The 115,343-nt window shown below is 60.0% G+C and carries 82 protein-coding genes and 1 tRNA gene (2 of these 83 running past the window's edge); 51 read left to right on the top strand and 32 right to left on the bottom strand.

All coding sequences use genetic code 11. The features are described 5' to 3' along the window. From EKH79_RS15560 to miaB, 4 genes are all read right to left on the bottom strand, one after another. Positions 1–117, bottom strand: partial view of an HlyD family secretion protein gene (locus EKH79_RS15560; RefSeq protein ID WP_126674738.1) — the start only. The gene continues 1,029 nt to the left of window position 1, outside the view; only the first 117 of its 1,146 coding nucleotides appear in the window; it begins with the start codon at positions 115–117; the stop codon falls past the left edge of the window. A 617-nt stretch (positions 118–734) separates the two neighbouring features. Beyond that, positions 735–1,232 (bottom strand): rRNA maturation RNase YbeY, encoded by a 498-nt coding sequence (gene ybeY, locus EKH79_RS15565; protein ID WP_126674739.1) that lies wholly within the window; start codon positions 1,230–1,232, stop codon positions 735–737. Further along, a complete protein-coding gene (locus EKH79_RS15570; RefSeq protein WP_126674740.1) occupies positions 1,219–2,232 on the bottom strand; it encodes a PhoH family protein in 1,014 nt (337 codons plus the stop codon). Before EKH79_RS15570 ends, ybeY begins: the two co-directional genes overlap by 14 nt. Before the next feature lie 182 nt (positions 2,233–2,414). After that, positions 2,415–3,758, bottom strand: coding sequence for a tRNA (N6-isopentenyl adenosine(37)-C2)-methylthiotransferase MiaB (gene miaB / locus EKH79_RS15575; RefSeq protein ID WP_126674741.1), 1,344 nt, complete (start codon positions 3,756–3,758; stop codon positions 2,415–2,417). 242 nt (positions 3,759–4,000) lie between these two features. On the opposite strand from miaB, the gene EKH79_RS15580 reads away from it, so the two are divergent. Next, positions 4,001–5,062 carry a lytic transglycosylase domain-containing protein gene (locus tag EKH79_RS15580; RefSeq protein WP_126674742.1) on the top strand — a complete coding sequence of 354 codons (1,062 nt, stop codon included), beginning with the start codon at positions 4,001–4,003 and terminating at the stop codon, positions 5,060–5,062. A gap of 6 nt (positions 5,063–5,068) precedes the next feature. On the opposite strand, the gene EKH79_RS15585 is transcribed toward EKH79_RS15580, so the two are convergent. Further along, positions 5,069–6,298, bottom strand: coding sequence for a S1C family serine protease (locus EKH79_RS15585; protein ID WP_126674743.1), 1,230 nt, complete (start codon positions 6,296–6,298; stop codon positions 5,069–5,071). Between the two features lie 233 nt (positions 6,299–6,531). On the opposite strand from EKH79_RS15585, the gene petA reads away from it, so the two are divergent. From petA to EKH79_RS15610, 5 genes are all read left to right on the top strand, one after another. After that, on the top strand, positions 6,532–7,137 hold the full coding sequence (gene petA, locus EKH79_RS15590) for a ubiquinol-cytochrome c reductase iron-sulfur subunit (RefSeq protein ID WP_126674744.1): 606 nt from the start codon (positions 6,532–6,534) through the stop codon (positions 7,135–7,137). Next, positions 7,137–8,441: a cytochrome b gene (locus EKH79_RS15595; RefSeq protein ID WP_126674745.1), complete on the top strand. Its 1,305-nt coding sequence runs from the start codon at positions 7,137–7,139 to the stop codon at positions 8,439–8,441. Before petA ends, EKH79_RS15595 begins: the two co-directional genes overlap by 1 nt. Next, complete coding sequence (locus EKH79_RS15600; RefSeq protein ID WP_126674746.1) at positions 8,434–9,177, top strand: cytochrome c1; 744 nt, start codon at positions 8,434–8,436, stop codon at positions 9,175–9,177. Before EKH79_RS15595 ends, EKH79_RS15600 begins: the two co-directional genes overlap by 8 nt. A 65-nt stretch (positions 9,178–9,242) precedes the next feature. Then, positions 9,243–9,869, top strand: a complete 627-nt coding sequence (locus EKH79_RS15605; RefSeq protein WP_126674747.1) for a glutathione S-transferase N-terminal domain-containing protein — start codon at positions 9,243–9,245, stop codon at positions 9,867–9,869. A 170-nt stretch (positions 9,870–10,039) separates the two neighbouring features. Beyond that, on the top strand, positions 10,040–10,474 hold the full coding sequence (locus EKH79_RS15610; protein ID WP_126674748.1) for a ClpXP protease specificity-enhancing factor: 435 nt from the start codon (positions 10,040–10,042) through the stop codon (positions 10,472–10,474). A gap of 50 nt (positions 10,475–10,524) precedes the next feature. Here EKH79_RS15610 and EKH79_RS15615 read toward each other — a convergent pair whose 3' ends face one another. From EKH79_RS15615 to EKH79_RS15630, 4 genes are all read right to left on the bottom strand, one after another. Beyond that, positions 10,525–10,941: a DUF3301 domain-containing protein gene (locus EKH79_RS15615; protein ID WP_126674749.1), complete on the bottom strand. Its 417-nt coding sequence runs from the start codon at positions 10,939–10,941 to the stop codon at positions 10,525–10,527. A gap of 36 nt (positions 10,942–10,977) precedes the next feature. After that, positions 10,978–11,835, bottom strand: coding sequence for a carboxylating nicotinate-nucleotide diphosphorylase (gene nadC / locus EKH79_RS15620; RefSeq protein WP_126674750.1), 858 nt, complete (start codon positions 11,833–11,835; stop codon positions 10,978–10,980). Beyond that, positions 11,832–14,129, bottom strand: coding sequence for a DUF1631 domain-containing protein (locus tag EKH79_RS15625; RefSeq protein ID WP_126674751.1), 2,298 nt, complete (start codon positions 14,127–14,129; stop codon positions 11,832–11,834). The genes nadC and EKH79_RS15625 overlap by 4 nt, the downstream gene beginning before the upstream one ends. A gap of 146 nt (positions 14,130–14,275) precedes the next feature. After that, positions 14,276–14,548 carry a Trm112 family protein gene (locus EKH79_RS15630; RefSeq protein ID WP_126674752.1) on the bottom strand — a complete coding sequence of 91 codons (273 nt, stop codon included), beginning with the start codon at positions 14,546–14,548 and terminating at the stop codon, positions 14,276–14,278. 67 nt (positions 14,549–14,615) lie between these two features. Between EKH79_RS15630 and purE the strand changes: the two genes are divergently transcribed. Beyond that, positions 14,616–15,119 (top strand): 5-(carboxyamino)imidazole ribonucleotide mutase, encoded by a 504-nt coding sequence (gene purE / locus EKH79_RS15635; protein ID WP_126674753.1) that lies wholly within the window; start codon positions 14,616–14,618, stop codon positions 15,117–15,119. After that, positions 15,116–16,270 (top strand): 5-(carboxyamino)imidazole ribonucleotide synthase, encoded by a 1,155-nt coding sequence (locus EKH79_RS15640; RefSeq protein WP_126674754.1) that lies wholly within the window; start codon positions 15,116–15,118, stop codon positions 16,268–16,270. The genes purE and EKH79_RS15640 overlap by 4 nt, the downstream gene beginning before the upstream one ends. Before the next feature lie 153 nt (positions 16,271–16,423). On the opposite strand, the gene EKH79_RS15645 is transcribed toward EKH79_RS15640, so the two are convergent. Next, positions 16,424–17,005 (bottom strand): superoxide dismutase, encoded by a 582-nt coding sequence (locus tag EKH79_RS15645; RefSeq protein ID WP_126674755.1) that lies wholly within the window; start codon positions 17,003–17,005, stop codon positions 16,424–16,426. Positions 17,006–17,124: 119 nt separating this feature from the next. Here EKH79_RS15645 and grxD point away from each other — a divergent pair, with 119 nt between their 5' ends. The 15 genes from grxD to msrA all read left to right on the top strand — a co-directional run bounded on the left by grxD (position 17,125) and on the right by msrA (position 32,129). Further along, complete coding sequence (gene grxD, locus EKH79_RS15650) at positions 17,125–17,451, top strand: Grx4 family monothiol glutaredoxin (protein ID WP_126674756.1); 327 nt, start codon at positions 17,125–17,127, stop codon at positions 17,449–17,451. Beyond that, positions 17,448–18,215, top strand: a complete 768-nt coding sequence (locus EKH79_RS15655) for an SDR family NAD(P)-dependent oxidoreductase (protein WP_126674757.1) — start codon at positions 17,448–17,450, stop codon at positions 18,213–18,215. Before grxD ends, EKH79_RS15655 begins: the two co-directional genes overlap by 4 nt. 55 nt (positions 18,216–18,270) lie before the next feature. Further along, positions 18,271–18,870: a YhgN family NAAT transporter gene (locus EKH79_RS15660; protein ID WP_126674758.1), complete on the top strand. Its 600-nt coding sequence runs from the start codon at positions 18,271–18,273 to the stop codon at positions 18,868–18,870. Between the two features lie 198 nt (positions 18,871–19,068). Then, a complete protein-coding gene (gene olsF, locus EKH79_RS15665) occupies positions 19,069–20,781 on the top strand; it encodes a bifunctional ornithine lipid synthase OlsF (RefSeq protein ID WP_126674759.1) in 1,713 nt (570 codons plus the stop codon). Between the two features lie 452 nt (positions 20,782–21,233). Beyond that, entirely contained in the window at positions 21,234–23,711 is a 2,478-nt protein-coding gene (locus tag EKH79_RS15670; RefSeq protein ID WP_126674760.1) for a TonB-dependent receptor, read from the top strand. 229 nt (positions 23,712–23,940) lie between these two features. Then, positions 23,941–25,341, top strand: coding sequence for a nucleotide 5'-monophosphate nucleosidase PpnN (gene ppnN / locus EKH79_RS15675; protein ID WP_126674761.1), 1,401 nt, complete (start codon positions 23,941–23,943; stop codon positions 25,339–25,341). A gap of 70 nt (positions 25,342–25,411) precedes the next feature. Continuing rightward, positions 25,412–25,488, top strand: a tRNA-Asn gene (locus tag EKH79_RS15680). 259 nt (positions 25,489–25,747) lie between these two features. After that, positions 25,748–26,887 carry a transglycosylase SLT domain-containing protein gene (locus tag EKH79_RS15685; RefSeq protein WP_126674762.1) on the top strand — a complete coding sequence of 380 codons (1,140 nt, stop codon included), beginning with the start codon at positions 25,748–25,750 and terminating at the stop codon, positions 26,885–26,887. 119 nt (positions 26,888–27,006) lie between these two features. After that, the gene (gene lgt / locus EKH79_RS15690) at positions 27,007–27,909 is read left to right on the top strand and encodes a prolipoprotein diacylglyceryl transferase (RefSeq protein ID WP_126674763.1); all 903 of its coding nucleotides are present in this window, start codon (positions 27,007–27,009) and stop codon (positions 27,907–27,909) included. 10 nt (positions 27,910–27,919) lie between these two features. After that, the gene (locus EKH79_RS15695) at positions 27,920–28,714 is read left to right on the top strand and encodes a thymidylate synthase (RefSeq protein WP_126674764.1); all 795 of its coding nucleotides are present in this window, start codon (positions 27,920–27,922) and stop codon (positions 28,712–28,714) included. A gap of 191 nt (positions 28,715–28,905) precedes the next feature. Beyond that, positions 28,906–29,394, top strand: a complete 489-nt coding sequence (locus EKH79_RS15700; RefSeq protein WP_126674765.1) for a dihydrofolate reductase — start codon at positions 28,906–28,908, stop codon at positions 29,392–29,394. 10 nt (positions 29,395–29,404) lie between these two features. Further along, positions 29,405–30,370, top strand: coding sequence for a Nudix family hydrolase (locus tag EKH79_RS15705; protein ID WP_233590354.1), 966 nt, complete (start codon positions 29,405–29,407; stop codon positions 30,368–30,370). 38 nt (positions 30,371–30,408) lie between these two features. Then, positions 30,409–30,687, top strand: a complete 279-nt coding sequence (locus EKH79_RS15710) for a putative signal transducing protein (protein WP_126674766.1) — start codon at positions 30,409–30,411, stop codon at positions 30,685–30,687. A 233-nt stretch (positions 30,688–30,920) separates the two neighbouring features. Then, positions 30,921–31,439 carry an adenine phosphoribosyltransferase gene (locus EKH79_RS15715; RefSeq protein ID WP_126674767.1) on the top strand — a complete coding sequence of 173 codons (519 nt, stop codon included), beginning with the start codon at positions 30,921–30,923 and terminating at the stop codon, positions 31,437–31,439. 33 nt (positions 31,440–31,472) lie between these two features. Further along, on the top strand, positions 31,473–32,129 hold the full coding sequence (msrA, locus tag EKH79_RS15720; RefSeq protein ID WP_126674768.1) for a peptide-methionine (S)-S-oxide reductase MsrA: 657 nt from the start codon (positions 31,473–31,475) through the stop codon (positions 32,127–32,129). Between the two features lie 27 nt (positions 32,130–32,156). Here the strand turns inward: msrA and oxyR are convergent, their stop codons facing one another. Further along, positions 32,157–33,104 (bottom strand): DNA-binding transcriptional regulator OxyR, encoded by a 948-nt coding sequence (oxyR, locus tag EKH79_RS15725; protein WP_126674769.1) that lies wholly within the window; start codon positions 33,102–33,104, stop codon positions 32,157–32,159. A gap of 146 nt (positions 33,105–33,250) precedes the next feature. On the opposite strand from oxyR, the gene EKH79_RS15730 reads away from it, so the two are divergent. Together EKH79_RS15730 and ahpD are read left to right on the top strand one after the other, a co-directional pair. Next, the gene (locus EKH79_RS15730) at positions 33,251–33,790 is read left to right on the top strand and encodes a peroxiredoxin (protein WP_126674770.1); all 540 of its coding nucleotides are present in this window, start codon (positions 33,251–33,253) and stop codon (positions 33,788–33,790) included. Between the two features lie 162 nt (positions 33,791–33,952). After that, positions 33,953–34,492 (top strand): alkylhydroperoxidase, AhpD family, encoded by a 540-nt coding sequence (gene ahpD, locus EKH79_RS15735; protein ID WP_126674771.1) that lies wholly within the window; start codon positions 33,953–33,955, stop codon positions 34,490–34,492. Between the two features lie 73 nt (positions 34,493–34,565). Here the strand turns inward: ahpD and EKH79_RS15740 are convergent, their stop codons facing one another. From EKH79_RS15740 to EKH79_RS15750, 3 genes are all read right to left on the bottom strand, one after another. Then, complete coding sequence (locus tag EKH79_RS15740) at positions 34,566–36,536, bottom strand: S8 family serine peptidase (protein WP_126674772.1); 1,971 nt, start codon at positions 36,534–36,536, stop codon at positions 34,566–34,568. A 140-nt stretch (positions 36,537–36,676) separates the two neighbouring features. Then, positions 36,677–43,003: an ESPR-type extended signal peptide-containing protein gene (locus EKH79_RS18965; RefSeq protein ID WP_199754354.1), complete on the bottom strand. Its 6,327-nt coding sequence runs from the start codon at positions 43,001–43,003 to the stop codon at positions 36,677–36,679. Between the two features lie 389 nt (positions 43,004–43,392). Beyond that, complete coding sequence (locus EKH79_RS15750; protein ID WP_233590355.1) at positions 43,393–44,127, bottom strand: response regulator transcription factor; 735 nt, start codon at positions 44,125–44,127, stop codon at positions 43,393–43,395. A gap of 177 nt (positions 44,128–44,304) precedes the next feature. On the opposite strand from EKH79_RS15750, the gene EKH79_RS15755 reads away from it, so the two are divergent. From EKH79_RS15755 to prmC, 3 genes are all read left to right on the top strand, one after another. Further along, positions 44,305–46,983: a M1 family metallopeptidase gene (locus EKH79_RS15755; RefSeq protein ID WP_126674774.1), complete on the top strand. Its 2,679-nt coding sequence runs from the start codon at positions 44,305–44,307 to the stop codon at positions 46,981–46,983. Positions 46,984–47,127: 144 nt separating this feature from the next. Continuing rightward, positions 47,128–51,267 carry a DUF2339 domain-containing protein gene (locus EKH79_RS15760; RefSeq protein WP_126674775.1) on the top strand — a complete coding sequence of 1,380 codons (4,140 nt, stop codon included), beginning with the start codon at positions 47,128–47,130 and terminating at the stop codon, positions 51,265–51,267. Continuing rightward, positions 51,260–52,087 (top strand): peptide chain release factor N(5)-glutamine methyltransferase, encoded by an 828-nt coding sequence (gene prmC / locus EKH79_RS15765; protein ID WP_126674776.1) that lies wholly within the window; start codon positions 51,260–51,262, stop codon positions 52,085–52,087. The genes EKH79_RS15760 and prmC overlap by 8 nt, the downstream gene beginning before the upstream one ends. Before the next feature lie 112 nt (positions 52,088–52,199). Here the strand turns inward: prmC and EKH79_RS15770 are convergent, their stop codons facing one another. From EKH79_RS15770 to EKH79_RS15780, 3 genes are all read right to left on the bottom strand, one after another. Next, entirely contained in the window at positions 52,200–54,800 is a 2,601-nt protein-coding gene (locus EKH79_RS15770; protein WP_126674777.1) for an MMPL family transporter, read from the bottom strand. Between the two features lie 213 nt (positions 54,801–55,013). Continuing rightward, positions 55,014–56,807 carry a 1-deoxy-D-xylulose-5-phosphate synthase gene (dxs, locus tag EKH79_RS15775; RefSeq protein WP_126674778.1) on the bottom strand — a complete coding sequence of 598 codons (1,794 nt, stop codon included), beginning with the start codon at positions 56,805–56,807 and terminating at the stop codon, positions 55,014–55,016. A 206-nt stretch (positions 56,808–57,013) separates the two neighbouring features. Then, a complete protein-coding gene (locus EKH79_RS15780) occupies positions 57,014–57,613 on the bottom strand; it encodes an HNH endonuclease (protein ID WP_126674779.1) in 600 nt (199 codons plus the stop codon). Between the two features lie 256 nt (positions 57,614–57,869). On the opposite strand from EKH79_RS15780, the gene EKH79_RS15785 reads away from it, so the two are divergent. The 3 genes from EKH79_RS15785 to EKH79_RS15795 all read left to right on the top strand — a co-directional run bounded on the left by EKH79_RS15785 (position 57,870) and on the right by EKH79_RS15795 (position 61,943). Further along, entirely contained in the window at positions 57,870–58,631 is a 762-nt protein-coding gene (locus EKH79_RS15785) for a SapC family protein (protein ID WP_126674780.1), read from the top strand. Positions 58,632–58,732: 101 nt separating this feature from the next. Further along, the gene (locus EKH79_RS15790; RefSeq protein ID WP_126674781.1) at positions 58,733–59,080 is read left to right on the top strand and encodes a GFA family protein; all 348 of its coding nucleotides are present in this window, start codon (positions 58,733–58,735) and stop codon (positions 59,078–59,080) included. A gap of 91 nt (positions 59,081–59,171) precedes the next feature. Continuing rightward, positions 59,172–61,943: a glycoside hydrolase family 31 protein gene (locus EKH79_RS15795; RefSeq protein WP_126674782.1), complete on the top strand. Its 2,772-nt coding sequence runs from the start codon at positions 59,172–59,174 to the stop codon at positions 61,941–61,943. A 9-nt stretch (positions 61,944–61,952) separates the two neighbouring features. On the opposite strand, the gene EKH79_RS15800 is transcribed toward EKH79_RS15795, so the two are convergent. The 6 genes from EKH79_RS15800 to EKH79_RS15825 form a co-directional block, all read right to left on the bottom strand. Continuing rightward, on the bottom strand, positions 61,953–62,417 hold the full coding sequence (locus tag EKH79_RS15800; protein WP_126674783.1) for a c-type cytochrome: 465 nt from the start codon (positions 62,415–62,417) through the stop codon (positions 61,953–61,955). Continuing rightward, positions 62,414–64,021: a flavin monoamine oxidase family protein gene (locus EKH79_RS15805; RefSeq protein ID WP_126674784.1), complete on the bottom strand. Its 1,608-nt coding sequence runs from the start codon at positions 64,019–64,021 to the stop codon at positions 62,414–62,416. The genes EKH79_RS15800 and EKH79_RS15805 overlap by 4 nt, the downstream gene beginning before the upstream one ends. Before the next feature lie 100 nt (positions 64,022–64,121). After that, positions 64,122–64,595 (bottom strand): GNAT family N-acetyltransferase, encoded by a 474-nt coding sequence (locus EKH79_RS15810; protein WP_126674785.1) that lies wholly within the window; start codon positions 64,593–64,595, stop codon positions 64,122–64,124. 151 nt (positions 64,596–64,746) lie between these two features. Next, positions 64,747–66,720 (bottom strand): CocE/NonD family hydrolase, encoded by a 1,974-nt coding sequence (locus EKH79_RS15815; RefSeq protein ID WP_126674786.1) that lies wholly within the window; start codon positions 66,718–66,720, stop codon positions 64,747–64,749. A 365-nt stretch (positions 66,721–67,085) separates the two neighbouring features. Continuing rightward, positions 67,086–68,858, bottom strand: a complete 1,773-nt coding sequence (locus tag EKH79_RS15820) for an acyl-CoA dehydrogenase C-terminal domain-containing protein (RefSeq protein WP_126674787.1) — start codon at positions 68,856–68,858, stop codon at positions 67,086–67,088. A 36-nt stretch (positions 68,859–68,894) separates the two neighbouring features. Continuing rightward, positions 68,895–69,392 (bottom strand): hypothetical protein, encoded by a 498-nt coding sequence (locus tag EKH79_RS15825; protein WP_126674788.1) that lies wholly within the window; start codon positions 69,390–69,392, stop codon positions 68,895–68,897. Positions 69,393–69,586: 194 nt separating this feature from the next. Between EKH79_RS15825 and EKH79_RS15830 the strand changes: the two genes are divergently transcribed. From EKH79_RS15830 to EKH79_RS15870, 9 genes are all read left to right on the top strand, one after another. Continuing rightward, entirely contained in the window at positions 69,587–70,063 is a 477-nt protein-coding gene (locus tag EKH79_RS15830; RefSeq protein WP_126674789.1) for an SET domain-containing protein, read from the top strand. 33 nt (positions 70,064–70,096) lie between these two features. Next, positions 70,097–70,336, top strand: coding sequence for a DJ-1/PfpI family protein (locus EKH79_RS15835; protein WP_233590356.1), 240 nt, complete (start codon positions 70,097–70,099; stop codon positions 70,334–70,336). 143 nt (positions 70,337–70,479) lie between these two features. Beyond that, complete coding sequence (locus EKH79_RS15840) at positions 70,480–71,004, top strand: RDD family protein (RefSeq protein WP_126674790.1); 525 nt, start codon at positions 70,480–70,482, stop codon at positions 71,002–71,004. Next, a complete protein-coding gene (locus tag EKH79_RS15845) occupies positions 71,004–71,684 on the top strand; it encodes an RDD family protein (protein WP_126674791.1) in 681 nt (226 codons plus the stop codon). Before EKH79_RS15840 ends, EKH79_RS15845 begins: the two co-directional genes overlap by 1 nt. After that, complete coding sequence (locus EKH79_RS15850) at positions 71,681–72,658, top strand: stage II sporulation protein M (RefSeq protein ID WP_126674792.1); 978 nt, start codon at positions 71,681–71,683, stop codon at positions 72,656–72,658. Before EKH79_RS15845 ends, EKH79_RS15850 begins: the two co-directional genes overlap by 4 nt. After that, positions 72,648–74,168: a DUF4129 domain-containing protein gene (locus tag EKH79_RS15855; protein ID WP_126674793.1), complete on the top strand. Its 1,521-nt coding sequence runs from the start codon at positions 72,648–72,650 to the stop codon at positions 74,166–74,168. The genes EKH79_RS15850 and EKH79_RS15855 overlap by 11 nt, the downstream gene beginning before the upstream one ends. Then, positions 74,165–75,292, top strand: coding sequence for a type 1 glutamine amidotransferase family protein (locus EKH79_RS15860; RefSeq protein ID WP_126674794.1), 1,128 nt, complete (start codon positions 74,165–74,167; stop codon positions 75,290–75,292). The genes EKH79_RS15855 and EKH79_RS15860 overlap by 4 nt, the downstream gene beginning before the upstream one ends. A gap of 38 nt (positions 75,293–75,330) precedes the next feature. Continuing rightward, positions 75,331–76,290, top strand: coding sequence for an AAA family ATPase (locus EKH79_RS15865; RefSeq protein ID WP_425478522.1), 960 nt, complete (start codon positions 75,331–75,333; stop codon positions 76,288–76,290). After that, the gene (locus EKH79_RS15870) at positions 76,287–77,597 is read left to right on the top strand and encodes a DUF58 domain-containing protein (protein WP_233590357.1); all 1,311 of its coding nucleotides are present in this window, start codon (positions 76,287–76,289) and stop codon (positions 77,595–77,597) included. Before EKH79_RS15865 ends, EKH79_RS15870 begins: the two co-directional genes overlap by 4 nt. Positions 77,598–77,600: 3 nt before the next feature. Here the strand turns inward: EKH79_RS15870 and EKH79_RS15875 are convergent, their stop codons facing one another. Together EKH79_RS15875 and fusA are read right to left on the bottom strand one after the other, a co-directional pair. Further along, positions 77,601–78,110: a GreA/GreB family elongation factor gene (locus tag EKH79_RS15875; protein ID WP_126674796.1), complete on the bottom strand. Its 510-nt coding sequence runs from the start codon at positions 78,108–78,110 to the stop codon at positions 77,601–77,603. 166 nt (positions 78,111–78,276) lie between these two features. Continuing rightward, positions 78,277–80,316 carry an elongation factor G gene (fusA, locus tag EKH79_RS15880; RefSeq protein ID WP_126674797.1) on the bottom strand — a complete coding sequence of 680 codons (2,040 nt, stop codon included), beginning with the start codon at positions 80,314–80,316 and terminating at the stop codon, positions 78,277–78,279. Positions 80,317–80,744: 428 nt separating this feature from the next. Between fusA and EKH79_RS19155 the strand changes: the two genes are divergently transcribed. The 3 genes from EKH79_RS19155 (at position 80,745) to EKH79_RS15895 (ending at position 84,154) form a co-directional block, all read left to right on the top strand. Then, on the top strand, positions 80,745–81,596 hold the full coding sequence (locus EKH79_RS19155; protein ID WP_267900452.1) for a hypothetical protein: 852 nt from the start codon (positions 80,745–80,747) through the stop codon (positions 81,594–81,596). 83 nt (positions 81,597–81,679) lie between these two features. Continuing rightward, complete coding sequence (locus tag EKH79_RS15890) at positions 81,680–83,632, top strand: hypothetical protein (protein WP_126674799.1); 1,953 nt, start codon at positions 81,680–81,682, stop codon at positions 83,630–83,632. A gap of 27 nt (positions 83,633–83,659) precedes the next feature. Further along, positions 83,660–84,154, top strand: a complete 495-nt coding sequence (locus EKH79_RS15895) for a GFA family protein (RefSeq protein ID WP_126674800.1) — start codon at positions 83,660–83,662, stop codon at positions 84,152–84,154. Positions 84,155–84,275: 121 nt separating this feature from the next. Here EKH79_RS15895 and EKH79_RS15900 read toward each other — a convergent pair whose 3' ends face one another. From EKH79_RS15900 to EKH79_RS15920, 5 genes are all read right to left on the bottom strand, one after another. After that, entirely contained in the window at positions 84,276–86,528 is a 2,253-nt protein-coding gene (locus EKH79_RS15900) for a xanthine dehydrogenase family protein molybdopterin-binding subunit (protein ID WP_126674801.1), read from the bottom strand. After that, a complete protein-coding gene (locus EKH79_RS15905; protein ID WP_126674802.1) occupies positions 86,525–87,058 on the bottom strand; it encodes a (2Fe-2S)-binding protein in 534 nt (177 codons plus the stop codon). The genes EKH79_RS15900 and EKH79_RS15905 overlap by 4 nt, the downstream gene beginning before the upstream one ends. A 51-nt stretch (positions 87,059–87,109) precedes the next feature. Beyond that, positions 87,110–88,429 (bottom strand): APC family permease, encoded by a 1,320-nt coding sequence (locus EKH79_RS15910; protein ID WP_126674803.1) that lies wholly within the window; start codon positions 88,427–88,429, stop codon positions 87,110–87,112. Between the two features lie 298 nt (positions 88,430–88,727). Then, complete coding sequence (locus tag EKH79_RS15915; RefSeq protein WP_126674804.1) at positions 88,728–89,609, bottom strand: PhzF family phenazine biosynthesis protein; 882 nt, start codon at positions 89,607–89,609, stop codon at positions 88,728–88,730. 134 nt (positions 89,610–89,743) lie between these two features. Next, positions 89,744–91,660, bottom strand: a complete 1,917-nt coding sequence (locus tag EKH79_RS15920; protein WP_126674805.1) for a S53 family peptidase — start codon at positions 91,658–91,660, stop codon at positions 89,744–89,746. A gap of 628 nt (positions 91,661–92,288) precedes the next feature. Between EKH79_RS15920 and EKH79_RS15925 the strand changes: the two genes are divergently transcribed. From EKH79_RS15925 to EKH79_RS15960, 8 genes are all read left to right on the top strand, one after another. Beyond that, complete coding sequence (locus tag EKH79_RS15925) at positions 92,289–92,933, top strand: outer membrane protein (RefSeq protein WP_126674806.1); 645 nt, start codon at positions 92,289–92,291, stop codon at positions 92,931–92,933. Positions 92,934–93,078: 145 nt separating this feature from the next. Further along, positions 93,079–94,593, top strand: a complete 1,515-nt coding sequence (locus tag EKH79_RS15930) for a fumarate hydratase (RefSeq protein ID WP_126674807.1) — start codon at positions 93,079–93,081, stop codon at positions 94,591–94,593. Between the two features lie 258 nt (positions 94,594–94,851). Beyond that, the gene (locus tag EKH79_RS15935) at positions 94,852–97,464 is read left to right on the top strand and encodes a bifunctional aspartate kinase/diaminopimelate decarboxylase (RefSeq protein ID WP_267900453.1); all 2,613 of its coding nucleotides are present in this window, start codon (positions 94,852–94,854) and stop codon (positions 97,462–97,464) included. Positions 97,465–97,681: 217 nt separating this feature from the next. Continuing rightward, the gene (locus tag EKH79_RS15940) at positions 97,682–98,017 is read left to right on the top strand and encodes an endonuclease domain-containing protein (RefSeq protein WP_233590358.1); all 336 of its coding nucleotides are present in this window, start codon (positions 97,682–97,684) and stop codon (positions 98,015–98,017) included. A gap of 97 nt (positions 98,018–98,114) precedes the next feature. After that, positions 98,115–99,461, top strand: coding sequence for a UDP-N-acetyl-alpha-D-muramoyl-L-alanyl-L-glutamate epimerase (gene murL / locus EKH79_RS15945; protein WP_126674809.1), 1,347 nt, complete (start codon positions 98,115–98,117; stop codon positions 99,459–99,461). A 1-nt stretch (position 99,462) separates the two neighbouring features. Next, positions 99,463–100,821 carry a UDP-N-acetylmuramoyl-L-alanine--D-glutamate ligase gene (gene murD / locus EKH79_RS15950; RefSeq protein ID WP_126674810.1) on the top strand — a complete coding sequence of 453 codons (1,359 nt, stop codon included), beginning with the start codon at positions 99,463–99,465 and terminating at the stop codon, positions 100,819–100,821. A 589-nt stretch (positions 100,822–101,410) separates the two neighbouring features. Continuing rightward, a complete protein-coding gene (locus EKH79_RS15955) occupies positions 101,411–104,836 on the top strand; it encodes an autotransporter outer membrane beta-barrel domain-containing protein (RefSeq protein WP_158621272.1) in 3,426 nt (1,141 codons plus the stop codon). A gap of 262 nt (positions 104,837–105,098) precedes the next feature. Continuing rightward, complete coding sequence (locus tag EKH79_RS15960; protein ID WP_126674812.1) at positions 105,099–109,730, top strand: autotransporter-associated beta strand repeat-containing protein; 4,632 nt, start codon at positions 105,099–105,101, stop codon at positions 109,728–109,730. An 88-nt stretch (positions 109,731–109,818) separates the two neighbouring features. On the opposite strand, the gene EKH79_RS15965 is transcribed toward EKH79_RS15960, so the two are convergent. Together EKH79_RS15965 and EKH79_RS15970 are read right to left on the bottom strand one after the other, a co-directional pair. Further along, positions 109,819–111,900 (bottom strand): M13 family metallopeptidase, encoded by a 2,082-nt coding sequence (locus EKH79_RS15965; protein ID WP_126674813.1) that lies wholly within the window; start codon positions 111,898–111,900, stop codon positions 109,819–109,821. A gap of 124 nt (positions 111,901–112,024) precedes the next feature. Further along, positions 112,025–115,343: the 3' portion of a GH92 family glycosyl hydrolase gene (locus EKH79_RS15970; RefSeq protein WP_233590359.1), read on the bottom strand. It continues 35 nt past the right edge of the window; 3,319 of the gene's 3,354 nt are visible here — the last part of the coding sequence; its start codon lies off the right edge, out of view; it ends in the stop codon at positions 112,025–112,027.

Below are 115,343 nucleotides of genomic sequence, written 5' to 3' on the forward strand. Positions count from 1 at the left end.
GCCGCTGATCGGTGTGGTGATCAAAACGGCAGGGGCGTTGAGAGCGGCACGCGTGGCGCTGGTAGAGACCCATGGTTCAAACAACGTCTTGAGCAACAGCCATGCGATGAAAGCCATCAGTGCATAGCCGGCAAGACGCGGTACGAACGCTAGCGGAGATTTTTTTGGTGAACTTATATCGCGAGCGGGTACAGGTTGAGTTTGGGGTAACGGTTCAGTGGGGAGTAGCTGAGTTTTCAAAACACATCGCCTCTGTTGATGGGCATCGCGCAGACACCTGCACCCGTACGCCGAAGCGGGGCGGAGGAAAGAGCACATCTCACATCGAGATAGCGCAACAGATTTGCTTATGTCCGACTGGCAGAAGAAGGCTTACGTGCCGCGAATCGTCATGACGACGGTTCCTGATTGATGCGCTGCGTCAGTGCCGAACACGTAAAGGAATAGTTGGAACGCCATGAACCGGCGCTGTCTTCAATCGCGTAAGTGCGCCACATCAGTTAGATTTGAGTTCAAAAAATGAATGTGCTTCATTCAATGCACACACGCTGTCGACAATTCTTCGACAGACATATGGCCTGTTACTGGCGCATTGCAGCACGTAGTCGTGCTAAGTAGTTGATAGTCATCCATGGCGGATGACGTGCCACGTTCGCGAGTGATGGAGCTTCGAAAACACCAGCGTGTTCAGTGCGTGACACACGTTGCATGAATCGCGGCATTGTGCCGAACGTTTAAACGTCGCGCTCGACCGCGTAAGGATCGGCGATGCCGAGTCTGGCGAGAATGCGTGTTTCGAGCGCTTCCATCGTTTCGGCTTCCGCATCGTCGATGTGATCGTAACCGAGCAGATGCAAGACGCCATGCACGGTCATGTGCGCCCAGTGGTCGCGTGCACGCTTGCCTTGTTCAGTCGCTTCGCGCGTAACCACCGGTGCGCAGATCGCCAGGTCGCCGATGAGCGGAAGCGTTACGCCTGGCGGCAATTCCACCGGAAACGACAGCACGTTGGTGGCGTAGTCCTTCTCGCGATAATCGCGATTGAGACGTCGGCCCTCGCGCGTGCCGACGATGCGGATCGCCAATTCCGCCGGCTTGCGTCGCTTGGCACCCGCGAGCGCAGCATCGGCCCATCGACGGAAGCTGAGCGACGAGGGTAAGCCCGTGCGTGCCACGCCGTAATTGACGTGGACGATATGCGAAGCCGAAGCGGTTTTCTTACCTGGCGCCATTGCCTTGTTTCCCCGCTGCTTGGTCGGCCTCGGCTGCTTGCTCGAAGGCCTCGTAGGCACGCACGATTTTGGCGACCAGCGGGTGACGCACAACGTCGCGCGACGTGAAGAAGGTGAAGCTGATGCCGTCTACGCCGCGCAACACTTCGATGGCGTGACGCAGTCCCGAACGCACATGGCGGGGCAGGTCGATCTGACTGACGTCACCCGTGATCACCGCCACCGAGCCGAAACCGATGCGCGTGAGGAACATCTTCATCTGCTCGACGGTGGTGTTCTGCGCTTCGTCGAGAATCACGTAGGAATCATTCAGGGTGCGGCCGCGCATGTAGGCGAGCGGTGCGATCTCGATCACGTTGCGTTCGATCAGCTTGGCGACTTTTTCGAAGCCGAGCATTTCGTACAGCGCGTCGTAGAGCGGGCGCAGGTAGGGGTCCACCTTTTGCGACAAGTCGCCGGGCAGAAAGCCGAGTTTTTCGCCCGCTTCCACGGCGGGACGAACGAGCAGCAGACGTTGCACGCGATTGGCTTCGAGTGCTTCGACCGCACTCGCTACGGCAAGATAGGTTTTGCCAGTGCCGGCTGGGCCAACACCGAAGCTGATGTCGTGCGTGTTGATCGCATGCAGATAGCGCGCCTGGTTCGGGCCGCGACCTTTGATCACGCCGCGCTTCACCTTGATGGTGACGTCCTGCGCGCTCTCGGCCGCGTCGTCGGTGATCGCTTCGATGCCCGAATCGGCAAGCTGCAGATTGATTTTCGCGCCGGTCAGCGATTCGTTTTCGGTCGCCGTGTAAAGCGCCTTAAGCACTTTCTCGCCCGCGCGCGCAGCGCCTTCTTCGCCGATCACTTGAAACAGATTGCCGCGGTGATCGATTTCCACACCCAGGCGCAATTCGATCTGACGCAGGTGTTCGTCAAACGGGCCGCACAGATTGGCGAGCCGGGCGTTGTCTTCCGGATCGAGGGCGAAGTCGCGTTGGTTCAAGCCGTTGGTCATGATGTGATGTCGAAGTGCGAGGGTTGATTCGTCGTCCCGACTCTCGCCGGAATGACGGCGTGACCAGTTATCTATCGATGGCTAAAACGATCAAGGTTGTCGCTACGTCGAAATACTCGGGCCGGTAGGGCAGCAACCGGATGCGTGTGTCCGAGCTTGCGGCGTGTGCGCCCATGCGAGATTCACGCCGCCTGGCTGTCCGCGCTGCCGATCCGTCCACGCAGCGAATTGGTCATCGCTTCGGTGATCACCACATCCACGAATTGACCGATCAGCCGGGCAGGGCCGGGGAAGTTCACGTAGCGCATGTTTTCGGTGCGGCCGGTGAGTTCGTTCGGGTTTTTCTTGCTCGGCTTTTCCACCAGCACGCGCTGCACGGTGCCAACCATCGTTTCGTTGATCTGCTTGGCGTTGGCGTTGAGCACGGCTTGCAGTCGCGCAAGACGTTCGTGCTTCACGGCGTCGGCTGTGTCGTCTTCGAGACTCGCCGCCGGGGTGCCGGGGCGCGAGGAGAAGATGAAGGAAAAGCTTTGATCGAAACCGACGTCGTCGATCAGCTTCATTGTCTTCTCGAAGTCGCTGTCCGTTTCACCTGGGAAACCGACGATGAAGTCGGAGGAGATGCAGATATCCGGACGCACGGCGCGCAGCTTGCGGATCTTCTGCTTGAATTCCAGCGCCGTGTAGCCGCGCTTCATCGCGGTGAGAATGCGATCGGAACCTGCCTGCACCGGAAGATGCAGGAAGTTGGCGAGTTTGGGTACGTTCGCATAGGCCTCGATCAGCGAGTCCGAAAACTCCAGCGGATGCGAGGTGGTGAAGCGAATGCGGCCGATGCTGTCGATCTGCGCAATGGCGTGGATCAGCACCGCGAGATCGGCAGTGCCGCCATCGTGCGTGGGGCCACGGTAGGCGTTGACGTTCTGGCCAAGCAGGATCACTTCGCGCACGCCCTGATCGGCGAGCTGCGCGACTTCGACGATCACGTCGTCGAACGGACGGCTGATTTCCTCGCCGCGGGTGTAGGGCACCACGCAGTAGGAGCAATACTTGGAGCAGCCTTCCATGATCGAGACGAAGGCGGTCGGGCCTTCGGCGCGCGGCTCGGGCAGGCGGTCGAACTTTTCGATCTCGGGGAAGCTGATGTCGACCTGCGGCTTGCCGGTGGCGCGTTTGGCCTCGATCAGCTCGGGCAGGCGGTGCAGCGTCTGGGGGCCGAAAACCAGATCCACGTAAGGCGCGCGTTTGATAATCGCCTCGCCTTCCTGCGACGCCACGCAACCGCCCACACCGATCAGGACCTGCTTTTCGCCCTGCTTGTATTCCTTCCAGCGGCCGAGCTGGCTAAAGACCTTCTCCTGCGCCTTTTCACGGATCGAGCAGGTATTGACCAGGATCACGTCCGCTTCGGACTCGTCCTGGGTCAATTCCAGGCCGTGCGATGCCTTCAGCACGTCGGCCATTTTGGCCGAGTCGTACTCGTTCATCTGACAGCCGTGGGTCTTGATGAAAAGCTTGCCGCTCATGGCGTTCGATACCGTGGATTCGGGGGCGCGGAGCGCGGATGCGCCGAACCGCGCAGTTTACTAGCCCCGGCGCCCACCCGCCACTAAGGCCTTCTTGCCGGATCAAGCACTTGCGGCCGCGTTCTGGCGCACGAAATGAGCATTTTGTGCTTGGCGCCGACCCGGTATCGGGGCACACTCCGCCCATGCCCGTAGCCGTACGCCAAGGGGGAGGCGCCGGCCCCCAGGCATGGAGCCTCCCCATGCTCGTGATGACTTTGTTGAAGGTCACGCTGGGCTGTGCGCTGCTTCTGATCCTGTTCCGGCCGACCCCTGCGCATGCTGGCGCGGTTTATCGCTGCACGGGTAGCAACGGCGAGGCGGTGTTCTCGGGTACGAAAGTGGGTTATCACGACTGCAAGCAGTTGATGTCCTACGCGGCTGCGCCATCGCGTCCTTTGGCTTCGCATGCAGTCGCGTCGCAAGGCGCAACGTCGCTAGCATGGGTGACGGGTTGGGCGGATACGACAGCGACGCCGATCGCGCCCATCGTGGCGTCGCTCGATCGCGTCGAAGGGGCGGTGGACACCACGGCACACGCGAAGCCTCAATCACAAAACCCGAATCCGACTGTCTTTACGGGTAAGCCAGGGCAATGGACGTACAGCCAATCGTCCGATGCGCTGCCCGCTTCGCTTGCCTCGAGCAATGCTGCCGACTCATCGGAGAATCGTGTTCTGCGTGGCGCTGTGTATCGCGTCGTGCACCGCGATGGCAGCGTGGAATACACGAACATTGCACCTGCTGGTGCGTTAGCGAAAAACGTCACGCGGCTTTTCAGTTATATCGCCACGTGTATGGCGTGCGACCTGCATTCGCCGATTCATTGGGATACCGTGCATCTCAACACCTCCGATTACGCCAGCATCATTCATCAGGCGAGTCTTGAATCGGGTGTCGATGAAGCATTCATTCGCGCGATCATTCATGCGGAAAGTGCGTTCAATCCGCATGCCATGTCGCTGAAAGGTGCGCAGGGTCTCATGCAGTTGATGCCGCTCACAGCGAATGACATGGGCGTGGCCGATGCGTTCGATCCCGAGCAGAACATTCGCGGCGGCGCACGTTATCTGAGCCTGTTGCTGAAGTACTTCAATGGCGATCGCAGGCTGACTGCCGCTGCGTACAACGCAGGACCGGCCGCCGTGCAGCACTACAACGGCGTACCGCCGTTCGCGGAAACGCAGGTGTATGTCGAACGGGTGGGTGAGCTGCTTCAGCGCTACGACAAAGCGTTGCATCCGCCGTTGCCGGCGAGCATGTAGCGAGGATCAGTTGCTGTCGGCGTTTGCGCTGCTCGATGCCGATGCGACCGTTGGCATCTGCGGTGGACGTTGCGTGACCTTCAGCATCAGATGGAACGGAACGCCGTTGCGCAGTCCGGATAGCGTGACCTGGCTGCCGGGTTTGAGTGCGGCCTCCTGGCGGCTGAGATCTGCTGGATCGCGAATGTCGTTATCGCCGAGCTGCAGCAAGATGTCGCGAGGCTGTAGCCCTGCTGCTGCCGCAGGGCCGCCCGGGATCACCTCGGTAACCTGTGCGCCGCGTGTTGCAGCGGCGGGCAATCCGCTATCGGGGGACACCGGCACGAAGCCGTAATCGGCACCGAGCCATCCGCGAACTACATGCCCGTTGGCGATCAGCTGATGAAGCACGTTGGTTGCGGTATCGACCGGAATGGCAAAGCCGATGCCTTCGGCATTCGCCGCCTTGCCGATCAACAGGGTATTGATGCCGACCAGGTCGCCATTGCTGTTGACGAGCGCGCCGCCGGAGTTGCCCAGATTGATGGCGGCGTCGGTCTGCAGGAATTCCTCCGGACTGCTGTTGTTGAGCTGCCGCCCGATGGCGCTGATGATGCCCATCGTCACCGTCTGGTTGAGGTTGAGCGGATTGCCGATGGCCAGTACCACATCGCCGACGCGAAGCTTCTTCGGGTCCGCCATGTTGATGACGGGAAGGTTCACCGCGTCAGTAACTTTGAGCACCGCCAGATCGGTCTCTTCGTCCGCGCCGACCAGCTTGGCCTTGGCCACGCGGCCGTCATAAAGAAGGATCTGGATGTCGTCGGCGTTGGCGATAACATGGTTGTTGGTCAAGATGTAACCATCGGCACTGACGATCACGCCGGAACCAAGGTTCTGCTCGTGGCGATTGACCGGTGGCCCGGCCGGTGTGCCGCCAAACAGTTGTTGCATCAGCGGGTCGGTAAACATGCGTACCGCCTGCTCGGTAACAACCTTGTTTGCGTAAATGTTGACCACCGAGGGAGCTGCCTTGGCGACCGCATCCGCGTAGGAAAATGGCGCGGCCGTGGACGAAGATGTCTCTGTTGTCGCAGGTGCGCTGATGGCCGTCTCGGCCGCGTTATGCTGCAAGCCGAAGCGCGCGCGCAAGCGGTCGCCGATTCCAGGCCAGAACAAACTGATTACGAAGGCAATAGCCAGCCCAAGCACCACAAATCGGGCAACAAAGGCGACGATGCCGGCGGCATGCTTCATGTCGTAATGCAATCCGTTGAACCGGTTTGTGGAGTGTGGCGGAGCGACGTGACCGCCTGTGCGGTTTTATTGTAGGGTTCAAGACCTGAGGCTACACTAACGCGATTTTTGTAGGTAACGCGATTTTTGCAGGGGCACGATCCTGGGGCGGTCGGCGAAACGCAATCTTTTTCGCCGCGACGGCAGTATCTGGTTTCTGCAGTGTCTATAGCATGCAAGTACCGGAGAGCCTGATGGCGAACGAAGTCGTCGATCAAGGTCGCCGCCGTTTTCTCACTGCGACCACGGCTGTGGTTGGGGGAGTGGGCGTGGTGGCGGCAGTAGTGCCCTTCATCAAGTCGTGGGAACCAAGTGCAAGAGCGAAGGCTGCTGGTGCTCCCGTTACCCAGTCGTTGAAGAAGGTCGAACCGGGTCAGCAATTGATCGTGGCCTGGCGCAGTCTCCCGGTCTTCATCGTCAATCGCACGCCGACACAGCTCGCTGCATTGCCCGCGCAGGACCCTCGTCTGGTCGATCCGACATCGACCGGCACGTCTGCCGATCAGCAACCGAAGTACGCGCAAAACGGTACGCGTTCGATCAAGCCCGAGTGGCTGGTGATGGTCGGCATCTGCACGCACCTTGGCTGCGTACCCGATTTCGTGGGCGAGATGAAGCCGGAGCCGTTCGACCCGAACTGGCAGGGCGGCTACTACTGCCCCTGCCATCACTCGCGTTACGACATGGCCGGCCGCGTCTATCAAGGCGTGCCTGCACCGAAGAACATGGTGATTCCGCCCTATCAGTATCTCGATGACTCGACGATCCAGATCGGCGTGGATGCCCAGGGGGCTGCGTAATGGCAAACGTCTTCGCAAGCATTGCTGATTGGGTCAACGATCGCGCGCCGAATCTGGCGCCGACGTACCGCAAACACATGACCGAGTATTACGCGCCGAAGAATTTCAATCTTTGGTATTACTTCGGTTCGCTCGCCCTGCTGGTGCTGGTCAATCAGATCGTCACCGGCATCTTCCTCACCATGAACTACGACCCGAGCGCGGCAGGCGCCTTCGACTCGGTGCAGTACATCATGCGCGACGTGGAGTGGGGCTGGCTGATTCGCTACATGCACACCACGGGCGCATCGCTGTTCTTCGTGGTGATTTATCTGCACATGTTCCGCGGCATCATGTACGGGTCGTACAAGAAACCGCGCGAGCTGGTGTGGTTGCTCGGCATGCTGATCTTCCTGGTGCTGATGGCCGAAGCCTTCATGGGCTACGTGTTGCCGTGGGGCAATATGTCGTTCTGGGGCGCGAAGGTGATCGTGTCGTTGTTCGGCACCATCCCGGTGATCGGCAAGGATCTGGTCGAGTGGATCATGGGCGACTTCCTGCCCGCCGATGCCACGCTCAACCGCTTCTTCGCCTTGCACGTAATCGCGCTGCCGCTGGTGCTGCTCCTGCTGGTGGTGCTGCATCTGGCCGCATTGCATGAAGTGGGTTCCAACAACCCCGACGGCGTAGACATCAAGCACGGGCCGAAGGGCAATCGCTGGGATGCACTCAAGCCGGCCGATGGCATTCCGTTCCATCCGTACTACACCGTGAAAGATCTGGTGGGCGTGGGCCTGTTCCTCGCCATCGCCGCGTTCATCATCTTCTTCCAGCCGACCTTGGGTGGTTGGTTCCTGGAGCACGACAACTCGATCGCCGCGAACAATCTCGTGACGCCCGCGCAGATCAAGCCGGTGTGGTACTTCACTGCGTTCTACGCGATCGTGCGCATGATTCCGTCGGCGCTCGGCACGGCGGTGTGGGGTGTGCTCGGCATGTTCGGCTCGATTGCGCTGCTGTTTGCGTTGCCGTGGATCGACGTGGGCAAGGTGAAATCGGTGCGTTATCGCGGCACCGGCTACAAGGTGGCCTTGACGCTGTTCGTGCTGGCTTTCCTTGGCCTGGTGATGATCGGTACCGACTTCACCGACGAACTGTTCCCGAAACTGTTCGGCGCCGACATCGACATGACCGCGTGGGACAACGCGTTCGGTCGCGTGATGACACTGATCTACTTCGGGTTCTTCGTCTTCCTGTGGTTGTACACGCATCTTGGCTGGGAAAAGACCAAGCCGGTTCCGGAACGGGTGACAACGCATGACTAAGCGCTACATCTCCACCATTGCGCTGGCACTCGGCCTGCTGCTGGGTACGACGGCGGTCATGGCCGACGAAGGTCCGGAGCTGCCGTCGGCCGCTACGAACATTCGCGACACGGCCTCGTTGCAGCGCGGCGCGCATCTGTTCTTCAACTACTGCGTGGGTTGCCATTCGCTCAAGTACGAGCGCTATGAGCGCATCGCCGACGATCTGGGTCTGACCCAGGCCGACGTGATGAACAACCTCAACTTCACCGACGCGAAATTCGGCGACCCGGTGATCTCGCACATGCCGGCGGACGACGCGCAGAAGTTCTTCGGCAAGGCACCGCCGGATCTCTCGCTGGAAGTGAGCGCGAAGGGTGCGGATTGGGTCTTCGCCTATCTCAACTCGTTCTATCTGGACCCCAAGAGCCCGATCGGCTGGAACAACACCATCCTGCCCAACGCCGCCATGCCTTTCCCCCTGTGGGAGCTGCAAGGCGAGCAGACGGCGGTGATGAAGGCCGGCAAGCCAGGCGACGATGCCCAGATCGAGAAGCTGACCTTGTCGCACCCCGGCCGCCTTACGCCTGAGCAATACCAGCAGGCGACCCGCGACCTGACCAACTTCCTCGAATACGTCTCCGAGCCGGCTGCCCTAGAGCGGCGCCACGTTGGCATCTGGGTCGTCCTGTTCCTGCTGGGTTTCACCTTCCTTGCCTATTTGCTAAAGAAAGAATATTGGAAGGACGTCCACTAAAGGGACTTGTGGCCGCAAGGGGGTAAACGCCATCCTTGCGGCCATCCGAAAGGGGAGACTAGTGCATGGTCCAGAACGCTCGTTCCCGGACAGTACTCGCCCTGTACTCCGCGGCCGATGACATCCAGTGTCATCGCGTCCGGCTGGTGCTGGCTGCGAAAGGCGTCGCCTACGACCTGGTCCAGGTCGACCCGGCCAAGCCTCCGCAGGACCTGATCGATCTGAACCCGTACAACACGCTGCCCACCCTGGTCGATCGCGACCTCACGCTCTACGACACCTCGGTCGTGTGCGAATACCTGGACGAGCGTTATCCGCATCCGCCGTTGATGCCCATCGATCCGCTATCGCGCGCCCGGCTGAGGCTGGCGGGTGTGCGGATCGAGCGCGACTGGTTGCCGGAAGTCGAGCACATCAAGGCAGGCGGCCGGCCGGCCGACACGGCGCGCAAGCATCTGCGCGAACATCTGCTGACGGCGCTGCCGCTGTTCAAAGCGTCGAAGTTTTTCCTCAACCCCGAAATGAGTCTTGCCGACTGCCTGGTCGCCCCGGTGATATGGCGGTTGCCCGCACTCGGCGTCGACCTGGGACGCGAAGGCAAGCCGATCATGGATTACGGCGAACGCCTGTTCCACAGTCAGGGGTATGCTCGCAGTCTGACTCCGGAAGAAAAGGCGCTGAGGGCACTCTGACCCGTTATGCATAGACGCCTTCTGGACATGACCCCCACATTTCAAATCCAATACGCAGGGGCCGACGCCGTCTGTCCGCACGCCTTCGGTCTGCCAACCAGCATGACCGGCAACATCTACGCATCATTGATCAGAGCGCCCTCTCGGTGACATCGCAAGAATCCCATGGCATGACCTCCAACCGTCCGTACCTGTTGCGGGCGATTTACGACTGGATCAGCGATAACAACCTGACGCCTTACATGCTGGTGGACGCCAGTCGAAGCGGTGTTCGCGTACCGGCACACGTCATCAAGAACGGGCAAGTCGTACTCAATCTGGCAATGCGTGCTGTTGCCAACCTCGACCTGGGCAACGAGTGGATCAGTTTTCAGGCCCGCTTCTCAGGCGTGAGCCATAGCATCCAGATTCCAATTCCCGCGGTACTCGCGTTGTACGCGCAGGAAAACGGGCAGGGCATGATGTTTCCTGCCGAAGAAGAAGGCGGCGAACCACCGACGGACAACCCGCCCTCGCCACCGGCTCCGGAACCGCCGAGCGATGGCGGCAACACGGGGGGTGACAAACCCAAACGCAGCGGATCGCATCTGCGCGTCGTGAAGTGATGTGCAGGGGCCGCTCTCTCAGGTAGAGAGGGCGGCAACATCAACGCAAATCAGTGACGAACATCCTTGTCGCTAGGGCGCGGGCGGAACGGCAAAACGTTTCCACCCGCGGCATGCGTGTCGTGCGGCGTCGCATGCGCATCGTCGTCGGGCGTATACAGCTCGATCGTCGGCAGGATAAGCGCCGTGAGGACATTGCCGATCATCCACAGATGCCCGGCTTCGCGATCATTGCCGTCGATGCTTACGTCGAAGCTGTAGCGCCGCTCGATGACACGGCGCCCTTGCATGTGGCGGATGCGTAAGCCGCTCAGGCCTACCGTTTCGTCCAATAACTGCAGGCCGTATCGCTGGCAGCGTGCGCGTGCTTCCTGGATGGCCTTGTCGCGGGCACGGCTTAAGCGCAGCCATGTGCCGACGATGGCAAACAGGATAAGCAGCAGCAGAAAGGTCGCAATGTCGCCCATTCCCGCAGTGTGTGGGCGACTTTGCCTACCTGCAAGTCACTTGATCGTGAGTCGAAGCGATAGATCGACAGCGCGCACGTTTTTGGTCAGTGCGCCGACCGAGATGAAGTCCACACCGGTGCGGGCGTAATCGCCGATGGTGGTCAGGTCGACGTTGCCGGAAATTTCCAGCGCGACGCGTCCTGCCGTGTGGGCGACCGCTTCGCGCATCAGCGGCAACGTGAAGTTATCCAGCATGATGCGGTCCACGCCAGCATCAAGCGCCTGTTGCAGTTCGTCGAGGTTTTCCACTTCGACTTCCAATAGCAGCGTGGGATGAAGTTGCCGCGCAGCGAGTACAGCTGCCGCAATGCTTCCTGCCGCGATGATGTGGTTCTCTTTGATCAAAATGGCATCGTACAAACCGATGCGATTATTGTGACCACCACCGCAACGCACAGCGTATTTCTGCGCGAGGCGTAAACCAGGGACGGTTTTACGTGTGTCGAGCACGCGCACATTCGTACTGGCGACAGCGGCAACGTACGCAGCGGTTGTCGTCGCGGTGCCGGACAGCATTTGCAGGAAGTTCAGTGCGGAGCGTTCGGCGCTGACCACTGCGCGTGCATTGCCGCGAATCTCGCAAATGATCGAGCCGGGCTTGGCACGGTCGCCGTCACTCAGATGCCAATCGATGCGCGCCGCCGGATCGAGTTTGTGCATGCACGCGTCGAACCACGGAATGCCGGCAATGACGACGTCCTCGCGGCAGGTGAGTTGTGCGGAAGCGATCGCATCGGCGGGGAGAAGACTGGCCGTGGCGTCGCCTCTGCCAAGATCCTCGGCAAAGGCGCGTTCCACATCGGATGCGATTGAAGCGGTATCGGGTGGGTTGAAACGAAAGGCTGCGGTCATTCGGTGTCTGTGGTTTTGCCGTCTTCATGGCTAAGCCGGTCGACGATGGCATCCATCGCGCGGTCGAACAGAGCATTGGAGGCGAGAATGCGTGCACGGCCGTCCGCCATCACGGTGGCCAGTTCATAGGGCGAATAATCGCCGACCTTCAGGCCGCGGCGATTCACGAACAGATAGCGGCCGCTCATCGGGCTGATCCACGACAGCTTGGCGCGCTCGAAGTGTTCGTCCTGCGTATTGAATTCCAGCCAGGTGCCAGCCTTCAGCACCTTGACGTGTTCCAGCTCTTCGCGAACTTCCGGCGCAATTTCGGCAGCTTCCGGTTCGGCGTTGGCGGTCTCGTCTTCGAGATCGGCCATCGTTTCGGCGATCGGCTGGATACTTTCCGGAATCGGCAGCGGCGCAGGTGTGGCGTCCAGTGCCTGCGGTTGTTCGGTCGCGGGAGCTGCGTCACCGAGCTGTTGGCGATAATAGGTGTGCAACTGCGCGAGCAGGCGTTCGATATCGGCGTCCTGGAACGCAACGTTCGACAGACCTTTGCGCAGCGCGCGTTCGATACCCGGCAGCAACTGGCGAAGATCGCGCTTGGCGTCCGGCGTGCGCACCGGCTTGGTGCTGGCGATAAACGCATCGACGAAACGCAAGGCTTCGCGGAAATCCTGCGATTCTTCACCTTTGCGCAGAATGGTGAGCACAAGATAGTTCGCCCACGCGCGCGACAGCACGCCATGAATGAGCGGCGGCAGCGAGTGATCGCCGATGCGGTTGAGAATTTCGCGTGCAGCGCGGCGACGCGCCTGTTCCAGCTTTTCGCGACCACGCGTGGATTCGGCAACACGCTGCTCGGCCAATTCGGCGCGACGGCGATTGGATTCCTGGAATTGCTGCAATTCGGCGGACAGGCGATCAAAGATCGTCAGATCGTCATCGAATTCCTGCAACAGGCGATCGACGATGCTCTTGACCGTGTCGTGCAGGCGGCCGTCGCGATCCGATTCTTCCGACCAGCTCTTTGCCGCATCGGCCAGGCCATCGAGCAAACGACGCGCCGGATGCTGGCGATGCGCGAACAGCTTGCGGTCGAGAATCGCCGCCTTGAGATACGGAATCTGCAGACGCGCGAGCAATACCTGCATCTGCGCCGGCAAGTTGCGGTCTTCGAGGATGAATTCGAAGAGCATGCCGACCAGATCGATGGTGTCTTCGTCGATCGTTGCGATTTGACCAGGGCGCTGGCCGCGAAGCGAGCCAAGTTGCGAGAACAACTGCTCCTTCAGATGCAGCACCTGGTCGGTGATTTCCAAGTTGGCCGCGCCACTGGCGATCATCGATGCGACCGGCACGCTGGCAGCCTGACTCTGCAGCACGCTGAGTGCGCCGATCAGTTCGTTGGCCGTCGGTAGCGGACCGGCGGTCATGCCCGAGAGCGGCACCGTCGGATGTGCGCGACGCGCACCGAACAGGGTGCGCAACGTTTGCAGCAGTTCGGCCGAAGCTTCGCTGTCGTCGGCGGCGAGCGTGGCTGGAACTTCGGTGCCCGTTGCACCGGCTGCCGCGGCTGTGGCACCGGCCGCTGCGCCGCCCGTACGCACCACTTCATGGCGCAACTGCGGCAGCACGCCTGCGCGCATCAGTTCGGCATTCACTTCCTGATAAAGCTCGTCCAACGATGCCATGACATAGCGGTCGAACAGCTTGTAGATGATCAGCTTCACGCGCATGTCGGCGCTGAGTTCGCGCATCGACTGACGGAACGCTTGAGCCAGCACGGCTGGACCAATCGGGTTGGTCGAGTCTTCGATCTTCACGCCGCCGCAGATCACCGACAGGCGCTGATTGACGGCGAACAACTCGCGCGTGAGGCGCTGTTCGTTCTTGCCGATCAGGCTGGTGATGGCGAGCGATTCTTCCAATTCGTTATCGGCCACCAGCGACAACTCGGCGTTGCCCAGCGACGGCGGCGGGGTGTTCTGCGTGGCCGTGCGCTGGCCGCTGACGAAATCATTCAGATCGCGTGCGACCTGTGCCAGATAGCTGCGCTCCATCACCGGGCGACGCTTGCGCACTTCGCGCATGCCGTCGAAGTAATGCATCTGAGCGGCGTTGTTTTCGGCTTTCTCGGCAAGGTCGAACAGCGCGTCGTCGACGTGCTCGAACATGTTGCCGATGTACTGCTGCAGGCGACGGGTGGCAATGCTACGAACAGCGTTCAACAGATCGCCGCCGCGACCACTGGACGGATCCAGGCGCTGACTCAGATTGACGATGTTCGACTGCTCGCTGGCTTCTTTCATCGCCACACCCCTGTGGTTACCTTATTTACTAATGACGACGGCCGTTTGCTCTGTCTGCCCACAATAGGGGAAAACGGGTTCCCCTGCCATGGCAAGCGTCATAGATTTGTGTTTCAGGGTCGAGTAACTACCTGAACGGCAGGTTTTTACGCGGCAGACGGGAAGTCCGTCAGCTGGGTCGTGCCGATCCCCTCCTCGGGGAGCATGACCGGGATGCCATCCTCGACCCGGTAGACCACTTTTCGGTCCGTCGTGATCAGACCTTCGTCCAGCCGGTTTTGGACCGCGGCTCCGCTGACTGTCTGCACCTGACCACCGTCGATCGCCTTGTTCAGCGCATTGAGCTCGCTTCCGTTGAGTGGGCGGATCGGAGTCTTGCTGACCGGGTCGCACAGGATATCGAGCAGGCGCTTGTCCATAGGAGTCGTTAGGTATCGTTGCAGTGCAGGGAAGCACGTACAATATCCCCTTTTGGACGACCGGGCCATGACGGGAACAGCTGCAGCACCGCGGGTTGGTGTGGTGATGGGATCGCGTTCGGATTGGGAAACCATGACGCATGCGGCTGAAGTGCTTGAGGAATTGGGCGTGCCGCACGAGGTGCGCGTGGTCTCCGCGCATCGCACTCCCGACCTGCTGTTCCGTTATGCCGAAGAGGCCGTTGGCCGTGGCATCCAGGTGATCATTGCCGGCGCCGGTGGTGCGGCGCATCTTCCAGGCATGCTCGCTGCCAAGACCCGGTTGCCGGTATTGGGTGTGCCGGTTCAGTCCAAAGCGCTCAATGGTATGGACTCGCTGCTGTCGATCGCACAGATGCCTGCCGGTATTCCGGTCGGCACCCTGGCCATCGGCCGGGCGGGTGCGGTGAACGCCGGGCTGCTGGCCGCTTCCGTGCTGGCACTGGCCGACCCAGCGCTCGCCAAAGCCGTCGAGGCCTATCGCGCTCGCCAGACCCAGACCGTTCTGGATAACCCGGACCCCCGCCAGTGACTGCACGCCGTCAGCCCGTCCTGGGCATTTTGGGTGGCGGACAGCTGGCCAGAATGCTCGCTCTCGCCGCCGCTCCCCTTGGCGTGAATACGCTGGTGGTGGATAGCGCACCGGATGCGTGTGCCGGTCAGGTGGCGCCATTGCGCGTGGCCGACTGGACCGATTACGCCGCGCTGGAAAAATTTGCGGCCGAGGTCGACGTGGTGACGTTCGACTTCGAAAACGTTCCTGCCGAAACGGCGCATTGGCTTGCCGAACGCGTTGCGGTATTTCCCGATCCGCGTGCGCTCGCTGTTGCGCAGGATCGTCTTGCCGAGAAAACCTTGTTCCGCGAATGCGGTTTGAATACGCCTGCCTTCGAAGCGGTGGATACGCGTGCCGATCTTGATCGCGCACTGGCCAACATCGGTGCGCCGGCGATTCTCAAAACGCGCAGGCTTGGCTACGACGGCAAGGGACAGTTCCGCATCAAGCAGTTGTCGGATGCCGATGCGGCATGGGCCGCGCTGGGTGCGCAAGCGAACGCGCACGGTTTGATTCTCGAAGCGTTCGTGCCGTTCGAGCGCGAGTTGTCGGTACTTGCAGTGCGCACGCGCGATGGCGATTTCCACATCTGGCCGCTGACGCAGAACTGGCACACCGATGGTGTGTTGAGTCTCAGTCTTGCGCCTGCACAGAATATCGACACGTTGCAAAAACGTGCAGAAGAACTGGCGCACGTTTTGGCGGAGCGCTTGGGTTACGTCGGCGTTTTTGCGCTGGAGCTTTTCGTCAAGGACGGCGAACTGCTCGGCAATGAAATGGCGCCGCGCGTGCACAACTCAGGTCATTGGACGATTGAAGGCGCCATCGCCAGCCAGTTCGAAAATCACGTGCGCGCTGTGCTTGGGTTGCCGCTCGGCGATACATCGGCGCGTGGTTTTTCTGCGATGTTCAACTGGATCGGCGAGCTGCCGGATCCGGCGCCCGTTTTTCGCACCGTCGATGCGCATTGGCATGACTACGGCAAGCAGCCGCGCCCAGGTCGCAAGGTTGGACATGCGACGGTGTGTGCAGACAGTGCTTCGGCGTTGGCAGCGCGCGTCGGTGATATTGCTCGTGCTTTACAGCGGGAAGAGCAGGCTGCACCGGCGTTGCACGTGCTGAGCTGATTACCCTTCTCCCTCTGGGAGAAGGTGCCCGGAGGGCGGATGAGGGTGCGACCGGAGCGACATCTACAAATCTCGCGCAAGACATGAATTCCTGCGCACCGACCGTACCCTCACCCCAACCCCTCTCCCGACGGGAGAGGGGCTAAAAGTGCATCAGGCGAGATTCTTCGCCGCGAAGTCCCAGTTCACCAGATTCCAGAACGACTCCACGTACTTCGGGCGTGCGTTGCGGTAATCGATGTAATAGGCGTGTTCCCACACGTCGATGGTGAACAGCGGCTTGTCGCTGCCGGTAATCGGCGTGGCGGCGTTCGATGTATTGACGATGCCGAGCGAGCCATCCGGACGCTGCACCAGCCAGGTCCAGCCCGAACCGAAGTTACCGGTGGCCGACTTGGTGAATTCTTCCTTGAACTTGTCGAAGGAACCGAAGGCCTTGGTAATGGCATCGGCCAGCTTGCCGCTGGGGGCATTGCCGTCCTTCGGCGAGCGCATGGAGTGCCAATAGAAGGTGTGGTTCCAGACCTGCGCGGAGTTGTTGAACACGCCGCCGGAGGACTTCTTGATGATGTCTTCCAGCGCGGCGTTTTCGAACTCGGTGCCCTTGATCAGGTTGTTGAGATTGGTCACATAGGCCTGATGGTGCTTGCCGTAATGGAACTCCAGCGTCTCGGCCGAGATGTTCGGCTCAAGCGCGTTCTTTTCGTAGGGCAGCGGGGGAAGTTCGATCGCCATAAATAACTCCTGGGCGTTGGCTAAGGAAGGTCAGGGGGATGGGTCATACGGCCACATGGGCCGCCATAACGGCTGGTACACTACCTATCTGGCTGCATTGTAGTGATGAATCAGAAGTTATGGACGTCAACGAACGAATCAAGGCGGTCCTCGCCGAACATCCCATCGTGCTCTTCATGAAGGGCACGCCACAGTTCCCGATGTGCGGCTTTTCGGCCCGCGCAGCGCAGGCACTGCGGGAATCGCAGGCGACGTTCGAAACGGTGAATGTGCTGGCCGATCCGGAGATCCGCGCGGCACTTCCGCATTACGCCAATTGGCCGACGTTTCCACAATTATTTATCCAGGGCGAATTGATCGGCGGCTGCGACATCGTGGAGGACTTAAAAGCCTCCGGCGAACTGACGCGCATGGCGAGCGACGTTGCTGGTGAGAGTCACGCATGAATTTGGCGTCGAGCCGTTTGCCCGAGTCGTGGAACGCTTCCGGTCACACCCTTGAAGGTCGCGTCATTCTGGTCACCGGCGCATACGGTGGGCTAGGCAGTGCCGTTGCACGCGCAGCATCGCGCGCAGGTGCCACGGTCGTGTTGACGGGCAAGCGCAAGCGCCAGCTCGAACAACTCTATGACGCGATGGTGAGCGAAGGTTTGTCCGAACCTGTGTTGCATCCGCTAGATATGGAATCGGCGACGCCGCGCGATTACGAATCCCTGGCAGAAGGTCTGCAGCGTGATGTGGGCCGGCTCGATGGCATCGTGCACACCGCGACCAGTTTCGTGGGCCTCACGCCCATCGCCATGCACAAGCCGGATGCATGGTTGCGTGCGTTGCACGTCAACGTATCGGCGCCGTTTGCATTGACGCAGGCATGCCTGCCGCTTCTGACGCAGTCACCTGATAGTGCCGCCGTGTTCGTGCTCGATGATCCGGAACTTCTGCAGCGTGCGCACTGGGGTGCCTACGGTGTATCGAAGGCGGCTTTGGAGCGTTTTGTGTCGATCCTTCACGAGGAACACGACGCCGGCGCATTCCGCGTGCACGCCTTGTTGCCCGCGCCGATGCGTACCACGTTGCGCCGTTTGGCTTATTTCGGCGAAGACACCATGCAGCAGCCGCTGCCCGATGCTACCGCCGCCGCTGCCGTCTATCTGTTGAGCAACGAAGCCGCTACGGCACGCGGCACCGTGCTCGACTTGCGCGTGGCATGATCGCACCCGGCGGCAGCGTGCCGCCGTACGCATAGGGGATGGAATGGAAACGCAGATGACGACCCTGTCGGCGGCGATCCTGCTGTTTCTGATCATGGACCCGCTCGGCAATATCCCGATTTTCCTGACGCTGCTAAAGAATGTGGCGCCCAAGCGCCGTCGTGCGGTGATGGTGCGCGAATTGCTCATTGCACTCGCCGTGCTGCTGGTCTTCCTGATGGGCGGTCAGCTGATCCTCAAGCTGCTGCAGTTGAAAGAGGAGTCGATCGGCATTGCCGGCGGCATCGTGCTCTTTTTGATCGGCATTCGTATGGTGTTTCCACCTGCCGACGGCGGCGGTATTTTCGGGAAGGCCGGCGAGGGCGAACCGTTCATCGTGCCGATGGCCATTCCGGGTGTCGCAGGCCCCTCTGCGATGGCAGCGTTGTTGCTGTTGACCAACAGCGAACCCGGCCGCACCGCGGACTGGGCGATCGCATTGGTGTGCGCGTGGCTGGCCACCGCAGTGATACTGCTGAGCTCCACATACCTGTTCCGCTGGCTTGGCGAAAGTGTGCTCACCGCGCTTGAGCGTGTGATGGGCATGCTGCTTATCGCCCTGTCTGTGCAGATGTTTTTGGGCGGTGTAGCCGCTTACCTGCATCTCGCCATCTGAGCTTTGCTCAAAACGTGACCACGTTGAACGCTTGGCAGTGATACGCCGTTGCGTTTGAATCGCTCGCGTTGAACACGCTCTTAAGAAACCTTCCCGCGTCCCTCGTGTATTCTTGCGAATAAGACAGGTTTGACAGCATAAATTCGCGCAGTTGTCACACTCGACCGGCAACATGAGCGAAAACCAAGGGAGGCGGTCATGCTTCGCGTTGAACAGGCCCTTACCGAACGTCTGCCATGGCTTGCGCAGCACCCGATGATCCGCCGTCCGGTGGCCGGGATGCTTGGACGCCTTGCGGACGAGACCGGTTTCAATCGCACGCTTGATCGCATCGGCAATGTCGAAGGCCTGGCCTTCGCCGAGAAGGCGCTGGAAGTCCTGGGTTGCAGCTATCACGTGGTCCAGCGCGAGCGGGAACATATTCCCGTTGAAGGCGCCGTGCTGATCGTCGCCAATCATCCGTTGGGTATGCTCGATGCCATGGCGCTGGTCAACCTGGTGGGTTCCGTGCGCCAGGATGTACGCATTCTGGGTAACGACTTCCTCGCCGCGCTTCCGCAGATGAATCCGCTGCTGCTGCAGGTGGATGTGTTTGGTAGCGGCGCCGCATCACGTTTGCGCAATGTGTATCGCGCACTGGATCGCGGCGAAGCGCTCATCGTTTTCCCGGCCGGCGAAGTTTCGCGCATGGGACCTGCCGGTGTGCGCGACGGTCGCTGGTCGGAAGGTTTCGCCCGGCTGGCGATGCGCAGCAAGGCACCGGTGTTGCCAATTCATGTCGCCGCACGTAACTCCGCAGTGTTCTACGGTTTGTCGATGCTCGCCAAACCACTGAGCACGGCGATGCTGCCGCGCGAAGCCGTCGCCACGCATGTCAGCCGTATCGGCTTCAGCGTAGGTGCCTTGGTCGGCGTCGACGAATTGGAAAAACGCAGCGATGGATCGCCGCAGCGTGCTGCCGATCTGATGCGGCGCCATGTGTATCGCCTTGGCCGCCGCCGTGGTCTGATCTTCGGCGGTCAGATTGCGCTGGCGCATCCGGAGCCGGTCGATCGCGTGGCGATGGAGCTGGCGCAAAGCGAAAAGTTGGCCGATCTTTCCGATGGCAAGCAACTGATCGTGCTGCAAGGATCGTCAGATAGCGCGGCTCTGCGCGAGATTGGTCGTCTGCGCGAACTGACGTTCCGCAAAGTGGGCGAGGGTACCAATACACGCCGCGATGTGGATGCCTTCGACGCGCATTACGAACACCTCGTGTTGTGGGATCCGAAATCACTCCGCATCGTCGGCTCGTATCGTCTTGGGCATTGTGGTCATGTGATCGCCCGGCACGGTATGTCGGGGCTGTATACCTCCAGCCTGTTCCAGTATTCGCCCGCGCTTGAATCGCGCCTCGCTCAGGGTCTTGAGCTGGGACGCAGCTTTATTGCCCCGGCTTACTGGCGCTCGCGTGCATTGGATCAGTTGTGGCAGGGCATTGGTCTGTATCTGCAGCGTCACCCCGATATGCGTTACCTCTTCGGTCCAGTCAGCATGTCGGTGAACCTGCCGCTGCAGGCACGTGAGTGGATTGCTGCCGCACATCAGCACTATTTCGGGGCCCCCGGCCTGGCGGCTGCTCGTCAGCCGTTCCGCGTTTCGCAGGACGTTCTCGAAGGCGTGCGGCGCGAACTCGAAGGCCTGGATGCCGCAAGCGGCCTGGGCAAACTCCGCAACCATCTGGATGCCCTGGGCGTGAGCCTGCCCGTGCTTTACCGCCAGTACGTCGATCTGGTCGAACCGGACGGCGTGCAATTCCTCGATTTCGGTGAGGACCCTGGCTTTTCCGGTTGCGTCGATGGGCTGGTCATGCTCGATCTGACCCGGCTGAAGCCTGCAAAACGCGCCCGTTATCTGGGCAAAAGCGACTAGGTCGCCGAAACCATCGCGTCAATCGGATTTGCTTGCCTAGACAGCCTGGGCAGGTAACCCTGCGATTGAGATACCACTGTAAAAATAATGTAAAGCTTATGTGGGATTGTGCTAAGGTATCGCTAAGGATACGTGGCTGCTTTCTCCCTATCCGCGCCAAAAATTGCGCGGGTAATGCGTACGAATCAACTGCTGACAAAAGTTATCCATTCAAGAGCTTATGAAGCGGGGTCAGATGCGGTCTTGCGTCGACCCTGAGTAAGTCAAAAACCTAGGGTTCCAAAAAAGTTTGTGTGGCTCATCTGTCATGAGCCCGAGGCTTTTTTGTGTTGAAGGATTGCAAGTAGCGGAAGGCCGGGCGGTCCGGCCATGTTGTGTGTCGCAAGAGAAGTTCAAGCAGTCACAAGCGGTGGTACAGAAATCTCAAAATCAACAATCGTACGGGGCTCTCAATGAAACGAACACATCTATCCGCAGCGATTGCGGTTGCCTGTTATATGTCGATGGGCATTGCGGTGGCGCAGACCGCCAACGACCAGCCGCAGAACACTCAGAGCAGCACCCCTGCCTCCCAGCAGCGCGTTAATCCTTCCAGCACGTCCAACACCACCACGTCGAACGACACGCGTCGCGACGTGCAGCAGATGTCCACCGTGACCGTGCAAGGTCAATCGCTGTCGCTCGGCGGCGGTTTGATGTCGGTGCAGACGGCGCCTAAAGCCGTGTCGACCATCACGCGCGAAGCCATCGAAAAGGCCAGCCCGGGTGCCAACTTCACGCAAATGATCGGCTCGATTCCGGGTGTGAACGCCGCGACCGACGACGTCACCGGTCTGGCGAACGGTCACTACAGCATGCGCGGTTATGACTCGTCCGACATCGGCATGACCGTCAACGGTGCGCCGATTACCGATACCGGCAGCTACTCCGTGTACGCCACCGAATACGGCGACTCGGAAAACATGGGCGATATCACGGTGCTGCAGGGCATTCCGGATATCGACATGCCCGACTCGGGCGCCAGCGGTGGTCACATCGGCTGGGCGACGATCGATCCGCCGCATCAGGGTGGCGTGGATTTCACGCAGAGCATCGGTAACGACGACTATCGCCGTACCTTCGTTCGTTTGAACACGGGCGATCTGGGTCCGGTGCGTTCGTGGGTATCGTTCTCCAACAACACCGCCGACATGTGGCGCGGCGCAGGCGACCTGCGCGTAGCCAAGGTCGACGGCAAGTCGGTGTGGACCATCGACGACAACAACTCGATCAGCGCATCGCTGCAGTACAGCCGCCAGAGCAACCTGGAATATGACTCGCTCTCCAAGGCGCAGGCGCTGCAGTACGGCTACTTCTACAACTACAACACCGAATGGATTCCGCTGAACAATCTGAAGGGTGCGGCGCTCAAGAGCGCAGCAACCACGGATGAGAACTTCTACGCGCTGCACACCAACCCGTACTCCAGCTACATGTACAGCATGGACGGCGAGTTCAAGGTCAGCGATACCATCCACTTGTCGGTGATCCCGTACTACTGGTGGGGCGACGGCGGTGGCGGCGGTGGCGGTCTCGCGCAGGAAAGCGATTCGCCGATCAACAAGTACCTGTACGCCAACATCGACCTCAACGGTAACGGTTCGGTCACCAACAGCACGAAGGCCAACTTCTCCGGCGGCACGGTGTATTCGTACTCGTCGGCGCTGACGTACCGTCCGGGTGTGCTTGCGAAGTTCAACGAAGACTTCGGCATGGACAACAGCCTTGAATACGGCTTCTGGTACGAGCGTTCGCGCAAGAGCCAGGCTGAAAGCTATGGCCTCGTCGATCCAGAAACGGGCATCCCGGGTGACGTGTGGGGCAACAACTCGTTGCTGACCTACCCGACCGGTGGCGCCGTGCAGAAGTTCTACGACGAATACACCACGACCGAGCTGAAGAAAGGCTTCGTCACGGACAACTGGACACCGAACGACTACTGGACCTTCGTCGGCGGCGTGAGCTACCTCTACGCCACGCGTACGGGTTTCAGCTACGACTATCCGGGTTCCACCACGCAGACCTTTGCCAACTTCAACAACAACTGGCACAAGTTCCTGCCGATGGCCGGCATCAAGTTCCAGCTGGACGAGCACAACCAGTTCTACATTGGCAGCGGCAAGACCTTCCGCGTGCCGTCGAACACCGCTGCGATCCTCGACGCGCTGGCTGGCGTGAACAACGGCGCACCGGAAATGTCGTGGAACACGGACCTGGGCTGGCGCTACTACGGTGATGCCATCTCGGCCAGCGCCGACCTGTATCACAGCAACTACTTCAACAAGCAGGAAGTGGGCTACAACCCGGTCAACAACGCTGAGATCTACACCACGATCCCGCACATGGACATGCAGGGTTTCAACGGTGAAATCAGCTGGAAGTTCGCGCAGAACTTCACGGTGTACAGCTCCTACACGTACACCCAGGCGAAGATCCGCGGCGATCTCGACGGCGGCCCGTACGACAGCAACAACGGCAATGGCCCGGGCATCTATCCGACCGATGGCAAGACCATGCCGGATACGCCGCGCAACATCGGCAACCTGAGCCTGAGTTACGACAACTCGCGTTACTGGGCCAGCTTGAACGCACGCGCTACCAGCTCGCTGTACGGTGACTACATGAACACCGAAACGGTTGGCGGTTTCACCACGTTCAACTTCAGTGCCGGCTATCGCTTCGACGATTGGAGCAGCTTCCTCACCAAGCCGTACCTGAAGCTCAATGTCGGCAACCTGCTGGACCATCATGCGTTCAGCTACGTCAGCTCGGCGCCGGTTCTGTCCAGCTCAGCAGTTGGCAAAGAACTGAACCTGTACAACAGCACGGCGTATTACGGTCTGCTGCAGCCGCGTTCGTACATGCTGACGTTTGGTGTGTCGTTCCGCTAATCAGGCTACGCCTCTACGCGCACTGTTAACGCAGTGCGTGTCGGAGCCTCGTATCACCTGATGCTGTCTAAAAACTCCCTGCAGCGTGCTGTGGGGAGTTTTTTTATGGCCCCAAGGCACGGATAACGCCATGCATTGACCGCATTGCCCTCAAAGCGGGATGCTAGGCGGCCGCACGCAGGTCGCGCTGGTTTGCGCGACATGACGAAGTGGTCAGGAGAAAGAAGGCATGAACGATACACAGATCGATAAGTCCGGTAAGCCCGCCACGGTCAATGCGCGTATTTCGCCGGCCGGCGGACTCGACATCCTGTCGCGCAACGAAGTGGCGCGACTGCGTGACGTCAGCGGTTCCGGGCTGCATGGATTGTTGCGGCGTTGTGCGCTGGCGGTGTTGACGTCGGGCGATATCAGCGACGATCCGCGCGGCATGTTCGAGCAGTATCCGAATTTCGATATCCAGGTGCTGCAGCAGGATCGCGGCATCAAGATCGAATTGCAGCATGCACCGGCACGCGCCTTCGTCGATGGCCAGATTATTCGCGGTATCAACGAGCTGCTCGTCGCCGTGGTGCGCGACATCGTTTATGTATCCACGCAACTCGAACAAGGCAATTTCGATCTCGACGACAGCGTCGGCCTCACGCATGCCGTCTTCGAGATTCTTCGTAACGCACGCATTCTCAAGCCGCAGATCGATCCCAATCTTGCGGTGTGCTGGGGCGGTCACTCCATCTCGCGCGATGAATACGAATACACCAAGTCGGTGGGCTATCAGCTCGGCTTGCGTAGTCTCGACATTTGTACGGGTTGTGGTCCCGGTGCCATGAAGGGGCCGATGAAAGGCGCAACCATCGCGCACGCCAAACAGCGTCGCAGAAACAATCGCTACATCGGCATTACCGAGCCGGGCATCATCGCGGCCGAGTCGCCGAATCCGATCGTCAATCAGCTGGTGATCATGCCGGATATCGAAAAGCGCCTCGAAGCATTCGTGCGCATGGGACACGGCATCATCGTCTTTCCTGGCGGCGTTGGTACGGCGGAAGAAATTCTGTACCTGCTCGGCATTCTTCTGCATCCGGACAACGCGGGCATTCCGTTTCCGCTGATTTTTACGGGCCCCAAGAATTCGGCGTCGTATTTCGAGCAGATCGATAAATTCCTCAAGCTTTCATTGGGTGACGAGGTTTCGCAGCACTACAAGATCATCATCGATGATCCGATTGCTGTGGCCCACGCGATGGTTCGCGGCATCGACAAGGTGCGCAATCATCGTCTGGACAACAAGGATGCATTTTTCTTCAACTGGTCGCTGAACATTCCGCTCGCGTTTCAGCAGCCGTTTGCACCCACACATGAGGCGATGCGTTCGTTGGCAATCCGCCGCGATCGTCCGCGTCACGAACTCGCCGCCGATTTGCGTCGCGCGTTTTCCGGCATCGTCGCGGGCAATGTGAAAGAAGAGGGTGTTCGTGCCATCGAAAAGGAGGGTCCGTTCGAGATCGACGGCGATCCGGAAATCATGAAGGCGCTCGATCATCTGCTGCAGGCCTTCGTGCATCAGCACCGCATGAAACTTCCCGGCGGAAGCGCTTACGTACCTTGCTACCGCGTGCTGACAGCCTGAATCGCCGCAAGAAAAGAGGGTCCGCGTCTTGACAGTCTCGGGCCCTATTCCTCAAACTATGCAGCTCCCCGCCCGAATAGCTCAGCTGGTTAGAGCACTTGACTGTTAATCAGGGGGTCGTTGGTTCGAGTCCAACTTCGGGCGCCATATTCAGGTTCTTCTGGGCAACCAAAGCCTTGGAAAACCGCAATAACCCGCGAGAGCGGGTTTTTTTGTGCCCAAAGATCGTCGGACGATGCCGAAAAGCGTGGCTCGACGGCCCGATTTGTGCTTGTCTATCCCGCTCTGCTTGATCGACGCCGAATGGATGACGACCTGTGCTGTGCCAGCCATTGCTACCTGCCAGTTATTTGACACCGGATTTCCTGCTTGCGCGGGCGACGCCGGCTGACGGGCGGCGGGTGTCATGACGCGGCGACAGGTGACGCAGCGGGTCGTGCTTTGCGCCCCGGCTACTTTCCACGGCCGCCGCACCGGCGCGTTGCCGCCGCAGGGCGGCGTAAAGATTTTGCTGACTGATCCACAAAACTGGGCATCCAGAAGGCGGATCACCGAAAGAAATAATGCCTATTACGCGGGCTCGTTCTCGCTGGCGGGTGCGGGTGCGCTGGGTGGTTCGATCGCGTGGCCGCAACTGTCGATCGACGTCGACGCGTCGCCCATGTTGCTGGCGATCAAACAGCAGGCGCAGATCTACCGCAAGCCGCTCGCCGGCACCGCCGGTTTTGCAGCGGGCGCAGCGATAGCCGTGTTTGCCTCGCACGTTGTGCATTCGATGCAACACAACGAGATCGCTCCGGTGATGGCCACGGTGGCACCACAGCCGTTGCACAGTGTTGCTTTGCCTGCACCGGCGAAGTCGCCGGACGTTGTTACCGGCCCGGCGTTGTTGGAAGTCGTCGAAGTTCATCCGCCCAAAACGAAACCGGCAGTGAGTTTTGCCGACGAACGACCCGTTTTGGTTGTCACGGCGCCGCGCGAGAGCAACGTCGAGGGTTTCAATCTCGACATCACTTCATCGAACAGTTTGTGGGCGAAAGCGGGTGCGCGTTATCACATCGATCCGGCATTGATCTATGCCGTGGCGCTGGTTGAAACGAAAGGTGTGCAACCGGACGGCGCAGTAGCGCCCAGCCCGTGGGTGGTGCGCATCAATGGGCATCTTCATAACGGTTCGCGTTCGGAGTCCGAACACGCCATCGAACTTGCTTACCAGATGGCGGTGCCTGTGCAAGACGTGGGCATCATGCAGGTGTATTACCCGATGCATCGCGACATCGAACCCAATCCGATTGCGTTGCTCAATCCCGCACGCAATATCGAGATCGGTACCAGCCTGCTGCACAAGGCGATGACACAGACATCCGATCCGGTCCTTCGCATCGGTTATTACCACAGCCACGATGTGCAGCTTGCGCGTGGTTACGGTCAAACCGTGCTCAGTGTCTATCATGAGTTGAAGACGGTACTGGGCCGGTCGCCCACGAGTGCCGTGGCGCTGGCCCGCGTCCAGGCCTCGTCATTCGGCATGCATCCTGGCGGCTGATCGCCGACCATCCCTTACGACGGCCTGAATCCGCACGATATGCACTGACGTGGAAGATAACCCTGCCGTCGTTTCCGTCGGCCCGCTAAACTGCGTCTTTGACCGCCAACGGCTAGACCATGCCCCAACCCTACGTTGTGCAATTCAACCCCGTCGCGTTGCATCTAGGGCCAGTCCAGATCCACTGGTACGGCTTGATGTACCTGCTGAGTTTTCTCGGCGCCTGGGGATTGGCCGAATACCGCCGCAAGCAAGGTCGCCTTCCCGTTAGCCGCGACGCGCTGGGCGATCTGGCGTTCTACGCGATGATGGGTGTGATCCTCGGCGGCCGCATCTGGTACATGCTGTTCTATTACGCGGGCGGCATCCGCTGGATCTGGATCGAGCCGGCCGCACTGTTCCGCGTGTGGGACGGCGGCATGAGTTTTCATGGCGGCTTGCTTGGCGTGTTGGCCGCTGGCTTATGGTGGTCGCGCCGCCACAAGCTGAATTTCTTCGACACCGTCGATTTCGTTGCGCCCATCGTGCCGGTTGGCCTGTGCCTCGGGCGACTGGGCAACTTCATCAATGGCGAATTGTGGGGAAAACCCGGTTCCGTGCCGTGGGCGATGATTTTCCCCAGCGCGCGCGATGAAGACGCAGCGCTTGCCGCGACCGATCCGCATCTTGCGTCGTTGATGCAGCAGTACGGCGGCTTGCCGCGTCATCCGTCGCAGGTTTACGAAATGCTGCTGGAAGGCGTGGTGATGTTCACCGTGCTGTGGCTGGTCTCGCTGAAGCCGCGCCCGCGTTATCTCATCTCGGGATTGTTCGCGTTGCTGTACGGCTGCTTCCGCTTTGCCGTGGAGTTCGTGCGCGTGCCCGACGCGCAGCTGGGTTACCTCGCCTGGGGATGGCTGACGATGGGGCAGATCCAGTCGTTGCCGCTGATCCTGATCGGCCTGTGGCTGATCTGGCTATCTCGGCGCGCGCCGACGCTGCCGCTGGCCGTACCGGCACCCACCGAACCGAAGAAAGCGTAGACTCTTTCGCATGCGCGCCTATCTCGACCTGCTTCGCCACGTGCTGGAACACGGCACGGAAAAAACCGATCGCACCGGCACCGGCACGCGCAGCGTGTTCGGCTGGCAATTGCGCTTCGATCTCAACGACGGTTTTCCGCTCGTCACGACGAAGAAGTTGCATCTGAAATCCATCGTGCACGAACTCATCTGGTTTCTGCGCGGCGACACCAACATCGCCTATCTGAAAGAAAACGGTGTTTCCATTTGGGACGAGTGGGCCGACGAACACGGCGATCTTGGTCCCGTCTACGGTAAACAGTGGCGCGCGTGGCCCACGGCCGACGGACATATCGTGGATCAGATCCGCTGGGTGGTCGAAGAGATCAAGCGCAATCCCAATTCGCGCCGCTTGATTGTCAGCGCATGGAACGTCGGCGAATTACCGAAGATGGCATTGATGCCATGCCATGCACTGTTTCAGTTTTACGTGGCCGATGGAAAGTTGAGCTGCCAGCTGTATCAGCGTTCCGGCGATATTTTTCTTGGCGTACCGTTCAACATCGCCAGCTATGCGTTGCTCACGCACATGATTGCGCAGGTCTGCGGTTTGGGCGTGGGCGATTTCGTGCACACGCTGGGCGATGCGCATCTTTACAACAACCATCTGGAACAGGCGCACTTGCAGCTGACGCGCGAGCCGCGGCCCTTGCCGCGGTTACGACTCAATCCCGATGTGTCGTCAATCTTCGATTTCCGCTTCGAAGATATCGCGATCGAGGATTACCACCCGCACCCCGCGATCAAGGCGCCGGTGGCGGTTTAAAGAAGCGTCGAACTTGTTGATGCCTCCGCGGAGCCGGGGCAAGGCCTGTCACATTGACGGCCGCCCGGAATTGCTCCCTGAGGGGCTACCCTGTTTGTCCCATCAAAACGCTATAATGGCCGGTCAGCGTTGCCGGGAGTAAGACCGGCCGCACGTGCCGTTCGGCTTACCCGTTATCGCTCGGAGCTTCCATGGCTATTTCACTGATTGCCGCCCTTGATGAGAACTTCGCCATCGGTCGCAAGGGTCAACTGCCCTGGCATCTTCCGGACGATCTGCGCTGGTTCAAGCAGCTGACGCTCGGCAAGCATGTGCTGATGGGTTACAACACGGCCGTGTCGATTGGCCGCTCGTTGCCTGAGCGCGAAAACCTCGTGCTGTCCCGCCGCCACGATGCTCCGTTCCCGGGCCAGGTGACGGTGCGCTCGATTGAAGAAGCCCAGGCGCGTTCCAACGGTACGGGCCTGATGGTGATCGGCGGCGGCAAGGTATTTCACGATGCGTTGCCCATGGCAACCCGCCTGTATCTCACCTGGGTCTCCGCAGCGGTCGATGGTGCCGATACCTTCTTCCCCGGTATCCATTTCAGCGACTGGACCGAAGTGAAGCGCACGCACCATAAGAAGGATAGCGATCACAGCTACGACTTCGACATGGTCGAGTACGTTCGCAATTGCTGATTCTTCTTTCGTGAACGACCGCGCCGGTGCATCGCTGCATGTCATGGCTGGCGTGCTGCGCGATACGCAGGGCAGGGTGCTGCTTGCGCAACGTCCCGAAGGCAAGCATCTGGCCGGATTCTGGGAGTTTCCCGGTGGCAAGCTGGAACCGGGCGAATCGCCGCAGCACGCATTAGTGCGTGAATTGCACGAAGAGCTGGGTATTCGTATTGATCCTGCCGATGGCACGGCGTTGATTCGTGTGCCGTGGCGTTATGGCGACCGCGATCTGTTGCTTGATGCGTGGGAATTCACACGTTGGCAGGGCACACCGGTTTCGCTGGAAGGGCAGGCCATCCAATGGGAATGGCCATCGCGTGTCGACATCGCGACGCTGGCGCCAGCCGATCGCCCGATTTTGCAGGCTTTGCGTTTGCCGGCGATGTACGCGATCACACCCGCGGATGTCTTGCCCGAATACATTGACGAGTGGTTCGTGCGTGTGAAAGCGGCCGTCGAAAACGGTGCGCGTTTGATCCAGCTGCGATTGCCCGCGTGCTCGGCGATGCAGGTCCGCGCCCTTGCTGCACGCCTGCAACCGCATGTCGTTGAACACGGTGCCTGTCTGTTACTCAATGGCGATATCGATGGCGCGCTCGATCTCGGATCGGGCATCGGTGTGCATCTCACCTCTGCACAGTTGATGGAGCTGGATGCCCGTCCGTTGCCGTGGGGGCAGGTGGTCGGCACGAGCTGTCACAATGCTTCGCAACTGAGTCACGCGGTCAGCATTGGTGCCGACTTCGCGACGCTGTCGCCCGTGGAGGCCACGGCCAGTCACCCCGGCGCACCGGCACTCGGCTGGCCTCAATTCCAGCAGCTGGCCGATAGCGCTGCGCTGCCGGTCTATGCACTGGGTGGCGTGACGCCGGCCATGCTCGGTAAGGCACGTGAAAACAGCGCCCAGGGCGTGGCGGGCATCCGCGCGTTCTGGTGACGCTTGCTCAATCCCATCGGCAGCAGTAGCGTGCAGACATGCGCATCGTCTATCGAGCCCAGAACCTCATCGACGCCCATCTGGTGAAGGATGCGCTTGAGAACGCCGACGTGCCCGCATTCATTGCCGGCGAATATCTCACTGGCGGCGTGGGACAGCTGCCAGCCATGGATTACGTAGCGGTATTGGTGCCTGATTCGAGCATCGATGTGGCCGAGCCCATCGTGCGCGACATCGACCGTGCGCTGACAGAAGCGCGATCGGCGATCCGGGAGCTGGACGACGATACCGGCGACTTGCTGCCCGCAATCGGTTGAGGCGGCCATGTTCAATACGTCTATCGCGACGCCAGCGGGCGTCGGCAGCGAAATGTCCATGCGCGGCCATCATCAAGATGGTGATCGGCGCACCGCGGTTTTTCAGTACCAGCCTGTTTGTAGTCTATGCGCACGTGGGCCGGATGGCTGCTCGCGCTAGCGGGTATCCTCTCGGGTGCGATGCGCCCTCGTCGGCGCGCCTGACCGTATTTACGACATAACGGAGTGCATGCATGACATCGTTTGAAGATCTGATTCGCGCGGTGCCGGATTTTCCGAAGCCTGGCATTGTGTTTCGCGATATCACACCGTTGCTTGCCGATGGCGCTGCGTTTGCGCGTTGCATTGATGCCATGGCCGAACCGTGGTTGCAAAGCAACGTGCAAGCCGTGTGCGGCGTCGAATCGCGCGGATTTATTTTTGCCGCGGCACTCGCACAAAAATTGAAAGCCGGTTTTATACCGCTGCGCAAACCCGGCAAGTTACCACCGCCTGTCATGCATGCTGATTACAAGCTCGAATACGGTACCGATCGTCTCGAAGCACGTGAAGGGACGATTCGCAAAGGTGAACGCATTCTTCTTGTCGATGATGTTCTGGCGACAGGCGGCACTTTAGGTGCTGCACGTAACTTATTGGAACAACTGGGTGCCGATTTGGTAGGCGCATCCGTTGTTATCGAATTATTAGCGTTACAAGGACGTGCCCTTTGGCCGGAACGCGTACCGTTGCGTACTGTGCTGCACTATTGATTCACTGTAGTTCCTGAAAGTGGAGGTTCGACCATGCTTGGCATCGGTGCTTGGAAACAGCGCTTGCCTCATCGGGACGACGCCTTGCCTGGACGCGAGCAACCGATCATTCCCGCTGACGAACATCATGTTCACGGCCGTGCGTTGCATCCCGAAGCTTTTCCAAACAGCGAAAGCGTGTTGTTGGGCATGGGCTGCTTTTGGGGTGCCGAAAAGAAGTTTTGGAACATTCCTGGCGTGCTGACGACGGCGGTGGGTTACGCCGGAGGCTACACGCCCAATCCCAGCTATCGCGAAGTATGTTCGGGTATGACCGGACACGCGGAAGTGGTGCACGTGGTTTATGACCCGGTACGCGTGTCGTTCGATACGCTGCTGAAAACGTTCTGGGAAAACCATGACCCCACGCAAGGCATGCGTCAGGGCAACGATACGGGCACGCAATACCGTTCGGCCGTCTATACGTCCAGCGTAGCGCAACTGTCCATTGCGCAAGCTTCAGCGAGGCGTTTTCAGGCCGAGCTGGCGCGCAAGGGCTACGGCAACATCACGACGGAAATTGCAATGGCTGGACCGTTCTATTTTGCCGAAGACGACCATCAGCAATACCTGTCTAAGAATCCGGAAGGTTATTGCGGTCTCGGCGGAACCGGTGTGACGTGTCCTATTGGACTTGCGGCAAACGCTTGAGAGGGCACCTGTTCGACGTCGACGCGCTTAGGCGAGTTTGCGGCGTCTTGGTGTTGAAGCAGTTGCCGCGCTGTGCGGATCGAGCAAGTCGCGCGGCAGATCCTTGAACACGCCAGCAAGCTGTTTCAGAAAGCCGCTCATGGCCGAACTCTTTCGCCACACCATCGCGATACGGCGGCTGGGTGCGTGCCCGCTGAATTCCACCAGCTGCAGATTGGGCGCTTGTGCAACGGGCGGCTTCACAGCCAGCGTCGGTAGCAACGTAATGCCCACGTTTGACGCCACCATCTGGCGCAAGGTTTCCAGACTGGTCGCGCGAAAACCGCTCTTCTCGCCCGCGCCGGCCATATGGCAAACCTCCAACGCTTGATCGCGCAGGCAGTGGCCATCTTCCAGCAGCAGCAAACTCTGATCGGAAAGATCGGCGAGCTTCAGGGCAGGGTGCTTGGCTAGCGGGTGCGATTGCGGCACGGCAAGCAGGAACGGCTCCTCGAACAGGAATTCGGTGTGCAGGCTGTCGTCGTGAATCGGTAGCGCAAGAATGCCGACATCGAGTTTGCCTTCGCGCAGGCGATGCAGCACCGTCTCCGTTTTTTCCTCGACCAGCAAAAGTTCGAGCCGCGGGAAACGTTCGCGCACCATCGGTATGACGTGCGGCAATAAATAGGGCCCAAGCGTGGGAAAGATGCCCAGACGCACCGTGCCCGATTCCGGATCGATCGTGCGCCGTGCAACGCCCTTGATCTGCTCGACCTCGTTCAGCACATCGCGTGCGCGATTGGCGATATCGCGGCCTACATCCGTCAGCAACACCTTGCGCGGCGTGCGCTCCACCAGGGACACACCCAGTTCGTCTTCAAGCTTCTTGATCTGCGTGGACAGGGTGGGCTGGCTGACGAAGCACGCCTCGGCGGCTCGGCCAAAGTGCCGATGCTCAGCCAGGGCTACCAGGTAATGAAGGTCGCGCAGGTTCATGGATGATCCGATTATAGGCGCCGTCTATGAACATTATGATAATAATCGATTTGAACAATGCAAGAAGAGCCTCTATCTTTGGTCGGGTTAGCGCCGCAGGCAGCGGCGTGACCTTCCCGAAAGCCTTCAAAAACAGGATCAACTACATGCTGACCATCGGCGACAAGTTTCCGCAGTTCAACGTTCCGGCCACCGTTTCGATCGAGAGCCTCGATAAGGCTTTCCAGAACATCGACAACACCACGTACAAGGGCAAGTGGCTGTGCGTGTTCTTCTACCCGAAGGACTTCACCTTCGTTTGCCCGACCGAAATCAAGGGTTTCAGCGATGTGAACCAGCAGTTCGCCGACCGCGATTGCCAGGTGCTGGCTGCCAGCACGGACTCCGAATTCGTCCATCTGGCATGGCGCAAGGATCACAAGGATCTGCGCGATCTGAAGTTCCCGATGCTGGCCGACATCAAGAAAGACCTCACCACGGCGCTGGGCATCCTGACCGAAGACGGCGTCGCTCAGCGCGCCACGTTCCTCGTCGATCCGGAAGGCATCATCCGTTTCGTTTACGTGACCGACGGTTCCGTCGGCCGCAACCCGGCTGAAGTGCTGCGCGTTCTGGACGCACTGCAGACCGACGAACTGTGCCCCTGCAACTGGAGCCAAGGCGAAGACACCCTCAAGGTCGCCTGATTCCAGTACTTGCACTCCGCGCCGCTCACCCCCTCCCCCATCGGAGCGCGCGGAGTCATCCTGGCGGCGAAGTCCGCTTCGCCGCCTTTTTTTATTCTGCTGATGCATTGAGTCCGCGCATGGACTGCGTGCTCGTGCGTCCTCCATTCGAAGAGATGTCCCATGAGCCTTGCCGACCTGAAAGCCCAATTGCCCGATTACGCGAAGGACCTGCGCCTGAATCTCGACTCCGTGTTGAGCGAAGGTGGTGCGCCGGGTTTGACGAACAAGCAGATTTTCGTGATCGCGCTCGCGTCGGCGATTGCCTCGCGCTACAAGCCGCTGACGGCAGCCATCGCAGAAGAAGCGGCGAAGCACGCTAGTGCGGAAGAACTCAACGGTGCTCGCGTCGCCGCGGCGATCATGGGCATGAACAACATCTACTATCGCTTTCTGCATCTGGTTGAAGAGCCCGAGTACGGCACGCTGCGCGCCGGTTTGCGCATGAATGCGATGACGAATCCGGGTGGCGACAAGATCGATTTCGAACTTGCATCGCTGGCGGTCTCTGCGGTGAACGGTTGCGGGAAATGTCTGGAATCGCATGAGAAGACGCTACGCAAACATGGGTTGTCGGCGCAGCCGATCCAGAGTGCTGCGCGCATTGCCGCGGTGATTCACGCAGTGGCAGTTGCAATCGAACAGGCCGACGTTGCCGGTTGAAACACGCAACGACACGCTAAACAAAAACCCCGGCACATGTACCGGGGTTTTTTTTGCAACGTACAAACACCGATTACTGGTTGTAGTCAGCCAACACCGAGATGTTGTTGAAGCTGCCTTGTGGCGCAGTGACAAGGATGTAGTACGTGGTCGCTTGCGGTTGCGGAATAACCACCGCTTCGCTGGTGCCCGGTTTGATCGAGCTGAAATCGGCATTGCTGCCGTTTGCGGACGGAGCACTGCCAGCCTTTACATACAAACCTACGTTGCCCGAACCGCCCAGCGTGCGGATGTTCAACGTGGTGGCGCCTGCGGGAACAACAATCGAGTACAGGTTGCCGGTGCTCGTGGAGTTCTGACCTGACAACAACACGCCCTTGGTCAACGGGGTGGCATCGTCGCCTGGGCTCGGCGGCGGGTTGTCATTGTTCAAAGCCAGATTAACTGCAGCATTCGCATCGACGATGCCGGCCCCGATCGGGTGATCCTCGGTGACGGGAAATGCACGAGCCGACTTCACCAGCACATTGGTCATATCGGCTGGAGACAGTGCCGGCAGACCGGCTTCCTTCAATGCACCTACGACTAGCGCTACCGTGCCAGCAACGTGCGGGGATGCCTGCGAGGTGCCCGCCATGCCGCCATAAGCCTCAGTCGGATCGGCAGGATAAGTGGGCGTCGTTGTACCTTCATTGATGGCCTGCCAGACGAAGCCGTTGTCGACTTCGGTGCCCGACGACGCATCGTTCGCATAGATGCCGCCACCCGGCGCTGAAATCGTCACGCCCTTGCCGTAGTTGGAGTAGAACGCGCGCTTGCCCGTGATGCCGTTGGACGCCACGGCGACAACGCCCGGACAGCTTGCCGGCGTGAAGTTGGAAACATCCGCCGTGCTGTTACCGGCAGCGACTACTACCGTGGTGCCGCGGCTGATCGCATCCTTGATCGCGGTGTATTCGGGCACGCTGGCGTCGCACGTTCCCTGGCCGCCTAGACTCATGTTGATGACCTGCGCGGGTTGCGCGAGATCCGGCACGCCGTCGATGTGACCGCCGGATGCCCATTCGATCGCATCGGAAATGTCGGAATCGTAGCCGCCACAATGGCCCAGCACGCGTACTGGCAACACCTTGGCGTTGTACGCAACGCCGGCCATGCCCAAACCATTGTTCGTGAGTTCCGCGACTTCGCCTGACACCACCGTACCGTGCCAGCTGCTCGGTTCACCGTCGTTGGGATTGTTCGACCCGTAGCACTCCTGCAGATAGGGCTGCGTATTGTCCCAGTCGCCAAGATCCCAGCCGCCAGGGACGCGATCGTCCGTCGTGCGGCCAGAGACGAACGAATCGGTGATGAAGTCATATCCGATATTGTTGGTGGCGAGCGAGTAGTCCAGATCCGGGTGCTGCGTAATGCCGGTGTCAATGACGGCAACCGTCACGCCACTACCGTCGGCGATGTCCCATGCGTTGTTGACGTCGGCGCCACCAGTCGCATTGAAGAAATTCCACTGGTATTGCTGGTAGTAGGGATCATTGGGCGTGAATGCCTGGGGTTGCGCCGCAGCCAGCATCGTCGCCTGCAACGAAGCCGGTGCAGCGAAGTCCTTCACCGCATACCGCTTGTAGTCGCGCTGCACGGAAGCAACCGCCGGATCGGCTGCAAGCTGCGCGACGAGTGCATCCGCTTCACTTTGACTGAGCTTGCGCGAGGTGCGCACCAGATCCGAACCCACCGCAAGTTTGCGCTTGTACGACACCGACAGCGATGCCGTGGTGGCGCCCGTGGACGACTTCGTTGCACGGTCCAGTCCCGCACGGCTGACGGCGGCTTTCACGTTTTGCAGCACGGCGTCTTTGTTGCTGCGCTCGGTCGAGCCGTTTTTATAGGTGATGATGAAGCGATCGAAGCTCTGCTCACCCGCCTGGCCCACGCCAATAAATCGGGGAGAAGATTTAGATAGGTCCGCAGCGTGAAGGGCCGGAATGGCCAACACCATAGCGGCAGCGAGCGCGCCGATTCGAAAAGAGTGAAGTGACTTCATATATGAGTCCTTGAAGTGAGGCCCGGGGCTGTCCGCGCCCCGGGTGGAAGGGCGAACGATGTGCATCGTCCTGTTCTCGCCATGCCGCGAACGGCATGGCGATGTGCAAAGCGCCTCTTGCGAGAAGAGGACGCGATTCGTTACCAGCCGAAGCTGACGCCGACCGTGCCGCTGGATTCACCGCCGCCAGAGATCGAGCCGCCGATCAGCACGGCACCGTTATCCGAAATGCGATGAGCGAGGCCGACAGCCAACGCTGCCTGACCGGCATAAGTACCGGCCGCCGCACTGACGCGGTTGTCGGTGCCCGGCGCCGCAGCGATGGCGCCGGCCATGCCGGCCATGGCCGTGCCCATGGCGCCAACGCGATTCAAGCGAGTGTTGACGGTATGGAACTGGTTGTTCACCTGATCGCGGAACGCATTGAAGTTATCGCTGCTGACGAGGCCAGCGGTCTTCTGATCGGTGTAGGCATTGGCGTTGCTCAGCGTTTCTGCACTACTCGCATCGGTATACGCGTTTGCAGCGGTGACCGCGGTTTGTGTAGCAGCCGTCACTTGACCGACGTTGGCAGCATCGGTCGCATTGACACCCGTCGCTACATTGGTGATTTGACGTTCCGCACCAACGCTACCCACCGATACGGTGTTGGCCTGATCGGCGACCGATCCTGCACCGATGGCAACAGCGTTCGATGCAGTGACCTGGCTGCCTTGACCAACGGCGGTACCGGACGATGCGGTGACATTGCTGCCTGCACCCACTGCCGTGGCATTCGAAGCAGTACCGGTGACTTGTGCGTTCGTGCCCGCGATGGTGTTTGTATCGGTCGTGCTTGCAGCCAGTGTTGTAGTGGTGCCTGTCGTATTGTTGTTTGCGGGTGGTACAGGCGTGCTGGTGCCGAGGCTGCTTACCTGAGTTTCGAGACTTCCGACGCGTCCATTCAACGAATTGATGCTGTTGAGTGCGCCCGTCATCGCACCATCCAACGCACTGAATGCACTACTCACGTTGTTGAACATATTGCCCTGGATGCTGAACTGCGGCAGGCCCATCATGCCGTTGGCGTCCATGGCGACATTGCCGCCAATGACCGAGGCCAGTGATTTGTACTGGCTCACGTTCACCGCATCGTTGTTGTTCAGGCCGGCTGCCAGGTTGGACAGTGTCGTTCCGCTCTTACCGCCAAACGTGATCGAGCCTTGACTGCTGCCCGCGTCGTAAGTGATGGCCGAAAGAGTGTTGCCGTTGGCATCCACCAAACCCGTTTGCTTGAGCTGAGCAACGTTGACCGCATCGGTATCCTGGGTGCCGGCTGCAACATTGGTGATCTGACGTTCGCCACCCACGCGGCCGACGGAGACCGAGTTGTCGCGATCGGCAAAGCTACCATTGCCAAGTGCCACACTGTTGTAGCCCATGCTCATGCTGTTCGCACCCAACGCCATGCTGGCATTGCCTGCGGCGGTGGCATTGAAGCCGAGCGCAGCGCTCTGCACGCCGTTTGCGGTGCTCGATGCACCCATGGCCACCGATCCGTCGGCAGTTGCTTTGGCGTTAGCGCCGCTAGCTACCGATTGCGTGCCGCTGGCCTTGGCGTCGTCGGTGCCATCGTTTTTGCCGTTGGCCTTGAAGTAGCGATTGGTTTGAGCTCCCGCATTCGCGACTGAATCCAACTGCGACTTGTTCACCGCATCGGTGGCTTGCGTACCCGCAGCGACGTTGGTGACCTGACGCTCGTTGCCGGCTGAACCCACCGAGATCGTGTTGTCGCGATCGGCGACGGACGATGCGCCCAAGGCTACGGCGTTGTTGCCCGTGACAGAGCTCATCGTGCCGATAGCAACGCTTGAGTCGGTGATGCCATTGAGGCCTGCACCTGCACCGACTGCCACCGAACGTGAGCCCGGCGAACGCGAGGCGATGCCAACAGCCACGCTTTCGTCTCCCGCTGCGATGGCATTGCCGCCCAGCGCCACGGATCCCACGCCAGTTGCCAAGGTTTGGCCGTTCACGCCAAACGGCTGGCCGTTGTCAAAGGTGGCGAAACCGCCAATGGCGGTAGCGAAATTCTGCGTAGCGTAGGCGCTGGTGCCGATTGCGATGGCATTTTGGGTATTGCCGAATACGGATGCGGAGGTGCCTATGGCCACGCCATTGGAGGCATTTGCGCCGACACTCGCAATCGTGCCCATGGCAACGCTGTTTTGCGCATTCGCGCCAACCGTGGCGAACTGGCCAAGACCCATGCTGAAGTTGCCGCCGTCCTTGACGGTCGCACCATTCAAGGCCATCGAACCTGTACCGTTGGCCGTCGTGTTGGCACCAATGGCCATGGCAGCTTGTGCATTGGCTTGCGCATTGTTGCCAATGGCTGCGCTCGAATCGCTCAGGGCGGTGCTGCTGTAGCCCATGGCAATACTGTTCGCGCCGATCGCATTGGCGCCACTACCGAATGCGGAAGCACCATCGCTCATCGCGAAGCTGCCCGAGCCTGCGGCCGTACTGTTCTGACCCGCAGCAATGGCATCGTCGTTACCCTGACCGGTAGCGGCGAAGTAATGGCTGGCTGAGCTGGTGCTACTGGTCACCGCATCCAACTGCGACTTGTTCACCGCATCGGTGGCTTGTGTGCCAGCGGCCACGTTGGTGATTTGACGTTCTGCGCCAGCGCTACCGACGGAAACAGTGTCGTCGCGGTCGGACACGGAGCGTGCACCCAGTGCCACCGAGTTGGTGGATGTGGCCTGTGCGGCATAGCCCAGAGCGGTGCTCGCATTGGACTGAGCTTCGGCTTGACTGCCCAGAGCGACACTGCCGCCAGCATATGCACCGCTTTGAGCACCGATAGATATGCTGGCGTTCCCTGAGGCATAACTGTTGTGACCCTCTGCAACACTATTGTTGCCGGTGGCCCAACTGTTGTTGCCAATGGCGACGCTGCTGTTGCCGAAAGCAAACGTGTTGGTGCCGATAGCGATGCTGTTGGTGGCGTACGCGTAGCTACCGAAACCGCTGGCGATGCTGGCGTCGCCTTGCGCGTAGCTGTTCGCGCCGCTAGCGACTGCTTTGCGTCCATCTGCCTGCGCATCATCGCTGCCATCGCCGCGACCATTAGCAGCGAAGTAATGGCTCGCGGCATTAACGCTACCAGCCAAACCATCCAGCTGCGATTTGTTCACCGCATCCGTTGCTTGTGTGCCAGCCGCTACGTTGGTGATCTGACGTTCGGCGCCCGCACTACCTATCGAGACGGTGTTGTCACGATCGGCAACGGAGTTGGCGCCAAGGGCCACGCTGTTATTCGCGATCGCGGCGCTGCCATAGCCGATGGCACTGCTGAAGCTACCAATCGCATTGGCACCGCTACCGAACGCCGAGGCGCCATCACCCATCGCAAAGCTGCCCGAACCTGCAGCGGTGCTGTATTGACCGGACGCTATGGCGTCATCATTGCCTTGACCGTTGGCGGCGAAGTAGTGGTTAGCGTCGAGTGCATCGAGCTGCGCCTTGTTCACCGCATCGGTGTCTTGTGTGCCGGCTGCCACGTTGGTGATTTGTCGTTCATTGCCAACGCTGCCTACCGAAACGCTGTTGTCGCGATCGGCATAAGCATTTGCACCCAGCGCCACGCTGTTAACGCCGTCCGCCCAGGAACCTTCACCGATTGCGCTGGACATATCGGCGTTGGCCACCGCCGTCGAACCGATCGATGTCGAGCCATCTCCGAAGGCCTTGGCCCAGGAGCCATAGGCCGTCGATTGAATGCCGCTGGCGGTGGAGATCATGCCGGCCGCCGTGCTCGCATCGCCCGTGGCCCAGGCTCCGCTGCCAAGTGCAGTCGAACCGTCACTGCTGGCTGTAGCGGTTCGTCCGAGCCAAATAGTCCCCTCAATGGGATCAATGGCGAATGCGGCGCCACCCATAGCGGTGCTGTAGTTACCGGTTGCGGCTGCACCAATGCCACTGGCCAGCGAAAACACACCCGATGCATTGCTGAGATAGCCCACCGCGGTAGCGTCTATGCCAGCTGACGCCTTTGCACCAATGGCTGAAGCACCTAGCCCAGACGCCGACGCATCGTAGCCCGTTGCGATCGCGTAGTCGCCTTGCGCAATCGCACCGCTGCCAAGCGCCGCGCTACCTTCGCCACTGGTTTGGCTATTGGCGCCAAATGCTGAGCTGTAATCGCCGAGCGCGACACTTCCATAACCGGAAGCAAGACTGTACTGACCGATTGCATTCGCTCCGCTACCGAATGCCGACGCACCATCGCTCATCGCAAAGCTGCCCGAACCCGCAGCAGTGCTGTATTGACCCGCAGCAATGGCGTCGTCGTTGCCTTGGCCATTGGCCGCGAAATAGTGAGAAGCGTCACCAACGGCGCTGGCCAAGTCATCAAGCTGCGACTTGTTCACTGCGTCTGTACCTTGCGTGCCGGCAGCAACGTTGGTGACCTGACGTTCGTGACCTACGCGGCCTACCGATACCGAGTTGGCACGATTGGCGATGGAGTTTGCGCCCACCGCGACGCTGCCCAGAGTAAGCGCTTGTGCGTTGTAACCCAGCGCTGTGGCATTGCGCGCCTGCGCGTAGCTGTCGTTACCGAGTGCGGTGGCGTTGATGCCGTTAGCGAAGGCTTCGTTACCAACCGCGGTCGAACCGTTGCTCCATGCAAAAGAATTCGTGCCGACGGCCGTGGTGTAGTCCCCGTAGGCAAAGCTATCCGCACCCAATGCGGTAGCGCCACTCCCATTGGCCCAGGCATAGGTGCCTTGAGCCAACGACTGAATGCCGTCGGCTTCAGCGCCAAAACCCGTGGCAGTGCTGTAGTCGCCAGTAGCCGTGCTGTATGCACCGGCTGCCGTCGCGTACGAGCCCGTTGCGCTGGCATCATCGCTGCCATCATTGGCGCCGTTGGCCTTGAAGTAATGCTGAGCATCGCTCACGCTGCTGGCCAAGCCATCTAACTGTGATTTGTTGACGGCATCAGTCGCCTGCGTGCCCGCTGCGACGTTGGTGATCTGACGTTCCGCGCCGTTAGTGCCTACCGAGACAGTGTTGTCGCGATCGGCGACAGAGTTGGAGCCTAGCGCCACGCTGTTGTTAGCGATGGCAGCACTGCCGTAGCCCACCGCACTGCTGAAGTTGCCAATCGCATTCGCGCCACTGCCAAAGGCCGATGCGCCGTCGCCCATCGCGAAGCTGCCCGAGCCGGCGGCTGTACCGTAATCGCTGCTGGCGATGGCGTCGTCGTTGCCTTGACCGTTGGCGGCGAAATAGTGAGCGGCGTCGTCAACGCTGTTCGTCAAATCATCCAGCTGCGATTTGTTCACCGCATCCGTAGCCAGCGTGCCGGCAGCCACGTTGGTGATCTGACGTTCCTGACCTACACGGCCTACCGATACAGCGTTGGCACGGTTCGCGACAGAGTTGGCACCCAGTGCAACGCTGCCTGCGGTGAGCGCTTGCGCGTTGTAGCCCAGTGCCATGGCATTGCGCGTCAGCGCGAAGCTGTCCGTGCCCAGTGCCGTGGAATTGGCGCCATTGGCGAAGGAAAGACTGCCGACTGCCGTGGCGTTTTGACCGTACGCGAAGGACTCTGCACCAACGGCTGTCGTATCGTCACCCGAAGCAAGACTGGATGTGCCCAACGCCGTAGCGCTATTCCCTTGAGCCCACGCATAAGAACCTTGTGCTAGAGATTCGCTGCCATCGGCCTCAGCACCAACACCGGTAGCAGTGCTGTAGCTGCCATTGGCAGTGCTGTATGCGCCCGCTGCCGTCGCGTACGTGCCCGTTGCATTGGCATCGTCGCTGCCATCGCGGGCGCCATTGGCTTTGAAGTAATGCTGCGCATCGCTCACGCTGCTGGCCACGGTGTCCAACTGCGACTTGTTGACCGCGTCGTGGGCATCGATGCCGTCGGCAACATTCGTGACACGGCGCTCGTTGCCTGCGCTACCCACGGAGACGACGTTATCGACATCGGCAACCGATCCGTTGCCAAGCGCCACGCTGTTGTCGCCCGATGCGACGCTGTCTTGCCCAAGCGCGATGCTGCTGATGCCAGAGGCAAAAGCGTCATGCCCAATCGCGACGCTGTTGCCGCCGCGTGCGGTCGACATATAACCCAGTGCCGTCGAGTAATCGCCCATCGCCAACGAACGATTGCCCAACGCGGTGCTGTAGTTGCCCAGTGCCGACGCGAGCGAACCGCAGGCGAACGCGTCGCTCAGTGCAGAAGGCTGATTGGCGGGAGCAAACGAACCCGAACACACATCGGCGCGCGCAGACTTTGGCGCCAACGCCATAGCCAGCATGATGGCGGCAGAAATGCCGACGAGCCGAAGGCTGGAGCGTTGTTGTTTGCGGCTGTCGACGACAGCGTCGCTGCTGGCCAATTCCGACGCCACCACGACAGCGCCTAGCGATGCGTTCCAGACTTTGCTGTAGATCCTGTTCATGCTTGCTATTTCCTCCATGCGGATAAGGAATGCAGGACGCGCACGGCAACGCATGCGTGCGTCGAGGCAATGGAAGCCGGAAAGGAGTTCCCCTCGATCCTGCTATTCGTGTATGGCCGCTGCCGATGGTCTGTTTGTGTCGAGCCTGGGCAGGTGGCGCATAGCGAGCATCACGATTCGCGGAAAGAACTGTCACGCACGGAAAACCACGAAAATTCACCTCTTTCACACTTACTCACGTTTCCTCACACACGCGTCAGCGATGCCTGTCGCAGGAAACATGCGGCGTTGCAGCCTTACGAATGCGTATGGTGTGTGGATCGATGACGGGCGCATGGTCCGCACGTCCGGCGATGAAGTGCGGTGAATGACCGTAGCGAGGTGCGTTGTTATCCGACGGCCATTGTCGGCTTATGCCATGCGTCACCTGGCAGCATGTAGCCCTTGTTGCGCACGGTGAGCAGCGGCAGCATTTCCTTGGTCTGCGTATGCACTTTTCGGCGAAGCCGATGGATGATCATCTCGAGGCTATGCGGATCGGAGTCGTAGCGGTTGTGGTTCAACGCCTGAATCAGGGATTCGCGCGATACCGGCTCGTCGCTTGCGCTCGTCAGCGTTGTCAGCACGCATTGCTCGATAGCGGTAAGCGCAACGATCTTCCCGCGTGGCGATACGAGCCGCCACCCGTCGGCCTCCAATCGCCAACGAGGTGTGGGCGCTTGATCGGCAACCATGCCTTGCGGAAACGGTGCCATGCGGCGTGCAAGGCTGTGCAGCGCAGCGGCGAGTACGTCCAGGTCGATAGGTTTTATCAGGTAACCGTCGGCGCCGCTGTGCAAGGCCTGGATTTGATGTTGCCGATCCGTCGATCCGGTCAGCATGACGATGCCGATGTCGGACATCGTGCGCAGATGCCGCGCGACAGTAAGGCCGTCCTCATCAGGAAGACCGATGTCCAGAACCACCATGTCGAATTGCTGCGACAACATATGGCGGTAAAGATCGGCCGCCGAGGCGGCGCCTTGTGTGCTGAACCCGTAGTCGCTCAGTGCGGGCAACAAAATTTCTTCGCGCAATGCGTCGTCGTCTTCGAGTACGGCGACGCGAATCGGTGGTGTAGACACGTATCCGGCCAAATGCCGGTGACCCCTCATTGACATGTCGCGCTCATCCCTTAGCTTTCCCTGGTACTAGCTTAGGGAGCGGGCGCCGCTTACATCAGAGGACTATGCCTTTTGGCACTGTGGCAGAGTACCTACACCGCCTAGCGTGAACGCTTTTCGTTGCCGTAGGAAGCCACCATGCACCGTTTCGCTCGTCCATTTGCCTTGACCGTCCTTGCCATGTGTTGTGGCGCAGCATTAGCGTCCACGCCGGCCGATCAGGCGCCGCATGGGACGCTGCCGCGCTGGGCGGTGCCGGAGTCTTACCAGCTGTCGTTCAAGGTCGATCCGAAGCAGCAGGATTATTCGGGCACGACCACGATCAAGGTCGACTTGAAGCAAGCCGCCGATCATCTGTGGTTGGACGGACGCGATCTGAATGTGAGCAAGGTGACGATCACCGACGCGAGCGGCACTGCGCATGATGGCAAATACGTGGCCGTCGCACCGAACGAAGGTGTGTCGCGCATCGATTTCGGCAGTACGCTGAAACCGCAGCAGCTCACGCTCACGATCGAATACACCGCACCGCTCAATCAGCAATTGCAGGGTCTGTACAAAGTCAGTCACGCCGGTGTGCCGTATGCGATGACGCAGATGGAACCGATCAGCGCGCGCTACGCGTTCCCCGGTTTCGACGAGCCCGGTTTCAAGACACCGTATGACATCAGCCTGACCATTCCGTCGGATGTCACCGCTGTCGCCAATACCAAGCAGACGGGTGAAGCCGCTGCTGGCGCTGGTTGGAAGACGCTGACCTTCGCAAAAACGCAGCCGCTTCCTACCTATCTTGTGGCGTTCGCAGTCGGTCCGTGGGATATCGTCAATGGTCCCGATATTTCGCCCGATGATTACCGCACTGACGTGCTGCCGTTGCGTGGCATTGCTGCGCATGGCGAAGGCCATCGCATGCAGCATGTGCTGAGCGAAACGCCGAGCATCATCCACACGCTGGAAAACTACTACGGCTTCGGTTATCCGTTCGGCAAACTCGATCTGCTTGCCGCGCCGGATTTCTCGGCAGGTGCGATGGAGAATCCGGGCCTCGTTACATTCCGCGACTGGCTGTTGCTGCTCGATCCGGATTCGCCGGCGAAATACGTGCGCGGTTCGTTCAACGTCACAGCGCATGAGCTTGCGCACCAGTGGACCGGCGACACCGTCACGCTTGCCTGGTGGAACGACATCTGGCTCAACGAAGCGTTCGCGACGTGGATGCAGCAAAAAGTCACCATGAAGGTGCATCCGGAATACCGCGCCGACCTCGATCGCATTCACGGCGCCGAAGGTGCCATGCAGAACGACAGCCTGACGTCGGCACGCCAGATTCGCCAGCCGATCACGGGCAACGGCGATATCGAAACCGCATTCGACGGCATTACCTATCAGAAGGGTGCCGCCGTCATCGGCATGTTCGAAGGTTATGTCGGTGAAGACACTTTCCAGAAGGGCATGCGTGCATATATCCAGGCGCACAAGTTCGGCAACGCCAAGGCGGATGATCTGGTCGGTGCGATCGCGACCGCTGCAAATCAGGGCGAAACGTTCAAGCACGCCTTCAACAGTTTCCTCGACCAGTCCGGCGTGCCTTACGTGCAGGCACAGCTGGATCAGAAGAACGGCAAGACCATTCTTCACCTGACGCAGAGTCGTTACCTGCCGACCGGCAGCACCGGCAATGCGAATCGCGTCTGGGGTATTCCGGTTTGCGTGCGTTACGCCACGAGCGATGGCACCAAACAAAGCTGCGAGCTGCTCGACAAAGCCACCGCCAGCATGGTGCTTACTGATGCCAGCACGCCGACCTGGGTGATGCCCAACGCGAACGCACGCGGTTACTACCGCTTCAGCCTGAGCAAGAAAGACTGGGCCAATCTCACGCAGCACGTTGCAGCGTTGAGCGACACCGAACAACTGGCTTACGCAGACAGCATCGATGCCGGTTTCCGTCACGGCGACTTGAATGCCGGCGACGTCATGACCGCATTGAAACCGCTCACCAGTGTGGCGACGCGCGAAGTGGCCGTGGCACCGCTGGAAACGATCGAGTGGATCTACAGCAACGAAGCGACGACCGATGCGCAACGCGCCAAAGTCGAAGCATGGGTAAAAGACGCCTACCTGCCGCGCATGGAGCAGTTGGGTTATCAGCGCAAGTCCGGCGAACCGGAAGGCGATTCACTGCTGCGCAGTGCGCTGGCCGAAGTGCTTGCGCTCGACTTCAAGTTGCCGGAAGTGCGCACGGCGTTGCTCAAGCAGGGTGATGCAGCGCTGGCGAAGAAGGCCGATGGCCATCTCAATCTGACTGCTGCCGATCCCGATCTGCTTGGCGTAGCGCTGGCCGTTGCGGTGCAGGAACGTGGCGAACCGGCACTCGACGCGCTGATTGCCGAATTGCCGCAGACCACCGATCCGGCACTGCGCAACGCCATGCTGCAGGGCTTGAGTGCCACCGATACGCCTGCGCTCGCCGACAAGGCCCGTGACTTTGCCTTGACCAAGCAGGTGAAAGTGGGCGAGATGGCCGCGATCCTGCGCGGTGGCCACGACACACCGGCGGCACGCGACGCGCTGTGGAACTGGTTCACCGGTCACTATGACCAGGTGATTGCGCGCACGGGCAGCTTCGCTGGCGGACGTCTGCCTTCGCTCGTCGGCGGCGACGGTTGCTCGAAGGCGGAAGCGGATCGTCTGCAGGCCTACTTCGAGCCGCGCCTGAAGGACGTGACCGGTGCCGATCGCGGTCTGGCGCAAACCCGCGAGCAGACGCTGCTGTGCACGGCGCTGAAAGCCAAGCAGGATCCTTCGAAGATCTAAGCCTAAGCATCTCTTATCGACAGCTGCCGGGTAGTGCGAACTACCCGGCTTTTTTTGTGTCCGCCGCAGCCTGGAAAGGGCCGGCCTTTCCGCGCCATCGATTCCCTCTAAACTGGCTCGAACGCCACCGAGGGGGAGAGCCGCATGCGTCGATGGATAGGGATGTTCGGTCTGCTGTGGATGGTCGCTCCGTTATTTGCGCAGGAGATTCCGCCTGCGTTGCACGATTGGCAGGATTGGGTGCTGCACGATGTGCCCGAGCATGCCTGTCCGTTCCTGGCCAATCGCACGCCGGGTGTCGGCAATTACCAATGCATCTGGCCGGGCCGTCTTGGTCTGGAAGCCAACAAAGATGGCGGTCGCTTCAGCCTGAGCGTGCACGTCGATGCGGCAGGCTGGGTGAGTGTGCCGGGCGATGAACATAGCTGGCCGCAGCAAGTCTCCGTCAATGACAAAGCCGTGCCCGTGCTGTCGCAGCAAGGCCATCCCGCGTTATGGCTGGAGCCTGGCGATTACACCGTGCGTGGCGTGCTGCCGTGGGAGGCGCGCCCGGCGCGTTTGAGTGTGCCCAACAGCATCGGGCTGGTGTCGCTCAGCCTCGACGGGCAGCCGGTCGATCGCGTCGAACGAAACGGCGACCAGCTCACGCTTGGCGAAGCCGCTGCGGCGCAACGTCAGGCCGATGCGCTTTCCGTGCGCGTCTACCGGCATCTTTCCGATGGCATGCCGGCCATGCTCGATACGCAATTGCAGTTGAATGTCACCGGCAGCTCCCGCGAGCTGGTGCTTGGGCCTGCATTGCCGAAAGGATTTGTCGCCACCGCGCTCACCAGCGATTTGCCCGCGCAACTGGACAGCGATGGACGGCTGCGCGTGCAGTTGCGCCCGGGCTCCTGGACGTTGCAGCTCGCCGCACGCGGTGTCGATACCTTGCAACAGGTAACGCTTACGCTGCCGCCCGAGCCGTGGCCGCGTCAGGAAATCTGGAGCTATTCGGATGATCCCGGGCTGCGCAGTACGCACGTCGATGGCCACGCTACCGATGCCGCACAAGCGGATGTGCCGGAAGACTGGACCAGCTTGCCAGCCTATGCCCTCGATGCCGGCAACGGCCTGACGGTGGAGCAGGGCACGCGCGGCAATGAAGGTGGTGCGGCAGACCACCTTCAGTTGCAGCGTGACATGTGGGTGGATTTCGATGGCGAAGGCTTAAGCATCAGCGATCATCTGACCGGCAAGCTGCAGCGTACGCAGCGGCTTGATGTGGACAGCCCCTGGCAGTTGCAGCGCGTATCGCAAGGCGACGATCCACTGCTCGTTACGCAAACCGGCAACGGCCGCAGTGGCGTGGAATTGCGCGGGACGGATCTGGACCTGCAGGCGGGGTTGCGTATTGCCGATCGCAGCGGCGCGTTGCCTAGCACGGGATGGCAGGCATCGCTGGAAAGCATCGATGCGACGTTGCATCTTCCTTACGGCTATCGGCTGATCGGCGCGAGCGGTGTCGATCGTTCGCCGGATTCATGGATCGCGCAATGGAGTTTGCTGGATCTGTTTGTCGTTGCGTTGATTGCACTGCTGGCGGGACGTTTGTTGGGATGGCGCTGGGCACTCGTTGCGATTGTTTTCCTCGCGCTCTCGCAACATGAGGGTGGAGCGCCGCGCTGGACGCTGGGTTTGGCGCTTGCGTTCGCGCTGTTGAAAAAGGCGTTGCCGCAAGGCCGACTGGAACGTGCGGCGCACCTCGCTGCCGGAACTGCGCTGGCATTGGCCGTGCTGTGGACGTTGCCCTTTGCATTGACGCAATTGCAGAGCGCTTTGCATCCGCAATTGGAAGCGCGTGGTGGTGCAACGCTTCTCGATCAAGTACAAGCCGTCAAGCCAATGCGAGCCGACAAGGTGGTCGAAAACAGGGCATATAGGCAGGCGCCTCCATCGCCTCCCGCTGTAGAGGAACAAGCCGCTTACGCGCCCGCCCCAGCACCTGCTGCGCCAGCTCCCCGTGTCCAGGAATCATCGTCGAGTGTCGTAGCCAGTGGAGGCGCTCCGAAACTCTTTTCTGTGGCTGTTACGGGTAGCCAGATTACCGGTGCGATGTATGCCGACGAGACGGACAACCACAGCGTGATTCAAGCAGGTGCCGGCGAACCGGCGTGGGATGTGGACAACAACTATCGGCTCGGTTGGTCGGGCCCGGTTACGCCGCAACAAACCATGCGGCTGGTGATTGCGCCCGCGTGGCTGGTGCGTTGGTTGCGCGTGATCATGCTGGGCTTACTGGTCGTGTTGCTCGCGCGCATGGTCCAAATCCTGATCAAACCGTTGTATCCATCCTGGCGTAGCTGGTGGCCGGCCCGCGCCACCGCGGCGTTGCTGATCGTGGTGTGCTTGCCGCACATGGCCCACGCACAGTCGACACCGAACCAAAATGTGTTGAATCAACTGCAGGCGCGACTGACCGAAGCGCCCAAATGCGCGCCCGATTGTGCCGTCGTTGCAGCTGCAACGGTGCAGGCCAAAGACGATCAGGTCACGCTCGATATGGAAGTGCACGTAGGTGCGCCGGTCGCATTGCCGATGCCGCAAACGGATGGCGGTATGCAGCTGGTCGGCGTGAGTGTGGATAACAACGCCAATGCCTCGATCGGCAGAAACGAAGAACAGCTTGTGGTGCGGCTTGTCCCGGGTATCCATCATGTTGATCTGAGTTATCGCGTCAAACCAGTCGACAGCACGACGTTGAACTTCACCTTGCATCCGCAGTGGATATCGTTCAGCGGACAAGGCTGGTCGCTCGATGGGGTCGACGCCGGGCGCATGCTCGGCGACAGCGTTACGTTCAATCGTCTCAAGGTGGCCGAGGATGGCAAGCAGGCACCTTTGCCGCAACAGACGTTTCCGCCTTATGTGCGCGTCACGCGTGACCTGGGTCTCGGTGTTGACTGGATGGTCGTCAATACGGTCGAGCGCATCGCACCGAGCGACGGCGGGTTCACGCTAGACGTGCCGTTGCTTCCCGGCGAACATCCGCTGGGTGACAACGCACGTGTACAGAATGGCCGTATCAGCGTCACATTCAATGCGGGACAAAACAGCGTCACGTGGACCAGCCGGCTTGATCAAGTCGAAAGCTTGCAACTGAAGGCCCCGCAGCTCGATGAGCGCGCGGAGATATGGCAATTGCACGCCGGCAAGATATGGCATGTCGAGACAAACGGCGTGCCGCTCAGCGGTAGCAGCGATGGCTTGCGTTTTGAGCCGCTGCCGGGTGAAACGTTGTCGCTTGCCATAACGCGTCCCAAACCGATGGAAGGCGACAGCCTTGCGTTTGATGACGTGAGTGCAAGCAGCAGCGTTGGTGATCGTGCGACCGAGACGTCGCTTGAACTGGTGGCACGCAGTACACGCGGCGGCGAGCATGCCATCGCGTTGCCGCCAGACGCGGAACTGCTGGATGCCATGCGCGACAACGTTTCCCTCAGCATTGCCGTCAAGGATGGCAAACTCAGCTTGCCGCTATTGCCCGGCAAACATAACTACGTGCTCCATGTACGCGAGCCACGCGGCGCGAGCCTGCGTTCGATCACGCCCGCCTACGCCTTTGCCGCACCTTCGGCCAATATCTCCCTGGAGCTGAAATTGCCGGAAGATCGCTGGGTGCTCTGGACCTGGGGGCCACGCATGGGACCCGCCGTGCTGTATTGGGCGCAATTGATTGTGCTATTGCTGGCCGCTTGGCTTTTGTCCCGCTATGCACCGACACCGCTGCGCTTGCGCCATTGGTTGCTGCTCGGTTTGGGTTTTTCCGCCTTCGCGTGGAGTGCGTTTGCGTTTGTCGTGGTGTGGTTGATTCTGCTTGGCCTGCGCGCACGCTACGAAGCATCATGGACCAAGTTGGGCAATCGCCGCTTCAATCTTTTGCAAGCAGGTCTCGCGGTCGTGACCGCGCTTGCGCTATGCATGCTCGTGTCGGCAGTACCTACGGGACTGTTGGGGCTGCCAGACATGCATGTCACTGGGAACAATTCCACCGCATGGGATTTGAGCTGGTTCGCCGACCAGGCCAAGGATGCGCTGCCGGAAGCGGGCGTGTTCAGCGTATCGCTCTGGTTCTATAAGATCGCCATGTTGGCGTGGGCATTGTGGCTGGCCAACGCACTGATCGGCTGGTTACGCTGGGGCTTCGACGCGTGGACGCGCGGCGGGTATTGGCGCAGGCCCGAACCGAAGTCTGTGGCACCGGCAAAACCTGCGTCGAACGAGAGCACATTGGGTGATGCCTAAGGTACGTGAAGCATTGATGGTGGCCACACAGCAGCTCGGCGATCGCGTCGACGCCGAGGTGCTGCTGGTCCATGCGCTGAAGAAACCTCGCAGTTGGTTGATCGCTCATGCCGACGACGCTCTTTCGGTGGCGGATGCGTCGGCGTACAACGCGCTCGTCGAAAGGCGCGCGAACGGTGAACCCGTTGCGTACATCACAGGGCAGCGGGGTTTCTGGTCGCTGGACCTTGAAGTAACGCCAGCGACATTGATCCCGCGGCCGGAAACAGAATTACTTGTTGAACTGGCGCTCGAGCGCTTGCCACCTGACGAACCAGCACGTGTTCTCGATCTCGGTACGGGGAGCGGCGCCATTGCATTGGCGATAGCCAGCGAGCGACCTCAAGTTCAGGTCACAGCAACAGATGCAAGTCAGGATGCACTTGTCGTGGCGCAACGCAATGCGCGTCGCCACAACATCGCGAACACAGACTTTCTGCATGGTGATTGGTACGCGCCGTTAAACGAGCAGCGCTTCGACGTTATCGTTTCCAATCCCCCCTATATAGAGAACGACGATCCGCACCTAAAGCAAGGGGATCTGCGTTACGAACCCATCAGTGCATTGGCGTCAGGTGTGGATGGGCTTGACGATATTCGGCGCATCGCACGCGAAGCGCCTGCGCATCTTGCACAAGGTGGCTGGCTGATGTTCGAGCACGGCTGGAATCAAGGTCACGCTGCGCGCTTGTTGTTGGGCGGCTTAGGTTTTGTCGACGTCTTCACGGCGCAGGATATGGAGCAACGCGATCGGGTGACTGCGGGCAAATTTATTAGTTAGCGCGTTAGCATTTTTGATGCAGCTGTCAGCACCCGGAACAGTAGGCGTGCCCGTCAACGTGCCATTCTTATGCGAATACGAAGCTCCTCTCATCAAGAGGAGCTTCGTTGCATCAATGTCCCGTGCCGCTCAATTTTGATGGCGGCTTGATCGCGTAAAGCAGCGCAGGCAGAAAGACAAAGGTGGCCAGCAATACCGCCACCAGACTGACCAACAGCATGCGTCCCATGCTTGCCATGCCCAGATCATGCGAAAGTGCGAGCGAGCCGAATGCAGTGCCCGTGGTGAGCGCGGAGAACAGCACGGCACGCGCTGATGCGGAGCTGACGAAGCGGCGCATACCTGCACGCCAGTTCATTACGAAGTACACATTGAACGAGACGCCTACGCCAAGCAGCAGCGGCAGCGAAATGATGTTGGCGTAGTTCACGGCCATGCCCATCGAGCGCGCAAGCAACGCCGTAAGCAGTGCGGACATGCCCAGCGTCAACAGCACGAGGCCAACATCGCGCAGACGGCGAATTGCGATCAGCAACACGATGGCAATGGCGATCGTGGCAAGCACGGCAGCTTGCTGGAACGCGCGCATGATCGTGTCGGCAGAGGCAATCGTCGTGACCGCGGGGCCGCCTGCATCCGGCGCGATGCGCTGCACGGCTTCGACGAAGCGGCGCAATCCTGCCGTGTCTTCTTCCTTGACCGTGGGCGATACCTGGATACGGACGTCGCCGTTTGGACTCACCCAATCGCGCTTGATCGACTCCGGTAGCGTTTGCAGCGTCACCGGCTTGGCATCCAGCGCGTCGCGCAAGCTGTCGAGCTGATTGGGAAGGAAGCGGCTGACTGCCGCGTTCATCGCCATCAGGCGATCATCGGACACTTTGGATAGCTTTTGTAATGCCGCATCGATACCGCGCAGGGGCGAATCGGGTGGCATCTCGGCATCCGCCTGAACGATGGCATCGTGCGTGTCAGCAATTTCTGCGCGCAGTGCGGCCGCGGTCAGCGGTGGTGCAGAGGGGTCAACGTTGAGCGACGGCAACATCAATACCTGCGCCTGATCGAGCTGATCGAGCGAGGCTTGCTGATCCGGCGGCACGAAGGTCGCTGCCGAAATCACGGTGGAAACTTCCGGCAGCTTATCCAGCTTGTCACTCAACTCGCGCGCGGTTTTCAGGTCCGGCACCATGATGTTGATGTTGAACGGGTTGGTGACTGGATTGTCGGCCAGGCTGCGCAGCGTGCGCATCGGCTCCGAATTCGGATCCTGCGTATTCAGCGGATTCGCATCGAACGGCAATCGCACCGCGCATACCAGGCCGATCAGCCCCAGCACCGCAAAGACCATCAGCACGGGCTTGTTGTGATCGTGTAGCCACGAATCCAGGCTCGGGCCGAACGGCAACGCCATTTCCTTGCTCTGGCGCTTGGGCTTCATCAGGATCAGCAACGAAGGCAGCAGCGTGAGCGTGCAAACCAGTGCAATGCCCATGCCTACGCCAGCAATGGTGCCAAGTTCCGCAACGCCGACGAAGCTGGTCGGAGAGAAGGCAAGAAAGCCGCAAGCTGTCGCTGCTGCGGCAACGGCGATCTGCACACCCGACACGCGCGCGCCTGATGCAAGCGCCTGGGTGATTTCCGGATGACGCATGCGCTCATCGCGCAAGCGCACGGCGAACTGAATCCCGAAATCCACGGCCAGACCGATAAACAACACCGCAAACGCAACCGAGATAACGTTCAACGTACCGACGGCGAGCGCGGCAAAGCCGATGGTCAATGCAAAGCCGATCAGCAGCGTGATCAGAATCGGAATGATGCGGCGGAACGAATGCATCGCCAGATACAGCCACAAGGCGAGCAGCAACAGACTGACGACGGTGCTCAGCACGATACCTTTTGTCAGCGCGCCGAACTGCACATCGGCCAGGGCAACGGAGCCTGTGTAGTCGATACGTACACGGCCGCTCTTCACGTCGGGCAAACTGTCGCGAATACGTTCGAGTGCCTTGGTGGCTGCGCGGCCGGGTTGCAGTGAACCGTCTTCCAGCACCGGGTGGCTCAGCACCATGCGCACGTTGCCCGCTTGCTGCGTGACATCCGAGCCCAGCAGGTTCTGCCACGAGAGCGGAGTGGGATGCCCGTCGGCGGCGTCGTTGAGCACCGTCTGTAGCTGATCGAGCGCTGGTTTGTAGGGACTCAGGTCGGCGTGCTGAATGCGTACGCCGGCCGCCATTAGCGAAACGCCGTTGAGCAATCCGCGCGCCGAAGGATCGGAAGCGAGCGGCCCCAGCAGCGGTTGAGCATTCATCAGCGAATTGAGCAGCTTGCTCAGATCATCCGGACCAAGGAGCAGCAGACCTTCGTGACGGAAGAAGGGGTCGGCGTCGGGCCGGTAGACATCGATGAAGTGCTTTTTGTCCGCTTCCATCGCCTTGGCGAGTTGCGCCGCGGTTTCGTCGGATTCCTCCGGTGTTGCACCGCGCACCACGGCGACGAGCACATTGTTGAATTGCGGAAACTCGCGATCGAACGCCATCGCGTGTTGACGCCACGGCAGTGTGCTGGCGAAGAGGTTGTCCGTGTTGGTATCCACGCTGAGGCGATCAGCGGCGATCCACACGCTGACTCCCGCCAGTGCGAAGAAGAAAATGACGACAAAGACGGCGTAGCGCCGGCAGAAGTCGACAACGCGGACAATAAACTCAGTCACGGGCCACACGGCTCCTTACTAGGTGGCAAAACAGTTGTTGCATGGGCGCGTTGTCTCGCGTGAGTCAAACGCATGCAACCCTCACAGTCATTTGTGCCTGCTGTTTTTAAGGGCTGTAGGTGTCAATCGGCTTTCGCCTTACAGCCCCGCCATAAAATCAAACGGCCAGCGTGCAGGTATTTGCATGCTGGCCGCGTCGCAATACCTGACGCATCACGCGCTCGCCTGGCTCAGCGAGCCCGCTTTGGGAAATCGGGTAAGAATGGCTTGACGTATCCCCGGCAGATCCAGGCCCGCCTCGCTCAAAACCTCTTCGCGCGTGCCATGTTCCAGATACACGTCGGGGAGTCCCAGGTGCAGGATGGGCAATGTTACACCGTGGGCGGCCAGACATTCGGCTACGGCGCTGCCCGCGCCACCGGCCACGGCGTTGTCTTCGATTGTGACGAAACCGTCATGATCCTTGGCAAGCTCAAGGATCAGCGCTTCGTCGAGCGGTTTCACAAACCGCATATTGACCAAGGTGGCGTCGAGTTCGGCCGCCACTTCGGCAGCGGGTGCCAGCATCGCGCCGAAGCTCAGGATGGCGATGCCGCGACCGCGCCGGCGCATATCGGCTTTGCCGATGGGCATCGTTTCGAGGTTCTTGTTGATGACGGCACCTGGGCCTCCGCCGCGCGGATAGCGAATGGCCGCCGGGCCGTTGTGACGAAACCCGGTCGTCAACATCACGCGGCATTCGTTCTCATCGGCGGGTGCCATGATCACCATGTTTGGCAGGCAGCGCAGAAAGGTGAGATCGAAACTGCCTGCATGTGTGGCGCCATCCGGGCCTACGACGCCGGCGCGATCGATCGCGAACGTCACGTCGAGATTTTGCAGCGCGACGTCGTGCACTGCTTGATCGTAGGCGCGCTGCAGAAACGTGGAATAAATCGCCACCACGGGTTTGCCGCCTTCGCATGCCATGCCCGCAGCAAGCGTGACCGCGTGTTGCTCGGCAATCGCCACATCGAAATAGCGATCGGGATATTCCTTGGAAAATCGCACCAGTCCCGAGCCTTCGCGCATCGCGGGCGTAATGCCGAACAGCTGCGGATCGTCCGCCGCCATGTCGCACAGCCAATCGCTGAAAACGTCGGAGTAGGTGGGTTTGGACGCGCCCGTTTTCTTCACCACGCCTGCGTTCGGATCGAATGGACTGACCGCGTGATATTCGATCTGCGCCTGTTCTGCCGGCGCGTAACCTTTGCCTTTGGTCGTGATCACATGCAGAAGTTGCGGACCCGGTACGTCTTTCAGTGTGCGCAACGCTTTCAGCAATTGCGCCATGTCGTGGCCATCGATAGGGCCGGTGTAATGGAACCCTAAGTCTTCGAACACAGTGCTCGGCACCGATACATCGGCAGATGGCGCGCGACCCGTCATGCGTGCCAATGCGCCGACGTTTTCGCTGATCGACATGCCGTTGTCGTTGAACACGACCAGCATGTTCGCACCGACATTGCCACCGTGATTCAGGGCTTCGAACGCCATGCCGGCGGTCATTGCGCCATCGCCGATCACAGCAATGAATTTGCGTTGATCGCCTTTGCGTTGCGCGGCAATCGCCATGCCCAATGCAGCGGAAATCGAGGTGGAAGAGTGACCGACACCGAACGTGTCGTACTCGCTTTCCTCGCGCCGCGGGAAAGGAGCCAGGCCATCTTTTTTCTTGATGGTGGTGATGCGATCGCGCCGGCCGGTGAGGATCTTGTGCGGATAGCACTGGTGGCCCACGTCCCAGACCAGCCGGTCGTGTGGCGTGTCGAAAACATGATGCAACGCAACAGTCAGCTCGACGACACCCAGCCCAGCCCCGAAATGGCCGCCAGAACTGGCTACGGCCTCGATCAGATAGCCACGCAGCTCGTCGGCCAGCACGGGAAGTTCTTCATCGGGGAGGCGGCGCAGGTCTGCCGGGGAGTCGATCGTGGACAGATGCGGGTAGCGAGACAAATCAATCATCTGGGTATTGTTGGCCCTACGCCGGAGAGGGGCAAGGGCAGCGCGGTAAGCCCCTCTCCCTCCGGGAGGGGTTGGGGTGCGGGTGCGCTCAGAGCGAGAAGTGCATAGCTTGCGCAAGACTTCAACGCGCCCGCTTCGCCCGAACCCTTACCCGCCTGCCGGGCACCCTCTCCCAGTGGGAGAGGGATCAGTCTGGAAAGTCTTTCTCAGGCCATTGCGTCGCGACGATTGCGCGGCAGATGACTGACCAGGAATTCCATTTGGTCGGCAAGGATATTGCGGTTGGAGAGAATCAAATGCTCCACCCAGCTCGGTCGATAAGGCACCGCCAGCAGCGGCATGTTCGCTTCCTGCGGCGTGCGGCTGCCCTTCTTCAAATTGCAGTGCAAACACGCGCTCACTACGTTTTCCCATTCGTCACGACCGCGCTTGGAAATCGGCAGGACGTGGTCGCGTGTAAGCTCTCCACGGCTGAAGCGTTCACCGCAATACAGGCACAGATAACGATCGCGCCCAAAAAGGGCGCTGTTGGTAAGGGCTGGGGCGGGGTCGATCGCGTGATCTCGACAGTGACCGGTACTGGCGACGATCGGATGAAGATGGATCTGGCTCTGCTTGCCCAGCACGCGGTTATGGCCGCCGTGCACAGTGAGGCACGGTGCGCCGAGGGTCCAGGCCACCGCTTCGCGAACGTAGAGGCAAACGGCATCTTGCCAGCTGATCCAGTCGAGAATCCTGCCGGCGGCGTCCAGCGACAGCACGCGGGTCGAGTTCAGATCGGCCCGATTAGGCACTTCCATAAGCATGCGTTTCGTCCTTCACCCTATAGCGAAAGAGCGCCCGATCCATGCAGCGGTGCTCGGTTGAGCCCGAGCATAGACCAAATTGATTGCAAATCGCATGCAAATAGCGGCTGCGGCCCACAAAAAAGCCAGTTTTCTTGGCTATTCGCCCCTGGAACCGGGCGCTGATATAGTGGTTATTCATCTATAGACCCGGCGCCGGGTTTGGGAGGGGGAGCCTGGGTGGCGACCCCGGCACGGCGGGGCAGAGGTAAGTAACGTGGCTGAAGTACTTTTCTACGAGCGTCCTGTGCCGCTCAATCGCACCGCTCACAAGGATCTGCGCATCAAGGCGTTGCAGAACCTCAAGTTCACGCATAACGTGCACTCGGTGCCGTTGACGAGCTCGGAGTTCCCGGCGGCTGGGCGCGACATTCCGATCTTGTTCGCCGGTCCCGACATTGCCAATTCAGGTCCGATGGCACTGCTGGGTCTGCGCGCAAGCGAAAACCTTTTTGTGGATATCGATGGCCAGTGGGCGCCGGGTGTGTACATCCCCGCCTTCGTGCGCCGCTATCCGTTCGTGCTGGCGGAAAAGCCGGCCGGCACCGAAGGCGATGACTTCACCGTGTTCCTCGACGAAGCCTATGAAGGTTTCGACGACAAGGAAGGTGAGCGCCTGTTCAAGGAAGACGGCACCGAAACCGAGATGCTGAGCAACGCCGTGCGCTTCCTCGGCGAATTCCAGCAGCACGTCGCACGCACCAAGCAATTCATGGACGATCTGCGCAAGTACGAACTGCTCGAACCCCGCAACATTCGCATGGAGCGCAACGGCAACGTGCTCAACCTCAACGGCCTGTTTGTGGTCAACGAAGAAAAGCTGCGCAAGCTCGATGCCGAGACCGTGCACAGGTTCGTCGCCGACGGCACGATGGCATGGATCTATGCGCACCTGCTGTCGTTGGGCAATATCGACCGCGTGGGCCAGCGTCTTGCCCAGCGTGAAGAAGCCGAAGCGGCGAACAAGACCAAGAACTAATCGCCTTTCGTGCGATGGTGAAAAAGCCGCCCAATGGGCGGTTTTTTCTTTTCAATGGCGCAGGCCTAAGATGAAGACGCCCACCTCATATGGAGGTCTTTATGCGCTATCACGGCAGCTGTCACTGCGGACGCATCGCGTACGACGTCGAAGGCGAGCTGACGCAAGTCATCGAATGCAATTGCTCGCACTGCAGCAGAAAGGGATTCTTGTTTTGGTTCGTGCCGCGCGAACAATTGACGCTCACGACGCCCGAATCCGATATGTCCCAATACACCTTCAACAAACATGTGATCCGGCATCAGTTCTGTCCCAGCTGCGGATGTGCACCTGTCAGTTTCGGGACAGGGCCGGACGGCAAGGCCGTGGCCGCAGTGAACGTTCGGTGCCTGGAAAATGTGGATGTTGACGGTCTGGAACACGTGCCGGTCGATGGGCGTAGTTTCTGATACGGAATACGTTGACGGGCTTCACAACTGCCCGGGCGCTTAAACCTGCTACCTTTCATTCCAACATCCCGCGAGAGGTAGGAGTGTCTGCATGAGCCTTCACCGCACGACCCGCGTTGTGGCATGGCTGATTGCCACGTCTGTTTCACTATCGCTCGTGTCGTGCGTGGAGACCCAGCCCAAAGGGGGTGTGCCGGGGGATGCGCGCTTTGAATTTTTGACGCCCTCGCTCGTGCGTATGGAATATTCGCCCAGCGGCACATTTGTCGACGTGCCGACGGCGGTGGTGCAAAAGCGTGATTGGCCGGCTGTACCGGTGACGTCGACCAAGAAAGACGGTTGGCTGATTCTCGACAGCAGTGCGATGACGTTGCGTTACAAACTTCATTCCGGCCCGTTCACCGCCGATAATTTGAAAGTCACCTGGAAAAACGCTGGCGGTGCACATAACTGGCAGCCGGGTGACGTCGACACGCAAAACCTCGGCGGACTCACGTATTCGCTCGATCACGTCAGTCAGGACAATTTGCCGAAGGACGATCGGGACAGTCCCGTCAACGACATTATTCCCGGTATCGCGATCCCGCTGGAAAAAGCCAAGCCGGGTTTGTTGAGCCGTAGCGGCTATGCCTTTATCGACGACAGCCATACGCCCTTGTGGAACGCGCAAAAAAACTGGATACAACCCCGCGCGCAGCCTTACGGCCAGGACTGGTATCTCTTCACCTACTATCACGATTACCAGAGCGTCTTTAACGAGTACGCACAACTGTGCGGCCCGATTCCGATGATCCCGCGTTACACGTTGGGCACATGGATCACCGATTTCAATTTCGAATATTTCCCGAACACGGCCGAATCGCGGCAGCCTGACTTTGAGCGTTACAACCAGCAGCATCTCGAAGAGGAGCTATCACGGCTGCGCGAAAACCACATTCCTTTCGACACGCTGGTGCTGGACTTCGCATGGCACAACTACGGTTGGGATGGCGGCTACGACTGGAGTCCGCTGATTCCTCATCCGGACAAATTCATGAAGTGGCTGCACGATCGCGGCATCAAGGTGAGCCTCAACGATCATCCGGGCTACGCCGGTACCGAGGAGAGCATTCTTTCCCATAGCGACAGTCATGCATCGGAAGTGCTGCAGGATATGGGGCGGCCGCAACCGCTCACGCCAACGGTCGATATCGATATTGGCAAGACGTGGAAGTTTTCCACCGACCCACAAGATCAAGGCATGAGCGAGCAGTGGTACGCCGTCGATCATAAGGACGGCCGCTGGAAACACATTCGCACCGACGAGCCATGGCAGGCGCAGGGCTTCAAGAGTTACGACGGCGTGGCGTGGTACCGCACTTCGTTCAAACTGCCGGCATCTGCCAGTGGGTCGCTTTATCTGTGGCTGGGCGAAGTCGGTAAATCGTATCGCGTGTTCGTCAACGGGCAGGAGGTCAAGCACAGCGAGGTGCAGTGGCCCAATCGTTTGACGTATGCCGACATCACGCCGTTAGTGAAAGCTGGAACCAAGAACGAAATCGCGTTGCGCGTGGAGTCGGGTGAGCAGGGCGGCGGCATTCTGGGCGGCCCGGTAGCCATTCGCGATGTCGCGCCGCCCGGCCGCATTGCTTTCGATCTGTCCGATCAGAAGCAGGCCGACGTTTTCATGCGTGATCTGCACGCGCCGCTTATGCAGGCCGGCGTAAACGTGTGGTGGGTCGACGGCGGCGGCGGTGCTGCCGACATGCCCGGTCTCAATAAGCAGCTGTGGACCAACAAGGTTTTCTACGACTTCACTCAGCAAGTTTCCGGGCAGCGCGGTTTTATTCTCAGCCGATACGGCGATTGGGGCAGCGAACGGTATCCCGCCTTCTTCACCGGCGATACGTATTCGGAATGGCCGGTGCTTGCGTACGAAGTCGCTTTCACGGCGCGTGGTGGCAACGTGCTGGTGCCTTATATCAGCCATGACATTGGCGGATTCCACGGCGCGAAAATCGATTTCGATCTCTATGCGCGCTGGATCGAATTCGGCACCTTCAGCCCCATCCTGCGCATGCACAGCGCACACGCCAATCCCAAGGAAGGCAATGTGCGCATGCCATGGGAATACGGCAACAAGGGCGTTGCGCTGATGAGGAAGTACTTCACGTTGCGCACGCAGCTGATTCCGTACGTCTACAGCTATACGTGGCAGGCGCATACGCAATCCATGCCGTTGTTGCGGCCGCTTTATCTGGAATATCCCGATCTGGAAGAGGCCTACCAGCAGTCGCATGAATATTTCTTTGGCGATGACATGCTGGTTGCGCCCGTGCTCGATGCAAGCGGCAATCGCACCGTGTATTTGCCACCGGGCGAATGGATCGATTTCTTTACCGGCAAGCACCATGACGGTGGCGCGTCATTCACGACGCACTACGCTGTGGACGAGACGCCAGTATTTGTCCGCGAAGGCGCCATCGTTCCAGAGCAGCCGGTGAGCGATTATTCCAACGCGAAGCCGCTCGACACCGTTATCGTCAATGTCTACGGCTCAGGACACGGTGACTTCAATCTATACGAAGACGACGGCATTTCGCTTGCGTACGCGCAAGGCCAGTATGCGACGACGGCGATGCACTACGTCACCAACAAGGATGGGACGCATCAGCTTGTCATTGCGCCGACCAAGGGCACGTATGCGAACCAGCCGCAGGCACGTGCTTACGAACTGCTCATTCATGCGACGGAAAAACCGCAGTCGATCACTGCTGACGGTCAGACGATCTCGCACTGGACCTGGTATCCCGAGGATGGGACTACACTCGTGACGCTGCCTTCGCAAAGCATACGCAATGGTGTGAGCGTTTCCTGGCAATAGTGATCGACGCTAGGATTTTGGCTTCGGTTGCGCGTCCTGCGGATGCATCGCCTTGATGTCATCCGCAGTGATGCTGTCGGTGTAGTGATTGCCAAAATGCGTGCGCACATAGTTGATGACATCGGCGATCTGCGCATCCGTCAACATGACGCCGCCAGCGAAACCGTCGCCGCGTGTTGGTTTCGTGACAAACGAAGGCATGTCGTGCCGCCCGAAAAGAATCACCGCTGCCATGTATGGCGCTGACACCAGCTTCGGATTGCCAGCGAGAGCGGGGTAGGTACCGGCTCCGGTGGCGCCTTTGGCATCGGGCATGTGGCAGCCCTGGCAGATGTTGTGGAAGATCGCCTCGCCGTTGGCATTTTTCAGCGTGTCTCGCGTATAGAGCACGCTATCTGAAGATTGAGCGTATGCGGCGCTGATGCAACCGAAAAGACACGCCGCGCCGAGTAGCCGTGCACATAACGACTTCATACCGCGCCTCCAGCCATCACTCGCTGATGCAGGCGCTCGATCAAATCCAGCGCCGAAGTAACCGCACCCTCCTGCCACGCCGGCAGATACGAAGCGTGTTCGCCCGCGAGCGCGATACGTCCATCGATCTGGCAAAGATTGTCATAGTGCTTGTCGCGCAACTCATCCGACCACGCTGCAAAGCAGCCTAGCGTGAAAGGTGAACGATGCCATGCGACCGCGACGCCGTTGTCGAATTCCGCCTTGTATTGCGGATGGATTTGCGCGCCGTATTCGACCGTTCGGCGGATGCGTTCGGCCGGGTCCATCGCCGTAAATTCGTAGGCGTTGAGTCCCCACAGGTAGCCACCCAACAGCACACCCTTGCCGCTGCTGTTGAAGTCGCAACTGGGGTAACTGATGTTGTTGATGGGAAGATCGGTAGCCGTGATGCCACCGAAGATATCGTCATCTTCTTCCCAGAAGCGGCGCTTGAATTGCAGGCCGACCTTCACGGTGCCCGCATAGGGCACCGCAGCAATCGCCTCCGCCATCGCGGGACCAACGTTGATGGGAAGTTGACTGAGAATGGAAAGTGGAATCGTGCAGATGCACCAGTCGGCACGCGCTTTTTGCGTGCTGCCGGGATGATGTGAATCTTCATAAGTCACGCTGACGCCATGTTCATCTTGCTGGATGGCGGTGACCTTTGCGTTGTAGCGAATCACGCCGTGCAGCTCGCGGCCGAATGCTTCGCCGATGCGTCCCATGCCGCCCACGGGTTGGAGCAGCGTGGTTTGGAATTCGTAGTTTTCGCCTTCCGTCAGGCCCTTCCAGAGATGCGAGCTCAGGACATCGTGAAACTGCAAAGGCTGTGATGAGATGGGCTTGCCGGAGAGACCGCCACCGGGTGCCTTGTCGAACCCGCGCCGATTGCTCGTTTGCGGACTCGATACGTACGCGTAGTTTTTATCGAGCGCACCCCAATCGCGCAGCGAATCCAGCAGGATGGCCTGATCGTCCTTGCTCAGTGGCGTATCGAGCTTGCCTTGCTGCGTGGATTTGGCCAGAAGCTCCGCGGTGTAGCCGCGATAGTCGGCATTGATGGTGCGATAGCGTTGCGGCTTGCCGTCAAAGGCGTTGCTGTTGTGCACGTACGCGTTGTGATTGATCTGCACGAACGGTTCGAGCGGTACCCCGAGCTTCTTGCAGTAATCGAGGATGCCGCGATGGTGGTAGGGAATACGCCACGGACCGGGGTTGAAGTACAGGCCGCGATCGAACTGGCAATGCTGCGTACGACCGCCCAGTTCCGTGTACGTATCGCCGCCGCGCAGCGACCAGTTGCGGCCGCCCGGACGAGCGTTGTACTCCAGCACGCTCACCTTGTAGCCAGCCTTGCGCAATTCGTAGGCGACCACCATGCCGGCCAGCCCGGCGCCAAGAATCAGCACCGATGCGCCCTGCGGCGCACCTTCCAGCTTCGGCGTGCCCTTGTACGGCGACTGTGCGGCGAAGCCAAGGCTGCTCATGGCCTGATACATCACCGCGCCACCGGCGCTCAGTCCGATCATGCGCAGCAAATCGCGGCGCGTCATCGTCGATTCGGAACCTTCCCCTTGCATCACTCACCCCAGCAACAACCAAGCCTTCAGCACATCGCATCTGGCGTACTTGCAACAGTGACGAAAGGCATGCTGGACGCGACCAGATTCATCGTGCGCCTCAATGCGTCGGTTTGGCGAGCCTCAGCAGATCGACGTGGTAACCGGCCGCTTCATAAAGCGCCCGTGCACGCTCATTGCCCGGAAAAACCGCCAGCGTCACCAGCTGACATTGATGTTCGCGCGCCCAGTCTTCGGCGTGGGCGATCAGCGCCTTGCCGACACCCTGACCTTCGTGGCGTGGCGAAACGGCCAGATCGGAAATGTGGCAGTTGATGCGGCCGTTGAAGTAATCCTGCGTCTTCTGCAGATGAATGAACCCGACACGATCGCCATCGTCATTTTCGGCGACGAACACGTAACTGTTGGCGGGTTGTTCGTCCAGCTGGCGGCTTAAATCCTTGCGAATGCCGTCGATGCATTCATGTCGCTTGCGCCATTTGGGCAGTGAGAAATCCACGAAACGTGGAACCAGGGCAAGGATGAAGTCGTCGTCATCCTCGGCGAGACGGATAAGAAAATGAATGTCGCTCATCGTCGAACGGGGAATGTGAGAACGGGTAGCCCCGGTTCTACACCCAAGCGGGTTCGCGAGGGAAGTACCGAATGGATATCGCTTCGATTTTTCGTTGGCCTACACGATCTTCCTCCCCTCGTGATGAGGAGAGGAAGTGAACATGATGTCATCAATGGCTGATGACGGGCAGTGCGATGTAACTGGCCTGTGCGGGCGCGTGATAAATGCGCTGCGTGGCTTTCTGATAGTCACCCGGCTTGGCCCAGAAGATATTCGGCACAAAGGTCTGCGGATTGCGGTCGTAGAGCGGGAACCAGCTCGACTGCACCTGCACCATCACGCGATGACCCGGCAGAAAAACGTGATTGGCCGCGGGAAGATTGATGCTGTACGCCAGCGGCTGATTCGCGGCGATCGGTTTGGGATTGTCAAAACCTTCACGATAACGGCCGCGCAAAATATCCATCGAAATCGCCAGCTGATAGCCGCCCATCTCCGGTTGAGCGGATACCTGATCGGGATACACGTCGATCACTTTCACGACCCAGTCGCTGTCGGTGCCGCTGGTGGATGCGACCAGATGCGCAACCGGCGCACCGCTGATCACAAGCGGCTCGGTCAGCACATCGGAAACATAGGTCACGACATCCGTGCGGCCCGACGCTTCGCGTTGATCGTCCACCAGCCACTGCGGCCATGTCAGGCCACCGTCGTAGCCAACCGGCTGGATCGGTCGTGCACGGAACGGCACCGGGTGCGCAGGATCGGAGACGTATTCGTCATACGCCGAGCTGCCAGCCGGTGCGCTGAAGCCGAGCTTGTTGTCCGGCAGCAGATACAGCGCACGACTCTTCGTTGCGCAACCATCCTCGCAGGCGAGCGGCCAACGACTCAAACGTTGCCATTGATTGGCGCCCGTTTGATAAGCCGTGACCGGTGCAATGTCCGCTTTAGGCGCACCGTCCTTGAGATATTGCGCGAGGTACGGACGCAGGATGTGCTCGCGGAAATATTTAGATGTGTCGCTGCCGAATCGAATCGCGCCCAGCGAACTGCCTTCCTCGATTTCCTGACCGTGATGCCACGGGCCCATCACCAGCTTCACCATGTCGCCGTTCTTGTCTTTCGGCTTGATCGCGCGATACACCGCAAGCGCGCCGTAAATATCTTCCTGATCCCACAGGCTGTGCACGAGCATGGTGGGTACTTTCAATGGCTGCGCGGCAAGTATCTTGTCGACCGCCTGATCGCTCCAGAACGAATCGTACGCCGGATGCGCGATCGTCTTCTGCCAGAAACCAAGTTGTTCCATGCCGTACTGACGGCCGAGTTCGCCCACGGAACCGGCCTGCATGAACAGGTCGTATTCATCGTGATAACTGGTCCACCACTTGACGCTGTTGTCGCGCGTGGCTACCTGTTCGTAGATGTAAGACATGTTCTGCGCGCGGAACGCGCCTTGATGGAACCAGTCGTCGCCCATCCAGCCGTCGACCATCGGATTCATCGGCACGGCGACTTTCAGCGCAGGATGTGGATTCACCAGCGACATCAGCGGTTCGAAACCGTCGTACGAAATGCCGATGGTGCCGACTTTTCCGTTCGATTCGGGAATGTTTTTCACGAGCCAGTCGATGGTGTCGTACGTATCGGTGGCATCATCGACAGGCGTGGGATTGAGCGGCCCATGCACGGGCCGGTTCATCACGTAATCGCCGCCGGAGCCGTACTTGCCGCGGATGTCCTGAATCACGCGGATATAGCCGTCCTCGACAATCACATCGGTCGCGTTGTCGTAGCCTTCGAGCATCGGACCAAGGTGACCGCTCATCACGTGATGCGTGAGCTCTTTCGCATCGTACGGCGTGCGCGTGAGCACGATACCCTCGTGCTTGGCGCTTTTCGGAATCAGGATGACGGTGTTGAGCTTGACGCCGTCACGCATCGGGATCATCACGTCGCGTTCGACGTAATCGTAGCTACTGGTGACCGGCGTGAATTTGGCGGGTGTTTCGCTTGGGTAGTTGGGGTATTGCGGAGGAGGCGTATCCGTCGCCATGGCAGTGCTGCTCAAGGTCAGCAGCAGGGTAAGCAATGCAGGCTTCCGCCCGCACCATGCGATCACGGCACGACTCGACTTCATGGTGACTCCCCGTTGGATATGCCGGCTTAGCGTAATGGGTATGTGCCGGTAGTGGGGGGAAACAGTCACCGTGACTTTCGGCACCGCGCGGCCACGAGCCGACTCGCTGCCGTCAAATCCCTCATCGTCATCAAGTCTCCTCACCGTCATTCCGGCGAAGGCCGGAATCCAGTGACTGTCGCGCCTGCCAATGTCATTTCGCCTGAAACTCGTTGACTGACAATGCACGAATGTCTCGCACATATCGGCCATAACGCCACTGGATTCCGGCCTTCGCCGGAATGACGGTGAGGGTGCGGTGAGGTGATGAGGCATAAAAAACGCCCGGGCTAGCCGGGCGTTTTTTGTTACATGTAACAAGCGGATCAGGCAATCGCAGGCAGCGTCGCAACACCCGCTTCAATCGCTGCTTTGTGCAAATGCGTACGTGGCAGAACGCGTGCGAAGAAGAACGCCGCCGTATCGCGCTTGGCTTGCTTGAACGCTGGCTGTTGCGAGCTCTTCTCTGCCGCAGCCACCGCGCGCGCCCAGAAGTAGGCGAGCGTGATGTAACCGCTGTAGTAGAGATAATCGTTGGCCGCCGCGCCGAGTTCTTCCGGATTGGTTTGAATCAGCTGCGCCAGCTTCATCGTCAACTCGCCCCATTCCTTCGCCAATGCACCGAGCGGGCCGATATACGGGCGCAGCGCCTCGTCCTGCGCATGCGCTTTGCAGAACGCGCCGACTTCGGCGAGGAAGTGCTGCAGGCCAACGCCCTTGAGCTGAAGAATTTTGCGGCCGAGCAGGTCGGCCGCCTGAATACCGGTGGTGCCTTCGTACAGCGTGATGATGCGTGCATCGCGAACGAACTGCTCTACGCCGTTTTCCACGATAAAGCCGTGGCCGCCGTAGACCTGCAGGGCTTCCTTCGTGCATTCCTGCGCGAGCTCGGTCACCACGCCCTTGGCAATCGGAATCAGGAAGGCAAGTAATTCGCTGGCTTTCTGACGCGTTGCTTCATCGGCGCCACGCGCTTCGATGTCGGTCTGCAGGGCCGAATACAGCAGCAACATGCGCGAGCCTTCCACCAGGGCACGCTGCGTCAGCAGCATGCGGCGCACGTCCGGCTGCACCAGCAGATTGTCGGCGGGTTTGTCGGGGAATTTCGGGCCGGAGAGCGAGCGCGACTGCAGACGCTCGCGCGCGTAGTTGAGGCTGTTCTGCCATGCGCGCTCCGATAGCGCGAGACCTTGCACGCCCACCGAAAGACGCGCGGCATTCATCATGGTGAACATCGCAGCCAGGCCCTTGTGCGGCTGGCCAATCAGAAAACCTTCGGCCTCATCGAAGTTCATCACGCAGGTTGCCGAACCGCGAATGCCCATCTTGTGTTCGATCGCGCCGGCGTAAACATTGTTGCGCTCGCCGGGCTTGCCGTCTTTCACCTTGAACTTCGGCACGATGAACATCGAAATGCCACGGCTGCCCGCTGGCGCATCGGGCAGGCGCGCAAGCACGAGGTGAATGATGTTTTCAGCCAGATCATGATCGCCCGCGCTGATGAAGATCTTGGTACCGGTGATCTTGTAGCTGCCATCGCCAACAGGTTCGGCGCGTGTCTTCAGCAGACCCAGATCCGAACCGGCCTGCGGTTCGGTGAGACACATGGTGCCCGTCCACTCGCCGGCTACGATGGGCTTCAGATACGTGTGCTGCTGGTCCTCGGTGCCGTGCATTTCCAGTGCATGGCAGGCGCCTTCCGAGAGCAACGGGTACAGGCTCCAGGAAAGATTGCCCGACTGGAAAAATTCGGTGGTCGCCACACCCATCACCGACGGCAATGCCTGACCACCGAACGCTTCCGCCATCGTCAGGCCGGCCCAGCCGCCCTCGGAGAACTGGCGGAAGGCTTCCTTGAAGCCTTTCGGTGTGGTGACGCTGCGCGTGGCCTTGTCGTAATGACAGCCTTCCTCATCGCCCGGCGAGTTGGTGGGCGCAAGCACCTGCTCGCTGAGCTTGCCTGCTTCTTCCAGCACCGCATCGAGCAGATCGCGCGTGTGACCGTCACCCCCTTGCAGCTTGGTGAGCACGGTTTCGGCATCGAGCACATCGAAAAGCGCAAAGCGCTGATCGTCGAGGGGGGCTTTGTACAGAGTCATGGCGTCATCTCTCGTGGAACAGGTGCGATGAATCGGTCACCGGAATGTGTTGGGTATCCCGGGTACCGGCGAAAGGTAATCGTTGTGGCTAAACGCGAAATCGCGCGGATTCTTGTTGTCCGGGCGATCTTCAAGATTCGGGGCGCAATGGATCGTGCCTTCGATGTCGTAGGCAATCTGTCCGGCGCTGCCCTTGCCGGCGATGGCTTGCAAGGCCTGCGTCATCGGCGGGGTCGGCAGCACATCGATCTGCAGGACATCGCCGGCGAACGAAGGAATATCCGTGCTGAAGACCGAATGCAGCCGCACGGGAATACCGTTCGCCACCTGGAAGCTGCCCTCGATGGACTGGTAATTCATGCCGGTGTAGCTGTTGTTCTGGATGCGCAGGGTGAGTTGCCAGGTGCCATCCGGCTGCACATGCATCTGCTGGATCGAGATCGTCGGCGGAAACACGCTCTGGCGCGGCGGACCGCACGCCGCCAACCCGCAAACCAGCAGAACAAGGGCCAATCCGTGGAGCAGTCGTTTCATGGGATCACCTCAAACGATTGTTTGAATATATCAGGGAATGAAGCCGGTGGAAGGGACATTTTGAAGCCCTAACGTTTGAAACTCTCGGCGAGATACATCCATAGACTGACCTCGCAACCGGCGCCGAGTGCGATTCCCATCGTCACGCAGAACGGGCATGATTAGTGGTTACGTCCCTCTGATCCCGGTAAGCCATGTCACGTCGCATCGTCGCTCGTCGTTCGCCCATCCATGGAAATGGTGTTTTCGCTGTCGCCCCGATCAAAAAGGGCGAGGAAATCATCGAATACAAGGGCACCCTGATGACTCACGACGAGGCCGACGAAATGTATGGCGACGGCGGCGAGACCGGTCATACGTTCCTGTTCACCCTCAACGATGAGTACATCATCGACGCTAACCGCAAGGGCGGTGTTGCGCGCTGGATCAATCACAGCTGCAACCCCAATTGCGAGGCCTTTGTCGAAGAGCACGAGGGCGGCAATCGCCGTAAGGATCGCGTGATCATCGAGGCCAAGCGCAACATCAAGGCGGGCGAAGAGCTCACCTACGACTACGGCATCGTGCTCGAAGTGCCGCACACGGCCCGTTTGAAGAAGAAGTGGGTGTGCCTGTGTGGCTCGCCCAAGTGCACCGGGACGCTGCTCAAGCCTAAGCGCGCCGCCAAGTAAAGGGCGCCACGCCGGTCTCACTGCCTGCATACTTTGTCTCTATCGCAGGCCGTTCACACTGCTGATTGCCACGGTCCCTGGACCCTGGTCGACGCCGAGCGGGTTAAAGGCCGTAAGGTTACGTCGCTGCCTTCCATTCGCAAGAATCTGGAGAACGCCGGCGCGCGCTGGGGAGATATTGAGGTCGTTCAGGATGGCAATCTGATTACAAGCCGTAGGCCCGACGACATAGCTGCCTCCAGTCGCACGCTCACCGATGCGCTAAGCACCTGATCCTCAAGCGGCCGCCAGCATCGTTACAGCTGCTAAAACGACCTGCAGGGAGAAGGGTGCAGCGCCTTGCATCGGCCGTCTTTGTTGCTTCTATACTGGGACGTAGCACCAGCGAGGGGTTGGTGCTCGGATAGGGGGAAGCCATGGAAGCAAATCCGTATGCCGCGCCCGGCGCGGTCGTGGAAGATAGATATGCGTTCGACGCCAACGATCTTGAGGCGCGCAAAGCGTCGAGATGGCAGCGATTAGGGGCCGCTTTTCTGGACGGCATCGTCATTGCGTTGTGCATGATGCCGGTTTTCTTTCAGAGCTTCGCAACCTATAACGCACGCGTTCACGGTACTGTGCCGCCGGCGTTTGCGCTCAGCGGCTATATGTTCTTCTGCCTCTTCCTGGGGCTTGCCGTCATTGTCGTCAACTGCATATTGCTCAGTCGCAATGGACAGACGATTGGCAAGAAGCTGTTGGGTATCAAGATCGTTCGTACGGATGGCAGCCAGGCTACGCTGGGCCGCATTTTCCTTACGCGCTATCTGCCCATCCGGCTTTTTGGTTTCATTCCGTTCGTCGGCCCCATCATCGCGCTTGTCGATGTTCTGATGATTTTCGGCGACGAGAAACGCTGCATGCATGATCGAATCGCGGACACCATCGTCATCAACGACTGATGCTCGACACGGTACGCGAAATCGAAACGCCAGAAGGCGTTAGCCTGCGCTTGCGTGCGGCCGGTGCATTCGGCCGCGCGCAGGCGTGGCTGATCGATTTACTTTTACGCGCGGCTTTTTTCTTTATCGGTGCGGCTTTTTTCGGTGTCTTCGGAAAAGGCGGCGCCGGTCTCGGCATGTTGTTGCTGTTTGCGATCACCTGGGTTTATTCGGTGGTGTGCGAGGTGTGGTTCGGCGGCCAGACTATCGGCAAGCGCAGCATGAAGTTGCGGGTGGTGTGTGCCGATGGCACACCCGTCACGCTGATTCCATCGGTGGTGCGCAACCTGCTGCGTGTGGTCGACGCATTGCCGGGTCTGTACGGCGTGGGCCTTGTGTGTACGATGATCGATCCGTCGGCGCGCCGCATCGGCGACATCGTGGCGGGCACCATTGTTGTTCATGCCGATGCTTTACCTGCAGGCAGCAAGGTTCCGATGGTGCCGTCGCAACTATTGCCAGTGCCACTGGATCCGGATGAGCAGGCGGCGCTGATCGATTTCGCCGAGCGCGCCGGGCACCTTACCGTGCAGCGACAGGAAGAACTTGCCGATATTCTCGTGCCGCTCACCGGGCGAGAAGGCACCGCCGCGGTAACGCAACTCACCGCCTATGCAAACGGATTGCTGGGAAGGCCATGAAACAGGAGCAGTTCGTCGCGCTGCACGCTGAAGAATGGGACGCACTGCGTTTCTGGCTGGCGCAGCTCGACCGGCAGCCTAAAGCGGCGCTGCGCTCGGAAAAAACGGTGGATTTTCCCGAATCGTATCGGCGCGTCTGCCATCATCTTTCGCTGGCGCAGGCTCGCGGATACAGCCGTGAAGTGACCGATCGCCTGCAACACATCGTGGAGATGGGGCATCGCCAGCTGTATCGTCCGCCCGCGCCCCGCTGGTACAAGGCGGCCACGTTCCTGCTTGCCGAATTTCCAAGACTCGTGCGCGAGAACTGGCGTTACATGCTGGCGGCGACGGTGTTGCTTTATGTGCCGGCCATCGCGACCTATGTGTTGCTGCAATGGCGGCCGGATCTCGCGCATAGCTTGTTCAGCGCCACGCAGCTCAAAGAATTCGAAAAGATGTATGACCCGTCCAATCCGAAGATCGGCCGCAGCAGCGGTACGGATCTGCAGATGTTCGGCTACTACATCATGAACAACGTCGGCATCGCGTTTCGCACTTTTGCATCGGGGTTGTTGCTCGGTGTCGGTGCGATTTACGTGCTCACGGCGAACGGTGTGATCATGGGCGGCGTGGCGGGGCACCTCAACGCTATCGGCTACGGCGCGCCATTCTGGCGTTTCGTCGTGGGGCATTCGGGTTTCGAACTCACGGCCATCGTGATTGCTGGCGGCGCAGGTTTGCAATTCGGTTTGAGCTTGCTTGCGCCTGGCCGTCTGCGTCGTGAGACAGCGTTGCGTGAGGCAGCATGGAAAGGTGCGCGACTCGCGCTCGGCGCGTTTGCGATGCTGGTGATGGCGGCTTTCATCGAAGCGTATTGGTCGTCGATGTCGATGTTGCCGGATGTCGTGAAGTACGGCAGCGGCGCCGCCATCTGGTTGCTTGTCGCGACGTGGCTCACGTTCGGCGGCAGAGGGCGCAACCATGCAGCTTGAGCGCATTGGTGTTGCGCTGCGTCCGCGCACGACGCTCGAAGCGATGGATCTGGGTGCGGTGATGCTGCGTGCGCATGCGCGTCAGGTGTGGTCGGCGTGGTTCGCGTTCACGCTACCTATTTTCATCGTCTGTCAGCTGATTGCCTGGCTGACGGGCATGCCGTGGCTCGGTTTGTTTCTGCCCTGGTGGCTGCGTCCGTTGTTCGATCGTATTCCGCTGTATGTGCTTTCACACGCGGTGTTCGAGCGAACTCCTGCATGGCGCGAAACCTTGAAAGGCCAGATGCGCTGGCCGTGGGTGCGCACCATCGCTGCGTTGACGTGGCTGCGCCTGGATACGCATCGCTCGGTGCGCATGCCGATGGAATTGCTCGAAGGCGTGTCCAAGCAACAGCGCTCGGCACGTTGGCGAGTGCTCAGCAGAACATTGGGTGGACAGGCGAGTGGCCTGACATGGACAAGCCTGCTGTTCGAACTGGTAGTGTTCATCAGCATTTGCACATTCACGCTCTGGCTGCTGCCCGGCGAAGCGTTGCCAGACTCCATGCGCAATCTGACTCAGGCATTTCAGTTGCCTGCTTTCAAACATGCGCTGATCTGGATCGCATCGTTTGTCACGTATGTGTCGATGAGTATGATCGAGCCGCTGTACGTGGCTTCGGGATTTGCTCTGTATCTCAATCGGCGCACGCAGCTGGAAGCGTGGGATATCGATCTGATGTTCCGGCGTCTTCGTCAACGTTTGCTCGATGCCGGCCTCGCAGCGGTACTTTTGATTTGCCTCGGTGGTTTCGGTACCGCAGTGCATGCGGCGGAGGCCACACCTGCGGGAGCATCATCGTCCGCGCAGGCAGGTATCGCAGAAGCCTTCCATCAACCGCTGGACGACAAGGATGCGTCGTTCTCGCGCGAGGCGAACGTCGTCTATCTGGATCCTCGCTTCGGTACCAAGCACGTCGTTACGCACTGGGTACCCAGGCTGACACCCAAGAAGATCGATGAACCGCTGCCCTCGTCATCATTCGTGTTTGCCGACCTGGTTGCCGGATTGGTCAATGTGCTCATGTGGGCATTGCTCGGTGTTGCGATCGTTGCACTGATCATCTTCATTGTCCGCCGTGTTCGCTTTTCGGGCGTCGTGCTGGAACGGCCCGAACGCACGCTTTCGGCGTTAAAGACGAGCACCGTCCAGGAATCCGCGTTGCCTGACGACCTTGCCGCCACTGCGAGGGAGTTGTGGCGTGACGGCCATCGTCGTGAAGCGCTATCGCTGCTTTATCGGGGCAGCATGCAACGCGCGGCGGCGGCATTGCACATTCAGGTGCCGGTCGATGCAACGGAATCGGACTGGCTGCGTCATGCAAAGGCGCTCGACGATCCTTCCCGTCGCGATCAGCTCGTCAGCATCGTACGCACATGGCAGCTCGCTGCGTACGCGGATCGTTATCCCGGCGATACGGAATTTGCGTCGCTTCTATCCGGCTGGCCGGTACAGCGAGTGCCGTTATGAATCGCAACACCATCGTCATCGCATCGATTGTGCTGGCGGTTGTGGCCATTTGCGTAGGCGGCTTCCTCATGCTGTTCAAACGCGAGTCCACCATCGTGTCGGGATATCCAACGGGGGAGCCTGCGTACAACAGGTTCTACGCGTTGGAACGAACGCTCGCCGATATGGGACAAGCGTCCACTGGAAACGTCAACCTTGCGCAAGTTCTTCCGCTGCTGCGACGTGGCGACACGGTGGTCATCGGCGAGGATGTGAGCTTTATCAAATATGACGAGGCAAAAAAGCTGGCGGATTGGGTGCGACGTGGCGGTCATTTGGTTTTTTCGCCGATGGGGCACGACGGAAGCGATGTGCCTCTGCTGCAACAGCTCAATATGTTTGCCGCATCGAAGAATACGTATAACTGCACGAAGTTGTGGACGAACGTGCCTGCTGGAAAGGGTTACGATCTGCAATTCATGTCGTTGTGCGGCGTGGGATTCAAGCTGCAACCGTCATTTCTCGGCAGCGCGCAGGTCGCCATTCATGATCGTAACGGTGACCTGGCGTTTGCACGCGTATCCAATGGCGAAGGCACGGTCAGCGCGATCAACGACCTCAACGCCATTTCCAGCGACAAACTCAGGAACTATCCCGAGCAGGAATTTGCGTGGCGCGTGCTTGAACCGAACATGGGGCACGGCCACTTCTATTTCTTCTACGAGCTGATCGGTACATCGTTCTGGATCAACCTGTTTCTGCGTGGCTGGCCTGCCTTGCTGGCGTCGCTGTTGCTCGCCATTGGCTGGATGCTGATGCGCAGCCAACGCTTTGGGCCCTTGATGCCGACACCGCCGGCGCATCGCCGTGCGTTGCTCGAACACATTCAGGCGGTTGGTGAGTTTCTATTCCGTCGCGATGGCGGCCGCAGCTTGCATCGCCTTGCATGTGACGCCGTGATTGCGCGCCTTCGCCGCCGCGATCCCGCCGGTGCGATGCTCCAAGGCACCGAGCTGTATGACTGGCTTGCTCAGCGCAGCAAGCTTGAACCGGCACGCATCGAAAGTGCTTTTCGTTCTCCCGCAAACGCCGCGGCGTTTCGCGTATGCATAACCACTCTGGCGCGTATCAGGAGCCATCTATGACCACAGACACCCTCGCGCCCGCACCGGCGCCGGCACCCATGCCGGTGGAGGCGATCCATGCGCGCGTCGCGGCACTTCGGAAACAAGTGGGGCATGCATTCATTGGCCAGGTCGATATTTTCGATCAGGTGCTGATGTCATTGCTGGCCGCCGGACATGTGTTGATCGAGGGCGTGCCAGGTTTGGGTAAGACGCTGCTGGTGCGCGCGCTGGCGGCATCGGTGAGCTGCACCTTCGGCCGCATTCAGTTCACGCCCGATCTGATGCCGACCGACGTCACCGGTCACGCGATCTACGACGTGAAGGCGGAGCGCTTTCAGGTGCGGCGCGGTCCCGTGTTCGCCAATCTGCTACTTGCCGACGAAATCAATCGCGCGCCGGCCAAGACTCAGGCGGCGTTGCTCGAAGCGATGCAGGAAGGGCAGGCGACCATCGAAGGCCGGCGCTTTCCGTTGCCCGCACCGTTCATGGTAGTCGCCACGCAAAACCCGATCGAGCAGGAAGGCACCTATCCGTTGCCCGAAGCGCAGCTGGATCGTTTTCTCATCAAAGTGTTGATCGGTTATCCGACACTGGAAGACGAGAAACGCATGGTAAGCAATGTGCTTGAGGGCCGCGTTGCGGCAGACCTGGATGTCTCGCGCGTGCAACAGGTGCTTAGCCAGCAGGAATTGCTCGCCATGCAACAGGGCGTTGCCGCCATGCGCATGGATGCTGCGGTGACCGATTATGCCGTGCGCATCGTTCGCGCCACGCGCGAATGGCCCGCAGTGGTCAACGGCGCCGGGCCGCGCGGCGGATTGGCGCTGGCGCGATTGGCGCGCGCACATGCCGCGATGGATGGTCGCGATTTCGTCACGCCCGACGATGTACGTGAAGTAGCGCTCCCTGCGCTTCGCCATCGCTTGATGCTGGCGCCCGAAGCGCTCGTCGAACGGCAGCGTCCAGACGACGTCATCCGGGCGTTGCTGCACAAGGTTCCCGCGCCACGCCAATGATGCGACCCGGTCCGCTACTGTTGTGGCTATTGTTCGGCTGGGTCGTGCTCGGCGCGCTGACCAGTTTTGGCGTGCTTGCACTGAATGTGTGGCTGGCTTACGGCGGCCTGCTCGCGCTGGGTTTGATGTTCGACGCGTGGCAACTCGCGCGTCAGCCATCGCCGGAAGTGCAGCGGGATGTGGCGCCTGTCGTGCCGCTGGGATTGGAAACGCTGGTGCGTCTGCGCTTGCGCTCGGCCGACAAACGCAAGCGGAACGTCGATATTCACGATCTGCATCCGGGCGGCTGGGCGGTACGCGGTCTGCCACATCGTGTGCGCCTAGCGCCGCGTGAAGACTACGCGTTCGAGTATGCGTTGATGCCCGATATGCGCGGGCTCGCCACGTTCGATGGTTGCCACCTGCGGTTTCGGTCGGCATGGCGTTTGTGGACGCAGCGCCGCACGTTGGATGTCACGAACGCCGTACGCGTGTATCCCAATTTTGCGCCGCTTGCCGAAATGGCCGGATTGAGTGTCGAGCTGGCATCGCACAACATCGGTGCGCGATTGCAGCGACGCCGCGGCGAGGGCACCGAGTTTCAGGAGCTGCGCGACTATCGCGTCGGCGACAGCATGCGCAAGATCGACTGGAAGGCGACCGCGCGTGTCGGCCACTTCATCTCCCGCGAATATCGCGAGGAACGTAATCAGCAGATTGTGCTGCTGATCGATTGCGGCCGGCGCATGCTGGCTAAAGACGGGGCGATCTCGCACTTCGATCACGTGCTGAATGCGTCGCTGTCGCTCGCTTATATCGCGATGCGCGAGGGCGATTCGGTCGGCATGCTCGCCTGCACCGGGCGCACGCAACGCTGGTTGCCGCCCACCTCGGGCAGCGGCGGCATGGACATGCTGCTCGGCACGGGCTACGACCTGCAGGCAACGGCGTCACCGACCGATTATCTGGCCGCGACCAACGCGTTGCTGGAACGTCAACGCCGTCGTGCGCTGGTCGTGCTCATCACCAATGTGCGTGATGAAGACGATACCGAGCTGGCCATGGCCGTCACTGTGCTCGCACAGCGTCATCTGGTGCTGGTCACAAGCTTGCGCGAACAAGCCGTCGAAGACGCGGCGGTCGATACGGGTAATACGCTGGACAGGGCGATTCGCAGCGCCTCGGCCATGCACTACCTATCGGACCGGGAACGCGTGCATGACAGTCTCAATCGTCGCGGTGTGATGACGATGGATGTCGGGTGTTCCGAGCTATCCGGAGCGCTTATCGAACGGTATCTGCGTTTGAAGCGAGAGAGCAGGTTGTAGACGTTAAGCGCCACCATCGGTGTACTCGATCTTCACTACTTCGATCGTCAGATCACCCGCTGGTCGGTGCCAGCAAACCTCGTCGCCGACACGCGCTCCCAGCAACGCTTGAGCAAGCGGTGAAACGTAGCTGACCAAACCATGCTCCACGTCCGCTTCGTCTTCGCCGACGATCTGCCAACGGTGTTCGCCGTCTTCGCTTTCGACGGTGACGGTCGCACCGAAAGCCACGCTATCGCGCGGCTGCTTGGAAAGATCCACTTCAATCGCGTTGGCAACGCGTGCGCCCAGCCAGCGCAATTCGCGTTCCAGCGATGACAACTCATGTTCCGGCGCAAGCGTGTCGTCCTGCGCAGCTTTAAGGGCATCGAGGCGCGCTTGCATCGCGAGCCAACGATCGCGCAACAGGGCAGCGCCGTGTGGCGTGACGTAGTTGGGGTTGTCGCTCAGCGGCAGTTCGGGCAATGCGTCATCGGCATCGCCTTCATAATCTTTGACGAAGGCACGATTCATACGGCCCTCCGCGGTGAAAGTGTTTATGTTCTCAAGGTCCAGATGGCTCGCGCCAAGAGGCCGGTGGGGCGTGCGCTAAGACACTGTCTTCTACGACATGGAGACGTGGCCGGGAGACTGCAACGTCGCCCGGCCGTTAGGTGTCATTGGTGTGCGGGCGGTGTGGTCAGTCCTCGTCCAGTTTGGGCTTCCATGCGTCGCTGAGCTGCCGCTGGACGGGCGGCGGTACCGGTTCGTAATGGCTCAAATCCAGACTGTAGCGACCTCGTCCGCCCGTCATGGCTTTGAGTTCGGTGGGATAGTCGGTGAGTTCGGCCAGCGGCGCCTGCGCCTTGATGACGATCTCGCCACCGTGCTTGGCGTCGGTGCCCATGATGCGCGCGCGTTTGCCTGCCAGTCCGCCGGTGACATCGCCGACGTTCAATTCGGGAATCGACACTTCGACATCGACGATGGGTTCAAGTACGACAGGCCGCGCCTTGTTCACCGCATCGAGAAACGCTTTCTTGCCGGCGCTGACGAAGGCGACTTCCTTCGAGTCGACCGGATGATATTTGCCGTCGTACACGGTGACGCGCAAATCCTGCATGGGAAAGCCGGCAATCGCACCGGTTTCCATGGCTTGCCGCACGCCTTTCTCAATCGCGGGCAGGAATTGGCCAGGGATCACGCCGCCTTTCACCGCATCGACGAATTGAAAACCCGTACCGCGTTCCAATGGTTCGACGCGCAAAAAGACTTCGCCGAATTGTCCTGCGCCACCGGTTTGTTTCTTGTGCCGATGATGGCCTTCCGCAGAGCCGGCAATCGTTTCGCGATAGGCAATGCGTGGCGGATGCGTTACGACCTCCACACCGTACCGATCTTTCATGCGCTCCAGCATGATTTTCAGATGCAGATCAGACAGTCCTCGCACGACGGTCTCGTTCAGTTCCTTGTGATGCTCCATGCGGAAGCACGGATCTTCTTCCGACAATCGCGACAGGGCGTTGGAAAGCTTCTGCTCCTGACCCTTGTGTTTGGGCTCCAGCGCAAGACCGAACATCGGTTGCGGGAAATGCATGGGATCAAGATGGATGCCGTCTTCGTCGTGCGAATCGTGCAGGACCGCATCGAAGTGAATGTCCTCGACTTTCGCGACGGCGGCAATATCGCCCGGAATCGCCTGATCGACTTCGACATGCGTCTTGCCATTCAAGCGAAACAGATGGCAGACCTTGAACGCTTTGCGGTTGTCGTCGATGTATAACTGACTATCGCGGCGGACCGTGCCTTGCCATACGCGGAACACGCCAAGCTTGCCCACGAACGGATCGTTGATCACCTTGAAGACATCGGCGACGACATGCGATGACGGGTTCGGTTCGACCGAAATCTGCACGTCGTGATCATCGCGGAAGGGCGGTGGATTGGCTTCGTTGGGATTGGGCAGCAGGCGATCGCAAATCTCGAGCAGTTCAAGCACGCCCGCACGGGTGCGCGCGCTGACGAAGCAGATCGGTACAAGATGCCCTTCGCGCAGGCATTGTTCGAAGGCTTCGTGCAGTTGCTGCGGCGTCAGGGCTTCTTCACCGTCTTCGAGGTAAGCGCCCATGGTGGCTTCGTTGATCTCCACCACTTGGTCGAGAATCTGCTGGTGCGCTTCGGCCAGCGACGAAAAATCGGTTTTGCCGTCCTTGTGAAAGAAACAGTCGAGCACGCGATTGTTGTTGTCGGCAGGAAGGTTCACCGGCAAACACTCGTTGCCGAATTCGTCGCGTATCGCGCGCACCAGTTCGGCCAGATCCACGCCATCGGCGTCGATCTTGTTGATCACGATCACGCGTGCCAGACCGCGCTCGCGCGCGTGCTCCATCATGCGGCGCGTGCCGTGTTCGATACCGTTGGAAGCGTTGATGACAATCAGCGCCGTTTCGACTGCCGCGAAGGCGGAAAGGGTGGCGCCGCGAAAATCCGCGTAACCGGCGGTATCGAGCAGATTGATGTGGGAGCTTCCGTGATCGATGCCTGCGATGCAGCTATCGATCGAGTGGCCGCGTGCTTTCTCTTGCGTGTCGGTATCCGATTGCGTGGTGCCGCGCTCGACGGATCCGATTGATTGAATCACACCACCGGCATGCAGCATGGCTTCGAATAACGTGGTCTTGCCAACACCGGCGTGACCGGCGAGAGCGGCGTTGCGGATGTTTTCCGTGTTGTAGGACACGATGCGACCCTCCTTTTGCGAAAGGCGCGGACTCGTGCGACAGCAGACCTGGCCGGCGCCGCACGGCCGCGCTTGGCGGCTGACAATGGCGGGCCGTCATGGTCGTCCTTCGCGTGCGGGACGCAGGGGCGGTCATGGCGGGAGGCGGCGCGAGCGCCGCAGTCCAAGATTTCTCCCATCGGCCGGATTGGTCAAGTTGCACTGCGAAGATCGGCGTTAACAAGACGTGATTACTGGGGAACCGTGGGGCCGCCGAAAGGTCTGTGTGGCATCACTATCCGGGCGTGTAACTATCCGGGCAACGTAGCGAGGACGGCTTTATCGAACGCCCCGACCAAGTCGAGCACCACCGCTGGTTTTCCCCGACGGACGAAAAAAACCGCGGTCTGGCCCACCTCGATGGCCCCACGCGCGCCATGCTGCATGACATGCGTTGGCGCAAAGCTCCGCGCGACAACCGCCTCCTGTGGGTGGCGTTGACGATCGCGCTGCTTCTGCACGCCATTTTCGTCACCGCGCTTTGGTATGAGATGAAACCGCATGCGCAGGAAGTGGCGGCCGTGTATGTGCCGGAGCGCGCGATGGAAGTGCGATTTATTTCCCGGCCCTCGTCACGTGCGCCGGCGCCGCCGCCTATCGCGCCACCGCCACCCCCGCCGCGTCCTTCCCACGAACCGCCCTCGAAAAACGCCATCGCGCTGCGTTTGCCAGAGCCGCCGCCACCTCCGGCCACTTCCGTGGCGCCGCCGGCGCCCCCGGTCTTGTTCGACCGCACAGGCCGAATCATTTTGCCTGCCAACGCCACGAGCGCGCCGCCTGCGCCCACAGCCGATTACGTGCAGCGCGGTCCGCAAGGCGATACGCAGATCATGCGCGACAAGGACACGGTCAAATACAAAGCCACCAAACTGGATCGGTACTGGCGCAAGAATTCCAACGCGGTGGACGATGCGTTGCAGAAACTCGTCGACAAGACGACGGTGACGAAGACGATCAACTTGCCGAAAGGTATTCGCATTCATTGCGGCGTTTCGATCGCTGCGCTGTCCGGCGGATGCAGCGGCGATCCGCCACCACCGCCACCCTCAAACGATGGCGACGAACGTATGAACATGGCACCCGCCGCGTTGGTCAAGAACCAACCGCAACCACCGCCGCCGAGCGTGGCGACATGCATCGCCGACTACAAAGCGGGCAAGCCATTACCCAACGGTTGTCCGGTGGACACGCCGGCGCGTGCGGTCGATGCGCAGAAGGCGTCGTCCACGCCGGGGCAATGAGGCGGCTCCCGACATCCAGCTGAAAGAAGGGTAGGTCGAACGGCCCAGCAGGAAATTCCGGTTGTCCGGCTACACTGGCGCACATGCCGCCACTGCCCCCCGATCAGCCTGCCCAACCCACTCGGGTCGTGATGATCAAGTCGCCGCGCGATGCGGCGACTTGGGCGATCGTCTATCGGCGCAAGATTCGCGATCGACCACGCGATCGGCTGCTGAAAGTGATCGCGATGTTCGGCGCTTTGCTGGTGCATGTGTTGTTTCTGCTGGGCATGGTGCTTGGTCCTGCGTATATCTTGCCGCCAGCGCCACCCGAGCCGAAGGGCAATGCGTTGCTGGTGAAGCTGATCGAAAAGAAACCGCAGCCACCGCCGCCGCCGCCACCGATTCGCGGCATACCGCCGAAGGAACACGGGCCGACGCATCGCGGCAACACAAGTCAAGTTGCGCATGTGACGCACGAAGCGTCGACGGCTGCACCTGTCGCGGCGGTACAGCAGCCACCTGCGCCAACACCCAAGCAGCAACCGGTGGTGTCGCAGGCAAAGCAGACGATCGCGCAAAAGGCACGGCCACCCGCCGCGCCATTGCCGCCCATCACGCTGCCGAAAACGGCGCCGGTCACGCTTGAACAGCCAAAGTTGGTTGGCACGCCTCCACCCGCACCCACGGTACCGGCAACGCCTGTGCCGCAACCCGTGCCGCCACCCTTCCAGCCCGAGCCGCCGCGCAAACCGCAGGTGGAAGGCACGCAGCCGATGCCGCCGCTGCCATCGCTGGCGGTCCCGACACAACCAGCGCAATCGCCGCTGACCGCAGCGCCGCCCCAAATTGCGGTGGAGAAACCTTCCATCGCGCCCATTCCGATCCCCAACGTGGCGCCCGCCGCGCCTGCACCAACACCCGCTTCGCCGCCATCGCCGCCGCTTGAACCGATTCCGATGCCCGCACAACAAGCGCCGACGGTGAACTTGCAACCGTCCGAAGCGCCAGTGAAAGCGCCGATTGCGCCGCAATTGTCGCAACAACCGTTGGGGCCGATTGCGAAACCGAGCGAACCGGAGCCGCAACTTGCGCCGATTCCACTGACGCCGATCACGACGCCCGCGCCGACCGTACCCCCGTCTGCGCCATCGCCTGTCGTGGCCGCGCCCAAGATCGCAGTACCTGCCGTGTCGGTTGCGCCGCTGCTGAGTCCGGCGCCTGCGCCATCGCCGTCGTCACCGCAAACCAAGACACCGCAATCGCCGTCCAATGAAAAGCCGACGGCGGAAGCACCGCCGTCGGCACCGAACAATCCGTCGCCGACATCGCCGGGCAATGAAGGCAACAACTCGGTGAGCACGGCGCCGAACGCTACGCCGCAGGGGAGTGACACGGGCAATCCCGGTTCGCCCAACGGCGGAACGAAACCGTCGGAAACCAACGGGCCGCCTAACGGGCAATCGATACCGGTTCCGGGTAGCGGCAATGCGGGCGGTTCGCCGAACGGCGGCACACCGGGTACGCCCAACGGCACCTATATCCAGCTCAAGCCGAGCGGCGATACGGAAATCATGTCGCACAACACGAATCTGCCGAAGTACAAGCCGACGGTGTTCGACAAGTACTGGACGCCAAAGGGTGAAAGCTCAGTCGATACGGCGTTGCGTCATGCGGTGGAAAAAACCACCGTCAGTCACACGTTCAATCTGCCGCAAGGCATACGCATCGAATGTTCGGTGATGCCGTTGTTGCCGTCGTCGCTGCTTGGCTGTCACAACCCCGATCCGCCGGCCGTACCGTTGCCCAAGAAGATTTACGACCGCCTGAATCTGCCGACCATCAACACATCGATACCCAAGACGCCTGCTCTTGCCGCAAGCGCACCGGCAGCCGCGTCGTCGGTGACGCTGAATAACGATGCGGAGTGCGCAGCCGCGCGCGTGAGTGGCGGCCCACTGCCGCCCAATTGCGGATCGACAGAAACGGTGAAGCCGCTGCATCTGCCGACATCGTCATCGAGTTCGTGGGTGCCTGCGAGCGATCAGTTCCATTGAAGCAAGCACTGAGAGGAGTGTGGTGCAATGAGCGACAACCATGCGGTGTATTTCGATGGCGGCTGCGATTGCAAAGCCGTTCGCTATCGCATGCTCGATACACCGATGTTTGTGCATTGCTGCCATTGCCGTTGGTGCCAGCGTGAAACGGGCACGGCCTTTGCGCTCAATGCATTGATCGAAGCGGATCGGGTTGTGATGCTCACCGGCGAAGTGGAAGTGGTGGACACACCTTCGTTGAGTGGCAAAGGACAGAAGATTGCGCGTTGTCCTGTGTGCCGTATTGCAGTGTGGAGCAACTACGCAGGCCTCGGCGATATTCAGCGCTTTATTCGTGTCGGAACGCTCGACGATCCCGATCGCTTTCCGCCCGACATCCACATCTACACGCAATCCAAGCAACCGTGGGTGCTTCTGCACACGGGTGTGCCAGCGATGCATGCGTATTACGAGCGCGAGCAGCATTGGTCAGCCGCAAGCTTGGAGCGGCGCCGCGCGATGCTTGAGAGGGCGGGGCGCTGACCTGCTTTTTAGCTCCTCCCCCTGCTCGCAGGGGGAGGCTGGGAGGGGGTGATTGCAATTTGCCTCGAGGCGGGGATGTTTGACCCCTCCCCAGCCCTCCCCTGCTCGCAGGGGAGGGAGCTCATAGCAGGCGCATCAGCTCTTTCATCAGCGGCAAACGACGCACACGCACAGCGCTCACGCGAAACACCGCGTTCGCAAGCGCGGGAACAGCAGTAGGCATCGCGAGGAAACTCGCGCCAGCCGGGTCGCCATCGCCCGGTACCGTGATCACTTCCACGGTCTTGGGCAACTGCGCCATGCTGGCGAGCGGATAATCCTTCCAACTGCTTTGCTGCACCTTGCCGTCTTTCACAGTGATGGCGAGATTCATCGCAGTGGATAGCGCATCCAACGTCGCACCGGCAATTTGGCCTTCCAGGCCTGTCGGGTTGATCACGCGGCCTACATCCACAGCGCACACGACACGTTCGATCGTGAGCTTCTCGCCTTGCATGGACACTTCCACTGCGTGTGCGACGTAGGCGCCATCCATGTACCAGCATGCAAGGCCAAGACCGTTGACGCTGTGCAGCCAGTCTTTCCAGCTGATGCGATCGGCGACGAGCTTCAGAACGTTTGCCAGACGCGCCGTGTCGATCGCACCGCCGCCGGTGAGCGGCACCAGCCGCGGATCGCCGATCATGCGCAGGCGTGTATCCAGCGGGTCTTCCTTGATCGCATGCGCGATTTCGTCGATAAAGCAGTCCACCGCAAATGCGTTAGCGGTGTGCGGCATGCCGCGATGCGGGCCGCGCGGTAGCGCAGACGTGAGACTGAACCAGTCGCTGCGATAATTCGGCACGAAGCCGGCGGGCAACTGGTTGGCGTCGACTTCCGATGTCCACAACTGCTCGCTATGCACGCCACGGCCGTTTTGCGCAGAGGCACTGGCGACGCGTTGATTCCATGCGGAGATGTGGCGCTTCGCATCGACAACGGCACTTAATTTGTGCACGAAGCCAGAGCGGTAATAGTCGTGTGTGAGGTCTTCGTCGCGCGTCCAGAACAGACGCAGCGGTTTGCTGACGGCTTTTGCGAGCAGCACGGCCTCGGCCACGTAGTCGTGATCGAGACGTCGGCCATAACCACCACCGACGCGCGATAGACGAATGTCGATCTGGTCCGGCGCCAAGCCCGTCAAACGCTGCACCACACTCCACGCCTGCTGTGGCGCTTGCGTAGGTACATAGAGCGTGGCGCTGGTCTTGTCCAGGCGCACCAGGCAATTCATCGGCTCGTTGACGGCATGAGCCAACCACGGTTGGTAATAGGTAGCATCGAGACGACGCGCGGCTTTTTTGCCGGCTTTGTCGACATCGCCGTCGTCGCGCACGCGCGTGGTCGGTGCGCTGTCGCTGTTCAACAGCGAGGTAGCTTCCTGTTCGAGCGCAGCGGTGTCTTCCTTGCCGCTGGCGCCGGGCTTCCACGTCAGCTTCAACGCGCTGCGGCCTTGTAGTGCTTGCCATGTCGTTTCTGCAATCACCGCAACGGCAGGCGCGATCACCGTCTGGCCCGGCGGTACCTTGGGTTCGGGCTTCAGTTCGATAACGTCGATCACGCCCTTAATGGCGAGCGTTGCGCTTTTATCGAGCTGCTGCAGTTCGCCATCCGGCCAGGGGCAGTGCGAAAGCACTGCAACCACTGCGTCGCCGAAGTGCTGGTCCAATGAATAAGGCGTTTGACCGGTGACGATGCCGTGTGCGTCCACATCGCCGACGCCCTGGCCGATCAGCGTGAAGCGATCAGGCGATTTCAGCGGCGGCGGATTTTGCGGCGGCGTGATTTTCGATGCGGCCGAGGCCAGTTCGCCGTAGCGCAGGCGACGGCCGTCCGGTGCAATCACGACACCTTTTTCGGTGCGCAATCGATTGGCTTGAATGCCCAGTTGCTGTGCGGCGGCCTGCATCAACAGCCAGCGCGCCAACGCACCTGCGGAGCGCAAATTGATCCACGCACGGGGAATGGAATTGCCAGTGCCGCCCACTTGCTGCCCATAAAGCCACTGCGGCGAGCCATTGTTGTTGCCCACGCCAAGACCCAGCTGCACCACGCGTACGCGCTGCCACTCGACATCCAGTTCGTCGGCGATGATCCGCGGTAATGACGTGGCAACACCGGTGCCGGTATCCGGGTCGCGTGCACCGATCACCACATCGCCATCGGGGTTGATACGCACGTACATGCCGAGCGGATAAAGCGCATCGCCCAGCATATCCATCGGCACGGGCGCATCGGCAGCATCGGCGATGCCCACACCGACGATCAACGCGCCGGTGGCGCTGGCGAGCACTTGCAGAAAACGGCGGCGTGAAAGTCGTACGTCGCCGCTCACGCTTTGGATCCTTGCTTCATGGCTGCGGCGGCGCGCTTGATGGCGCTGCGCACGCGGGTCTGGCAACCGCAGCGGCAGAGATTGGGCAGGGTGTCGATATCGCTATCGGAAGGGTCCTTGCGGCGATTCAGCAGATCCATCGACGCGATCAGCCAGCCCGGCGTGCAATAGCCGCAGCCGATGGCGTCTTCATCGATAAAAGCCTGCTGCAAGGGGTGCAGGTTGCCCTTGCTATCGGCGAGACCTTCGACCGTGATGATGGGCTTGCCGACGAGTTTGCTCATCGGCACCCCGATGGCCGAGGTCGACTTGCCGTCCACCAGCACCAGATCCGCGCCGCCCACGCCGTTTTCACCGCTGTATTTGGTGCCGTCGAGCTGCAGCACGTCGCGCAAATACCAGAGCAGCGGCATCTGCGGATCGCCGGTGTGGCGGTAGTGCTCGCCGTTGATTTGCACGTCGATGCCGGGACGAACCGCAATCGAGGTGATTTCGACCCCGCTGATGGCCCGGGCGTGGTCTTGCGCCATCGGTAAAACCTCCTGATACCTAGCGCCACATTGTGGCATTGCCGCAGGAAATTAGGGGCGCGTGGGGCTGAACAAGCGTCGCCAGATGTAATAAACCGGGACACCGGCCGCCATGATCAGGAGCCCCATGCCCGTATTGACGAGGCTGCTCTGCAGGCTTTCCACCACCACAAGGCCGATCGCGGCAATGAAGATAAGCGGCAGCAGCGGGTAGCCGGGCACGCGGAACGGCACCTCGCCATGCTGCTGGCGCCGGTACCAGAACAGTGTGCTGACGCCGATGGCGCAGGCAAGCCAGTCGCCGAAGGTGGCGTAGTCGAGCAATTGGCCATAGCTGCCCGACAGCACCAGCACGATGGACCATCCCGTCAGCAGCACCAGGGCGATGTTGGGCGTGTGGTAGCGCGGATTGAGGCGCGCCACCGTGCTGAAGAACAGGCCGTCGTCACCCATTACCTGCAAGACGCGAGCACCCGACACCAGCGTGATGTTGCAGAAGCCGAAGGTGGAAATGGCGATACCGACGGCGATGAGCTTTGCGCCCGCGGAGCCAAACACCTTGCCCATCACATCGGCCGCAGGCGCGTGGCTGTGCGCGAGCCCGTCATGGCCGAGCACGGCCAGATAGGCGACGTTGATCAGTGCATACGCGACGATCACGCCCAGCATGCCCACGAACAGCGCGCGCGGCAGCGTGCGTTGCGGCTGGCGCACTTCACCGGCGAGATTGTTGAGATAGGTGAAACCCGAGTAGGCGAATAGAACCGGCAACGACGCGCTCATGAAACCGACGCCGCTGCGCGCCGGATCGGTCGCCAATATCGGCGTACTGCCCGCGCCCGCGAAAAAGAGTCCGCATACCACCAGCACGGCGACCGCCAGCAGCTTCAGCAGGGTGAAAAGGTTCTGCAACTGCGCACCGAACTTCAACCCGAACATGTTGAGGCCTGCCACCAGCACCAGTGCGCCCACCGCGAGCGGCGTCACCAAAGTCGCCGGCAGACCGAATACGGACGCAGCGTAACTGGCGAAGATGGTGGCGACCGCCGCGGTGGAACCGGAGTAGATCACCAGCAGCATCGTCCAGCCGAACAGGAAACCCGCCAGCGGACCAAAGGCTTCACGCAGATAAACGTACGTGCCACCCGCGTGCGGGCGCCGGGCGCCAAGCTCCGCATAACACAGCGCGCCGATCAGGGTGAGGACACCGGCACCGATCCACATCATCAACAGCGCAAGCCCGGATTCGGTTCGCTGCGCCACGATGTACGGATTGAGAAAGACGCCGCCGCCGATAATGCCGCCGATCACGACCAACGCCGCATCGCGCAGACGAAGGCTGCGTTGGTAGCCGGTAACCGGTGACGTCATGGCAACACCCCTGGTGGAAAACCCAGAGCATGGCAATCGCGTTGCGATCCGGCAAGCGTGCCCTGACCGCGTGCGGGAGCGTGCGGCCGATGCCATTTGCTGCGTTTGCGCATTGCATCACTGTTCTAACGATGTGCGGTCCGCTGATTTTCTGAGGGGCAGCAACAGCTTGCGGCGGAATTTCCGCGCAATCGAGGAGTGACACGTTCGGACACCGTTTCTGAGCCGCACACTACTTCCGGTCAACGGCGTGACGGCAACGGCTGCTATGACGCGGCCGTTGCGGTTTGAGATGCGATCAGCCGGGCAGATGCAATTCGCCGCGAATGGTGACGACGCAATCGCCGCCGATGGTGATGGCGCCGCTGACGGGGTCTCGCACAACATCGACGTAGCCATCGCGTTCGATTTCCCGCCCCTGGCTCGCCCGATAGCGCGAGCCATAAACGCTGTCGCCACTGTCGGCAAGAAACGCCATGATCGCGGCATTGGCGCTGCCGGTGACGGGATCTTCCGGAATGCCGTCGGCGGGGCAGAAGGCGCGCACGGCCATCGAGGCATCTTTCATGTGCTCGTGCCCAAACACGCTCACGCCGATGGCGTTATGACGTTTGCACAGCATGGCGATGGCCGACAGATTCGGATCGAGCGCACGCACGTGCGCGGCTTCACGAAGATTGCAAAGCAGCCAATGCGGTCCGTTGATCACCATGCGGACCTGCGTATCGTCCAGCACGTGATGCAGCGCGTCGCCGAGCGCATGCACGACGGGAGCGTCCACGCGATGCACGTCGGCGGGCGGTGCCTGCACGTGAATCGTCCGCGTTGCGTCTGAACCGTCGACGCGAACGGGCAATAACCCAGCGGCGCATTCCTGTATCAGGGCTTGTTTTCCGGCCGCAATCAAGCCGGCTTCGATGGCCGCGTAAGCGCTTCCAACGCTGGGATGCCCCGCAAAAGGCAGTTCGCGAGATGGCGTGAATATCCGGACGCGGTAATCCGCTTCCGTTTTCGTCGGCGTCAGTAGAAATGCCGTTTCGGAGAGATTCGTCCAGCGCGCCATGGCGCGCATGGTGGCTTCATCCAAACCGTCGCCATCGATGACGACGGCCAGCGGATTGCCTTTCAGGGGTTGGCGGGAAAATACGTCCAGCTGCATAAAGCGACGAATTGAAGACATGGGGACATCCGCGCGAATGATCCGTGCATCGTATCCATGCGATGTTGCTTTTTGTATGCGCCAAAAGGTATGCACCAAAAAAGAAACGGCCCGCACGCCGAGCGTGCGGGCCGTTCGTCGAGCTGCAATCAGACTCAGAAGCCGGCGTGCAAGAACGCGTCCAGATTGGTGACGTCCAGCGTGCCGATGCCCGCACCCGGGTTGTAATGCGGTGCACCCGCGTAGAACCAGTTGTCGCCGGCACGAACGCTGTTGAACGGCGAGAAGCGGCCATAGCCGAAGAAGTTCTGAATGGCGTAGATCTGCGGGTTCCACAAACCGATGCGATGGCCCGTGCTTTGCCGTAGCAGCGCGGTGATGCCGTTGAGCTGCGGCGCGACGAAGCTGGTGCCACCTTCGCCGCTGTTCAAGCCGCCGTCAAACGTCGACACGAAGATGTAGCCCGTTTCCGGATCTGCGTTCAACGAAATGTCGGGCACGTTGCGACCTTGGAAGTGAGCGGGCAGTTTCAGCAACGTGGTCGGACCGGCGCTGGGATCGTTGTAGACCAGCGATTGCTTCGCTTCGCTGGCGCGGACACCGAACGTGAATTGCTGATAGAAGGGTGTGCGCCAGTAAACGCTCACGCCGCCGCCGCCGCCGCTGGAGAACAGATCAATCACGTTCGGTCCGATGTACGTGTTGAAGTAGTTCTGGATGTAATCCCAGCCCCAAACGCTCTCCTGCGTGATCGATTCAACCGGGCCGGTGCCAAACGCGTAGCTGTAAGGCGTAGTGGTGCCACCTGCTGCGGTGATGAACGGGTCGGATGCCGGCGAATCCACGGTGAGTGGCGCGGTGAAGTCGCCCACGCCTGTGCCAGCGCCGAGTGAGCGAACGGTGTCGTACGCACCCGAATCGCCGGCGGCGGCGAACAAGGATTGTCCTTGCACCGCCGCTTCCAGGAAGATTTCGTGGAACGCACGCAGATCACCCGCGTCGCTGGTATCGGTGTCGCTATCGCCATTGACGATGGCGCCGAAGTTGAAGATTTCCGGGCCGCCCCAGCTGGTCGAAATGCTGTCTGCCACGTTGTCCGACACGGCTTGCGCAAACGCGTCGATGTAGCCGTTACCTGCATTCGGTGCGTCGTACACGATGATGTTGGCGAACGGTGCAACACCACCCGACTGCTCGACGTCGATCGACGTTTCGCCACTGCCGCCGTCAATCGCACCGCCACCATCCACGTGCACCTGTGTGATGCGGTTGGGTTTGGTCGTCAGGCCGATATCCGACCAGTAAGTCGTCGCATCGGCAGGATAGAAATTCGACAAAGTCACGATAGCGACGGTCGATCCCTTGCCGACAACGCCACGCTGATACAGAGGATTGATGTTGTAGAAGTTGGCGACGTCACCGACGGTGTATTCCCCTGGCTCGCCCGACGCCGTCGGGTTGCTGCCGGAGGATTTCGTCAATGCAGTGGCCTTGCCGTTCTGGCTTTGCAGCGACACGAACGCAGGCGTGGAGACGCGATGCGAGAGATACGTGCGCTCGTTGCTCAGGCCGCTCGCGATAGCCACGACATCGGCGATCGACGATGGGATCTGCGGTGTCGATGACGGCTTGTGGAAGTGGCGCCCCGTCTGGCTTGAGACGTAGTTGTGAACGGATGTACTGAAGAGCGCGTTGAACTGGCTCAGCGTGCCGCTCGTTTGGATGGCCAGATGGCTCGGCAATACCTGGGCGGTGATGCCTTGCTGTTTGAGAACCGACTGCACCCGCGCGATATCGGCGTCGGTTGCGCCATATTGCGCAGCAAACTGCGCGGTGGTCAGAAACTTCTGGTAGTTCGCACTACCGGGCGTGACGGTTTGCTTGATGTAATCTTCCAACGCCGCCTGGTTGTGTAGTTTCAACACCAGCGTGACTTGCAGATTCTGGTTTGTCGAAGCAGTACCCGTATCAACGGCAGGGGTGGCGCTGGCCGCCATGGCACCGGCACTCAGACCGGTCAACAACAAACCCAGAGACAGCGAAAGCGACGTGCGATGCAACTGCGCAATCATTGTGTTTCTCCTGATAGGCACAACGGTTTGCGACACCGGTCATGCATGGGCAAAGACGTAGAAGCACCCATGCCCAGCCGGCGTAGCCGTTGGGCGATTAGCTGAAATCTCTACTTCCCCGCGACGCTCCCTGTCTCCCCTGAAGACGGTGTGACGTAGCCCCCTCAGCCTATCGCGCCTTCCGGTGACGGGAAAGTGCCCGGAAGGCATGTCGGTCTGACTGAATTGCATGTAGGTGTAAATCGCTGATCTGTAGTCGATTCATGTGCGGCAGGCCTTGCATGACGGGGTGACACGCATTGAAGGGATGGCGAAACAACGGGCGCATGAAAACACCCGCACTTCATGTCGCGATGCGGCAACGCGTTCCTCGACGGAATAGCGGTTTCAATCGATGTAAGTGATTTCTCAGGCACATCGTTGCTCGTACGGCGCCTCCATGTGCAAAGAACGGATTTGATGCATTGCATATCGCGAATCTTGTGCGCTTTCGCCTACGTGGCGCACGGAAAATTCCATATGCATCAATCACTTCTAAAAGTAACCTTCGCGCAAATTTTCAGCCAGCGTCACGGCGGTTCGCTCTGCGCTCGATGGAAACGACATACCAACCCTCAAGGAGTTTCTTATGCGCAAGCTCGCAACCGTCGCTATCGCGATGGCGCTCGGTGCCGCCTCGGCGAGTGCATTCGCCGATAGCGGCAATGCATTCGTCAATGCCAACATCGGTAGCTCGAACTACAACATCGACGCGCCGGCCAACGTCGACGGCTACGATTCCTATCAGAACAGGTACGCCGCAGCGGGTGCATTGCGTGCCGGTTATCGCTGGAACAGTGTGGTCGATTACGGTTTTGAAGTCGGCTACGGCTACCTGGGCAACGCGCGCACCAAGATCTACAACGATGACGGCGGCGCTCGTCTGAACCAGAAGAATCGTGGCTGGTTGCTCGGCGGCAACCTCAACTACAACATCACCGACCACTGGTACGTTTCGGTGCGCACTGGCTGGTACCGCGCACGCAACACGTATTCGATGAGCGCGATGCCGTCGGGCACCTACGACGTACGCGGCAACTACACCGCGACCGGTGAGTACTTCGGTGTTGGCGCCGGCTACAACATCAACAAGAACCTCAGCGTCGGTCTGGCCTACGACAACTACCACACGCCGGGCGACGTCCTGCGCAGCAGCAGCCCGGATACCGATGGCACGGCCGTCAAGGGCACCCGCATCGGTATGTACTCCGTCCAGGCCGAATACCGCTTCTGATCCTCACGTCCTCCGTGTCGATCGCCTCTACGGCCGCCTCGCGCGGCCGTTTTTTATGGAGCGGCCCGATTGGGGCACAATAGAGGGGTTGTGCCCCGTGAGCGCAAGGCTCGCGGGGCTCCCCTAGCCAGTCGAAGCCATCGCCATGACCACCATCAAGCAAGACGATCTGATCCAGTCCGTTGCCGACGCGCTGCAGTACATCAGCTACTACCACCCGGTCGACTACATCACTAATCTCGCCGCCGCTTATGAGCGCGAGGAGTCGGCCGCTGCGAAAGACGCGATGGCGCAGATCCTGATCAATTCGCGCATGGCGGCGGAAGGCCATCGTCCGCTGTGCCAGGACACCGGCATCGTCACGGTGTTCCTCAAGGTGGGCATGAATGTGCGCTGGGATGCCACGATGTCGCTGGAAGACATGGTGAACGAAGGCGTGCGTCGCGCTTACAACGATCCGGACAACAAACTGCGCGCCAGTGTGCTCGCCGATCCGGCCGGCAAGCGCAGCAATACCAAGGACAACACGCCCGCGGTGATCAACGTTTCGATCGTGCCGGGCGATACCGTCGATGTGATCGTCGCGGCGAAGGGCGGCGGTTCGGAAGCGAAGTCCAAGTTCGTGATGCTGAACCCCTCCGATTCCATCGTGGACTGGGTGCTCAAGACGCTGCCCACCATGGGCGCGGGCTGGTGTCCGCCGGGCATGCTTGGCATCGGCATCGGCGGTACGGCCGAGAAGGCGATGCTGCTGGCGAAAGAAGCGTTGATGGAGCCGATCGATATCCAGGATCTGATCGCCCGCGGTCCGTCGAATCGCGCCGAGGAATTGCGCATTGAGCTGTATGAGAAGGTCAACGCACTCGGTATCGGTGCGCAGGGTCTGGGTGGTTTGACCACCGTGCTCGATATCAAGGTGAAGGATTATCCGACGCACGCGGCGAATCTGCCGGTTGCGCTGATTCCCAACTGCGCCGCGACGCGTCATGCGCACTTCACGCTCGACGGCTCCGGCCCCGTAATGCTCGATCCGCCGTCGCTCGAAGACTGGCCAACGCTCACCTACGACTCATCGAAGGGCCGTCGCGTGAATCTCGACACCGTCACGCGCGAAGAAGTCGCCAGCTGGAAACCCGGCGAAGTGCTGCTGCTCAACGGCAAGTTGCTGACGGGTCGCGATGCCGCTCACAAGCGCATGGTCGATATGTTGAACAAGGGCGAGCAGCTGCCAGTGGATTTCCACGGCCGCTTTATCTACTACGTCGGCCCGGTCGATCCGGTGCGCGATGAAGTCGTCGGTCCGGCGGGCCCGACCACGGCCACGCGCATGGACAAATTCACCGAGCAGGTGCTGGCGCAGACCGGGCTCCTCGGCATGGTCGGCAAGGCCGAGCGTGGCCCGGCGGCTATCGACGCCATCAAGAAGCATCAGTCCGTTTATCTGATGGCGGTCGGTGGCGCGGCTTACCTTGTTTCCAAGGCGATCAAGGCTTCGCGCGTGGTGGGCTTTGCCGATCTGGGTATGGAGGCGATCTACGAATTTGATGTCAAAGATATGCCCGTCACTGTTGCGGTGGATTCCGCGGGCACGTCTGTGCACAAGACCGGGCCGCGCGAGTGGCAGGCACGTATCGGCAAGATTCCGGTTACCGTCGAATAACGCGCCGCGCCCTTGCTCCCTCCCCTGCAAGCAGGGGAGGGCTGGGGTGGGGTCATTCAATCTCGCCGTGAGGCAAGCTCGTGCCACCCCCTCCCAACCTCCCCCTGCAAGCAGGGGGAGGAGCAGATCTTCGAACTATCACCATTTTCCGTTTAGCCATCCAAATGGCCGTCCATAGTCCCAACCGACGGTTGCATTCCAGCTGATGCAGCGCAACACTGACAGGATTGTGTCCCCCGCAACCCTGACAGAGACATCGTGACCTCAAATGCCTCCGCGCCGCTTTCCGCCGGCGCTCCCTGGATCGTGATGAAGTTTGGCGGCACCAGTGTCGCCACCCTGCCGCGCTGGCAGAACATCCGCGAACTCGTCGCCAGCCGCCGCGCCGAAGGTGCGCGCGTGGTGGTCGTCGTGTCCGCGCTGACCGGCATCACCGACGCACTCAAACATCTGTGCACCCAGGACGACAAAGGCAAACGTATCGAGGCTGCGAAGGCGATCGCGCAACGGCATTACGACTTGCTCGATCACATGCAGCTGGCGGTTCCCGATACGCTCGCATCGCGACTTTCGGAGCTGGCCAAGCTGGCGGAAGAAGGCCCGGCGTCGCTCGGCGAACTCGCCTGGTCTGCGCAGGTGCAGGCGCAAGGTGAGTTGATGTCCAGCTCGCTTGGCGCTGCATTCCTCACGCACAGCGGTTTGGCCACGCAGTGGGTGGACGCGCGCGATTGTCTTGCCGCCATCGCACTGCCCAACCAGAACGAGCGCACCAAGCTGCTCTCGGCGATGGTCGAAGCGAAACCGGATCCATCACTCAATGCGCGTCTCGCAAGGTTGGGCGACGTGTTTATCACGCAGGGTTTTATCGCGCGCGAATCGAAAGGCCGTACGGTGTTGCTCGGTCGTGGTGGCTCGGACACCTCTGCGTCGTATTTCGGTGCGTTGTTGAAAGCGCAGCGCGTGGAAATCTGGACGGATGTGGCCGGCATGTTCACCGCCAATCCGCGTCAGGTGCCTGGCGCACGCCTGCTGCAGAAACTCGACTACGAAGAAGCACAGGAAATCGCATCGACCGGTGCAAAAGTGTTGCATCCGCGCTGCCTGTCGCCATTGCGCGAACCGCGCGTGCCGATGCTGATCAAGGACACCAACCGGCCCGAGCTGGAAGGTACCGTCATCGGTCCGGAAGTGCGCGAGCATGCGCCAAGCGTCAAGGCGATCAGCGCACGCAAGGGCCTCACATTGGTGTCGATGGAATCGGTCGGCATGTGGCAGCAGGTCGGCTTTCTTGCCGATGTGTTTACACACTTCAAGCAACATGGTCTGTCGGTGGATTTGATCAGTTCGGCGGAAACGAACGTCACCGTGTCGCTCGATCCCACCGAAAATTTGCTCGATTCGGATGCGGTAGCCGCGCTTGCTAGCGATCTTGCCAAATCGTGCCGCGTCAAAGTCATCGCGCCGTGCGCCGCCATTACGCTGGTGGGCCGCGGCATGCGCTCGATGCTGCACACACTTTCCAGCGTGCTCGCAGAATTCGGCCAGTTGCGCGTGCACCTGATCTCGCAGTCGTCGAACAATCTCAACCTCACGTTCGTGGTTGATGAAAGCGTCGTCGACGAACTCGTGCCGCGCCTGCACGAAATGTTGATTACCGCCGGTGCATTGCGCACCGACGACAGCGCGTTGTTTGGATCGAGTTGGCAAAGTCTCTACGGAAGTGGTGAAACGGTCGTTGCTGCCGATGCATGGTGGCGAACGGCATGCCGAGACGAACTGCTCGCACTCGGTGTGCAGGCGACGCCGCGATATGTCTACCATTTGCCGACGGTTCGACGTCAAGCGCGCGAACTGAAGTCGCTGGGTTCGGTGGATCGTCTGCATTACGCCGTGAAGGCGAACACGCATCCCGCGATTCTGCGCGCACTTGCCGAAGAGGGTTTTGGCTTCGAGTGCGTATCGCCCGGCGAACTCAAAGCGGTGATGGCTGCGGTTCCGGAATCAGCGCCGCTGTTGTTCACCCCCAACTTCGCGCCTCGCGAAGACTACGCATGGGCCTTCACGACACGCGCGACCGTGTCACTCGATTCGCTCTACCCGCTCGAACATTGGGGCGACGTATTTCGCGGGCGCGAAATCGTATTGCGCATCGACCTGGGGCGTGGCCTCGGCCATCACGAGAAAGTGCGAACAGGCGGCAGCGGCAGCAAGTTTGGTTTGCCCGTCGAACAGATTGACGCGTTCTTGCGACTCGCCGATACCTACAACGTCACCGTGCGCGGCCTGCATGCGCATCTAGGCTCCGGCATTCTCGATGCCAAGCATTGGGGCGAAGTCTATGGCCAACTCGCCAGCCTGGCCGAACGCATCGGCAGCGTGGATTTTCTGGATATTGGCGGCGGACTCGGCGTGCCTTCGCATCCAGGCGAGGCACGACTGGACATCGCCGCGCTGGACGAGGTGCTGCGCAAGGTCAAATCCGCGTATCCGCACTACAAGCTTTGGATGGAACCGGGCCGTTACCTGGTCGCCGATGCAGGCGTGCTGATCACGCGCGTGACGCAGCAGAAAGGCAAGGGCAGCTGGCGCTATCTCGGCGTGGATACGGGCATGAATAGCCTGATTCGCCCCGCGCTGTACGATGCCTGGCACGAGATCGTGAACCTTACGCGCCTCGATGAGCCCGCCACGGCGCTGTATCAGGTCGTCGGCCCGATCTGCGAAAGCGGCGACGTGATCGGCTCCGACCGCCGTCTGCCGGAGGCGAAAGAGGGCGACGTGATGCTGATCGCCCAGGCCGGCGCCTACGGCAAAGTGATGTCCTCCCCTTACAATCTGCGGGATGAGGCGGAAGAAATCATTCTTGAATGACCCTCGATGCTTTTCCCCTCTCCCCTGCGGGGAGAGGGCAGGGTGAGGGGCCGCTCTTGCGATGACGGAAAATTTAATCGGGTTTGAAGGGGCCTCATCGCAAGAACGGCCCCTCATCCCGGCCTTCTCCCCGGAGGGGAGAAGGGGCAGAGCAAGGGAGCTGCGTCTCAGGATGAAACGCTTGCATGTAGATCGCGCGCGGGGACTGCGCAGAAGCATGACCGACGCCGAGCATTTGCTATGGCTTCATTTGCGCAACCGGCATTTCTCCGGATGGAAGTTCCGCAGGCAGCACCAAATCGATCGCTACATTGTCGACTTCGTCTGTCCGAATGTTTTCCTGATTGTGGAATTGGACGGCGGACAACATGCAGAAATGATGACGGCGGATGCTGATCGCACATGTCGACTTGAGGGAATGGGTTATCGTGTGCTGCGCTTCTGGAACAATGATGTGTTGATGAATACGGAAGTGGTGCTTGAGGTGATTTTGGAGGCCTTGGCTAGAGCGGCCCCTCACCCCAACCCTCTCCCCAAAGGGGAGAGGGAGTAAAGCGTGGCGTGACTCTACCCCCTCTCCCCTTTGGGGAGAGGGCTGGGGTGAGGGGCCACACTCGCGACAAGTTAGAAACAGATCCGGAGTATTTTGAGTGACCAACCCGATCCAACCGCGCCTGACCCAGGTCTTCCGCTTCGTGCGTTGCAGCTATGCCGACGGTGTGGCCGAGCTGGTCTATCAGTTCGACCAGGGCGAGGAACTGATCGAGCGCGTGCGTTTTCCGGCAGCGCCGGCCATCGGCGCAGGCCACAAGCAGGCATTCGAAGCAGCACTCAAGATGCTGCACTTGATTGCAGGTGTGAGCTATTACAAAGCAGGCGTTCCGCCGAAGATAGAAGTGGCTGATGGCCCACTCGATGACACGACCGCTAGTTTGCTCGACGCGTTGTATCTGCACGGTTTGGCCGAGTTCGCGTATCGCAATGGGCTGGATCTTCGCGGGCGCATCAATTTCCCGTGCATCGTATCAACGCACGCAAAAACCGCTCCTGCACTCCATCTACCAAAGCGCACGCTGGTGCCGATCGGCGGTGGCAAAGACTCACTCGTTGCGGTCGAAGCGATCAAGCAGATCGGCGGACAGGCGACAGCCGTATGGGTCGGCAACTCACCCTTGATTGCATCGTGCGCAGAACGCACAGGCCTGCCGACGCTCAATATCCAGCGCGAACTCGCGCCGGGTTTGTTCGAACTCAACCGTCTCGGTGCATGGAACGGCCACATCCCCGTGACGGCGGTGAACTCGGCCATTCTCGCTGTCGCCGCGATTCTCTACGGATACGACAGCATCGCTTTCGCCAATGAACGTTCTGCTTCCGCCGCGACGCTGGAGTACGAAGGCCAGCAAGTGAATCATCAGTGGAGCAAAGGCTACGCGTTCGAGCAGATGTTCAGCGATTGGCTGCATACGCATGTCGCGGCCGATCTGGATTACTGCTCGCTATTGCGTCCGTATTCGGAACTGGCCATCACGCGCGCGTTTGCGAAACTCACGCCGTACTTCGATGTGTTCTCCAGCTGCAATCGCAATTTCAAGATTCTCGGTCCGAAACCTGCCGATCGCTGGTGCGGACAATGCCCGAAGTGTCACTTCGTGTTTCTCGCGCTGGCCCCGTTTCTGCCGAAGCCGCGATTGCTGGCCATCTTCGGTCGCAATTTGCTGGATGATGAATCACAAGCGGCAGGCTTCGACGCGTTGCTCGAATACCACGATCACAAACCGTTCGAATGCGTCGGCGAGGGCGCGGAGGCACGCGCCGCGATGTATGCGCTGAGCCAGCGTCCAGAGTGGCAGGAGGATGCACTCGTCGCACGTTTCCGCAGCGAGATATTGCCGCAACTCGATGTCGCGGAACTTGCACTTGAGCCTTGGCTGACGCCGGCAGGCGATCATCGTGTGCCTGATCGTTTGCAAGCAGCGCTCGTGGCGATCGGCTAACATGCGCATCGAAGACCTTGCCGGACAACGCGTTGCGATCTGGGGATTCGGTCGCGAAGGCCGCGCGGCAATCCGCGCGTTGCGCCAGCGCCTTCCTGGGTTGACGCTTGCACTTTATTGTGCCGAAGCAGAACTCGCTGACGCGCAAGCATTCGACTCAGCGTTGCGTGTCTACGCAAACGAACCGGATGCCGTGGCACTCAGCGCTTACGACCTGGTCGTGAAGTCGCCCGGTATTTCGGCTTACAAGCCGGCGATCATCACCGCTCAAGCGCAAGGCACGCGCTTCACTTCTGGCACGGCGTTGTGGTTCGCGGAAAATCCGCAGGCACGCGTGGTTGCCGTAACAGGCACCAAAGGCAAAAGCACCACCACGGCCTTGCTGGCGCACCTTGCCCGTGCATTGGGTATCCGCACCGCGCTGGCAGGCAATATCGGATTGCCGCTGCTTGAGTTGCTTGATCAGCACGCGGATTTGTGGGCGATCGAGCTGTCCAGTTTTCAAACCGGCGAAGCTGGTGCGTTAGAGCTGGGTGTCATCACCAGCTTGTATGAAGAGCATCTCGACTGGCATGGTTCGCGCGAACGCTATGTCGCCGACAAACTCAAGCTTGCCGATGCGGCGCGTCAGTTGCTGGTGAATGCAGAGCAAGCCTCCTTGCTTGAAAAAACCGCAGCGCATCCTCATCGCATCCTGTTCGGGCAGCGAGATGGATGGCATGTGGCGGAAGGATTCATTCGTCGCGGCGAAGCAGACGTATTCGCATTGAATCAATTACCCGTGCCTGGGCTGCACAACGCCTTGAATGCCTGCGCCGCGCTAGCAGCGTTGGAAGCTATGGGTTTCGATGCCGTTGCAGCGGCTCCGTCGTTGTCAGTTTTTCAACCGCTGCCGCATCGCTTGCAACCGCTGGGCGAAAGCGGCGGCCTGCAATGGATCAACGATTCCATCAGCACCACGCCGCAGGCAACGATTGCTGCGCTCGACAGCCTGCGCGATCGCGAAGTCACCGTCATCGTCGGTGGCCATGATCGCGGTCTGGACTGGTCGCCGTTCGTAAAGGATGTCGCTACACGTAAAGGGTTGCGCATCGTGACGCAAGGCGCCAACGGTCCGCGCATTGCATTCGCGTTGCGTGCGGCAAAATCTGAGATTCCGCTGGGCGATGTCGACAACCTCACCGACGCCATCGACATGGCACGCATCATCACGCCAAGCGGCGGTGTCGTGCTGCTGTCCCCGGGTGCACCCAGTTTCGATCAATTCCACGATTACGCGGAGCGCGGCCAGCGCTTCGCCGAGATGGCCGGATTTGATGCCAAAACAATGACAGGCATCGGCGGATTGGGCATAGCCTGAAGATCACCTCGGCGTTCCATGGCAATAGGTGGCGGTAGCCTTGTCTAAGGTGCACGATACGCGCCGTGTCTTTTCACGTGTCGTTAACACGTGCGCATGCGCAAAAAAATCTTTAGCGCGTAATATGCGCCCAGCATCGACCTGATTTCTTGCATTCGATAACCCGGCTTGCGCTTCAGGGAACGTCCATGACGGGCGTCCATGTCTCGGGGAAAAGGAATTTTTGGGTTACAGCTTGAATGGAGTCTTTGGTATGCAGAAAGAAGCGGATCTGTACCGCGGATGTTCTGCTGTCCGCGATGGCCTTGGATGTCCGCGCCAAATGACATTTGGCGCCCGGATATCTGATTTCCCGAATGACGGCGTTCGTCAATGCTTCTTTCTGGAGCGAACGCCTGGCGATCAAAGTTTGACAGCTACGTATCGCAATCGACGTAAGCGTGCCGATTCGACGCTCCGGCTTTTTAACCTCTCATGCATTTATGCAGCGATTGCGTTCGGCATTTTTGGGCATTCGGCGCACGCGCAAACCGTGAGTGCGGTAGCCAGTGGCCAATCGAATGTTGGTACCACCTGGAGTAATGGGGCCGTGCCGAGTGCTGGCAACAACTACGTCATCGGCAGTGGGTTTGTGGTGAATACCCCGCCGGTTGGTAATGCGACAACGCTCAATTACACATTCGGCGGCGATTCGTTGACTGTTCAGTCGGGTGGCACGCTGCAATTGCGAAGCAGCAACGCCAGTACGACATCACACGGAAATTACACAATTTCAGGGTTGACGCTGCAGAGCGGTAGTAGCCTGACACTTAGCACGGGGGTCGGTTCGATTATTTACACACTGCAGACAGGGCTGAATTTAGCGAGCTCAGGCAGTGTGACCCTAGTGAACAACAACAACGCTGCTGGCTACGTCGTCGGCCTGGTTCTGGCACCCAACTCCGTGCTTAGCGGCGGAGCCAACATCAATCTGATCTTTCAAGCGAATGGTCAGAATGGCGTGCTTGAAAAATACATGACGGTCAGCAGCGCCAACAATCCCTACACGGGTAATTGGAACGTAACGGCCGCCAATTCAAACGCCAATCGTGAGGCAGGCCTCGTCGCAAATGCGGTCAACGCGCTAGGCACTGGTAGCGTCAGTCTTACCGGTTCGACGCTGGTCAACCAAGTAGCCGACGGTCTTGATTCGATCAGTGGCGTGAATGTGGGTGCCAATTCGTTCGTAGAGGTTAATGCAACATGGAACAATCCAGCGGCCACGTTGGCGCTGAATGCTGCATCTTCCAAAGTGACGATCAGTGGTGCAAACACCGCGATGAACATCGGCAACCTGACTGGCGTGACCGGTTCGTCCATCACTGGCAACGCGTCGGGTGAGTCGTTCAGCGTTAACACCACTACCGATTCGCTTTATGCAGGCACCATCGCGGGCAGCATTGCTTTTACCCAAAGCGGTCCCGCTACGTTAACCCTGACCGGCAACAACACCTATACGGGCGGAACTACGGTAACTGGCGGCCTGATTAATTTTTCTTCCTTGTCCAATTTTGGCACCGGCAGCATCACGCTCAACGGTGGTGGCTTGCAATGGGCAACCGGTAATACGGCTGATGTCTCCGCGCAGCTGAATCCTTTGGGCGCGAACGGTGCGACGTTCGATACGAATGGCAATGATGTGACGCTTGCCGGTGCGCTCTCTGGTGCAGGCGGTGTGTTGATCAAGCAAGGTGCGGGTACGTTGACGTTGACCGGTGCTAACACGTACGACGGCGGTACGCAGATCAATGCGGGCACAGTGCAGATCGGCGCTGGCGGTACATCGGGGAGCATCGAGGGCAATGTCGCCGACAATGGCATGCTCGCTTTCAATCTCTCTAACGCAGCGACGTTTAATGGCTCGATTTCCGGTACCGGCGGCGTGTCGCAGTTAGGTTCGGGCACCACGATTTTAACGGCCGACAATACTTACACGGGTGAGACGACGATCAGTGCGGGCACCTTGCAATTAGGCAATGGCGGGAACAGCGGTAGCGTCGCCGGCAACGTCGTGGACAACGGTACGCTGAGTATCAACCGGTCCGACACCGTGACGTTGCCTGGGGTGATTTCCGGTACCGGCAACCTGGCGCAGATAGGCACCGGCAGCACCACTCTCACCAGCGACAACACGTATACCGGTGGCACGTCTATCAAGGCTGGAACGTTGCAGTTGGGCAACGGCAACACCGCGGGAAGCGTGCTTGGCGACATTGCCGACAACGCCATCTTGGCGTTCAATCGCTCCGACACCGTGGTGTATTCCAACATCATCAGTGGTAGCGGTGGTCTCAATCAGATGGGCCCTGGCACGCTGCAACTGGATGGCGCGCAAACGTACACAGGTCCAACCAATGTCTTGAGTGGCGTGCTCGCTGTCGACGGCTCGATTCAGTCGGACACGACAACGGTCGCATCGGGCGCCACATTGTCGGGTTTCGGCGACCTCCACGGTAATGTGATCAACCAAGGCACGGTGTGGCCGGGCAACGCGATCGTTGGCGATACGAACTATGGCACGCTGACCATCCACGGCAGCTACGTCGGGCAGGGCGGTTTGCTCGAACTCAACACCTACCTCGGCGGGGACGGCTCGCCCTCGGATGTGCTCGCGATCGATGGCGGTGCAGTCACCGGTAACACCGGCGTGATCGTTCACAACACCGCGAAGGGGAGTGGTGAAACCAGCGGCGACGGCATTCTGGTGGTATCGGCGATCAATGGCGCCACCACGACGGCCGGTGCTTTCAACCTGGTTTCCGAAACACGCAGCGGTGCGCTCGACTACCGTCTGTTCCGCGGCAGCGTGGATGGAACAAGTCCAGACAGCTGGTACTTGCGCAACGAATTCACCGTGCCGCCCGAACCACCAGAGCCGCCGGTACCGCCGGAACCTCCGCAGCCACCCGATCCGATTCTTCCGCCCGATCCGCCGCCAGAGCCGCTACCGCCCGGTGTATACCCGATCATCGGGCCTGACGTGGCAACGTACGGTGTCGTGCAACCCGTGGCGCGCGAGTTGGGCATCGTCACGCTGGGTACGATGGATCAACGCATCGGTGATAGTGCATGGTTGGCATCGTCGACAGGCGATACCGATCATGGTCCGTCAGCGTGGGGACGTTTGTTCGCCACCAATATCGATAACAGCTATCGCGCTTTCGCCGCGCCGCAGGCGAACGGCAATCTGTATGGGTTCCAGACGGGCGTGGATGTCTGGCAAGGCCAGCTGTTCCCGGAAAGCATAGATCGCTTCGGTGGCTACGTGTCTTATGGTGAGGCGGACATCAATGTGCGCGGCCTGGTGACGAATGCAGAAGCGACCAATTACGCCATGCAGCACACCGGTACATTGACGCTGCGTGCAACCTCGGCTGGTGCCTACTGGACGCACTACGGCATCAGCGGCTGGTATCTCGATGGTGTTGTGCAAGCCAGCACTTACAACGGTGCTGCCACCACGCAAGACGCTCGCCTGAACACGAACGGTGTAGGTTTCGTCGGTTCGCTGGAATTCGGTTATCCCATCGCGCTGCCGCAGCTGGGTGCAAGCTTTGCGTTGGAGCCCCAAGTTCAGGCCATCTGGCAACACACCTCGTTCAGTCCCAACAACGATGGCGTCGGAGATGTTGCATTGGGTAGCACCCACGGCAGCACAGGGCGAATCGGCGTACGCGGCAAATGGCAACTGACAAATTCGAACGGACAGTTGTGGGAGCCGTATGCGGCTGTGAACTTCTGGCGCGATTGGGGCGGCCGTAGCACGACGGTGTTTGGTGATTCATCGAGTAGCGCGAGCACTGCACCGCTCCTGCCACAAGCAAACCGAGCAGAACTCGCTGGCGGCGTCACAGGCAAGCTTTTAGCACGGCTAAGCGTATACAGCTCGTTGGGTTACGAGCACGAGTTGGGGACTTCGACGAATGCCCGGCGCGAAGGCTTCAACGCCGATGCGGGGCTGCGTTACACGTGGTAGCAAGAAGGCGACGCAAACGTGCTTTGTCCGAAACGGTCATGGAATAAACCGTAGCAAGTTGTGGTGTTTTTGTATGGTGATGGCGCACCTATTTTTAGGCCTAGTCCGATATTTAAGCGGTTAGGGTCGCCATAACCTAGAGGGTCTGCTTCCTACGCTTGCCCTCTTCGAGAGTCCTGGTTTGTGCCGTGTGCTTTCGCGTTGCCATTAGAGATGGCACGACAAGAAGGGTCGAACACTGCAACGAATTCGGAGATGTGCCATGCAAAGAACCCGCAGCTGGATAAAAGCCACTCGTGAAGCGAGTGCGGCTAAGGCCAATAGCAACGTGAGTGCTGCTATCCATCATGGCAGCCTCCGTATGTTGCCACTGTGCGCAAGCTTGATGGCGCTCGGCTTCAGTGCAACGTTCGGTCAGGTGCATGCGCAAACCATTAGTCTAACGACTGCAAGCCCGAGCTATTCGCTCAGCGGAGATCAAACCGTTTCGGCAATTACCGTTGCCAACGGCGTGACTAACGGCACGATTACCGGTTCCGGTTACACGCTTACTAATTCGGGTGCAACGAGCAAATTTGCAATCGGAGGGACAGCGGTCAACCAAACCCAGTCTCTGAATATGTCCGGCTTGACTAATTTTGTCTTCGACAACCCAACACAAGCATTCAGTGCTGGTGGACAGATAACCGGTGGCTCGGCGGGAAGCGCTACGGGTACGTTGACATTGGCCGCAGGTAGTAACGTCATCACAGCATCCTCGTTTGGTGTGGCGGACGTGACTCGAAGCGTCAGTGCATCTAATAGTAGGAATACAGGCACCCTTTACCTAGGGCAGAGCAATACCATCAATGCCGATACGATCATGATCGGTAATGACCAGAACACGGCAACGATGGCCTTCAACACCGGCATCACGGGTGGAACATTGGTGGTTCGTGGCACTGATGGTACGAGCCCGGTGAGCAATTGGAATATCGGTACGAATCAGGCCAGCAATTACGTCGCGGCAACAAGCACTGTGGATCTCTCCGGAGGATCGCTCAATGCATTGGTGACGAATCTGCTTATTGGACAAGAAGGAGGTAATACTTCGACGGCGGGCACGGGCACGTTGATCATGTCGGCAGGCACGCTTGACGCCACTACGATCACCTTGGGCCAGCGCACTGGCACGAGCGGTGCGGGCCCTGCAAATGGCACGTTGACGATAAATGGGGGCACTGTTAGTACGCAAACCATGATCATGGGTGACAACGTTGGTGGTAGTACTTCAAACAACGTGTTCAGTGCCGTGGTCAACTTGAATAGCGGTGGTGCCTTGCTGGCGCAGACTATCCAATCGGGTGCGGGCACAAACGGTACGCGCGCGCTCAACTGGAACGGCGGTACGCTCGGCAACTATGCCAGCGGCGATGACATGACAGTGTCCATCCCAACGATCACTCTGGCAGGTGGTGGCGATCAGGCATTCGACGTCGAAGGCGTTGGCGCTACGGCCACCGTCAGTTCGGTGCTGGGTGGTGCAGGCGGGTTTACCAAGACCGGTGCGGGCATACTCGCGCTTACAGGCACCAACACGTATACCGGCGGCACGACGGCGACCGACGGGTTGATCAACTTTTCTACTCTGTCCAATTTGAGTACAGGCAAAATCACGCTTAACGGCGGTGGTTTGCAGTGGGCCAGCGGCAACACGTCGGATATATCTGCACAGTTGGCTCCTTTAGGTGTCAATGGCGCGATATTCGATACGAATGGCAACAACGTTACCTTCAACACAGCCTTGAGCGGTGGCGAGTTGATCAAGCAAGGTGTGGGCACGTTGACATTGGCCGCTGATAACACTTACACCGGTGGCACCATCATCAATGCGGGTACCTTGCAACTTGGTAATGGCGGCACGACAGGCAGCATTGTCGGTGATGTCACTGACAACGCAGCACTGGTGGTCGACAACAGCGGTGCGGTGACCTTGCCCGGTGTGATCTCCGGCAGCGGTACGCTCACGCAAATGGGTAGTGGCACCACCATTCTTACCGCCGACAATACCTATACCGGCGGCACCACGATTAGCGCGGGCACGTTGCAACTCGGCAACGGCGGTACCACGGGCAGCATTGTCGGCGCTGTCACGGACAATGCGGCGCTTGCTATCGACAATAGCGGCATGGTGACGTTGCCTGGTGTGATCTCCGGCAGCGGTACGCTCGCGCAGATAGGCAGCGGCACCACCATTCTCACTGCCAATGACACCTACACCGGAGGCACCAAAATCAGTGCCGGTACATTGCAGTTAGGCAATGGTGGCGCTAGCGGCAGCATCGTGGGCGATGTCACCGACAATGCGGCGTTGGCTATCGATAACAGTGGGACGGTGACTTTGCCTGGTGTGATTTCCGGCAGCGGTGCGCTCACGCAAATGGGCAGCGGCACCACTATTCTTGCCGCCGATAACACCTATGTCGGTGGAACCACGATTACTGCGGGCACGTTGCAGCTCGGCAATGGTGGCACCAGTGGCAGCATCGTTGGTGATGTCACCGACAATGGCACGTTGGCGTTTGATCGCACGGATAATGTCACCTTCGCCGGTACCGTCTCGGGTACTGGCGCACTTAGTCAGATTGGTAGCGGCACCACCATCCTCACCAGCGACAACACCTACAGCGGCGGCACAACGATCAGCACGGGTACGTTGCAGCTGGGCAACGGCGGCGCCACCGGCAGCATCGTTGGTCCTGTCGTCGACAACAGCTCGCTAGTGGTCGACAACAGCAGCACGGTGACCTTGCCCGGTGTGATCTCCGGTACCGGTGCACTGACTCAGATCGGTAGTGGCACGACCATCCTCACCGGCGACAACACCTACAGCGGCGGTACCACGGTCAGTGCGGGTGCGTTGCAATTGGGTAACGGCGGAGCTACCGGCAGCATCGTCGGTCCTGTAGTAAACAATACATCGCTCGTAGTCGACAACAGCAGCACAGTGACCTTGCCTGGTGTGATCTCCGGCAGTGGCGCACTGAGCCAGATCGGTAGCGGCACCACGATCCTCACCAGCGACAACACCTACAGCGGCGGCACGACCATCAGTGCGGGCACGCTGCAACTTGGCAATGGCAGTACCAGCGGCAGCATTGTCGGCAATGTCACCGACAACGGCACGCTGGTGTTCAATCGTTCCGACGACATCAGCTATAGCAATATCGTCAGCGGCAGCGGTGGTCTCACGCAACTCGGCCCGGGCACGCTGACACTGCAAAATGCACAGACCTACACGGGTCCTACTAACGTGTCGGGTGGTGTGTTGGAACTGGATGGTTCCATCCAATCGGCCAGTACCGTCGGCGCAAACGGTACGCTGTCCGGCTTCGGCGATGTCTACGGCAACGTCACCAATCAGGGCACGATCTGGCCCGGACACGCTATCGCGGGCGATACCAACTACGGTGCGTTGACCGTTCACGGGAATTACGTGGGTAACAACGGCGTGTTGGAACTCAACACGTTCTTGGGCGCCGATGGTTCGCCGTCAGATCAATTGGTGATCAATGGCGGCGCGGCGACAGGCAGCACGAGTGTGGTCGTGCACAACACCAACACCAGCGGCGGTGAAACCACCGGCAACGGCATTCTTGTCGTGTCGGCCGTCAATGGCGCCACCACAACGTCAAACGCGTTCCAGCTAGCGGGCGAAGATCGCGGTGGTGCGCTCGACTATGATCTGGCCCGCGGTGCGCAGGACGGTACCGATCCCAATAGCTGGTATCTGCGAAACGACTTCGTAGTGCCAGGCCCCGGCCCGACGCCCAAACCGTTGCCGGGCGTGCCAGTGTTGCCGCCCGATCCCCCGCCGGCTTCGTTGCCGCCGGGTACGTATCCCATCATCGGACCCGAAGTCGCCACCTATGGTTCGGTGCAACCTGTCGCCGTCAATCTAGGCTTGTTCACGCTCGGTACGATGGATCAGCGCATCGGTGACAGCGCGTTGATGGCATCGGCTGGTGCAGCGACCGATCCCGGTCCGTCCGCGTGGGCACGTGTGCTCGGCGGCAGCATGGACAACACCTACCGCGAATTCGCCGCGCCAAGCGTGCGAGGTGAACTGTCCGGCATGCAGGTGGGTGCGGATATCTGGCAAGGTCAGGCCTTCCCGGGTTTGGCCGATCGCTTCGGCGGTTACGTGAGCTATAGCAACGCCGACATGAGCGTGCGTGGTCTGATTGCCGATGTTGCCAACCTCGACTATGTGCGTGTGGCGACCGGTACGGTCGACATGCATGCCACCTCGGCTGGCGCGTACTTCACTCACTACGGCATCAGCGGTTGGTATCTGGATGCGGTAACGCAATTCACCAGCTACAACGGCCGCACCACTACGCAATACGACACGTTGTCGACCAAGGGCACCGGTGTCATCGGTTCGCTGGAATTCGGTTATCCCTTCGCGTTGCCGCAGCTGGGTTCGAGCTTTGTGCTGGAGCCGCAGGCGCAGGCGATCTGGCAGCACACCGACTTTGGTCCCACGCACGATAGCGCAGGCGAAATCCAGCTCGGTAGCACCTACGGTACGACCGGCCGTTTGGGGTTGCGCGGTAAATGGCAAATCACCACCGAAGGCGGACAAGTGTGGTCGCCGTATGTCACGACCAACTTCTGGCGTGATTGGGGCGGACGTAGCGCCACGGTGTTTGGTGCGACCGCGAACAACTTCGACACGGCGCCGTTGGTGCCGCAAGCCACGCGTGCCGAGTTGGAAGGTGGTGTCACGGCCAAGTTGCTGTCCAGGCTGATTGCCTACGGTTCGATCGGTTACGAGCACCAGCTTGGCAATGGCACCAATGCACAGCGCGAAGGGTTCAATGGGCAAGTAGGTCTGCGTTATACCTGGTGAGCTAACGCGCAACATTCCATTCCAATGCTTGAAATAAAAAAGGCCGCACTCGCAAGAGTGCGGCCTTCTTGTTGCAATCGCTAAGCGCTTACCAGATCTTCACGCGATCATCCGGCGCCAGATACAATTTCTCATCAGGCTTGACGCTGAACGCGTCATACCAGCCATCAAGATTGCGCACCGTCTGCGCGCGGAAGTTGGCCGGCGCGTGCACATCGACGGACAGTCGTTGACGAAGCGCTGCGTCGCGAATCTTGTAGCGCCACGCCTGACCGAACGCCAGGAAGAACCGCTGGTCGCCCGTGAGATTGTCGATAACCGGCGCCGGCTTGCCACCGAGTGACTTGTGATAAGCAGCGAAAGACACCGTGATGCCGGACAGATCGGCGATATTTTCGCCCAACGTCTGTTGGCCGTTCACATGCAGACCCGGTAGCGCTTCGTACTGGTTGTACTGCTGAACCAGCTTCTGCGTCGCCGCCTGGAAGTGCGCTGCATCCTGCGGTGTCCACCAGTTTTCCAGCTTGCCTTGCGCATCGAAATCGGCGCCGGTGTTGTCGAAGCTATGGCTGATTTCGTGGCCGATTACCGCGCCAATAGCACCGTAGTTGGCGGCGTCATCTGCTTTTGGATCAAAGAAGGGCGGTTGCAAAATGGCGGCCGGGAAGTTCAACGCATTTTGCAGCGGCAGATTCACGGCATTCACCGTTTGCGGCGTCATCCACCACTCGCCGCGATCGACCGGCTGATGGAGCTTGGCGATCTGATGCTGATATTCCAGTCGCTCGGCACGCAGATGGTTGCCGAGCGGATCATCCGCTTTCACGACCAACGTGCTGTAGTCACGCCACTTTTCCGGATAACCCACACCTACGCGCAAGGTGGCGATTTTTTCTTTTGCCTTGGCGCGCGTCGCCGGCGTCATCCATGCAAGCGTCGTCAGCCGTTCGTCAAAGGCGGCGAGGATGTTTTTCACCATCGTCTGCACACGAGCTTTTGCGGAAGCAGGGAAATACTGCTTGACGTAAAGCTGGCCGACGGCATCGCCGAGGTCTGCATTCGTCAACACAACGGCACGCTTCCAGCGCTCCTGCTGTTGCGGCGTTCCCTGCAGCGTGGTGCCGTAGAAGTTAAAATTGAGATCGACGTAGGCTTTCGGCAGCATCGGTGCTGCACCGTCGATGGCGTGATAACGCAAAAGCTGCTTCCATGTTTCGACCGGCTCGCTCGCGACGAGGGCGGAGATCGCTGTAGTCGCTGATGGCTGCCATGCATCAATATGCTGCTGATCGCTCAGGCCTGCCGCCTTGAAATACGCCGTCCAATTGATGCCTGGCGCTTTCTGAGCGAAGTCGCTCATGCTCCACACGTTGTTGGCTTTGTGCACGTCCTGACTGTCGACGAGGCTTTCCTGCGCTTGCGCGATCTTCGTTTCCAGCGCGACGATGGACTTCGCCTGCGCATCGGCATCGGGTGTGCCGGCGAGTTTCAACAGCGATGCCACATAGGTTTGATACTTCGCGAGCGCCGCCACCATTTGCGGATCCTGCGACACGTAGTAGTCGCGGCTCGGCATGGCCAGGCCACCCTGCATCAGGTACACCATCGAATGCGAGGTGTCTTCGAGACCCTGTGTCACGAACGCACCAAAAAGATTTTCGGTGTGGAAATTCGTCGAGTTGATGGGGTCCACATCGGCGCGCATCTGGCTGCCCAGTACGCGGGAGAGGTCATCGCGGGTCTTGATGGCGTCGATTTGATCGAGCTCGGCTTTCAGCGGTGCGAGCCCAAGCTTCTCAATGTTCGCTTCGTCCATGAAAGCGGCGTAATAGTCCGCAATCTTGCGAGAATTCGAACCGGCGGCCGCGTTGGACTTGGCGAGACTCTGGATAAGGTCGGACGTGCGCTTTTCGGCGATCTGATAGACGAGGAGAAAGCTGCCAGTACTGGAGCGGTCTGCCGGAATCTGCGCAGTCTTCAGCCAAGTGCCATTGGCGTAACCGAAGAAATCGTTGCCCGGGTGAATCGATTGATCGATGCCGGCAAGATCAATGCCGATGTTCGAGTTGCCGGCATTTGTCGCGGGGCTGGCCGCCATGGCGGGCATTGCCATCAGAACCGTGGCACCGCTCAAAGCCGCCGCAGTAAAAATTGATCGAAATCGCTGCATGGCAATCCCCTTATCTGTGGAGTGAGTTCTCCAAGATAGTGCGCCATGACGCGCTTGTGTGCATGACTTTCGGGCTATGCGACTGCCTCGTCACCTTCACCAGGAAGTGACGAGGCGACGCCCCTTACTGTGTTGTCGGGCCGATCAGTTCGATCTCAGCCAGTGCTGCGTGTGCTGATGCAGCATCGTCGAAAGCGATCCGGTAGTAGGCGTGCTTTGCGGGCTGCCGGACGCCAAAGACACGCGTCTGGCGCGGCCACGGGAAGCGCTGGTGATCCCTGGCATCAAGTGTCGACCAGTGCTGACCATCGTCCGAGGCTTCGAGCTTCCAATTCGATGGCGCCGCCGCATGAATCGGCGAGGTGAGCGTATACATCGCAATGGCGTGAGGCTGCGAGAAGTGCCAGCTCACGATGGGATGCGCGCCTGGCAACTGTGCCTCGGTGTCGCTCGTATGATCGAACAGATTGGCGAGGTCGGGCATGGCTGGATCGCTGGCCGCTTGTCCGTCGTCTTTGCCCACGAGATCGCGCATGGGTGATGGCTTGCCTTGCGTTGTCAGCGAAGGCGGTAATGCGTCCTCGCTGCTACCCCACTTTGATGGCGCTGGGCCCATGGTGAAGTCCAGCGTAGCGCCGTTTGCAAGCAAGGCATGCGGCAGTGTGACTTTGTTCCAGGGCTGACCATTCACACGCACGCTCTGGATGTAGCGATTGCTATCGCTCACATTCGGCGCATTGACGACGATGTGTTTGCCGTTTTCCAACGTGATGTCCATATGTGGAAAGTACGGTGCGCCGATCACGTATTCCGGCGTGCCCATGCGCAAGGGATAAAACCCCGCCGCGCTGAACAGCCACCAGCCTGACATTTCGCCGTTGTCTTCATCGCCCACGTAGCCTTGGCCGATGGAACTGCCGACGGAAAGTCGTGCCAATACATCGCGCACTTTGTCCTGTGCTTTCCACGGCTCACCGGTGTAGTCGTACATGTAGATGATGTGATGCGATGGCTGATTGCTATGGCCGTACTGCCCCATGCGCACAGCCTGTGCTTCACGCATTTCATGGATCGGCTTGCCGTAATTGCCAACGTGATAGATGCCTGGCGTGGCGAAGAACTGATCCAGCTTGGCGGCAAGCGCGTCGCGGCCACCATAAAGTGCCGCTAGCCCAGCGCCATCTTGCGGCGCGTGGAATGCCATATTCCATGCATCCGTCTCGGTGTAATCGTCGCCCCACTGGAACGGATCGAAGTTCTGCTTGGTGTAGCGCCAGTTTCCTTGCGCATCGCGGCCAACGAAGAAGCCGATATCCGGGTTGAAAAGATTGACGTAATTCAGTGCGCGATTGTCGAAGTAGGTCGCATCTTCGGCATATTGCGACTGATAAGCGTCAGCTCCGGTGTGTTGCTCGCCAAGCGCGCGTGCAAGGTTGCCTATGGCAAAATCGGCGATATAGCCGTCCATCGACCACGACAGACCTTCCTTGGTGTCCTTGTCGGTGTAGCCGTTGAAGATCGAGCGCTGCAAACCCTTACGGCCGGTGCCCATCAAGGGACTTACCACCGTGGCGTCTTTCAACGCAGCCTGGTAGAACGAGCGCACATCGAAGTTGTGCACGCCCTTGAGCCACGCGTCGGCAAAAGCGACATCTGCGCTGGTGCCTACCATCAAGTCGGCATAGCCCGGCGAGGACCAGCGCGCGATCCAGCCGCCATCGCGATATTCCTGCACGAAGCCATCGATCATCGTGCCCGCCTGCTGCGGCATCAACAAGCTATAGGCCGGCCATGCAGTGCGGTAGGTATCCCAGAAACCATTGTTGACGAACACTTTGCCGTCGACGATGCGTGCGCCAGTTTGCGTTGGCGTGTCTTTGCCTACTTCGGCAGAGAACGGGCTTGCGTAGCGATAGACGGGTTTCGTCGCCGTACCCGTATTCTCGTAGGCCGAGTTGGGATACATCGTCAAGCGATAAAGGCTCGAGTAAAGCGTGACAAGCTCGCCTTGGCTGGCGCCTTGCACATGGACGATGCCAAGCTGCTTGTCCCAAATCTTCTGCGCTGCGTTGCGCACATCGTCGAAGCTTTCGTTCGGACCGATTTCCAGCGCAAGGTTGTGCTTGGCCTGGTCCAGACTTATCAGCGATGTGGCGATGTGCACATTTACCGTTTTTGTCTTCGACGTGTCGAAGCCAAACCATGCGGTAACGTTGTCGCGATTCTCGCCCGTCAACTTGCCGCTTTCGCTTACCGGCTGCTCCACCGTCGCGTAGAAGAAGAGGCGCGTGGCTCCCGTCGAAAGCACGCTCTTTACATCGGAGTAGCCGCTGAAGCTGCGATGCGAAGGATCGAGCGTGATGCCAGCATCGTTCGTGACGTTGTCAAAAATCAGCTGTCCGCGATTGCCGGGAAAGGTGAAACGGAACGCTGCGGCGTGATCGGTGGGCGTCATCTCGCCAACAATGCCGTTGTCGAACGTCACTTTGTAGTAATGCGCGTGGGCAACCTCGTTGTCATGAGTGAAGCTCAATGCACGTGCTTCGCGATTCGCATTCGGCGCGCCCGAGGCAACGGCCGCCGGCATCATCTGGAAGGTCTGACGGTCACCCATCCAGGGGCTGGGCTCGTGAGAGAGCGAAAAGGCTTCCAGGCGCGGGCGATTGTTGGCGTCGTTACGATCCTGATACTGGTACATCCAGTCGGAGCTCGCATCCGTCACCGGCGTCCAGAAATTGAAGCCGTGCGGTAACACCAGCGCAGGAAAGGTGTTTCCGCGCGAGAACACCATGTTGGAATTGGTGCCGCGACGCGTTTCCACCAGATCGCTGGGATGCTGATCGGACACGCTTTCCGCTGCGGGGCCAACCCGCAGGTCGTCCAGGAATCCTTCGAAGTGTGCGGCGGGCCCGTTATGCACCAGCACGATGTGACGAATACGGCGCCCAGCTGCGACATGGCCCACATCGATCGCCAGCCTGTTCCACTGATTCACATACAGCGTGCGGCTTTCGCCTTGCGCGTGTGCATCCGCAGCGATGCGATGCTGATCTTGCGCAGCGTGTGCGGAAAAACGCGTGCCGTCGTCGAAGATCAGATCGACCGCGACATAGGTTGACGGGTCGTGCAGATCGTCAGCAACGATGCAGGGAAACAACAGATATGAAAGCTGCGTGTTCGCGCTGACTGGCACGTCGACGTCGAAAATGGCGGCTTCCTGCTTGCCGCCAGCGTTGCCGAAGTAATGCAGCGAATGAAGTCCGGTGAATCCCATACCCGGTTTCGCGCTGTAAGCATCCTGCGCGGCGGGCCCACCAGCAACCTGCACACCGAATGCGGCATTTGGCGGACTCGCGATAGGCGAGGGCTGGCCAGTTTCGAAGGAGCTGTAGAAAACGTCGTTGTTCGGACCGGCACATGCCAACGTCGTAAAAAATGCCAAA

The organism is Dyella dinghuensis (genome assembly GCF_003977615.1).
GTDB classification, from domain to species: domain Bacteria; phylum Pseudomonadota; class Gammaproteobacteria; order Xanthomonadales; family Rhodanobacteraceae; genus Dyella_B; species Dyella_B dinghuensis.

What these genes read in the sequence shown, in the direction of transcription:
- ybeY (WP_126674739.1), bottom strand. Translation starts at nt 1,232, where the DNA reads ATGGCGCCAGGTAAGAAAACCGCTTCGGCTTCGCATATCGTCCACGTC.
- EKH79_RS15570 (WP_126674740.1), bottom strand. Translation starts at nt 2,232, where the DNA reads ATGACCAACGGCTTGAACCAACGCGACTTCGCCCTCGATCCGGAAGAC.
- miaB (WP_126674741.1), bottom strand. Translation starts at nt 3,758, where the DNA reads ATGAGCGGCAAGCTTTTCATCAAGACCCACGGCTGTCAGATGAACGAG.
- EKH79_RS15580 (WP_126674742.1), top strand. Translation starts at nt 4,001, where the DNA reads ATGCTCGTGATGACTTTGTTGAAGGTCACGCTGGGCTGTGCGCTGCTT.
- EKH79_RS15585 (WP_126674743.1), bottom strand. Translation starts at nt 6,298, where the DNA reads ATGAAGCATGCCGCCGGCATCGTCGCCTTTGTTGCCCGATTTGTGGTG.
- petA (WP_126674744.1), top strand. Translation starts at nt 6,532, where the DNA reads ATGGCGAACGAAGTCGTCGATCAAGGTCGCCGCCGTTTTCTCACTGCG.
- EKH79_RS15595 (WP_126674745.1), top strand. Translation starts at nt 7,137, where the DNA reads ATGGCAAACGTCTTCGCAAGCATTGCTGATTGGGTCAACGATCGCGCG.
- EKH79_RS15600 (WP_126674746.1), top strand. Translation starts at nt 8,434, where the DNA reads ATGACTAAGCGCTACATCTCCACCATTGCGCTGGCACTCGGCCTGCTG.
- EKH79_RS15605 (WP_126674747.1), top strand. Translation starts at nt 9,243, where the DNA reads ATGGTCCAGAACGCTCGTTCCCGGACAGTACTCGCCCTGTACTCCGCG.
- EKH79_RS15610 (WP_126674748.1), top strand. Translation starts at nt 10,040, where the DNA reads ATGACCTCCAACCGTCCGTACCTGTTGCGGGCGATTTACGACTGGATC.
- EKH79_RS15615 (WP_126674749.1), bottom strand. Translation starts at nt 10,941, where the DNA reads ATGGGCGACATTGCGACCTTTCTGCTGCTGCTTATCCTGTTTGCCATC.
- nadC (WP_126674750.1), bottom strand. Translation starts at nt 11,835, where the DNA reads ATGACCGCAGCCTTTCGTTTCAACCCACCCGATACCGCTTCAATCGCA.
- EKH79_RS15625 (WP_126674751.1), bottom strand. Translation starts at nt 14,129, where the DNA reads ATGAAAGAAGCCAGCGAGCAGTCGAACATCGTCAATCTGAGTCAGCGC.
- EKH79_RS15630 (WP_126674752.1), bottom strand. Translation starts at nt 14,548, where the DNA reads ATGGACAAGCGCCTGCTCGATATCCTGTGCGACCCGGTCAGCAAGACT.
- purE (WP_126674753.1), top strand. Translation starts at nt 14,616, where the DNA reads ATGACGGGAACAGCTGCAGCACCGCGGGTTGGTGTGGTGATGGGATCG.
- EKH79_RS15645 (WP_126674755.1), bottom strand. Translation starts at nt 17,005, where the DNA reads ATGGCGATCGAACTTCCCCCGCTGCCCTACGAAAAGAACGCGCTTGAG.
- grxD (WP_126674756.1), top strand. Translation starts at nt 17,125, where the DNA reads ATGGACGTCAACGAACGAATCAAGGCGGTCCTCGCCGAACATCCCATC.
- EKH79_RS15655 (WP_126674757.1), top strand. Translation starts at nt 17,448, where the DNA reads ATGAATTTGGCGTCGAGCCGTTTGCCCGAGTCGTGGAACGCTTCCGGT.
- EKH79_RS15660 (WP_126674758.1), top strand. Translation starts at nt 18,271, where the DNA reads ATGACGACCCTGTCGGCGGCGATCCTGCTGTTTCTGATCATGGACCCG.
- olsF (WP_126674759.1), top strand. Translation starts at nt 19,069, where the DNA reads ATGCTTCGCGTTGAACAGGCCCTTACCGAACGTCTGCCATGGCTTGCG.
- EKH79_RS15670 (WP_126674760.1), top strand. Translation starts at nt 21,234, where the DNA reads ATGAAACGAACACATCTATCCGCAGCGATTGCGGTTGCCTGTTATATG.
- ppnN (WP_126674761.1), top strand. Translation starts at nt 23,941, where the DNA reads ATGAACGATACACAGATCGATAAGTCCGGTAAGCCCGCCACGGTCAAT.
- EKH79_RS15685 (WP_126674762.1), top strand. Translation starts at nt 25,748, where the DNA reads ATGACGCGGCGACAGGTGACGCAGCGGGTCGTGCTTTGCGCCCCGGCT.
- lgt (WP_126674763.1), top strand. Translation starts at nt 27,007, where the DNA reads ATGCCCCAACCCTACGTTGTGCAATTCAACCCCGTCGCGTTGCATCTA.
- EKH79_RS15695 (WP_126674764.1), top strand. Translation starts at nt 27,920, where the DNA reads ATGCGCGCCTATCTCGACCTGCTTCGCCACGTGCTGGAACACGGCACG.
- EKH79_RS15700 (WP_126674765.1), top strand. Translation starts at nt 28,906, where the DNA reads ATGGCTATTTCACTGATTGCCGCCCTTGATGAGAACTTCGCCATCGGT.
- EKH79_RS15710 (WP_126674766.1), top strand. Translation starts at nt 30,409, where the DNA reads ATGCGCATCGTCTATCGAGCCCAGAACCTCATCGACGCCCATCTGGTG.
- EKH79_RS15715 (WP_126674767.1), top strand. Translation starts at nt 30,921, where the DNA reads ATGACATCGTTTGAAGATCTGATTCGCGCGGTGCCGGATTTTCCGAAG.
- msrA (WP_126674768.1), top strand. Translation starts at nt 31,473, where the DNA reads ATGCTTGGCATCGGTGCTTGGAAACAGCGCTTGCCTCATCGGGACGAC.
- oxyR (WP_126674769.1), bottom strand. Translation starts at nt 33,104, where the DNA reads ATGAACCTGCGCGACCTTCATTACCTGGTAGCCCTGGCTGAGCATCGG.
- EKH79_RS15730 (WP_126674770.1), top strand. Translation starts at nt 33,251, where the DNA reads ATGCTGACCATCGGCGACAAGTTTCCGCAGTTCAACGTTCCGGCCACC.
- ahpD (WP_126674771.1), top strand. Translation starts at nt 33,953, where the DNA reads ATGAGCCTTGCCGACCTGAAAGCCCAATTGCCCGATTACGCGAAGGAC.
- EKH79_RS15740 (WP_126674772.1), bottom strand. Translation starts at nt 36,536, where the DNA reads ATGAAGTCACTTCACTCTTTTCGAATCGGCGCGCTCGCTGCCGCTATG.
- EKH79_RS18965 (WP_199754354.1), bottom strand. Translation starts at nt 43,003, where the DNA reads ATGAACAGGATCTACAGCAAAGTCTGGAACGCATCGCTAGGCGCTGTC.
- EKH79_RS15755 (WP_126674774.1), top strand. Translation starts at nt 44,305, where the DNA reads ATGCACCGTTTCGCTCGTCCATTTGCCTTGACCGTCCTTGCCATGTGT.
- EKH79_RS15760 (WP_126674775.1), top strand. Translation starts at nt 47,128, where the DNA reads ATGCGTCGATGGATAGGGATGTTCGGTCTGCTGTGGATGGTCGCTCCG.
- prmC (WP_126674776.1), top strand. Translation starts at nt 51,260, where the DNA reads ATGCCTAAGGTACGTGAAGCATTGATGGTGGCCACACAGCAGCTCGGC.
- dxs (WP_126674778.1), bottom strand. Translation starts at nt 56,807, where the DNA reads ATGATTGATTTGTCTCGCTACCCGCATCTGTCCACGATCGACTCCCCG.
- EKH79_RS15780 (WP_126674779.1), bottom strand. Translation starts at nt 57,613, where the DNA reads ATGCTTATGGAAGTGCCTAATCGGGCCGATCTGAACTCGACCCGCGTG.
- EKH79_RS15790 (WP_126674781.1), top strand. Translation starts at nt 58,733, where the DNA reads ATGCGCTATCACGGCAGCTGTCACTGCGGACGCATCGCGTACGACGTC.
- EKH79_RS15795 (WP_126674782.1), top strand. Translation starts at nt 59,172, where the DNA reads ATGAGCCTTCACCGCACGACCCGCGTTGTGGCATGGCTGATTGCCACG.
- EKH79_RS15800 (WP_126674783.1), bottom strand. Translation starts at nt 62,417, where the DNA reads ATGAAGTCGTTATGTGCACGGCTACTCGGCGCGGCGTGTCTTTTCGGT.
- EKH79_RS15805 (WP_126674784.1), bottom strand. Translation starts at nt 64,021, where the DNA reads ATGCAAGGGGAAGGTTCCGAATCGACGATGACGCGCCGCGATTTGCTG.
- EKH79_RS15810 (WP_126674785.1), bottom strand. Translation starts at nt 64,595, where the DNA reads ATGAGCGACATTCATTTTCTTATCCGTCTCGCCGAGGATGACGACGAC.
- EKH79_RS15815 (WP_126674786.1), bottom strand. Translation starts at nt 66,720, where the DNA reads ATGAAGTCGAGTCGTGCCGTGATCGCATGGTGCGGGCGGAAGCCTGCA.
- EKH79_RS15820 (WP_126674787.1), bottom strand. Translation starts at nt 68,858, where the DNA reads ATGACTCTGTACAAAGCCCCCCTCGACGATCAGCGCTTTGCGCTTTTC.
- EKH79_RS15825 (WP_126674788.1), bottom strand. Translation starts at nt 69,392, where the DNA reads ATGAAACGACTGCTCCACGGATTGGCCCTTGTTCTGCTGGTTTGCGGG.
- EKH79_RS15830 (WP_126674789.1), top strand. Translation starts at nt 69,587, where the DNA reads ATGTCACGTCGCATCGTCGCTCGTCGTTCGCCCATCCATGGAAATGGT.
- EKH79_RS15840 (WP_126674790.1), top strand. Translation starts at nt 70,480, where the DNA reads ATGGAAGCAAATCCGTATGCCGCGCCCGGCGCGGTCGTGGAAGATAGA.
- EKH79_RS15845 (WP_126674791.1), top strand. Translation starts at nt 71,004, where the DNA reads ATGCTCGACACGGTACGCGAAATCGAAACGCCAGAAGGCGTTAGCCTG.
- EKH79_RS15850 (WP_126674792.1), top strand. Translation starts at nt 71,681, where the DNA reads ATGAAACAGGAGCAGTTCGTCGCGCTGCACGCTGAAGAATGGGACGCA.
- EKH79_RS15855 (WP_126674793.1), top strand. Translation starts at nt 72,648, where the DNA reads ATGCAGCTTGAGCGCATTGGTGTTGCGCTGCGTCCGCGCACGACGCTC.
- EKH79_RS15860 (WP_126674794.1), top strand. Translation starts at nt 74,165, where the DNA reads ATGAATCGCAACACCATCGTCATCGCATCGATTGTGCTGGCGGTTGTG.
- EKH79_RS15865 (WP_425478522.1), top strand. Translation starts at nt 75,331, where the DNA reads ATGCCGGTGGAGGCGATCCATGCGCGCGTCGCGGCACTTCGGAAACAA.
- EKH79_RS15870 (WP_233590357.1), top strand. Translation starts at nt 76,287, where the DNA reads ATGATGCGACCCGGTCCGCTACTGTTGTGGCTATTGTTCGGCTGGGTC.
- EKH79_RS15875 (WP_126674796.1), bottom strand. Translation starts at nt 78,110, where the DNA reads ATGAATCGTGCCTTCGTCAAAGATTATGAAGGCGATGCCGATGACGCA.
- EKH79_RS19155 (WP_267900452.1), top strand. Translation starts at nt 80,745, where the DNA reads ATGCGTTGGCGCAAAGCTCCGCGCGACAACCGCCTCCTGTGGGTGGCG.
- EKH79_RS15890 (WP_126674799.1), top strand. Translation starts at nt 81,680, where the DNA reads ATGCCGCCACTGCCCCCCGATCAGCCTGCCCAACCCACTCGGGTCGTG.
- EKH79_RS15895 (WP_126674800.1), top strand. Translation starts at nt 83,660, where the DNA reads ATGAGCGACAACCATGCGGTGTATTTCGATGGCGGCTGCGATTGCAAA.
- EKH79_RS15905 (WP_126674802.1), bottom strand. Translation starts at nt 87,058, where the DNA reads ATGGCGCAAGACCACGCCCGGGCCATCAGCGGGGTCGAAATCACCTCG.
- EKH79_RS15910 (WP_126674803.1), bottom strand. Translation starts at nt 88,429, where the DNA reads ATGACGTCACCGGTTACCGGCTACCAACGCAGCCTTCGTCTGCGCGAT.
- EKH79_RS15915 (WP_126674804.1), bottom strand. Translation starts at nt 89,609, where the DNA reads ATGTCTTCAATTCGTCGCTTTATGCAGCTGGACGTATTTTCCCGCCAA.
- EKH79_RS15920 (WP_126674805.1), bottom strand. Translation starts at nt 91,660, where the DNA reads ATGATTGCGCAGTTGCATCGCACGTCGCTTTCGCTGTCTCTGGGTTTG.
- EKH79_RS15925 (WP_126674806.1), top strand. Translation starts at nt 92,289, where the DNA reads ATGCGCAAGCTCGCAACCGTCGCTATCGCGATGGCGCTCGGTGCCGCC.
- EKH79_RS15930 (WP_126674807.1), top strand. Translation starts at nt 93,079, where the DNA reads ATGACCACCATCAAGCAAGACGATCTGATCCAGTCCGTTGCCGACGCG.
- EKH79_RS15940 (WP_233590358.1), top strand. Translation starts at nt 97,682, where the DNA reads ATGACCGACGCCGAGCATTTGCTATGGCTTCATTTGCGCAACCGGCAT.
- murD (WP_126674810.1), top strand. Translation starts at nt 99,463, where the DNA reads ATGCGCATCGAAGACCTTGCCGGACAACGCGTTGCGATCTGGGGATTC.
- EKH79_RS15960 (WP_126674812.1), top strand. Translation starts at nt 105,099, where the DNA reads ATGCAAAGAACCCGCAGCTGGATAAAAGCCACTCGTGAAGCGAGTGCG.
- EKH79_RS15965 (WP_126674813.1), bottom strand. Translation starts at nt 111,900, where the DNA reads ATGCAGCGATTTCGATCAATTTTTACTGCGGCGGCTTTGAGCGGTGCC.